This is a genomic window from Sphingomonas sp. TDK1 (assembly GCF_001650735.1).
Taxonomy (GTDB): Bacteria; Pseudomonadota; Alphaproteobacteria; order Sphingomonadales; family Sphingomonadaceae; genus Sphingomonas.
In genome coordinates this window covers 111,656-226,180 of record NZ_LXVY01000004.1, presented here as the reverse complement: position 1 = coordinate 226,180, position 114,525 = coordinate 111,656, and the positions used below count along the sequence as shown (strand labels likewise).

At 67.0% G+C, this 114,525-nt stretch carries 99 protein-coding genes and 1 tRNA gene (2 of these 100 only partly in view); 49 read left to right on the top strand and 51 right to left on the bottom strand.

What is annotated here, in order from left to right:
* The 3 genes in view from ileS to A7X12_RS04580 are tightly spaced (each overlapping or abutting the next) and all read left to right on the top strand, a layout consistent with a single transcriptional unit that may run on beyond the window.
* Positions 1-200, top strand: partial view of an isoleucine--tRNA ligase gene (ileS, locus tag A7X12_RS04590; protein WP_064310459.1) — the 3' end only. It extends 2,764 nt beyond the left edge of the window; the window shows 200 of its 2,964 coding nt (coding positions 2,765-2,964); its start codon lies off the left edge, out of view; its stop codon occupies positions 198-200.
* The gene (lspA, locus tag A7X12_RS04585; RefSeq protein WP_064310458.1) at positions 200-721 is read left to right on the top strand and encodes a signal peptidase II; all 522 of its coding nucleotides are present in this window, start codon (positions 200-202) and stop codon (positions 719-721) included. The genes ileS and lspA overlap by 1 nt, the downstream gene beginning before the upstream one ends.
* Positions 714-1,127, top strand: a complete 414-nt coding sequence (locus A7X12_RS04580; protein WP_064310457.1) for a DUF3035 domain-containing protein — start codon at positions 714-716, stop codon at positions 1,125-1,127. The genes lspA and A7X12_RS04580 overlap by 8 nt, the downstream gene beginning before the upstream one ends.
* 148 nt (positions 1,128-1,275) lie before the next feature.
* On the opposite strand, the gene A7X12_RS04575 is transcribed toward A7X12_RS04580, so the two are convergent.
* The 4 genes from A7X12_RS04575 to A7X12_RS04560 all read right to left on the bottom strand — a co-directional run bounded on the left by A7X12_RS04575 (position 1,276) and on the right by A7X12_RS04560 (position 3,680).
* On the bottom strand, positions 1,276-2,076 hold the full coding sequence (locus A7X12_RS04575) for a TorF family putative porin (RefSeq protein WP_064310456.1): 801 nt from the start codon (positions 2,074-2,076) through the stop codon (positions 1,276-1,278).
* Between the two features lie 234 nt (positions 2,077-2,310).
* A complete protein-coding gene (locus tag A7X12_RS04570; protein ID WP_064310455.1) occupies positions 2,311-2,775 on the bottom strand; it encodes a RidA family protein in 465 nt (154 codons plus the stop codon).
* A gap of 42 nt (positions 2,776-2,817) precedes the next feature.
* A complete protein-coding gene (locus tag A7X12_RS04565; RefSeq protein WP_064310454.1) occupies positions 2,818-3,429 on the bottom strand; it encodes a hypothetical protein in 612 nt (203 codons plus the stop codon).
* Entirely contained in the window at positions 3,426-3,680 is a 255-nt protein-coding gene (locus tag A7X12_RS04560) for a DUF3572 domain-containing protein (protein ID WP_443029288.1), read from the bottom strand. The genes A7X12_RS04565 and A7X12_RS04560 overlap by 4 nt, the downstream gene beginning before the upstream one ends.
* A 47-nt stretch (positions 3,681-3,727) precedes the next feature.
* Between A7X12_RS04560 and A7X12_RS04555 the strand changes: the two genes are divergently transcribed.
* Positions 3,728-4,156, top strand: a complete 429-nt coding sequence (locus A7X12_RS04555; RefSeq protein ID WP_084445078.1) for a response regulator — start codon at positions 3,728-3,730, stop codon at positions 4,154-4,156.
* 40 nt (positions 4,157-4,196) lie between these two features.
* On the opposite strand, the gene rpmG is transcribed toward A7X12_RS04555, so the two are convergent.
* Entirely contained in the window at positions 4,197-4,364 is a 168-nt protein-coding gene (gene rpmG, locus A7X12_RS04550; protein ID WP_010125625.1) for a 50S ribosomal protein L33, read from the bottom strand.
* Between the two features lie 251 nt (positions 4,365-4,615).
* Here rpmG and A7X12_RS04545 point away from each other — a divergent pair, with 251 nt between their 5' ends.
* Positions 4,616-5,110: a Dps family protein gene (locus A7X12_RS04545; protein WP_064310452.1), complete on the top strand. Its 495-nt coding sequence runs from the start codon at positions 4,616-4,618 to the stop codon at positions 5,108-5,110.
* 48 nt (positions 5,111-5,158) lie between these two features.
* Here A7X12_RS04545 and A7X12_RS04540 read toward each other — a convergent pair whose 3' ends face one another.
* Together A7X12_RS04540 and A7X12_RS04535 are read right to left on the bottom strand one after the other, a co-directional pair.
* Positions 5,159-5,479 (bottom strand): hypothetical protein, encoded by a 321-nt coding sequence (locus tag A7X12_RS04540; protein ID WP_064310451.1) that lies wholly within the window; start codon positions 5,477-5,479, stop codon positions 5,159-5,161.
* A gap of 80 nt (positions 5,480-5,559) precedes the next feature.
* Complete coding sequence (locus A7X12_RS04535; RefSeq protein ID WP_064310450.1) at positions 5,560-6,396, bottom strand: metallophosphoesterase; 837 nt, start codon at positions 6,394-6,396, stop codon at positions 5,560-5,562.
* Positions 6,397-6,491: 95 nt separating this feature from the next.
* On the opposite strand from A7X12_RS04535, the gene A7X12_RS04530 reads away from it, so the two are divergent.
* The 3 genes from A7X12_RS04530 to A7X12_RS24950 all read left to right on the top strand — a co-directional run bounded on the left by A7X12_RS04530 (position 6,492) and on the right by A7X12_RS24950 (position 9,807).
* Complete coding sequence (locus tag A7X12_RS04530; protein ID WP_064310449.1) at positions 6,492-7,217, top strand: aspartate/glutamate racemase family protein; 726 nt, start codon at positions 6,492-6,494, stop codon at positions 7,215-7,217.
* A 33-nt stretch (positions 7,218-7,250) separates the two neighbouring features.
* Positions 7,251-8,828 carry a cisplatin damage response ATP-dependent DNA ligase gene (locus tag A7X12_RS04525; protein WP_064310448.1) on the top strand — a complete coding sequence of 526 codons (1,578 nt, stop codon included), beginning with the start codon at positions 7,251-7,253 and terminating at the stop codon, positions 8,826-8,828.
* A gap of 484 nt (positions 8,829-9,312) precedes the next feature.
* Positions 9,313-9,807 (top strand): HWE histidine kinase domain-containing protein, encoded by a 495-nt coding sequence (locus A7X12_RS24950; RefSeq protein ID WP_084445076.1) that lies wholly within the window; start codon positions 9,313-9,315, stop codon positions 9,805-9,807.
* 280 nt (positions 9,808-10,087) lie between these two features.
* Here A7X12_RS24950 and A7X12_RS26565 read toward each other — a convergent pair whose 3' ends face one another.
* On the bottom strand, positions 10,088-10,897 hold the full coding sequence (locus tag A7X12_RS26565) for a cold-shock protein (RefSeq protein WP_064310447.1): 810 nt from the start codon (positions 10,895-10,897) through the stop codon (positions 10,088-10,090).
* A gap of 343 nt (positions 10,898-11,240) precedes the next feature.
* Here A7X12_RS26565 and A7X12_RS04515 point away from each other — a divergent pair, with 343 nt between their 5' ends.
* The 6 genes from A7X12_RS04515 to A7X12_RS04490 all read left to right on the top strand — a co-directional run bounded on the left by A7X12_RS04515 (position 11,241) and on the right by A7X12_RS04490 (position 16,380).
* Positions 11,241-11,861 (top strand): ribonuclease D, encoded by a 621-nt coding sequence (locus tag A7X12_RS04515; protein ID WP_064310446.1) that lies wholly within the window; start codon positions 11,241-11,243, stop codon positions 11,859-11,861.
* A gap of 71 nt (positions 11,862-11,932) precedes the next feature.
* A complete protein-coding gene (gene lptC / locus A7X12_RS04510; RefSeq protein WP_064310445.1) occupies positions 11,933-12,577 on the top strand; it encodes an LPS export ABC transporter periplasmic protein LptC in 645 nt (214 codons plus the stop codon).
* Positions 12,577-13,119, top strand: a complete 543-nt coding sequence (locus A7X12_RS04505; RefSeq protein WP_064310444.1) for an LptA/OstA family protein — start codon at positions 12,577-12,579, stop codon at positions 13,117-13,119. Before lptC ends, A7X12_RS04505 begins: the two co-directional genes overlap by 1 nt.
* A gap of 125 nt (positions 13,120-13,244) precedes the next feature.
* Positions 13,245-14,027, top strand: a complete 783-nt coding sequence (gene lptB, locus A7X12_RS04500; protein WP_064310443.1) for an LPS export ABC transporter ATP-binding protein — start codon at positions 13,245-13,247, stop codon at positions 14,025-14,027.
* A gap of 5 nt (positions 14,028-14,032) precedes the next feature.
* Positions 14,033-15,538, top strand: coding sequence for an RNA polymerase factor sigma-54 (gene rpoN, locus A7X12_RS04495; protein WP_064310442.1), 1,506 nt, complete (start codon positions 14,033-14,035; stop codon positions 15,536-15,538).
* Positions 15,538-16,380 carry an endonuclease/exonuclease/phosphatase family protein gene (locus tag A7X12_RS04490; protein ID WP_064310441.1) on the top strand — a complete coding sequence of 281 codons (843 nt, stop codon included), beginning with the start codon at positions 15,538-15,540 and terminating at the stop codon, positions 16,378-16,380. Before rpoN ends, A7X12_RS04490 begins: the two co-directional genes overlap by 1 nt.
* A gap of 6 nt (positions 16,381-16,386) precedes the next feature.
* Here the strand turns inward: A7X12_RS04490 and A7X12_RS04485 are convergent, their stop codons facing one another.
* The 3 genes from A7X12_RS04485 to A7X12_RS04475 form a co-directional block, all read right to left on the bottom strand.
* Entirely contained in the window at positions 16,387-16,854 is a 468-nt protein-coding gene (locus A7X12_RS04485; protein WP_064310674.1) for a hypothetical protein, read from the bottom strand.
* 199 nt (positions 16,855-17,053) lie between these two features.
* Positions 17,054-17,659: an SOUL family heme-binding protein gene (locus A7X12_RS04480; protein WP_064310440.1), complete on the bottom strand. Its 606-nt coding sequence runs from the start codon at positions 17,657-17,659 to the stop codon at positions 17,054-17,056.
* Between the two features lie 13 nt (positions 17,660-17,672).
* Positions 17,673-18,668 (bottom strand): ligase-associated DNA damage response exonuclease, encoded by a 996-nt coding sequence (locus A7X12_RS04475; protein ID WP_064310439.1) that lies wholly within the window; start codon positions 18,666-18,668, stop codon positions 17,673-17,675.
* 93 nt (positions 18,669-18,761) lie between these two features.
* Between A7X12_RS04475 and gyrB the strand changes: the two genes are divergently transcribed.
* Positions 18,762-21,254 (top strand): DNA topoisomerase (ATP-hydrolyzing) subunit B, encoded by a 2,493-nt coding sequence (gene gyrB, locus A7X12_RS04470; protein WP_064310673.1) that lies wholly within the window; start codon positions 18,762-18,764, stop codon positions 21,252-21,254.
* A gap of 348 nt (positions 21,255-21,602) precedes the next feature.
* On the opposite strand, the gene A7X12_RS04465 is transcribed toward gyrB, so the two are convergent.
* Both A7X12_RS04465 and A7X12_RS04460 read right to left on the bottom strand, forming a co-directional pair.
* Positions 21,603-21,872, bottom strand: a complete 270-nt coding sequence (locus A7X12_RS04465; RefSeq protein WP_064310438.1) for a hypothetical protein — start codon at positions 21,870-21,872, stop codon at positions 21,603-21,605.
* Positions 21,869-22,156 (bottom strand): DUF1488 family protein, encoded by a 288-nt coding sequence (locus A7X12_RS04460; protein ID WP_064310437.1) that lies wholly within the window; start codon positions 22,154-22,156, stop codon positions 21,869-21,871. The genes A7X12_RS04465 and A7X12_RS04460 overlap by 4 nt, the downstream gene beginning before the upstream one ends.
* 178 nt (positions 22,157-22,334) lie before the next feature.
* On the opposite strand from A7X12_RS04460, the gene A7X12_RS04455 reads away from it, so the two are divergent.
* Positions 22,335-23,069: an SDR family NAD(P)-dependent oxidoreductase gene (locus A7X12_RS04455; protein ID WP_064310436.1), complete on the top strand. Its 735-nt coding sequence runs from the start codon at positions 22,335-22,337 to the stop codon at positions 23,067-23,069.
* A 37-nt stretch (positions 23,070-23,106) separates the two neighbouring features.
* The gene (locus tag A7X12_RS04450) at positions 23,107-24,366 is read left to right on the top strand and encodes a DUF445 domain-containing protein (protein WP_064310435.1); all 1,260 of its coding nucleotides are present in this window, start codon (positions 23,107-23,109) and stop codon (positions 24,364-24,366) included.
* 45 nt (positions 24,367-24,411) lie between these two features.
* Here the strand turns inward: A7X12_RS04450 and A7X12_RS04445 are convergent, their stop codons facing one another.
* Positions 24,412-24,630, bottom strand: a complete 219-nt coding sequence (locus tag A7X12_RS04445) for a hypothetical protein (protein ID WP_064310434.1) — start codon at positions 24,628-24,630, stop codon at positions 24,412-24,414.
* Positions 24,631-24,971: 341 nt separating this feature from the next.
* Between A7X12_RS04445 and A7X12_RS04440 the strand changes: the two genes are divergently transcribed.
* Complete coding sequence (locus tag A7X12_RS04440) at positions 24,972-25,805, top strand: amidohydrolase family protein (RefSeq protein ID WP_064310433.1); 834 nt, start codon at positions 24,972-24,974, stop codon at positions 25,803-25,805.
* A gap of 57 nt (positions 25,806-25,862) precedes the next feature.
* On the top strand, positions 25,863-26,870 hold the full coding sequence (locus tag A7X12_RS04435) for a zinc-binding alcohol dehydrogenase family protein (RefSeq protein ID WP_064310672.1): 1,008 nt from the start codon (positions 25,863-25,865) through the stop codon (positions 26,868-26,870).
* Between the two features lie 15 nt (positions 26,871-26,885).
* Here the strand turns inward: A7X12_RS04435 and A7X12_RS04430 are convergent, their stop codons facing one another.
* Entirely contained in the window at positions 26,886-27,230 is a 345-nt protein-coding gene (locus A7X12_RS04430; protein WP_064310432.1) for an L-rhamnose mutarotase, read from the bottom strand.
* A 134-nt stretch (positions 27,231-27,364) separates the two neighbouring features.
* Between A7X12_RS04430 and A7X12_RS04425 the strand changes: the two genes are divergently transcribed.
* Positions 27,365-28,411, top strand: a complete 1,047-nt coding sequence (locus A7X12_RS04425; protein ID WP_064310431.1) for a LacI family DNA-binding transcriptional regulator — start codon at positions 27,365-27,367, stop codon at positions 28,409-28,411.
* 3 nt (positions 28,412-28,414) lie between these two features.
* Here the strand turns inward: A7X12_RS04425 and A7X12_RS04420 are convergent, their stop codons facing one another.
* Both A7X12_RS04420 and A7X12_RS04415 read right to left on the bottom strand, forming a co-directional pair.
* Positions 28,415-29,734 carry an ATP-binding protein gene (locus A7X12_RS04420; RefSeq protein WP_064310430.1) on the bottom strand — a complete coding sequence of 440 codons (1,320 nt, stop codon included), beginning with the start codon at positions 29,732-29,734 and terminating at the stop codon, positions 28,415-28,417.
* Positions 29,731-30,402, bottom strand: a complete 672-nt coding sequence (locus A7X12_RS04415) for a response regulator (protein WP_064310429.1) — start codon at positions 30,400-30,402, stop codon at positions 29,731-29,733. Before A7X12_RS04415 ends, A7X12_RS04420 begins: the two co-directional genes overlap by 4 nt.
* 112 nt (positions 30,403-30,514) lie before the next feature.
* Here A7X12_RS04415 and A7X12_RS25880 point away from each other — a divergent pair, with 112 nt between their 5' ends.
* From A7X12_RS25880 to A7X12_RS04390, 5 genes are all read left to right on the top strand, one after another.
* Positions 30,515-31,123, top strand: a complete 609-nt coding sequence (locus tag A7X12_RS25880; protein WP_064310428.1) for a hypothetical protein — start codon at positions 30,515-30,517, stop codon at positions 31,121-31,123.
* 201 nt (positions 31,124-31,324) lie between these two features.
* Complete coding sequence (locus A7X12_RS04405; protein ID WP_064310427.1) at positions 31,325-32,623, top strand: efflux RND transporter periplasmic adaptor subunit; 1,299 nt, start codon at positions 31,325-31,327, stop codon at positions 32,621-32,623.
* 3 nt (positions 32,624-32,626) lie between these two features.
* A complete protein-coding gene (locus tag A7X12_RS04400; protein ID WP_064310426.1) occupies positions 32,627-35,737 on the top strand; it encodes an efflux RND transporter permease subunit in 3,111 nt (1,036 codons plus the stop codon).
* Positions 35,734-39,063: an efflux RND transporter permease subunit gene (locus A7X12_RS04395; RefSeq protein ID WP_064310425.1), complete on the top strand. Its 3,330-nt coding sequence runs from the start codon at positions 35,734-35,736 to the stop codon at positions 39,061-39,063. Before A7X12_RS04400 ends, A7X12_RS04395 begins: the two co-directional genes overlap by 4 nt.
* Positions 39,060-40,589: an efflux transporter outer membrane subunit gene (locus A7X12_RS04390; protein WP_064310424.1), complete on the top strand. Its 1,530-nt coding sequence runs from the start codon at positions 39,060-39,062 to the stop codon at positions 40,587-40,589. Before A7X12_RS04395 ends, A7X12_RS04390 begins: the two co-directional genes overlap by 4 nt.
* 143 nt (positions 40,590-40,732) lie before the next feature.
* On the opposite strand, the gene rtcR is transcribed toward A7X12_RS04390, so the two are convergent.
* A complete protein-coding gene (gene rtcR, locus A7X12_RS04385) occupies positions 40,733-42,325 on the bottom strand; it encodes an RNA repair transcriptional activator RtcR (RefSeq protein WP_064310423.1) in 1,593 nt (530 codons plus the stop codon).
* Positions 42,326-42,597: 272 nt separating this feature from the next.
* Here rtcR and A7X12_RS04380 point away from each other — a divergent pair, with 272 nt between their 5' ends.
* The 4 genes from A7X12_RS04380 to rtcA all read left to right on the top strand — a co-directional run bounded on the left by A7X12_RS04380 (position 42,598) and on the right by rtcA (position 47,642).
* Positions 42,598-44,145: a vWA domain-containing protein gene (locus A7X12_RS04380; RefSeq protein ID WP_064310671.1), complete on the top strand. Its 1,548-nt coding sequence runs from the start codon at positions 42,598-42,600 to the stop codon at positions 44,143-44,145.
* Positions 44,146-44,565: 420 nt separating this feature from the next.
* Positions 44,566-45,789: an RtcB family protein gene (locus A7X12_RS04375; RefSeq protein ID WP_064310422.1), complete on the top strand. Its 1,224-nt coding sequence runs from the start codon at positions 44,566-44,568 to the stop codon at positions 45,787-45,789.
* 42 nt (positions 45,790-45,831) lie between these two features.
* A complete protein-coding gene (locus A7X12_RS04370) occupies positions 45,832-46,623 on the top strand; it encodes a nucleotidyltransferase domain-containing protein (protein WP_064310421.1) in 792 nt (263 codons plus the stop codon).
* A complete protein-coding gene (gene rtcA, locus A7X12_RS04365; protein WP_064310420.1) occupies positions 46,620-47,642 on the top strand; it encodes an RNA 3'-terminal phosphate cyclase in 1,023 nt (340 codons plus the stop codon). The genes A7X12_RS04370 and rtcA overlap by 4 nt, the downstream gene beginning before the upstream one ends.
* Before the next feature lie 183 nt (positions 47,643-47,825).
* Here the strand turns inward: rtcA and A7X12_RS04360 are convergent, their stop codons facing one another.
* From A7X12_RS04360 to A7X12_RS04340, 5 genes are read right to left on the bottom strand one after another with little or no spacing between them, the layout of a single operon-like run.
* Entirely contained in the window at positions 47,826-48,998 is a 1,173-nt protein-coding gene (locus tag A7X12_RS04360; RefSeq protein WP_064310419.1) for a VWA domain-containing protein, read from the bottom strand.
* Positions 48,995-51,244, bottom strand: a complete 2,250-nt coding sequence (locus tag A7X12_RS04355; RefSeq protein ID WP_064310418.1) for a DUF5682 family protein — start codon at positions 51,242-51,244, stop codon at positions 48,995-48,997. The genes A7X12_RS04360 and A7X12_RS04355 overlap by 4 nt, the downstream gene beginning before the upstream one ends.
* Positions 51,245-51,248: 4 nt before the next feature.
* Positions 51,249-52,328 (bottom strand): ATP-binding protein, encoded by a 1,080-nt coding sequence (locus A7X12_RS04350; RefSeq protein ID WP_064310417.1) that lies wholly within the window; start codon positions 52,326-52,328, stop codon positions 51,249-51,251.
* Positions 52,325-53,722 carry a DUF5691 domain-containing protein gene (locus A7X12_RS04345; RefSeq protein WP_064310416.1) on the bottom strand — a complete coding sequence of 466 codons (1,398 nt, stop codon included), beginning with the start codon at positions 53,720-53,722 and terminating at the stop codon, positions 52,325-52,327. Before A7X12_RS04345 ends, A7X12_RS04350 begins: the two co-directional genes overlap by 4 nt.
* Positions 53,715-55,133: an SWIM zinc finger family protein gene (locus tag A7X12_RS04340; RefSeq protein WP_232318358.1), complete on the bottom strand. Its 1,419-nt coding sequence runs from the start codon at positions 55,131-55,133 to the stop codon at positions 53,715-53,717. Before A7X12_RS04340 ends, A7X12_RS04345 begins: the two co-directional genes overlap by 8 nt.
* Positions 55,134-55,153: 20 nt before the next feature.
* On the opposite strand from A7X12_RS04340, the gene A7X12_RS26560 reads away from it, so the two are divergent.
* Positions 55,154-55,276, top strand: coding sequence for a hypothetical protein (locus tag A7X12_RS26560; RefSeq protein ID WP_269747801.1), 123 nt, complete (start codon positions 55,154-55,156; stop codon positions 55,274-55,276).
* A gap of 560 nt (positions 55,277-55,836) precedes the next feature.
* Here A7X12_RS26560 and A7X12_RS04335 read toward each other — a convergent pair.
* The 4 genes from A7X12_RS04335 to A7X12_RS04320 form a co-directional block, all read right to left on the bottom strand.
* A tRNA-Arg gene (locus A7X12_RS04335) sits at positions 55,837-55,913 on the bottom strand.
* Between the two features lie 69 nt (positions 55,914-55,982).
* Complete coding sequence (gene nth / locus A7X12_RS04330; RefSeq protein ID WP_064310415.1) at positions 55,983-56,648, bottom strand: endonuclease III; 666 nt, start codon at positions 56,646-56,648, stop codon at positions 55,983-55,985.
* Complete coding sequence (gene dapB, locus A7X12_RS04325; protein WP_064310414.1) at positions 56,645-57,373, bottom strand: 4-hydroxy-tetrahydrodipicolinate reductase; 729 nt, start codon at positions 57,371-57,373, stop codon at positions 56,645-56,647. The genes nth and dapB overlap by 4 nt, the downstream gene beginning before the upstream one ends.
* 41 nt (positions 57,374-57,414) lie before the next feature.
* Entirely contained in the window at positions 57,415-57,789 is a 375-nt protein-coding gene (locus A7X12_RS04320) for a hypothetical protein (RefSeq protein ID WP_064310413.1), read from the bottom strand.
* A gap of 77 nt (positions 57,790-57,866) precedes the next feature.
* Here A7X12_RS04320 and A7X12_RS04315 point away from each other — a divergent pair, with 77 nt between their 5' ends.
* From A7X12_RS04315 to A7X12_RS04305, 3 genes are all read left to right on the top strand, one after another.
* Positions 57,867-58,571, top strand: a complete 705-nt coding sequence (locus A7X12_RS04315; RefSeq protein WP_064310412.1) for an NAD-dependent deacylase — start codon at positions 57,867-57,869, stop codon at positions 58,569-58,571.
* A gap of 92 nt (positions 58,572-58,663) precedes the next feature.
* The gene (locus A7X12_RS04310) at positions 58,664-59,458 is read left to right on the top strand and encodes an SDR family oxidoreductase (RefSeq protein ID WP_064310411.1); all 795 of its coding nucleotides are present in this window, start codon (positions 58,664-58,666) and stop codon (positions 59,456-59,458) included.
* 65 nt (positions 59,459-59,523) lie between these two features.
* Positions 59,524-59,991 (top strand): YbjN domain-containing protein, encoded by a 468-nt coding sequence (locus A7X12_RS04305; RefSeq protein WP_157105496.1) that lies wholly within the window; start codon positions 59,524-59,526, stop codon positions 59,989-59,991.
* Positions 59,992-60,035: 44 nt separating this feature from the next.
* Here A7X12_RS04305 and purD read toward each other — a convergent pair whose 3' ends face one another.
* Positions 60,036-61,301, bottom strand: coding sequence for a phosphoribosylamine--glycine ligase (gene purD, locus A7X12_RS04300; RefSeq protein ID WP_064310409.1), 1,266 nt, complete (start codon positions 61,299-61,301; stop codon positions 60,036-60,038).
* Here purD and xseA point away from each other — a divergent pair.
* The 7 genes from xseA to A7X12_RS04265 all read left to right on the top strand — a co-directional run bounded on the left by xseA (position 61,300) and on the right by A7X12_RS04265 (position 73,934).
* Positions 61,300-62,808, top strand: coding sequence for an exodeoxyribonuclease VII large subunit (gene xseA, locus A7X12_RS04295; protein ID WP_064310408.1), 1,509 nt, complete (start codon positions 61,300-61,302; stop codon positions 62,806-62,808). The two genes, purD and xseA, sit on opposite strands and share 2 nt — an antisense overlap.
* A 43-nt stretch (positions 62,809-62,851) precedes the next feature.
* Positions 62,852-63,052 (top strand): DUF2093 domain-containing protein, encoded by a 201-nt coding sequence (locus A7X12_RS04290; RefSeq protein WP_064310669.1) that lies wholly within the window; start codon positions 62,852-62,854, stop codon positions 63,050-63,052.
* Positions 63,049-63,879: a M23 family metallopeptidase gene (locus tag A7X12_RS04285; protein WP_064310407.1), complete on the top strand. Its 831-nt coding sequence runs from the start codon at positions 63,049-63,051 to the stop codon at positions 63,877-63,879. The genes A7X12_RS04290 and A7X12_RS04285 overlap by 4 nt, the downstream gene beginning before the upstream one ends.
* A 265-nt stretch (positions 63,880-64,144) precedes the next feature.
* Positions 64,145-67,234: a TonB-dependent receptor plug domain-containing protein gene (locus tag A7X12_RS04280; RefSeq protein WP_064310406.1), complete on the top strand. Its 3,090-nt coding sequence runs from the start codon at positions 64,145-64,147 to the stop codon at positions 67,232-67,234.
* A gap of 95 nt (positions 67,235-67,329) precedes the next feature.
* Positions 67,330-69,375: a tetratricopeptide repeat-containing sulfotransferase family protein gene (locus tag A7X12_RS04275; protein WP_084445073.1), complete on the top strand. Its 2,046-nt coding sequence runs from the start codon at positions 67,330-67,332 to the stop codon at positions 69,373-69,375.
* Positions 69,376-69,709: 334 nt separating this feature from the next.
* Positions 69,710-72,889 (top strand): TonB-dependent receptor domain-containing protein, encoded by a 3,180-nt coding sequence (locus A7X12_RS04270; RefSeq protein WP_064310405.1) that lies wholly within the window; start codon positions 69,710-69,712, stop codon positions 72,887-72,889.
* A gap of 64 nt (positions 72,890-72,953) precedes the next feature.
* Positions 72,954-73,934, top strand: a complete 981-nt coding sequence (locus A7X12_RS04265; protein WP_232318357.1) for a 2OG-Fe(II) oxygenase — start codon at positions 72,954-72,956, stop codon at positions 73,932-73,934.
* Positions 73,935-73,979: 45 nt separating this feature from the next.
* Here A7X12_RS04265 and clpB read toward each other — a convergent pair whose 3' ends face one another.
* Positions 73,980-76,559: an ATP-dependent chaperone ClpB gene (gene clpB / locus A7X12_RS04260; RefSeq protein WP_064310404.1), complete on the bottom strand. Its 2,580-nt coding sequence runs from the start codon at positions 76,557-76,559 to the stop codon at positions 73,980-73,982.
* A gap of 260 nt (positions 76,560-76,819) precedes the next feature.
* Between clpB and A7X12_RS04255 the strand changes: the two genes are divergently transcribed.
* Positions 76,820-79,129 (top strand): TonB-dependent receptor domain-containing protein, encoded by a 2,310-nt coding sequence (locus A7X12_RS04255; RefSeq protein WP_084445071.1) that lies wholly within the window; start codon positions 76,820-76,822, stop codon positions 79,127-79,129.
* Between the two features lie 57 nt (positions 79,130-79,186).
* Here A7X12_RS04255 and A7X12_RS04250 read toward each other — a convergent pair whose 3' ends face one another.
* The 3 genes from A7X12_RS04250 to A7X12_RS04240 are packed head-to-tail and all read right to left on the bottom strand — an operon-like array spanning position 79,187 to position 80,636.
* Entirely contained in the window at positions 79,187-79,414 is a 228-nt protein-coding gene (locus A7X12_RS04250; protein ID WP_064310403.1) for a hypothetical protein, read from the bottom strand.
* Complete coding sequence (locus A7X12_RS04245; RefSeq protein WP_064310402.1) at positions 79,414-80,364, bottom strand: aldo/keto reductase; 951 nt, start codon at positions 80,362-80,364, stop codon at positions 79,414-79,416. Before A7X12_RS04245 ends, A7X12_RS04250 begins: the two co-directional genes overlap by 1 nt.
* A 38-nt stretch (positions 80,365-80,402) precedes the next feature.
* Positions 80,403-80,636, bottom strand: a complete 234-nt coding sequence (locus A7X12_RS04240; RefSeq protein WP_064310401.1) for a hypothetical protein — start codon at positions 80,634-80,636, stop codon at positions 80,403-80,405.
* 115 nt (positions 80,637-80,751) lie between these two features.
* Between A7X12_RS04240 and A7X12_RS04235 the strand changes: the two genes are divergently transcribed.
* From A7X12_RS04235 to metH, 4 genes are all read left to right on the top strand, one after another.
* Positions 80,752-81,702 (top strand): ArsR/SmtB family transcription factor, encoded by a 951-nt coding sequence (locus A7X12_RS04235; RefSeq protein WP_064310400.1) that lies wholly within the window; start codon positions 80,752-80,754, stop codon positions 81,700-81,702.
* 14 nt (positions 81,703-81,716) lie between these two features.
* On the top strand, positions 81,717-82,616 hold the full coding sequence (metF, locus tag A7X12_RS04230) for a methylenetetrahydrofolate reductase (RefSeq protein WP_064310399.1): 900 nt from the start codon (positions 81,717-81,719) through the stop codon (positions 82,614-82,616).
* A 138-nt stretch (positions 82,617-82,754) separates the two neighbouring features.
* The gene (locus tag A7X12_RS04225; protein ID WP_064310398.1) at positions 82,755-83,801 is read left to right on the top strand and encodes a homocysteine S-methyltransferase family protein; all 1,047 of its coding nucleotides are present in this window, start codon (positions 82,755-82,757) and stop codon (positions 83,799-83,801) included.
* 144 nt (positions 83,802-83,945) lie between these two features.
* Positions 83,946-86,546, top strand: a complete 2,601-nt coding sequence (gene metH / locus A7X12_RS04220) for a methionine synthase (RefSeq protein ID WP_064310397.1) — start codon at positions 83,946-83,948, stop codon at positions 86,544-86,546.
* A gap of 48 nt (positions 86,547-86,594) precedes the next feature.
* Here metH and A7X12_RS04215 read toward each other — a convergent pair whose 3' ends face one another.
* The 9 genes from A7X12_RS04215 to mdh form a co-directional block, all read right to left on the bottom strand.
* Entirely contained in the window at positions 86,595-88,607 is a 2,013-nt protein-coding gene (locus tag A7X12_RS04215) for a TonB-dependent receptor plug domain-containing protein (protein ID WP_232318356.1), read from the bottom strand.
* Between the two features lie 184 nt (positions 88,608-88,791).
* Complete coding sequence (locus A7X12_RS04210) at positions 88,792-89,976, bottom strand: NAD(P)/FAD-dependent oxidoreductase (RefSeq protein ID WP_064310395.1); 1,185 nt, start codon at positions 89,974-89,976, stop codon at positions 88,792-88,794.
* Positions 89,977-90,065: 89 nt separating this feature from the next.
* Positions 90,066-91,460, bottom strand: coding sequence for a dihydrolipoyl dehydrogenase (gene lpdA, locus A7X12_RS04205; RefSeq protein WP_064310394.1), 1,395 nt, complete (start codon positions 91,458-91,460; stop codon positions 90,066-90,068).
* Positions 91,461-91,632: 172 nt separating this feature from the next.
* On the bottom strand, positions 91,633-91,908 hold the full coding sequence (locus A7X12_RS04200; protein ID WP_269747799.1) for a GIY-YIG nuclease family protein: 276 nt from the start codon (positions 91,906-91,908) through the stop codon (positions 91,633-91,635).
* Positions 91,909-92,028: 120 nt separating this feature from the next.
* The gene (gene odhB, locus A7X12_RS04195) at positions 92,029-93,246 is read right to left on the bottom strand and encodes a 2-oxoglutarate dehydrogenase complex dihydrolipoyllysine-residue succinyltransferase (protein WP_064310392.1); all 1,218 of its coding nucleotides are present in this window, start codon (positions 93,244-93,246) and stop codon (positions 92,029-92,031) included.
* A gap of 2 nt (positions 93,247-93,248) precedes the next feature.
* On the bottom strand, positions 93,249-96,179 hold the full coding sequence (locus A7X12_RS04190) for a 2-oxoglutarate dehydrogenase E1 component (protein WP_198161904.1): 2,931 nt from the start codon (positions 96,177-96,179) through the stop codon (positions 93,249-93,251).
* A gap of 65 nt (positions 96,180-96,244) precedes the next feature.
* Complete coding sequence (gene sucD / locus A7X12_RS04185) at positions 96,245-97,129, bottom strand: succinate--CoA ligase subunit alpha (protein WP_064310390.1); 885 nt, start codon at positions 97,127-97,129, stop codon at positions 96,245-96,247.
* Positions 97,130-97,732: a hypothetical protein gene (locus tag A7X12_RS04180; protein ID WP_064310389.1), complete on the bottom strand. Its 603-nt coding sequence runs from the start codon at positions 97,730-97,732 to the stop codon at positions 97,130-97,132. It lies immediately after the preceding gene.
* Entirely contained in the window at positions 97,702-98,664 is a 963-nt protein-coding gene (gene mdh, locus A7X12_RS04175) for a malate dehydrogenase (RefSeq protein WP_064310388.1), read from the bottom strand. Before mdh ends, A7X12_RS04180 begins: the two co-directional genes overlap by 31 nt.
* Before the next feature lie 316 nt (positions 98,665-98,980).
* On the opposite strand from mdh, the gene A7X12_RS04170 reads away from it, so the two are divergent.
* Together A7X12_RS04170 and A7X12_RS04165 are read left to right on the top strand one after the other, a co-directional pair.
* Positions 98,981-99,274: a hypothetical protein gene (locus A7X12_RS04170; RefSeq protein WP_232318355.1), complete on the top strand. Its 294-nt coding sequence runs from the start codon at positions 98,981-98,983 to the stop codon at positions 99,272-99,274.
* Complete coding sequence (locus A7X12_RS04165) at positions 99,274-100,413, top strand: glutathionylspermidine synthase family protein (RefSeq protein WP_064310386.1); 1,140 nt, start codon at positions 99,274-99,276, stop codon at positions 100,411-100,413. Before A7X12_RS04170 ends, A7X12_RS04165 begins: the two co-directional genes overlap by 1 nt.
* A gap of 55 nt (positions 100,414-100,468) precedes the next feature.
* On the opposite strand, the gene A7X12_RS04160 is transcribed toward A7X12_RS04165, so the two are convergent.
* The 5 genes from A7X12_RS04160 to A7X12_RS04140 form a co-directional block, all read right to left on the bottom strand.
* Positions 100,469-102,328: a glycoside hydrolase family 2 protein gene (locus tag A7X12_RS04160; protein WP_232318354.1), complete on the bottom strand. Its 1,860-nt coding sequence runs from the start codon at positions 102,326-102,328 to the stop codon at positions 100,469-100,471.
* Between the two features lie 82 nt (positions 102,329-102,410).
* Positions 102,411-103,523, bottom strand: coding sequence for a cell division protein ZapE (gene zapE / locus A7X12_RS04155; RefSeq protein WP_064310385.1), 1,113 nt, complete (start codon positions 103,521-103,523; stop codon positions 102,411-102,413).
* Between the two features lie 91 nt (positions 103,524-103,614).
* Positions 103,615-104,397 (bottom strand): succinate dehydrogenase iron-sulfur subunit, encoded by a 783-nt coding sequence (locus A7X12_RS04150; RefSeq protein WP_064310384.1) that lies wholly within the window; start codon positions 104,395-104,397, stop codon positions 103,615-103,617.
* A 100-nt stretch (positions 104,398-104,497) separates the two neighbouring features.
* Complete coding sequence (locus A7X12_RS04145; protein WP_064310383.1) at positions 104,498-105,073, bottom strand: ATP-dependent Clp protease proteolytic subunit; 576 nt, start codon at positions 105,071-105,073, stop codon at positions 104,498-104,500.
* Positions 105,074-105,151: 78 nt separating this feature from the next.
* The gene (locus A7X12_RS04140; protein WP_064310382.1) at positions 105,152-106,126 is read right to left on the bottom strand and encodes a C13 family peptidase; all 975 of its coding nucleotides are present in this window, start codon (positions 106,124-106,126) and stop codon (positions 105,152-105,154) included.
* Positions 106,127-106,242: 116 nt separating this feature from the next.
* On the opposite strand from A7X12_RS04140, the gene A7X12_RS04135 reads away from it, so the two are divergent.
* Positions 106,243-107,628, top strand: coding sequence for a PQQ-dependent sugar dehydrogenase (locus A7X12_RS04135; RefSeq protein ID WP_064310381.1), 1,386 nt, complete (start codon positions 106,243-106,245; stop codon positions 107,626-107,628).
* Between the two features lie 15 nt (positions 107,629-107,643).
* On the opposite strand, the gene A7X12_RS04130 is transcribed toward A7X12_RS04135, so the two are convergent.
* From A7X12_RS04130 to A7X12_RS04120, 3 genes are read right to left on the bottom strand one after another with little or no spacing between them, the layout of a single operon-like run.
* Positions 107,644-107,949, bottom strand: coding sequence for a polyhydroxyalkanoic acid system family protein (locus A7X12_RS04130; protein WP_064310380.1), 306 nt, complete (start codon positions 107,947-107,949; stop codon positions 107,644-107,646).
* Positions 107,946-108,362 (bottom strand): VOC family protein, encoded by a 417-nt coding sequence (locus A7X12_RS04125; RefSeq protein WP_064310379.1) that lies wholly within the window; start codon positions 108,360-108,362, stop codon positions 107,946-107,948. Before A7X12_RS04125 ends, A7X12_RS04130 begins: the two co-directional genes overlap by 4 nt.
* A gap of 46 nt (positions 108,363-108,408) precedes the next feature.
* Positions 108,409-109,206: an aspartyl/asparaginyl beta-hydroxylase domain-containing protein gene (locus tag A7X12_RS04120; RefSeq protein ID WP_084445105.1), complete on the bottom strand. Its 798-nt coding sequence runs from the start codon at positions 109,204-109,206 to the stop codon at positions 108,409-108,411.
* 184 nt (positions 109,207-109,390) lie between these two features.
* Between A7X12_RS04120 and A7X12_RS04115 the strand changes: the two genes are divergently transcribed.
* Positions 109,391-112,258: a M16 family metallopeptidase gene (locus A7X12_RS04115; protein WP_064310378.1), complete on the top strand. Its 2,868-nt coding sequence runs from the start codon at positions 109,391-109,393 to the stop codon at positions 112,256-112,258.
* A gap of 417 nt (positions 112,259-112,675) precedes the next feature.
* Here the strand turns inward: A7X12_RS04115 and A7X12_RS04110 are convergent, their stop codons facing one another.
* A complete protein-coding gene (locus tag A7X12_RS04110; RefSeq protein ID WP_064310377.1) occupies positions 112,676-112,927 on the bottom strand; it encodes an ATP synthase F1 subunit epsilon in 252 nt (83 codons plus the stop codon).
* Between the two features lie 166 nt (positions 112,928-113,093).
* Positions 113,094-114,525: the 3' portion of a F0F1 ATP synthase subunit beta gene (atpD, locus tag A7X12_RS04105; protein WP_064310376.1), read on the bottom strand. The gene runs 41 nt beyond the window's last position; only the last 1,432 of its 1,473 coding nucleotides appear in the window; its start codon lies beyond the right edge, outside the window — the gene reads right to left on this strand; its stop codon occupies positions 113,094-113,096.

Sequence of the window (114,525 nt, the reverse complement as noted above, 5' to 3'; positions counted from 1 at the left end):
AGGCCGAAGTGACGGTGCCGAGCCTGCCGATGCCAGCCGAGGAGCTGACCGAGCTGTTCATCGTCGCGAAGGTCGAATCCGGTGCCGATGTCACGGTCACGCCCACCGATCGCCACAAATGCGGCCGGTGCTGGCGCCATCTTCCCGAAGTGACGCAGGATGGGGCATTGTGCGATCGTTGCGCGGGGGTGGTGTCGTGATGAAGCAGGTTCGCCTCTATGGCTTCGCCGCGGCGCTCGCCGTGTTCGTGCTCGACCAGCTGACCAAGTATATCGTCACCGGCCCGCTCGGGCTGGTGGTGCAGAATGATTCGATGACGCTCGCGCCGTTCTTCGACCTGCGCTTCGTCAAGAATATCGGCGTGTCGCTGGGCTTGCTCTCGGCCAACAGCCCGACGATGCGCTGGCTGCTGGTGCTGATGACCGCGTGCATCGCGATCGGCGTGCTGGTGTGGATGCTGCGCGAGAAGAAGACCGGCGACGTCGTCGCGCTCGGCCTGGTGCTGGGCGGGGCGTGCGGCAACATCCTCGATCGTTCGCGCCTCGGCTATGTCGTCGATTTCGCCGATCTGCATTTCGGCGAGTGGCGCCCCTTTTTGGTCTTCAACGTGGCCGATGCGGCGATTACCATCGGCGTGGTGATCCTGCTGCTCCGTGCCCTGCTCGTTCGCGACAAGAACCCCAAGTCGCCTGCCCCTGTGGAGAAGAAATTCAATGCGTAAGCTTATTCTCGTCGCGACCGGCCTGGCCTGTGTGGCCTCGCTCTCGGCGTGCGGCAAGCGGGGCTATGACCGCGCGCGTCCCGACGAGTTCGCCGTGGCCCGCCAGGCGCCGCTGGTGATCCCGCCCGACTTCTCGCTGCGCCCGCCCCAGCCGGGTGCGGCCCGCCCGCAGGATACCAATCCGTCCGATCAGGCACTTGAGGCGCTGTTCGGCGGCACCGCGGCGCGCAGCCCGGCGGAAACCGCGACGCTCGACCAGGCAGGCGCCGCCAGCGCCGATGCCGGCGTCCGCAGCAATGCCGGCAGCCCGTCGACCACCGTGGTCGACAAGGGCACTACCACCCAGGACATCCTCAAGTCGCCCCAGGGCGATAACAAGGACGCCAGCGTGAAGACGCCGCAATAATCCTGCCGGCCGCAAGGCAACGAAAAAGCGCCGGTCCGCATCACGCGGGCCGGCGCTTTTTCGTTGGCAGCAGGTTTCCGGACCGCCCGGCGCGGCTAGCGGGAGCGGCTCCCAAGCCGCTCCCGCGCCCCCGCCCGAGGGCGTTCGATCAGAAGCTGACGCCGATGGATCCCAGCACGCTGCCCTTGGCGGCATCCTTGCCGGTCGGCGTGATGAACTTCACGTCGGTGCCGACATAGGAAACGCCGAGCGTCAGGTTCTTCCAGGTAACGGCGCCGCCCACTGCCCAGTCGGTATATTCCTTGCGCTGGGCCGGAACGAGCCAGCTCGGCCCGAAGCTGTGGCCGAGGTGGCCGGTCAGGCTGAACGGGGTCTTGGGAATCGCGGCGGACACGTCGCCGGCGAGATAGACATTGTCCTCGTTTTTGAGCGAGCCGCTCTGACCCTGGTCGAGCGACAGCGCCTTCTGCTTCGGCGCATAGTTCACCGTCGCTTTCGCCGTCACCGGTCCGATCGCGTAGGAAACCGAGGCATAGGGCTCGATGAAGTCCGAGGAGCTCTTGTCGACGCTGGGCGTAGTGAAGCCGGGGCGGGTGCCCGGGTAGACATAATAGAGCGCGCCGACATCAAGCGTCACGCCGTTCTTGAAGCTGTGCTTGAAGCCCGCGATCAGATCGAGCTCCTGGTGCGCGGTGCCGTGCGTCGTGACATAATCGTCGATCGAGGAGCCCCAGGCCGAGACGTAGAAGCCCGATGCATGGCTGATCGTCAGACCGCCCTGCACCGCGAAATTGCCGTCGGTCTGGGAGATGCCGCGGAACTTGTAGTCGCTGATCACCGTGGCGGTGCCGTTCAGCGTGATTGCCGGTGCCGGAGCCGTCTCTTGCGCCAACGCGGGAGCGGTCGTGGCGAGCAGGAGCGCGCCGAGGGTGATCGAGGAGAAGCGCATGGAATCCCTTTCTTTAGAAACTAAAGGGTCCCTCATCTGCTGCGATCGGCATCACCTACCTAGGAGCTCTGCGGCCCGGCGACTTCCAATCTGCAACAAAAGATTGCCCGAACCGGGCGCTAGCGCACAATAGTTTATGCTTTGTCTCTGTATGGTTTGTTTCGGAGTGTTGCTGGGCAGCCACAGGCATGCCGCTTCATCGGCCGTTCTTCGACCGAGGAAGCGGCGGAAAAATCAGGCGAGTTCGACGATCGCGTCGACTTCGACGGCGGCACCCAGCGGCAGGGCGGCGACGCCCACCGCGCTGCGGGCATGGCGGCCGGCCTCGCCGAACAGCGCCTGCATCAGCTCCGAGGCGCCATTGGCGACCTTGGGCTGATCGATGAAGTCCGCGGTGGAGTTCACGAACACGCCCAGCTTCACGACGCGCTTCACGCGCGACAGGTCGCCGTCCAGCGCCTTCTTGATCTGCGCGACCAGCATCAGGCCGCAACGCTGCGCTGCCTCGGTGCCGAACGCGATGTCGCGATCCTCGCCGAGGCGCCCGGTCATCAGCGCGCCGTCCTTGAACGGCAGCTGGCCGGAGACATGGAGCAGCCCGCCGGCTTCGACAACCGGAACATAGGCGGCGACGGGAGCGGCGGCCTCGGGCAGGGCGAGGCCAAGCTCGGCGAGCTTGCGATCGATGGCAGTGGTCATGTCCCGACCCAACCACCGGGCACGGGACGGGTCAAGGCCCCGTCAGCCCTGCGCGAAGCGTTCCAGGATCCACGCCTCGGCGTCGCGCCAGTCGTCGATGCGGGCATGGGCGTGCGGGGCGGGGGGCACCTTCGGCGCCAGACTGGGCTCCGCGACCATGTGCAGCCGGAACACGTCCGGCGCGTGCTTGGCGACCGATTCATGATGCACCGCCAGATCGTCGACGAACACGGTGACCGGCGCGCCATGTTCCGCGACCAGCTTCGCCACCGGCGCGCCCTTGCCGCCCTGGTTGCATTCGACGCGATGGACGATGCCGTGGTTGGCCAGCTGGGTGATGCGGTGGTCGCGGCAATGATCCTGCAGGTTGGTGAGGACGACGATATCCGCCACTTCGGCGATGCTTCCCAGCACCTCGCGCGCATGCGGCACCAGCGTCTGGCGTTCCATTTCGGCGGGGAAGAAGCCGTCGAGCAGGGCCCACATCTCCTCGCCTTCCAGCGTGCTGCCGTCGCCGCGGCGGCGCATCGATCCTTCGAAGGCGCTGCCGTTCAGCGCGAAGTCGATGTCCTGGGTTTCGCCCAGCCATTCGCCGAAATGCCGGACCATGTGGAGCAGGACTTCATCGCAATCGGTGATGAGCAGGGGTTTCATGGGCGTTCCAGCTGTCGGCGCGCATCGACCAGCGCGGCGGGGGAAAGATCGAGCGCATCGGCGCAGGCGATCAGGTCGGGCTCGTAGGATTCGAGAAAGCCGATCGCGGCGGCGAGCAGCGCGGGTTCGCCGGCGCGGGCCCGCAGCGTGGCGGGGTCCAGCCCGGTCAGGTCCAGCAGCCGCGCGGCGCGGCCGGGCTCGCCGAGTATCCAGACCAACGCCTGCAAGGCCACCGTTTCGGCATTTGTCACCGCGCCCGCCATCGCCTAACACCACCCCCGCAGAGTAGGGGTAGCGCGTGCCAAAAAGAGTGCTCGTTGTCGAGGACAACGAATTGAACCTGAAGCTGTTCTGCGACCTGTTGCGCGCACACGGCTATGAAGCGGAGCCGGTGCGAGACGGGCGCGAGGCCGTGCCTGCCGCGCGTCGCTTTCGGCCGCATCTGGTGATCATGGACGTGCAGTTGCCGCACGTCACGGGCTTCGAGCTGATCGGCCAGATGCAGACGGACCCGGTGCTGGGCCGCATCCCGATCATGGCGGTCACCGCCTATTCCAGCCACGAGGATGAGGAGCGGATTCGCGCCGCCGGCGCGCGCTCCTATGTCGCCAAGCCGATCTCGCTGGCGCGATTCGTCGACCAGGTCGAAAAGCTGATGGCCGCGATCGAGGATCCGGCGGCGGATGCAGCGAAAACGCCGGACCCCAGCAAGGATCCGGCGCGGTAAGATCGAACGGTGCGGGCGCGGCGTGGCGCGCCCGGCGACGTTACTTGATCTTCGCTTCCTTGAAGTCGACATGCTTGCGCACGACCGGATCATACTTGCGGAAGCTCAGCTTCTCGGTCTGGGTGCGCGGATTCTTCTTGGTGACATAGAAGAAGCCCGTATCCGCCGTGCTGACGAGCTTGATCTTTACGGTGGTCGGCTTTGCCATGACCCGGAACCCTTGATTCGTGCGAAAAGAAAAGAGCGGCGCGCCATGGGCACACCGCTGACAGGGGGGAGCGGATGCGCGAATCGTCGGTGAAAGTCAAGTGTGTTGGCGCCTGAAGGTCGTGCCGAAGCGCACCGGCTATCGATCAGCCTGATCGGGATAATCCATGGGTATGGCTGTTTCCAAGGCGGAACCGGACCCTATATCCCGATCGTTAGGGCAACGAATCGACCGCCTCAGGAGGAAAACCCATGGCCGAAAATCCCGCACTCGCGACGCCGACCGATCTCAACCGCAACGACACGAAGAGCGTTGCCGATGCCCTGAACAGTGCGCTGGCGGACTGCTTCACGCTGTACCTCAAGACCAAGAATTTCCACTGGCACGTCTCGGGCCCGCATTTCCGCGATTACCACCTGCTGCTCGACGATCAGGCGGCGCAGATCCTGGGCGTGACCGATGCGATCGCCGAGCGCGTCCGCAAGACCGGCAACACCACGTTGCGGTCGATCGGCGACGTCGCCCGCCGCCAGACGATTTCGGACAATGACGCGGAGTTCGTGGCGCCCGGCGACATGCTTGCCGAGCTGCGCGACGACAATCTGAAGCTGGTGGAGAGCTTCCGCGCCGTCAAGGAAGCCGCCGAAGAGGCGAAGGACAATGCCACCAGCGGCATCGTCGACGAATGGACCGACCAGGCGGAAGAGCGCGCGTGGTTCCTGTTCGAGGCCAGCCGCAAGGGCTGAGCGGTTTCGGCCGGCGCGCGCGCCTCGCGCACGCCGGCCTTTCGCCGCTTACTTGAGGGCGGCGAGGTCGGTTTCGACCTTTTTCAGCACCTCGTCCGTCAGCGCGCCCTGCGAGAAGGGTTGCACGGCCTTGAGGCTCATCGCCTTGAACTGGTCGAGCGCCGGATGCGACGACAGCCCAGGAATATCGGTATCGAGCACCGCCTTGGCCTTTTCGTCGGCCAACAGCGTCTCGATCGGCGTATCGAGGCTGAACTTGGTGGCGGCCGGCGCGGCGGCGGGCGCGGCGGGGGGCGCCGGGGTCTGCTGCGCCATCGCAGCGGGGCTCAGCACGGCGGCGGCGATCACGCCGGCGACAAGAAGCTTCATCGGAAAGGCTCTCCCTGAACGAGCGCGGCACGCGCCCGAAGGTGGAGGCTAGGTGCGAAATGCGGCAGCTTTGCGAATCCTCAGCGTCGCGCGCGATCGAAGGTGAGAAGCCAGAAATCGGGCACGGCGCCGATTCGCAGGGGCACGCCGCTGGTGCCGATTCCCCCGGTCACGATCACGTCGCGGCCGGGTTCCCGAATCAGTCCGCAGACGAATCGCAGGCCATAGCGGGACGATGCCGTGATCGGGCCGATCCAGGGCGGTGCGATCTGGCCGCAATGGGTGTGGCCGGCCAGGACCAGCGGATAGCGTTTCGGGAGCAGGGGGGCGATGTCGGGCGTGTGGCTCAGGACCACCGTCGGACCGGGGAGCGCGCGCGCCGCCCGATTCAGGCGATCGCCCTGGAATTTGCCGTGATACAGGTCGTCCGCGCCGGCGATGGTCAGCGGACCGCGCCGCACCGCGCTGTTGCGCAGGACGGTGATTCCCATTTTTGCCAGCCAGGGCGGGAGATCGGTCTTGCCGGCATCGGTATAGTCGTGATTGCCCAGCACGGCGAGGACGCCATAGCGCGCACGCAGGCCGGCAAGCGGGGCGGTCGCCTCGGCGGCGTCGTAGATGCGGGTGGTTACCGTCCGCTCCTGCTCGACATCGCCGGCGATCAGCACCAGGTCGGGCTTCAGCGCGTTCACCTGCCCGACGATGCGGGCGAGTCGCGATGGCGGTGTTTCGGGCCCGGCGACATGCAGATCGCTGATCAGCACCACCCGCATCGGCGCGGCGTTGGCGGGCCAGTCGCGCATGTGCACGGTCATGCGATGGACGACCGGATCGCGCATCGCCGTGAACAGGCCGAAGGCGACCACGCCCCCGAGCAGGAGGAGCAGTGTGAGCAGCAGGACGAGAAATCGCTTCATGCGGCGATTCCTAGGGCAAGGTCGGGCTTTGTCGAACCCCTGTCGTGTCGCAGGGCAGCATGGAAGTCTGCCGCGCGACGTGCCACCCTCCTGCCATGCGGATGATCGGTTTGATTGGCGGGATGAGCTGGGAAAGCTCGGCGGAATATTATCGTATCCTCAACCAGGGGGTGCGCGACGCGCTTGGGCCGACGGCCTCGGCGCGATGCCTGCTCTGGTCCTTCGATTTTGCCGAGATCGAGGCGCTGCAGCATCGCGGCGATTGGGAAGGTCTGTCCGAACGGCTGGTGCATGCCGCCCGGCAGCTGGAGACCGCGGGTGCCGAGGGGGTGCTGATCTGCACCAACACGATGCATCGCCTCGCCGCCGCGGTGGAGGCCGGGGTGTCGATCCCGCTGCTCCACATCGCCGATCCCACCGCCGAGCGAATCAAGGCCGACGGGATTCGGACGGTGGGCCTGCTCGGTACCGCCTTCACGATGGAGCAATCCTTCTACCGGGATCGGCTGGCACGGCAGCATGGATTGCAGGTGATCGTGCCGGAAGAGGCCGATCGCCGCACCGTGCACCGCGTCATCTATGAGGAACTGGTGGCAGGGCAGGTGCTGCCGGCCTCGCGCGCGGCGTATCGGGCGATCCTCGCGCGGCTCGCGGAAGCAGGCGCCGAGGCGGTGATCCTCGGATGCACCGAAATCATGCTGCTGATCGGTCCCGAGGACAGTCCGGTGCCGGTGTACGATACCACCGCCATCCACGCCGCCGCCGCCGTCGCGTGGGTGCTGACGAAGGCACCGGGCGGAGGCACCGTCGCCGGGGCCTAGCGTATCGCGCCGGGATGCCCCATCTATTTGACCATGCGCGCTTTTGCCGACCTTCTCGACCGGCTGATCTACACCCGTTCGCGCAACGCCAAGCTTCGCCTGATCGGGGAGTATCTGCGTGTCACGCCCGATCCCGACCGGGGCTGGGCAATGGCGGCGCTCACCGGTGGGCTCGATCTCCCGGCCGTGAAGCCCGCGCTGCTCCGCGCGATGATCGAAGCGCGGGTCGATCCCGTCCTGTACGGGATGAGTCGCGATTTTGTCGGCGACTCGGCGGAGACCATCGCCTTGCTCTGGCCCGAGCCCGCGGTGCCCCCGCCGGAAAGCGGGCCGCTGACGCTGTCGCAGGTCGTCTCGACTCTCTCCGCGCTCTCGCGGTCGGATGCGCCGGCGGTGCTGGCCGGGATGCTGGACCGGCTGGAGGCGGACGAGCGCTACGCGCTGCTCAAGCTCGCGACCGGCGCGCTGCGCGTCGGTATTTCCGCACGGTTGGCGAAAACGGCGTTGGCGCAGGCCTTTGGGCTGGATGTCGATGCGGTGGAGGAGGTGTGGCACGGGCTGCGCCCGCCCTATGCTCGCCTGTTCGACTGGGCGGAGGGGCGTGCCGGGCAGCCGCGCGTCGAGGATGTGCCGGTGTTCCGTCCGTTCATGCTCGCGCACCCGCTGGAGTCTACACGGGTCGATCTGGCGGATTATGCGGCGGAGTGGAAATGGGACGGCATCCGCGTGCAGCTTGTCCACGCCGGGGGTGAGACTCGGCTTTACAGTCGCGCCGGCGACGACATCACCCCCAGCTTCCCGGAAGTTGCCGCGGCCTTCGATGCGCCCGGCGTGCTTGATGGCGAATTGCTGGTGCGAGGTGAAGTCCAGGGTGGCGAGGCCGGTAGTTTCAATGCGTTGCAGCAGCGGTTGGGTCGGAAGCTGGTTTCCGCGAAGACGCTTGCCGAGTTCCCCGCCTTCGTACGCCTGTATGATATCCTCTTTGACGGCGATGAGGATCTGCGGGCGCTGGCCTGGCATGCGCGTCGGGGTCGGCTGGAGGCGTTCGTCCCGCGGCTCGATCCCAAACACTTCGATCTCTCGACGGTGATCGAAGCAGCGGATTTCGCTGCACTGCAGGAGATACGCGCCGGAGCGCGTGATGCGGCGATCGAAGGGGTGATGCTCAAGCACCGCGATTCACCCTATGTCGCCGGGCGCAGGGTAGGCCTGTGGTACAAGTGGAAGCGCGATCCGCTTATCGCCGATTGCGTGCTGATGTATGCGCAGCGCGGGTCGGGTAAACGCAGCAGCTTCTATTCGGACTTCACCTTCGGCGCTTGGACCGAGACCGGCGAATTGCTGCCAGTGGGCAAGGCCTATTTCGGTTTTACCGATGAGGAGCTGAAATGGCTCGATCGATACGTTCGCACCCACACCCTCAACCGTTTCGGCCCCGTGCGGGAGACGGACAAGTCGTTGGTGCTGGAAGTCGCGTTCGATTCCATCCACGAATCGAAGCGGCATAAATCGGGCCTGGCGATGCGCTTCCCTCGTATCTCCCGGATTCGTACCGACAAGCCGGCGGCAGAGGCGGATACGATTGCGGGATTGCGGCGGATGATGTCCTGACGTGCTTGTTCCTCCGGCGGCGGTGCATGAGGATAGTTGGACGAGCAGCGGGAAATAATCGAAGGTGTTGAAGTGGTCTGCTGATCGCAGCGCGCCGGATGCTCCGCCTTGGCCATCCGGCCATCTGACCCGCGGATTATATGCCTATTCATTCTGGCTTCGCCCCCGCCCTGTCTGAAGGTCTCAGCGGTGGGGATGCCCTGCTATAGCTGACTGCTGGGAGCGATACGCCAGGGGACTGGCTCCGCAATGGCGCCGATCATACGGCGAGACAAAGCGACATCTTCCTGGAGCTGATCAACAAGTGCCCGTTCGGCATCTATGTGGTCGACGATCGGCTGATGATCATGGCGATGAACGAACGCAGCCAGGAGGGCGCGTCCCGCAACGTCCGCCCGGTTATTAGTCGCTCCTTCGAAGCCGCGATGCGGATCCTCTGGCCAGAGACTGTGGCGAAGAGATTGCCGAGACCTTTCGCGAAACCTTGGAGAGCGGCGATCCCTATCGGTCGTGCGATTTCGTCCGTCTCCGCAACGACATCGAGCAGGTCGAGGGTTATGAATGGGATCTGCGCCGCACGCGGCTGCCGGAAGGCCGGCTGGGCGTGATCTGCTACTATTTCGACTCGGCGGAGTTACGGGACGTGCAACGTGCGCTGGTTGAGGCGACGCGGTGTCAGAGGGTGCTGATCGACAAGCTCAACCCTCGCGTGAAGAACAGGCTTTCCATGGTCCAATCGCTCGCGCACCAGACGATCGGCCGCAACCCGGACCCGGTGACGGCGCAGTTGGCGTTTGAAGGCCGATTGGGGGCGCTGGCTCGCGCACATAACACGCGTACATGGGGAAAAGGCCGAGCTCGCCGAGGTGGTCGAAGGTTCGCTGGATGCGTGCGGTGTCGCCGAGCAGGTGCAGGTGAGCGGGCCAACGATCTGGCTCGATTCGCGCAGGGCTGTAACGATAGTGATAGCGGTGCATGAACTTTGCACGAACGCGATCAAATATGGCGCTTTCCAAGACGGTCGGTCATGTCACGTTCGAATGGCAGCGCGTGGAGTTGCCGTCTCGGCTGCTCATTTCGCAGCGGCGCGAACGCCGCGGTCCGGTGGTGTGCCCGCCCACCCGTTGCGGCTTCTGCCCGCGCACGCTGGAGCGTGGCCTGACAGGCGATCTCGAGGCGCAGGTGCCCTCGAAGGCACCTGACGAAAAAGGCCGGACGTCGCCGCCCGGCCTTCTTATTTCGTGCAAGCCCGGACGGGATTACTGCTGCGGCGTGAGATTCACCGCTGCGTACTTGCCGCGACGATCGACCTCGAGCTCGAACTCAAGCCGGTCGCCTTCGTTGAGCGTCGGCATGCCGGCGCGCTCTACGGCCGAGATGTGGACGAAAGCATCAGGCTGTCCGTCATCGCGCTGGATGAAGCCAAAGCCCTTCATCGCGTTGAAGAACTTAACCGTGCCTGTCGCCTTCTCGCCCGTCAGCTGGCGCTGCGGCCCGCCACGCGGCGCACCGCGATCGCCGCCGCCGAAACCGCCGGCCGCCTGCTCGCGGGGCGCGCGCTCGACGACTTCCATCGGCTCGCCATCGATCTTCAGCGTGGTCGCCGAGATGCGGCCGCCGCGATCGACGAGGGTGAAGCCGAGCGGCTGACCCTCTGCCAGCGCCGTCAGACCAGCCTGCTCGACTGCGGAAATGTGCACGAACACATCCTCGCCGCCGTCATCGCGAACGATGAAGCCAAAGCCCTTTTGCGCGTTGAAGAACTTAACGACACCGGTGCCTTCGCCGATGACCTGGGGGGGCATGCCGCCGCCGCCGCCGCCACGGAAACCACCGCCACCGCCGCCGCCGCCGAAGCCGCCACCGCCGCCGCTGCGGAAACCACCGCCGCCGCCGCCGCCGAAGCCGCCACCGCCGCCGAAGCCGCCGCGACCGCCACCACCAAAGCCGCCGCGATCTTCGAAGCCGCCGCCGAAGCCGCCGCCGCCGAAGTTATCGTCGCCGAAACCATCGCGCTTGTCCCTGCCGCGCCCACCGCGCTCGCCGCGACGTCCTCTATCGAAACTCATGCCCTGTTCGTCTTCCCGGTTCGCCCTCAAACTACCAATCAAAACCGAGCGCCGGACGAAAAACGCAGGTCTTACGGCGCTAACGTAGCGCCACACCCGATGTCATACTCCAAAAAAATCGGGCGCGCGAACGAAAATCGCGCGAATGGCTACTTTACGGCAGGAAAGTGTCCGCAGCGCCACGGTGGGAGGAGCGGGGCAGAGCTGTAAGGCGTCGGTCGCAGCTTGGTTGGATCCAAACGTGCGTCGGCGTCCGCCTCTAACCTGTCGACTCGGTAATTGCAAAGGCGTGCAGGCACGGCTAGGCATTGAGGTGTGTCGCCAACCTCGCTACGCGAACGCGATGACCGTCCATTTCCACGAAGAAGATCTGCCCGAGGGCGTGTTCGCCCCCGGAGCTTCCATCGCCGTCGACACTGAAACGATGGGTCTGATCACCCCGCGCGATCGGCTCTGCCTCGTCCAGCTGTCGGATGGCTCGGGCGACGAGCATCTCGTACGCTTTGGGCCGCAGTCCAACTATGCCGCGCCCAACTTGCGCGCCGTGCTGTCGGATCCGGAGCGGCTCAAGCTCTATCACTTCGCCAGGTTCGATCTGGCGGCGATTCGCTTCTATCTCGGCGTTACCGCCGGGCCGGTCTACTGCACGAAGATCGCCTCGCGGCTGGTGCGCACCTATACCGATCGCCACGGCCTGAAGGACCTCGCCCGTGAGTTGGTCGGTGCCGAGATTTCCAAGCAACAACAGTCGTCCGACTGGGGTGGTCCGGACCTGTCCGATGCACAGCGCGACTACGCCGCCTCGGACGTACGCTTCCTCCATGCGATGAAGGTCGAGCTCGACAAGCGACTCGAGCGCGAAGGCCGTGTGGAAATGGCGCAGGCCTGTTTCGATTTCCTGCCCTGGCGCGCTGAGCTCGACATTGCCGGCTGGCCTGAAGTGGATATCTTCGCCCATGCGTGAGTGCGCGGCCAATCCTGATTGCGCGGATCGACTGGTTGCTTCGGCCGTTTCGGCTCCCCACAAGGGAGCCTATGTCTGAGATCGCCGCCCGATTGACCACGCAGAACCGAGCCTGGGCCCATCCCGGGAGCAACCACGATCGTGTCGTGCGAATCGCGCTGGTGCTGCTGCCGATCCTGATCGGCGCGCTGGCGGCCTTTCTGGTCAGCGCGCCGCTGTTCATGGGCGGCGACGTCAGCTTCGTGCTCGACAAGAACAAGGTTGCGATGTCGCCCGAGCGGCTGAAGATCGTCGCCGCGGACTATCGCGGCGAGGATTCGAAGGGCCGTCAGTTCGAGCTGCATGCGGGATCTGCCGTGCAGAAGAGCTCAGCCGAACCGATCGTACAGTTGAACCAGCTCAATGCGCGGCTCAGCTTGACCGACGGGCCGGCCACGCTGGTCGCCAATCACGGGCGCTACAATCTCAATACCGATCAGATGATGATCGACGGGCCGATTCATTTCCAGACGACCGACGGCTATGTTCTCAACACCAACGACGCGACGATCGATCTGAAGACCAGGCTACTCGAAAGTGGCGGGGCGGTGACCGGCAACACGCCCACCGGCACCTTCCGTGCCAATCGCCTGCGCGCCGATCTGGACAAGAGACTGATCTCGCTGGAAGGCAATGCGCACTTGCGGATGACGCCGAAGCCGGCAAGGAGGCCCTGATGACCCGCGCTCTCGCTCCGCTCGCCCTCGGGCTGCCGCTGCTGCTCGCTGCCGTTCCCGCGGCTGCACAGGCCCGGCACGACTCGAACGCCCCGATCGATTTCGATGCGAAGAACATCCAGCTCGACGACAAGGCGAGCCGTGCGATCCTGAGCGGCAACGTCGTTATCAAGCAGGCCGACATGACGCTACGCGCCGCGCGCGTGACGGTGGCCTATAGCGGCAGTGCGCTCAACGGCTCGCCCCAGGCCTCGCGCCTTGATGCGACCGGCGGCGTGACGGTGACCCGTCCTAATCAGACCGCGCGTTCCAGCTATGCCGTGTATGATGTCGATCGTCGGATCATCACGATGATCGGCAACGTCACGCTGCAGCAGGCTGGTTCGAACGTCGCCAATGCTGCCGGTCCGCGGCTGACGATCAATCTCGACACCAGCCGCGCTACGTTCGGCGGGTCGGCGGCGGGGCCGGCGACGCAGAATTCCGGCGGGCGCGTGACCGGTCGTTTCTCGGTCCCCAATCGCGACGCGTCGAAGCAATAAGCCGGGGCAATGCCACGGCGCGCCGTGGAGTGTCTTTCCTTCCCGCGCGTTATCATGCAGGAACCCTGCCAAGCGACCACGCATCTGGCGGGGATCAAACCAGCGTTTTCATTGCAGGAGCCGTCATGACCGACGTCGCCATCGCCGCCCCCGAAAGCTCCGCGCCGGATCCCGTGCCGTTGCCCGATCGCGGGCTTGCCGTCGTCTCGATCGCGAAGTCGTACGACAAGCGTACAGTGTTGACCGACGTTTCGGTTTCGGTCGGCCGGGGCGAGGTCGTCGGCCTGCTTGGACCCAACGGCGCGGGGAAGACGACCTGCTTTTATTCGGTGATGGGCCTGGTGAAGCCCGACAGCGGCCGAATCATGCTGGACGGTGAGGACATCACCCGTCTGCCCATGTACCGCCGCGCGATCCTGGGCTTGGGCTATCTGCCGCAGGAAACTTCAATCTTCCGCGGGCTGAGCGTTGAGAAGAACATCGCCGCGGTGCTCGAGCTGGCCGAGCCGGATCGCGACGCTCGTCAGGCGCGGCTCGACGAACTGCTGGATGAATTCGGCCTGACCCGTCTGCGGACCTCGCCGGCGATGGCGCTGTCGGGCGGCGAGCGGCGGCGGGCCGAGATCGCCCGTGCGCTGGCCGCCAACCCGACGATCATCCTGCTCGACGAGCCTTTCGCGGGCATCGACCCGATTTCGATCAGCGATATTCGCGATCTGGTGAAGCAGCTCAAGCAACGCGGGATCGGCGTGCTGATCACCGATCATAACGTCCGCGAAACGCTGGAAATCGTCGACCGCGGCTACATCATCTATGACGGCCGCGTGTTGTTCGCCGGTTCGCCCGACGATCTGGTGCGCGACGAAAATGTCCGCCGCCTGTATCTCGGCGAAAGCTTCTCGCTCTAAATGCCATGAGTCTCGCGCCTCGCCTCGATCTGCGCCAGTCGCAATCGCTGGTGATGACGCCGCAGCTTCAGCAGGCGATCAAGCTGCTGGCGCTGTCGAACCTCGAAATCGAAACCTTCATCGCGGAAGAGGTTGAGCGCAATCCGCTGCTCGATGCGCAGGGCAGTGACGATGGTCCGACAGAGGCTGCCGAAAGCAGCGATGACTTCGAGCCGCGCGACGGTCCCGCCGATGCCAGCGAATTAATCCTGGGCGGCGGCGACGCGGCGGGCGAGGCCGCGCTCGACGTCGACTTTGCCACAGATGCGTTCCATCATGATTCCGCCAGCGACCTGATCGGCGGCCTGGACGGCGGGCTTGGTCTGAACGGCACCGGGGGTGGCGGCGCGGAGGACGGGCCCGATCTCGACAATCTGGGAACCGGCGATCTCAGTCTTGCCGATCATCTGCTCGCCCAGGCGGGCGCGACGGTGGCGGGCCCTGATCTGTTCATCGCCCAGCACCTGATCGACCAGATAGACGAGTGCGGCTATCTCACCGTGCCGCTACGCGAGATCGCCGAGCGGCTGGGCGTGTCGCTCGTCCGGGTCGAGGCGGTGCTGGCAGTGATCCAGACCTTTGATCCCACTGGAGTCGGCGCGCGCGACCTTGCCGAATGTCTGGCCCTCCAGGCCAAGGAAGCCGATCGCTATGATCCGTGCATGGCTCGGCTGATCGACAATCTGGAGCTGGTCGCGCGGGGCGACCTCGGCCGGTTGCGCCGGATCTGCAATGTCGACGACGAGGATCTTGCAGACATGGTCCGCGAGCTGCGCGGCTATGATCCAAAGCCCGGCTGTCGCTATGGCGGCGATCCGGTGCCGGCGGTGACGCCCGACGTCTTCGTGGCGCGACGGGGGGCTGGTTGGGCAGTGGAGATCAACGCGGCGACCTTGCCGCGGTTGCTGGTCAACCGCGCCTATTATGCCGAGGTGTCGGGGGGCAAGCAGGACAAGGCGAGCAAGGCCTGGCTGACCGACATGCTCGCCAGCGCCAACTGGCTGGTCAAGGCGCTCGACCAGCGCCAGCGCACCATCATCAAGGTCGCCAGCGAGATTGTGAAGCAGCAGGAAGGCTTCTTCCTCAAGGGCGTAGCACACCTCCGCCCGCTGACCCTGCGCCAGGTAGCGGACGCGATCGAGATGCACGAATCGACCGTCAGCCGAGTCACCAGCAACAAATATCTCAGCTGCGCGCGCGGCCTCTTCGAACTGAAATATTTCTTCACTAGCGCGATCCAGTCGGCGGATGGCGGCGAGGCAGTGTCGGCCGAGGCGGTGAAGAGCGCGATCAAAACGCTGATCGCCGCCGAGGACCCGAAGAAGATTCTTTCGGACGACACGCTCGTGGAAATGCTCAATGCGAAGGGCTTCGATATCGCCCGTCGCACGGTCGCGAAATATCGCGAGGCGATGGGCATTGGCAGCTCGGTGCAACGCCGGCGCCAGAAGGCACTCGAAGGAGCGGGTTGATGCAGCGTGTTTGGGGTTGGGTGGCGGCGCTTGCCGCGATTCTGGCGTGCGTGCCGGCGCTGGCGCAGGGCGCGCCCGAACTGACGGTGATGAGCCTCAACATCCGCATGCCGAGTTCGGACGACGGCGCCAACCTGTGGGAGAAGCGCCGCGACCTCACCTTCGCGACGATCCGCGCGGCGGACCCCGACCTGATCGGCACCCAGGAGCTGTTCCAGCGACAGGGCGACGATGTGGTGAAGGCGCTGCCGCAGTATAGCTGGTTCGGCACCGACCGCTATGGCGGCCATGCCAACGAGCATATGGGGATCTTCTACCGGCGCGACCGGCTCAAGATCGTCGAGCAGGGCCAGTTCTGGCTTTCCGATACGCCCGACAAGCCGGGCAGCATGAGCTGGGGGACCGACCTGCCGCGCATGGTCAACTGGGCGACCTTCCAGACCAAGGACGGCCGCAAGTTCCGCTTCTACGACACCCATTTCCCGCACCGCGACCAGGATGAAGGCGCGCGGGAGCAGGCGGCCAAGCTGCTGGCGGCGCGGATCGCCGAGGGGCCCAAGGACCTGCCGGTGATCCTGACCGGCGACTTCAACACGGTGGACAGCTCGGGCGCGCACCGGGCGCTGATCGCGACGCTCGCGGATGCCTGGCTCGCGCGTCCGGACCATCAGGGCCCGGGCTTCACCTTCCACGGCTTCACCGGCAAGGGCGAGAACCGCATCGACTGGATCCTGACGCGCGGCTTCACGGTCGAGCGGATCGCGACGATCGATACGCACCGCGGCGAGGTCTACCCGAGCGACCATTATCCGGTCGTCGCCCGGGTCCGCTTCGAGCGCTGAGCGCGCTCAGCCGCCGGGGCGCAGGCCGCCTTCCATCAGCATCATCGTGATGCTGCCCATGTCGGTATATTGGAGCACGCCCGCCAGCGTGCCGACCACATTGGGGTCCTGCGCGAGATCCATCAGCGCGACGCGGCCGAGCGCGGTGAAGCTGTTCTGCAGCGCGCCGGGATCGCTTTTCATCCGATCCATCGCCTGGGCGCGGCAGTCGCGGGTGACGAGGCGGGTGATCAGCTGGCCCGCCTGCTGGCTGGCCTGGACGCGGCGGCCCTCGTCGACCTTCACCATGTCGCGCACCGCGGCGCTCTGCGCGACGGCGGCGAACACCCAGCGGATCAGCACGTCGCGATCGGCGCGGCTGGTGCGGGCGCGGAGGCACTCGCCGAACGCGTCGCGCGCCTGGGCTTGTGCGGCGGCGGGGGCGAGGAACGAAGCAAAGGCTGCGGCGGCGGCAAGGAGCGGGCGAATCGTCATGGGGCTCCAGTAGGAAAGCGCCGCGGCAAGATCACGGCAGAAGTGGAAGGCTATCGCGACCCACCCGCCGTCATCCCGGCGAAAGCCGGGATCCATTGGGGCCTCCGGATCGGCTCCTGCTGTGAGCGAGAGGCGACTGGATCCCGGCTTTCGCCGGGATGACGGAGGAGGCAGCGGGCGGCTTCCCGCCACCCCCAGGTTACAGCGCAATCAGCACCTCGTTGCGCCGCAAGGGGCCGGGGATGAACGGCGAGTTATAGAACGCATATTCCACCGCGCCGCCGTTGATGCCCTTGGCCGCGAGCCAGCTCCGCAGCTCGGCCTCCCGCTTGGCCAGCACCGCATCGTCGGGCGAGCCCGAGAAGCGCAGCACCGCGACGCGCCGCGCCGGGCGGGTCGCCAGGTCGACATTGTCGGACGGCTTGGGCAGCGTCGCGAGCGTGAACTTGGAGGGCATGACGAACTGCGTCCGCCAGCTCGCATCCTGCTTGGCGCTGAGAACCGGGGCGGTCATCGCAATCTTCTCGCCGCCGCTGCCGCCATTGTCGCCGCGGCGCTTGGCGAAGATATAGTCCGCCAGGCGAGAGAATCCGGCGCTCAGCGCCGCCTCGCGGGTGCCGATCGCGCGGGTTTCCGCCACCACCAGCTCGGGATAGTCGCGGATCTCGAAGGCGCCGTCCTTCTCCACCAGCGTGAAGGGCGGCTGCTCGCTTGCCTTCTCGAACGCATAGTACGCTGCCGCGCCGGCGACCACCGCGCCGCCCAGCAGGCCACCCACCCAGGCCCAGGTCTTGCCCTTCGCCATCGTCAAAACTCCCTCAATCGTCTTCGTCCTCGAACCCCGAGAGATCGAGCGCGCGGGCGCGTATCTGCCGGAGCCTGCACCAATGTACCAGCGCATCCTCGCGGCCATGTGTCACCCACACTTCGCGCGGGGCCAGTTCCTCGATGGTGCGGGTCAGTTCGTCCCAATCGGCATGGTCGGAGAGGATCAGCGGTAGCTCGACATTGCGCTGCCGCGCGCGCTGGCGCACCCGCATCCAGCCGCTCGCCATCGCGGTGATCGGATCGGGCAGCCGCCGCGACCAGCGATCGTTGAGCGCCCCCGGCGGGCAGAGGATGATCCGCCCCTCCAGTTCCTTCTTGGGCAGACCCGTGGCTGGGCGGAGTTCACCCAGCGCCACGCCGTGTTCGGCATAGAGGTCGCACAGCGCCTGCAGGGCGCCGTGAATATAGATCGGATCGTCGAAGCCCATGCCGCGCAGCTCGGCGATCACCCGCTGCGCCTTGCCCAGCGCATAGGCGCCGACCAGCACGCAGCGCTCGGGCTCGGTGCGCAGCGCGGACAGCAGCTTGTCGATCTCGTCGGTGGTCTCGGGGTGGCGGAACACCGGCAGGCCGAACGTCGCCTCGGTGATGAACACGTCGCACTGCACCGGCTGGAACGGTGTGCAGGTCGGATCCGGCCGGCGCTTGTAGTCGCCCGAGACGACGATCCGCTCGCCGGCATGATCGAGCACCACCTGCGCCGAGCCCAGCACATGGCCGGCGGGGACGAAGCCCACCTCGATCGGGCCGAGCGTGACGCTCTCGCCATAGTCGACCGGCCGCCCGTTCTGTGGACCGTAGCGCGCCGCCATGATCGCCAGCGTGCCCGGCGTCGCCCACACCTCGCCATGCCCGCCGCGGGCATGATCGGCATGGCCATGGGTGATGATCGCGCGTGCGACCGGCTTGGACGGGTCGATCCACGCATCCGCCTGCGGAAGGTAGATCCCGCTAGGATCGGGGGTGAGCCAGCTGCCGAGCGCCATGCCCGCCGATATGGGATCGCCGCCCCCGATTGCGAGGCGGGAGGCCCGCCCATTTTGCTTTCGTTTGCCCCCTCGAATCCCTATATCCTCGGCATGGCAGACACTCCCAAGACGAACGATCCCAACGCGAACGAATATGGCGCCGACTCGATCAAGGTCCTCAAGGGCCTGGATGCGGTCCGCAAGCGCCCCGGCATGTATATCGGCGACACCGACGACGGCTCGGGTCTGCATCACATGGTGTTCGAGGTTTCCGACAATGCGATCGACGAGGCGCTGGCCGGGCATTGCGACCTGATCCTGATCACGCTCAACGCCGATGGATCGGTTTCGGTCGAGGATAACGGCCGCGGCATCCCGACCGGCATCCATTCGGAAGAAGGCGTGTCCGCCGCCGAAGTGATCATGACCCAGCTCCATGCGGGCGGCAAGTTCGAGAACACCTCGGATTCGAACGCCTACAAGGTCTCGGGCGGCCTGCACGGGGTGGGCGTGTCGGTGGTCAACGCGCTCAGCGAGTGGCTCGACCTCAACATCTGGCGCGACGGCGAGGAGCATTACATGCGCTTCCGCCACGGCGATGCCGAGGCGCCGCTCAAGGTGATCGGGCCCGCGAACGGCAAGAAGGGCACGCGCGTGACCTTCCTCGCCAGCCCGGAGACGTTCAAGATCACCGAGTACGACTTCGAGAAGCTCGAGCATCGCTACCGCGAGCTCGCCTTCCTCAATTCCGGCGTGCGGCTGTTCCTGCGCGACGCGCGGCACGAGGAAGTGAAGGAGATCGAGCTGTTCTACGAAGGCGGCATCGCCGCGTTCGTGAAGTATCTCGATCGCAACAAGGTCGCGCTGATGCCCGATCCGGTGGCGATCAGCGGAACCCGCGACGACGTGACGATCGACGTCGCGCTGGAGTGGAACGACAGCTATTACGAAAACGTCCTCTGCTTCACCAACAATATCCCGCAGCGCGACGGCGGCACCCACCTCGCGGCGTTCCGCGCGGCGCTGACCCGCACGCTGAACAACTATGCCGACAAGTCGGGCATGCTGAAGAAGGAGAAGGTTTCCCTCACCGGCGACGACATGCGTGAGGGCCTGACCGCGATCGTCTCGGTCAAGCTGCCGGACCCCAAGTTCAGCAGCCAGACCAAGGACAAGCTGGTCTCCTCCGAAGTCCGCCAGCCGCTCGAAAGCCTGATGGCCGACAAGCTGGCCGAGTGGCTGGAAGAGAATCCCGCCGTCGCGAAGCAGATCATCCAGAAGGTGATCGACGCCGCCGCCGCGCGCGAGGCCGCCAAGCGCGCGCGCGAGCTTACCCGGCGCAAGGGCGTGATGGACATCGCCAGCCTGCCCGGCAAGCTCGCCGACTGCCAGGAGCGCGATCCCGCCAAGTCCGAACTCTTCTTCGTCGAGGGTGACTCGGCCGGCGGCTCGGCCAAGCAGGGCCGCGACCGGCACTTCCAGGCGATCCTGCCCCTGCGCGGCAAGATCCTGAACGTCGAGCGCGCGCGCTTCGACCGGATGCTCGCCAGCCGCGAAATCGGCACGATCATCACCGCGCTCGGCACCGGCATCCGCGACGATTTCAACATCGAGAAGCTGCGCTACCACAAGATCGTCATCATGACCGACGCCGACGTGGACGGCGCGCATATCCGCACGCTGCTGCTGACCTTCTTCTACCGCCAGATGCCCGAGATCATCACCAACGGGCACCTCTATATCGCCCAGCCGCCGCTCTATAAGGCGACCAAGGGCCGCTCCGAGGTGTATCTGAAGGACGATGCCGCGCTCGACCAGTATCTGGTCGATGCCGGCGTGGGCGGCACGGTGCTCGACACCAATGGCAGCCAGCGTTCGGGCGAGGACCTGCGTACGCTGGTCGAGCATGCCCGCCGCATGCGCACGCTGATGCGCTACGTGCCGCGCCGCTACGATCCGATGATCATCGAATCGCTGGCGCTGGGCGGCGCGCTCGATCCCTCGGTCAGCCGCGAGCGCCATGCCGAGGAGCTGAAGACCGTCGTCCACCGGCTCGACGCCGCCGACACCGAGGCCCGGTGGAGCGCGCGCATCACCGAGGATGGCGGCTATCATTTCGAGCGGCTGTGGCGCGGTGTGACCGATCACCACATCGTCGAGGCGAACTTCCTCGTCTCGGCCGAGGCGCGCAAGCTGCACACCCTGGCGAGCGAGCAGGCGCCGGCTTATCTCACGCCCTCTAAGCTCGTCTCGAACAAGGGCCTGGCGACCGAGGTGGATGCGCCGGTGCCCGAGGACGAGGCGCCCGTCGCGGTGGGCAAGGGCGAGAGCCTGGTGTCGCGCCCGTCGCAGCTGCTCGACGCGATCCTCGCCTTCGGGCGCAAGGGCCTCGCGATCCAGCGCTACAAGGGTCTGGGCGAGATGAATGCGGAGCAGCTGTGGGAGACCACGCTCGATCCGCAGAACCGCTCGATGCTGCAGGTGGCGATCGACCAGGCCGACGTGGCCGACGCGATCTTCACCCAGCTGATGGGCGACGTGGTCGAACCGCGCCGCGACTTCATCCAGGAGAATGCGCTCAGCGTCGCCAATCTCGACGTCTGATCGGGAGCGCGGAGGGCTAGCACCTTATCCTCCCCCGCCAGGGGGAGGTGGCCGCCGGAGGCGGGCGGAGGGGGAGGAACCCCTGCCGCGGAAGCTTTATCGCTTCCTCCCCCTCCGTCAGGCTGCGCCTGACACCTCCCCCTGGCGGGGGGAGGGTCGGTATTCTTCGAAAGCGGAAAAGCGCGCAGTGGACTCGTTTCGCGCGTTATTTCTTAGGCGGCTTGAACCCGTCTGTTTTTCGCGACCAAGATCGTAGATTGGCAAGCGAGCAGCCGCTTCCGACCCAACCTCACCCCGGCCCTCTCCCGCAAGCGGGATAGGGAGATGGAGAGGGAGACGGAGGCAGCTCTAGTCGGCGAGCCGCTCCGCGAGCGCGGCGATGCCTTCGCCTTCGAAGCGATTCACTGCCGCGCCGTCGATGTGCACCGGATGGTCGAGGAGCAGCACGGCATGCGCGCGGTGGACGGGATCCAGGTCTCGCCATGCCCGCACCGCATCGCCCAAATTGGTGACCTCAGCGATGTCGCCGCCGCCGCGCACGACATTCTCCAGCGCCGCACTCATCGTCCAGTCGATCGGCGGGTTTTTGGCGTCGTCGCCCCAGCGTGCCTCGGTCATGCCCGTGCCTCCTGGTCGAGGTCGCTTTCGCTGATCACGATGATCGGCCGGTCCGGACCCTTGGCAAGCGCGGTGAGGGCGGCGTGCTCGATCGGATCGCGATAGCGGCGGAAGCTGGCCTCGGCGTCGCCGTCGGGCTGGCTGCCGCTCAGCGCCTCGATCACGCTGTACTGCACCGCGAACTGATAGTCCTCGCCGTCGACCCGCCCGTCGAATTCGACCTGGCGATCGTCGAGATTGTCGAAGAGGGTGGTGTCGTCGATTTCCAGCTGCGGTGCGGCCATTGCATCTACTCCATCGCCGGCGGTGGCAGGCTCGGGAATGGAAACAGCACGCGCTTGGGCGGAGTTCCGCGCGGCGGGTCGTTCCGCCTCGGCTTTCCGGTGCCAGCCCGCAAAAAGCTGATCCAAACCGCGTCGGCGTGCGTATAGGAGGGGAAACCCGTTACGCTCAGGAGTTGCCATGCCTACCGTACTCATCACCGGCGCCACCGCCGGGATCGGCGAAGCTTCGGTCCGCGCCTTCGCGGACGCCGGATGGCATGTCGTGGCGACCGGCCGCCGCGCCGATCGGCTGGAGAAGCTCGCCGGCGAGCGCGTCCAAACCCTCACCTTCGACATCCGCGACGAAGCCGCCCGCGACGCGGCGCTGGACAGCCTGCCCGCGCCCTTTTCCGAGATCGACCTGCTGATCAACAATGCCGGCCTCGCCCTCGGCCTGGAGCCGGCGCAGAAGGCCTCGCTCGATAACTGGCGCACGATGATCGACACCAATGTCACCGCGCTCGTCTCGATCACCCACAAGCTGCTGCCGGGGCTGGTCGCGCGCAAGGGCGGGATCATCAACCTGTCGTCGGTGGCGGCGACCTATCCCTATCCGGGCGGCAATGTGTACGGCGCGACCAAGGCGTTCGTCCGCCAGTTCACGCTCAACCTGCGCGCCGACCTGATCGGCACCGGCGTGCGCGTCACCTCGATCGAGCCGGGCATGGTCGAGACCGAGTTCACCCTGGTCCGCACCGGCAGCCAGGACGCCTCGGACAAGGTCTATGCCGGCGTCAATCCGATGACCGCCGAGGACATTGCCGAGACGATGCTGTGGGTTGCGACGTTGCCGCCGCACTTCGCGGTCAACACGCTTGAGCTGATGCCGGTCAACCAGGCGAACGGCTCGTTCGCGGTCCAGCGCGAAGGCTGAGCGGAGCGCGCGGGGCCCCAGCAGCGTTGCACCGGTCATGAGCCTTACGCCACGCCTCCACCAAGACCCTCCGCCCGCCGGCCTGCGCCGGATGCGGATGGTCGCGACCGGGCTGCTGCTGGCGATGGCGGCGCTGTTCCTCGCCGCCCGCCATTTCCAGGGGCTGCACCCCGCACTGCCCTTCGTCCGCGCCTTTGCCGAGGCGGCGATGGTCGGCGGGCTGGCCGACTGGTTCGCGGTCACGGCGCTGTTCCGCCACCCGCTCCACCTGCCGATCCCGCACACCGCGATCATTCCGCGCAACAAGGATCGTATCGCCGAGACGCTCGGCCAGTTCCTCCGCGCCAACTTCCTGATCCCCCGCGTGGTGGCGCGTCGGATGCAGCGGCTCGACGTGGCGGGGGCGGCGGGGCGCTGGCTCGCGGCGCCGTCGCACGGCACCGGGCGGATCGGCGCGGGTGCGTCGCGGCTGGCGGCGAACATCCTCGAATCGCTCGACCAGGAGCGGCTGGGCGGCATGGTGAAGGGCGCGATCGCCTCGCGGCTGCGGGCGATCGACATCGCGCCGCTGTTCGGCCAGGCGCTGGCGGCGGCGATCGCCAATGAACGCCACCTGCCGCTACTGGATTCGGTGATCCGGGGCGCCGCGCGCATCCTGGAGGCCAACGAGCATCTGATCCGCGAGATGGTCCATGCGCGCGCGGGATCGGTGATGCGCTGGACCGGGCTGGACGAGACGCTGGCGACCAAGATCATCGAGGGGCTGAAGAAGCTGATCGACGAGATGGCGGAGAACCCGGACCATGCCGTGCGCGCCAAGATCGAGGAGGGGCTGGAAAGCCTCGCCGAGCGCCTCCAGCACGACCCCGAACTCCAGGCGCGGGTGGAGAGCTTCAAGCTGGAGATGCTGGAGAACCAGGGCTTCCAGCGCTGGATCGACGGACTTTGGGAACAGAGCCGCGCCGCGATGCTGCGGCTGGCGCGGGATCCCGAGCGCGCGCTGGGCGGCCGGATGGGCGAGGCACTGCGCCAATTCGGCGGCACGCTGCAGACCGATGAGAAGCTGGCGCGGACGATCAATCGTTTCGTGCGGCGTTCGGCGGTGGGCGCGGCATCGGATTATGGCGACGGCATCGTTCGGCTGGTCTCAGACACGATTCGCGGATGGGATGCCCAGACGGTGACTTCCCGGCTGGAGAACGCCGTCGGGCGCGACCTGCAATATATCCGGATCAACGGCACGGTGGTCGGCGGGCTGGTCGGCGTGGTGATCCACGCGGTGGATGTGCTGCTCTGACGTCGATCCAATCCCCTCCCTTCCAGGGGAGGGGACTAAGGTTCTTCATGATGGATGGGCCTCAGCTTCCGCATCGTCCCCCGTTTCGATGGGCAGGTGCTCGGCCTCCACATACGGATCTTCTTCCCCGGTCATCGGGATGCCGTCCGGGTCCTTGCCGGCCAGCGCATCCACCCGTCCGTCCCGCGGCGGTGCGCCCTGTGCGTCGACTTGATGGGCATGGCGTTCGGTCTCTGTGCGGTCGCGCATCGGATTGGTCGTCATTGTCGTTCCTCTCCACTCAGCGTCGAGGCGACGAACATAGCCTAGGTTGGTTCCGTCCGCGATGCGCCACGTCGCAGCAGTGCCGCACCGCCCGGCACCAGTCGCCAGCTCCGTTCGGCGAACAACTTGGTCGTGGCGTGGCCAATGCCGCTGGAGGCACCGATGATGACGGCGGTTCGGGGAGGGTGCTGCGTGGCCATGGGGGGTGTCTCCGGTCCGGCGCGGGAGGCGCTTCGTCGACCGACCGGAAGGCGGCATAAGATTGCCATCCCTTCGAAACAGGCCCTGCTGCGCAAGCTGCTACGCTTTCCGAAGGGCCCTGCGTTCGGTTATGCTTAAGCATGCGGATCGATGCCCATCACCACCTCTGGCACTATACACCCGAAGCGTTCGGCTGGATTGAACCCGCCAGCGCCATCGCATGCGACTTCAACACGGACGATCTCGCGGACGAGATGGCGGTGGCCGGAATCGACTGCGCGATCGCGGTCCAGGCGCGGCAAAGCGAGGCTGAAACCGCCTTCCTTCTCGATTGTGCTGCGCGCCAGCCGCGGATCGCCGGCGTGGTCGGCTGGATCGACCTTCGCGCGCCCGATATCGCGGATCGGATCGCTGCGCGCCCCACAGGCCCGCTTCTGGGCTATCGCCACGTGGTGCAGGACGAGCCCGATGCGGACTTTCTGCTGGCAAGTGCGTTCGTGGGGGGCGTGGGGGCGGTGCTGGGGGCGGGGCTTGCCTATGACGTACTGGTTAATGCCACCCAGCTTGCCACGCTGCCGGCGTTCCTCGATCGGTGCGGGGACGGCCGGCTGATCCTCGACCACGCCGCCAAGCCGAACATCGCCGCCGGGGCTTGGCAGCCCTGGGCCGAGCAGATCGCCGCCGCCGCGCGCCACCCCAACCTCTTCTGCAAGGTCTCCGGCCTGGTGACCGAAGCCGCACGCGACTGGCAGGCCGCGGATTTCGATCGCTATCTCGACCACGTTTTCACCTGCTTCGGCCCCGACCGCGTGCTGTGGGGATCGGACTGGCCCGTCTGCCTGTTGGCCGGTACCTACACCGATACCCGAGATATCGTCGCACGTTTCGTCGCGCGGCATTGCCCGGAGGCGGAAGCCGCCGTGTTCGGCGGCAATGCCCTCCGCGCATATGCGATGGATATTCGCACGCTGTAAAAGCAGGTTGCACCGATGAGAGCGGGCGTGGCACAGCCGCGTCAGGAGAGTCAGCCCATGCGCACGATCGTCTGCAACGCCCCGTTCGAGCTTACCCAGGTACAGCGCGAGGCACCGACGCCCGGCCCCGGCGAGGTGCTGATCCGCATCCGCCGCGTGGGCCTGTGCGGCACCGACTATCATATCTTCGCCGGCCGCCACCCGTTCCTGCAATATCCGCGGGTGATGGGGCACGAGCTGGGCGGCGAGGTGGTAGAGCTTGGCGAGGGCACTAGCCTCGCCTTGGGGCAGATCGTGGCGATCAATCCCTATCTTGCCTGCGGGCACTGCATTGCATGCCGCAAGGGCAAACCCAATGCGTGCGTCAACATCCGCGTGCTGGGCGTGCACAGCGACGGCGGCATGGCGGAACTGCTGGTGGTGCCCGAAGCGGCCGTGCTCGACGCCTCCGGCCTCACGGTGGATCAGGCGGCGATGATCGAGTTCCTCGCGATCGGCGCCCATGCCGTGTCGCGCGTGCCCAAGGACGGGGAGGGGCGCATGCTGGTGGTCGGCGCCGGTCCGATCGGCGTTGCGAGCGCGCTGTTCGCAAGGCTGGACGGGTTCGAGGTGACGCTGGTGGACCAGCGCGCCCAGCGGTTGGCGTTTGCGCGGGACCAGCTCGGCTTCGACGGCCTGGTAGCCGACGAGAACCTTGGCGAGCAGTTGATTGCCCGCACTCAGGGCGACATGTTCGACGTGGTGATCGACGCGACCGGTGCGCTTCCGGCGATGCGCCGCAGTCTCGATTTCGTCGGCCATGGCGGCGCGCTGCTACTGGTCGGCGTCGCGCCGGGCGATCTAAGCTTCGCGGATCCCGAATTTCACAAGCGTGAGGCGGTGCTGATCGCCAGCCGCAATGCGCTCAGCACCGATTTCCAGCGGGTGATCGCCGCGATCCGCTCCGGTGCGATTCCGACGGACCGGCTGCACACCCACAGCCTGGCGGCCGAGGATCTGCCGGAGCGGCTGCCCGCGCTGATCGAGGAAGCGGACCATGTGCTGAAGGCGATCGTCGCCTTCTGACCGGCTGCCCGCCGGTCAGGGTTGATCGGCGAGCGCGAAGATCCGTTCGCTGGCCACCCATTTCACTTCGGGTGCGGCGAAGGCTAGGCGGCGCTGAAAACCGTCCATCAGCGTTTCCCATGCCTGTACCTCGGGATCGGCGGCGTCACGGGCGCGCTTGGTTTCAGAATCGAAGTCCGGGCCCGTCTCCATCACCATCACCAGCCGGTCGCCGGCCTGCCAGATCTCCATCGCGTCGATGCCCGCCTCCCGGATCGACTGGATGACCGCCGCCGGCGGCCCTCCCGGCCGGTGCCAGTGGCGATAGGCGGCAATCGCCGCGGGATCGTCGTTCAGGTCGAGCAGCAGCACGTGGCGCATCGGGAACCTCTCTCCTCGGGCGGGCCTGCATAGCCGCGCGCGGCGACCAGACAAGCCGATGCCGCATCGCGGCTTTTCGGATGCGCCCGCATCGCGTACGTCCTGCCGCATTCTGGGGGCAGGGAGAAGACGGCGTGGCGAAGGCGGGCAAGCCCGTGCAGGGAGCGACGATCATCGATGTGGCGGCGAAGGCGGGTGTTTCCGCCATGACCGTCTCGCGCGTGATCAACGGCCGCACCGGCGTGAGCGCCGCGACGCGCGAGGCCGTGGAGCGCGCCATCGCCGAACTAAGCTATGTGCCCAATGTCGCCGCGCGCAGCCTCGTCACATCGGCCGAACTGCGCATCGGGGTGGTCTATTCCAACCCGAGCGCCGCGTTCATGAGCGAGTTGTTGACCGGCGTGTTCGAGGAAGCGTCGATCTGGGGCGCGCGGCTGGTGCTGCTGAAGGGGGAGGACGGACGGCCGCCGGCGGAGGAAGAGCTGCTGCGCTTCGCCTCCTCCGGCCTGTCGGGCATCCTGCTCGCGCCGCCGCTGGCCGAGGCACCGGTGGTGATGCGGGCGCTCCGCAGTGTGGGCGTGCCGATTGCGGCGATCGGTGCCTATCATGTTCCCGGCGCGACCTGCGTGCGGATCGACGATCGCCGAGCGGCCTATGAAATGACGCGGCACCTGCTCGATCTCGGCCATCGCCGCCTGGGCTTCGTGGTCGGCAATCCCGATCAGGCGGCCAGTGCCGAGCGTCGGGCCGGCGTGGAGGATGCGATGCGCGATGTGCCCGATGCCGGCGTGCAGCTGGTGCAGGGCGATTTCAGCTATGCCTCCGGGTTGGCTGCGGGCGAGGAACTGCTCGACGGGCCCGAGCCGCCCACCGCCGTGTTCGCCAGCAACGACGACATGGCTGCGGCGATCGTCTCCGTCGCGCACCGCCGACAGCTCGACGTGCCGCGCCAGCTCACCGTGGTGGGGTTCGACGATACGACCGCTGCGGTGACCCTTTGGCCCCCGCTCACCACCATCCACCAGCCGGTGCGCCGCCTTGCCGCGGAGGCGCTGGCACTGGTGGCGGACGAAGCACGGGGGGCCGCGCCCAAGACGCGTGCGCGTCGCGACCGGGTGCTGGAGCATGCGATCGTCAAGCGTAGCTCGACGGCGGCACCCCCGGTCGATTCAGGGCGCTGACGCTCAGCCCGGCAGCGGCCGGTTGCCGGGGCATTTCAGGGTGGCGCGCAGGCCGCCGAGCGGGCTGTCGCCAAGATCCAGCCGGCCGCCGTACAGTTCGAGCAGATCGCGGACGATGGGCAGGCCGAAGCCGTCGCCCGCCGGGCCTTCGTCGAGCCGCACGCCGGGTTGCAGCACCTGCGCGCGCCGTTCCGGCGGGATGCCCGGGCCGTCATCATCGATCCGGATCTCGATTTCCCCCGGCGTGGCCATGGCCGTCGAGAACGCGACGCGCGTACGGGCGTGGCGCGCGGCATTGTCGAGCAGATTGCCGAGCATCTCGGACAGATCATGGGCGTCGATCGCCACCCGGGTTCCGGGCTCCACATCGAGCTGGATGGCGACGTTCGGTCGCAGCATGCGGAGCACGCCGGCGACGTCGTCAGCGATCGCGGCGACCTCAGTGCTGGCGCGCTGGTTCACCGCTACGGCGCGTGCCCGTGCCAGGGTGTGCCGGATCACGCCTTCGATCCGGCGCACCTGGGCGGCGGCGGGACTATCGGGAGCGACCGTCAAAGACAGGGTGGCAACGGGCGTTTTCAGCGCATGGGCAAGGTTCGCGGCGGATTGTCGGGCGGCAGCGAGCGTTGCGGCATTGCTGGCGGCGAGCGCGTTGAGTTCCTCAGCGAGCGGCTCGAGCTCCGTGGGCTGATCCTCGTCCACCCGCTCGCGCTCACCCCGGCGGATCGCGCCGATCTGCGTGACCAGCGCGGCCAGCGGGCGCAGCGCGAATCGCAGCTGCACCCAGGCCGCCAGCGCGAAGATCACCGCGAGCGCGACGATGACGCTGGCGAGCGGCACCAGCGCATCGCGGATCGGGCGGCCGATCACGCGCCCCGGCGCCGACGCGATGAGGGTGACCGGGCCCGCGTCGCTGGTCACCACCAGCTGGCGGGCATGCACACGGCCCTTGGCGTCCTCGCCCTCGAGCGGGGTGGGGGGGAGCGGCAGGGTGCCAGCGTCAGGAGGGCCGGGAAGGGGCGCGCGCAAGGTCGGGAAGTCGGCGCTGCCGAGGGTTTCGCCGGGCGCTTCGATCCGCCACCGCCAGCCCGGCCCAGCCGCGAGGCTGCCCTGGCGCGCCGCCAGTCGCGTCCGGTCGATACTGCCATCGGCGCGCACCGCGCTTGCCAGTAGCGCCAGTTGTGCGTCGAGCCGCTGGTCGACGCCGCCGGTCACGACCCGATCGAGCACGCCGGCCATGGTCCAGCCCGCCAGCGCCAGCGCCAGCAGCGTGACCACCCCCGACAGCAGCAACATCCGCGTGCGCAGCGAGCGACGCTTCATGCCGGCTGCTCGCCGCAGGTCAGCCGATAGCCGCGACCGCGCACTGTCTCGATCCGCTCGGCGCCGATCTTGCGGCGGAGCCGGCCGATGATGACTTCGAGGCTGTTCGAATCGACATCGGCATCGCCTTCATAGACGCGCTCCAGCAACTCCAGCCGCTCGATCACCACCTCGCGCCGCAGGATCAGCTGCGAGAGCACGCGCCATTCGAACGCGGTCAGCTTCAGCGGCAGGCCGTCCATTTCGAACTGTCCCGTCTGGCTCTCGAAGGCGAGCGGACCGCAGGCGATCCGCGTCTGGGCATGGCCGGCAGCGCGCCGCACAAGCGCGCGCAGCCGCATCATCAGCTCCTCGACGCGGAAGGGCTTGGTCAGATAGTCGTCGGCGCCTGCCTTGAACGCGGTCACCTTGTCCGCCCATGCCTCGCGGGCGGTAAGCACCAGCACGGGCAGCGCGCGTCCGCCGGCGCGCCAGGCGGCCAGGATCTCGGCACCGGTCTTTCCCGGAAGGCCGAGATCGAGCACCGCCGCGTCATAGGCTTCGGTTTCGCCAAGATGCTGCGCATCGATGCCGTCTGCCGCAAGGTCGACCGCGCAATGCTCTGCCCGCAGCGCCCGCGCAATGGCGGGGCCGAGATCGGGATCGTCTTCTACCAACAGGATCCGCATCGTTCCTCGCCTAGCTCCCCCGCTTAAACCGAAACTGAACCGCCGGGTTCAGCGCGGGTCGGGCGCGACTCGCTAGATCGGTTGCATCGAACACCCAAGAGGAGTTGATGGAATGACCGAATGGAAGAACAAGCTCTGGTCGCCGCGCACCCGGCTGGCAGGCGCGGCGGCGGCGCTGCTGGCGCTGGGCGCGGCAGGCGGCGCGGGCGCGGTGCAGCTGACCCGCCCCACGGTGGAAATGGCGCCGACCGTGCCCACCGCCGTGGCGCGGCTGGCCCAGACCAGCGGCATCGTGACGGTGAAGGGCCGTGTCGCGGAGACCTATGGCGACCGGTTCGTGTTGCAGGACGGCTCGGGCCGTACGCTGGTCGATGTCGGACGCGCCGCGTCGGGCGTGCAGACAGGCACGGCGCTGATGGTGCAGGGCCGCTATCGCGATGGACAGTTGCACGCCTCCTACCTTGTCGACGGCAATGGCAGCATCCAGGCGGTCGGTGCGCCGCCGCCCCCGCCGCCGGGTGGTCCGCATGGTCCGCCGCCGCCGCCGCCGGGTGGCCCGGGCGCCCCGCCGCCGCCCCCACCGCCCGGCGCAGCCGGCGCCGTGCCGCCGCCGCCGCCAACGGGCACCGTTCCGCCCGCGGCAGGCATCGGGGCGCCTCCCCCGGCACCGGGCGCGGTACCGCCGCCAGCGCCGGCACCTAGCCCGACACCGACGCGGTAAATCCCGTTGCTTGCGAACCGGCCCGCTGCGCACGCCCGCAGCGGGTCGGCCTTGCGTGGTGGCGCCTGCGTCGACGATCGGCGAGCCTCTCGGGTTCGATGTGGCAGCGCAGCGACACAGTTTTGCGACAAAGCCCGCATAGGAGGACGCGGAGGACGTGGGCGGCGGACGCGCCGGTCCCCGGATGAGGACGAAAGCGAGATGGATCGATACGACCCGAACCCAGGCGCGCAGGGTGACGCCGGCGCAAGGGCGGCGCGGCGCCCCCTGTCCCGCCGAGCACGCACGATCAGCTGGATCGTCGGGATCGGTGCCATCGTCGCGCTGGTCGCGCTGGCGGTCTTCCTGTCGCAAGGCACCGGCTCGTCCGGCAAGCAGGGTGGCGGGCGGTCCGGTGGCGGTGGGCGGCGCGGGGGCATGTCGGCGCCGACGACGGTGGGGACGGCCAAGGCCGCGGTCGCCGATCTTCCGGTGCAGGTCGAGGCGCTCGGTACAGTAACACCGGCGGCGACCGTCACGGTACGGCCGCAGGTTTCGGGGACCATCGTTCAGCTGCTCTATCGCGAAGGCCAGCTGGTGCAGAAGGGCCAGCCGCTCGCGGTCATCGACCCGCGCCCCTATCAGGCGGCGTTGCTGCAGGCGCGCGGCGCGCTTACCCGCGACCAGGCGCAGCTCGAGAATGCGCGACTACAGCTCGCCCGCTACAACACGCTGCTCACCCAGGACTCGATCGCCCGGCAGGACCGGGACACCCAGGCGGCTTTGGTCCATCAGCTGGAGGGTACCGTGCTCGCCGATCGCGGATCGGTGCAGCAGGCGCAGATCAACCTCGGCTATACCCGCATCGTCTCGCCGGTCAGCGGCCGCGCGGGCCTCAAGGTGGTCGACATCGGCAATTATATCGGCGCCGGCGATGCCAACGGTATCGTCGTGGTGACGACGCTGCAGCCCATCGACGTGGAATTCGCCATCCCGCAGCAACAGGCCCCGGAGATCCAGAAGCGCATCGCGCAGGGCGCGCAGATTCCCGCGATCGCGCTGGACAGCACCCGCACCAAGACGCTCGACACCGGCAATTTCTCGACGCTCGACAACCGGGTGGACACCAGTACCGGCACGATCAAGGGCAAGGCGCGCTTCGCCAATGCCGGCTTCCAGCTCTACCCCAGCCAGTTCGTCAACGTCCGCCTGACCATCGAGACGGTGGCGAAGGCGGTGACGGTGCCCCCCGCCGCCATCCAGTCCGGCCCGAACGGTCCCTTCGTCTGGCTGCTCAAGCCGGATCGCACCGTTACCGAACGCAAGGTGAAGCTGGGCGTCGCGGTGGCCGACAAGACGCAGATCACCGACGGCCTCGCCCTCGGCGACACGGTGGTAACCGACGGTGCCGATCGGCTGAACGAAGGCGCCAAGGTGGCGCTGCCCGGCGACGCGCCGCCGGCGCGGGACGGCCAGGGCAGCGGCCAGCGGCGGCACCGCAGCGGCGGCCAGGGCGGCTGATCGGTGGGGCCGTCGCGCATCTTCATCCTCCGCCCGGTCGCGACCGCGCTGTTCATGGTCGCGATCGTGCTCGCGGGGCTGGTCGGCTTCAACGGCCTGTCGCTCTCGGCGCTGCCCGAGGTCGACTATCCGACGATCCAGGTCAGCACCCTCTATCCGGGCGGCAGCCCGGAAGTGATGACCCAGACGGTCACCGCCCCGCTGGAACGCCAGTTCGGCCAGATGCCGGGGCTCACCCGGATGGAATCGACCAGTTCCTCGGGCGCCTCGGTCATCACGCTGCAGTTCAACCTCTCGACCGGGCTCGACGTGGCCGAGCAGGAAGTACAGGCGGCGATCAACGCCGCGCAGGCGCTGCTGCCGGCCGACCTGCCCGCGCCGCCGGTCTATGCCAAGGTGAACCCCGCCGACGCGCCGATCCTGACGCTGGCGATCACCTCGGACACGATGCCGCTCACCCAGGTCCAGTCGCTGGTCGATACCCGGCTGGCACAGAAGATCAGCCAGATCACCGGTGTCGGCCTGGTCGGGCTGGCGGGCGGGCAGAAGCCGGCGATGCGGATCCGCGCCGATACCCAGAAGCTTTCCAGCTACGGCCTCAGTCTCGCCCAGATCCGTACCGCGATCGGCAACGCCAACGCCAATTCGGCCAAGGGCAGTTTCGACGGGCCCAGCCGCTCCTACCAGATCAACGCCAACGACCAGCTCGAAACGGTCGACGACTATAAGAACCTGATCGTCAGCTACCAGAACAACGCGCCGGTACGCCTGTCCGACGTCGCCGAGGTGGTGGAAGGCGCGGAGAACAGCCGGCTCGGCGCGCTCGCCAATGCGACCCCCGCGATCATCCTCAACGTCCAGCGCCAGCCGGGCGCAAACGTCATCGCCACCACCGATGCGATCAAGCGCCAGCTGCCCGAGCTGCTGAAGAGCCTGCCCGCCGGCCTCCATGCCGAGGTGCTGGCCGATCGCACCACCGGCATCCGCGCTTCGGTCCACGATGTCGAGTTCGAGCTGGTGCTCGCCGTCGCCCTCGTCGTGCTGGTGATCTTCTTCTTCCTGCACTCCGGCCGCGCGACGCTGGTCGCCGGGCTTGCCGTGCCGATCAGCCTGATCGGCACCTTCGGGGTGATGTACCTCCTCAACTTCAGCCTCGACAATCTCTCGCTGATGGCGCTGACCATCGCCACGGGTTTCGTCGTCGACGACGCGATCGTGATGATCGAGAACATCCAGCGCCATATCGAGGACGGCATGGCGCCGTTCGAGGCGGCGCTGAAGGGTGCGGGCGAGATCGGCTTCACCATCATCTCGCTGACCGTCAGCCTGATCGCGGTGCTGATCCCGCTACTGTTCATGGGCGACATCGTCGGCCGGTTGTTCCGCGAGTTCGCGGTGACGCTGGCGGTGACGATCCTGATTTCGGCGGTGGTGTCGCTCACCCTGACGCCGATGCTGTCCGCGCGCTGGCTCAAGCGCCCCAGCGAAGAGAAGCCGAGCCGCGTCGCCGAACGCTCCGCCGCGCTGTTCGGCTGGGTCGAGCGCCATTACGCGACCGGCCTGGATGTCGTGCTTCGTCGCCGCTTCGCAACGTTGTTGGTGGCGATCGCGACGCTGGGCCTGACGGTGCTGCTCTACCTCGTCATCCCCAAGGGGCTGTTTCCCACCCAGGATACCGGCCAGCTCCAGGCGCGTATCGTCGCCACCAACGGCGTCTCGTACAGCCATATGGCGACGCTGCAGGCGCAGGCGGCGCGCGCGATCCTCGCCGATCCGGCGGTGGAGACGCTTTCCTCCTATGTCGGTGTCGACGGATCGAACAACGCCTCGCTCAACGTCGGCACCATGCTGATCAACCTGAAGCGCTCGCATGGCAACCAGGCGGCGGTGATGCGGCGGCTGGAGGACGCGGTGGACCGGATCGCCGGCATCACCCTCTATGTCCAGTCGACGCAGGACCTGACCATCGACGCCGAGAGCGGCCCCACCCAATATCGCTTCTCGGTCGAGGGATCGAACACCGCGGACGTCAATGCCGAAGCGCAGCGGATCGTCGCGGCGCTGCGCCATGTGACCAAGGTGGCCAATGTGTCGACCGATGCCGGCGCCACCGGGGCCGCCGCCTATGTCGACATCGACCGCGACAGCGCGGCGCGGCTGAACATCACGGCCTCCAGCGTCGACGACACGCTCTATTCGGCATTCGGCCAGCGCATCGTCTCGACCATCTTTACGGAGACGACCCAGTATCGCGTCATCCTGGAAGCGGTGCCGGGCCTTGCCACCGATCCGCAGTCGCTGGGGCTGTTCAACCTCCAGTCGCAGGGGGGCGCGACGCCGCTCAATGCGGTGGCGACGATCCGCGAGGGGCGGTCGCCGCTCGCGGTCACCCATGTCGGGCAGTTTCCGGCCGCCACCGTCAATTTCGATACCGGATCCGGCGTCTCGCTCGGCACGGCCACCGCGGCGATCCGCGACACCATCGCGCAGCTGAAGCTGAAGCCCGGCATTTCGGTGACCTTCCTTGGCGCGGCAGGGGCCTTCTCCGCCTCGCTCGGCAACCAGCTGGTGCTGATCCTGGCGGCGATCCTCTGCGTCTATATCGTGCTGGGCGTGCTCTATGAGAGCTTCATCCACCCGGTGACGATCCTCTCCACGCTACCCTCGGCGGCGGTGGGTGCGCTGTTCGCGCTGTGGGTGACGGGGCACAATCTCGACGTGATCGGCATCATCGGCATCGTGCTGCTGATCGGCATCGTGAAGAAGAACGCGATCATGATGATCGACTTCGCGATCGCCGCCGAGCGCGACGAGGGACTGGCACCCGCCGCCGCGATCCGCCAGGCGGCGATCCTGCGCTTCCGCCCGATCCTGATGACGACGCTGGCCGCGCTGTTCGCCGCGATCCCGCTGATGCTGGGCATGGGCGAGGGCGCCGAGCTGCGCCGGCCGCTGGGCATTGCGATCTTCGGCGGGCTGATGGTCAGCCAGCTGCTGACCATGTTCACCACCCCGATCGTCTATCTCTATTTCGATCGCGCGCAGCAGAAGCTGGCCCGGCATGGCTGGGGCAGCCGCACCAGCCCGAACGTGACGCCGGAGGCGGGCGCTTGAACCTCTCCGCGCCCTTCATCCGGCGCCCGATCGGCACGATCCTGCTGACGATCGGGCTGGCGCTGGCGGGCATCGCGGCGTTCTTTTCGCTGGCGGTCGCCCCGCTGCCGCAGATCGACCTGCCGACGATCAGCGTCTCGGCGAGCCTGTCGGGGGCCAGCCCCGAGGTGATGGCGCAGAGCATCGCGACGCCGCTGGAACGCCGCCTGTCGACCATCGCCGGCGTCACCGAGATGACCTCGTCGAGCTCGCTGGGGTCGACGCGGATCACGCTGCAATTCGATCTGTCGGTGAACATCGATGCCGCCGCGCGCGAGGTGCAGGCAGCGATCAACGCCGCGCGGGCCGACCTGCCGGCGACGCTCAAGCAGAACCCGACCTATCGCAAGGTCAACCCGGCGAGCCAGCCGGTGATCACCCTGGCGCTCTGGTCCGATACCAAGACCGCCGGGCAGATCTATGACGCCGTATCCAATTCGGTGCAGCAGCGGATGCTGCAGATTCCCGGCGTCGGCGATGTCGAACTGGGCGGCGGCTCGCTGCCGGCGGTGCGGGTGGACGTGAACCCCTATCGGCTGAACAGCTACGGCATCTCGATGGAGGATGTCCGCGCCGCGATCGAGGCTGCGGACGCCAATCGCCCCAAGGGCCTGCTCCAGAGCAGCGTGACCGGCCGCGCCTGGCAGATCTACACCAATGCCGCGGGCCGCGTGGCGGCGGACTATCGCCCACTGGTCATCGCCTGGCGGGACGGCGCGCCGGTGCGGCTGGGCGACATCGCCAATGTGAGCGACAGCGTCGCCGACCTGCGGACGCTCGGCCTCTACAACGGCAAGCGCGCCATCATCGTCAACATCACCCAGCAGCCGGACGCGAACCTGATCAAGATGGTCGACGCGATCCGTGCCGAGCTGCCGACGCTGCGCGCGCAGATCCCCGCCGACATCCATCTCGACGTGGCGATGGACCGGACGAGTTCGATCCGCGCGTCGATCCACGAGATCGAGATTACGGTGCTGATCGCGCTGGTGTTGGTGGTGGTCGTCGTCTTCGCGTTCCTGCGCGACGTGCGTTCGACCTTCATCCCGGCGGTGGCGACGATCGTCTCGCTGCTCGGCACCTTCGGCGTGATGTATCTGATCGGGTTCAGCCTCAACAACATCTCGCTGATGGCGATCACCGTCGCAACCGGCTTCGTCGTGGACGATGCGATCGTCGTGCTGGAGAACACCACCCGCCATCTGGAACAGGGGAGGGGCCGGTTCGATGCGGCGCTGATCGGCGCGCGCGAGGTCGGCTTCACTGTATTGTCCATGTCGATCGGCCTGATCGCGGTGTTCATCCCGCTGCTGTTCATGGGCGGCATCGTCGGCCGGCTGTTCCGCGAATTCGCCGTCACCCTCTCGGTGGCGGTGATGATCAGCCTGGTGCTGTCGCTGACGACCACGCCGATGCTGTGCGCGTGGTTCCTGCGCAAGCCCCAGCACGACGCCGCGCCCAAGCGGCCCGGCCGCTTCGCGCGTATTCTCGAAGGCGGGTATGTGCGGCTCGAACGCGGCTATGCCCGGGTGCTCGATTGGGCGCTGGCGATGAAGCCGCTGGTCGTGCTGCTGCTCATCGCGGTGATGGGGCTGACCGTCTATCTCTATATCGTGGTGCCGAAGGGGTTCTTCCCCCAGCAAGAGTCGCCGCTCATCTTTGCCGGCGTGCGGGCCGACCAGAGCGTGTCGTTCCTGTCGATGCAGAACAAGCTCACCCAGGTCGTGACCATCATCAAGAAGGACCGCGCGGTGCAGAGCGTGGTCGGCTTTACCGGCGGCAGCCGTGCAGGCGGCGCGTTCATGCTGATCGCGCTCAAGCCGGTCGAGAAGCGGCCGGGCCAGCCCAGCACGGTGGTGATCCAGCGGCTGCAGCGCGCGCTCCAGCCGGTGGAGGGCATCCGCCTGTTCCTCTCGCCGGTACAGGACCTGCGCGCCGGCGGTCGGTCGGGCAACGCCACCTACCAATACACGCTGATGGCGGACAGTACCGCGAACCTGAAGATCTGGGCGCAGAAGCTCAACGACGCGATGGCCAAGAGCCCGGTCTTCACCAATGTCGACAGCGACCTGGCCGAGAACGGCGTGGAGAGCTTCCTCACCATCGATCGTGACGCGGCCGCGCGCGTCGGGATCTCGCCGCGCGATGTCGACAATGCGCTCTATGACGCGTTCGGTCAGCGCAACGTCGCCACGATCTATGAGGACATCAACCAGTATAGTGTGATCCTCGGCTGGGATCCGGCGGCAACGACAGGGCCGCACGCCCTGCCGGACATCCGCATCCCCGCCCAGTCGGTCGCCACCGACAATCTGGCGACGGTCAGCGCCTCCGGGAGTACCGTGAACGCGCCCGTCAATCCGGTCGCGACGACGGCCATGGCTGCCGGGACGACCGGCGCGACGACAACGACGGGGAGCAGCGGCAGCGGGGCGAGGAGCACCACCGCGGCGGCCGTTCCCTCCAATCCGGCGTTGCGCAACCCCTCGACCGGTTCCGCGCTTAGCAACGCCGCGCATGCGATGGTGCCGCTCCCCGCCATCGCCAGCGTGCGGCAGGCCCCCACCGCCGCGAGCGTCAACCACCAGGGCACCGAGGTCGCCGCGACCATTTCGTTCGATCTCAAGCCCGGCAAGGCACTGTCCGATGCGCGCGCGGCGATCGATGCGGCGGAAGCGCAGATCGCCATGCCCAGCACCGTGCACGGTGCCTTTGCCGGCACCGCGCTTACCTATCAGCAGCAACAGGGCTCGCAACCGCTGCTGATCCTGGCGGCGCTGGTGGCGATCTACATCGTGCTCGGCATCCTGTACGAGAACCTGATCCACCCGATCACCGTACTCTCCACGCTGCCCGCGGCAGGCACCGGCGCGGTGCTGGCGCTGATCGTCTGCGGCATGGAGTTCGACATCATCGCGTTGATCGGGCTGTTCCTGCTGCTCGGCATCGTCAAGAAGAACGCCATCCTGATCATCGACTTCGCGCTCGCCGCCCAGCGCGAGCGCGGCCTGTCCGCCGAGGATGCCGCGCGCGAGGCGAGCCTGCTCCGCTTCCGCCCGATCCTGATGACCACCATCGCCGCCGCACTCGGCGCGCTGCCGCTGGCGATCGGCTTCGGCGAAGGCGCGGAACTGCGCCGGCCGCTGGGCGTCGCCATCGTCGGCGGGCTGATCGCCAGCCAGGTGCTGACCTTGATCACCACGCCGGTCATCTATGTCCTGCTCGATCGCCTGTCGCGGCGCCGCCGCCGATCCTCCCCCCAGCCAGTTCGCGAGCTTCCCGCATGACCAGCCTTCGCTTCCGCCCCATCGCATCGCTGCTGGCGCTGAGCGCGCTTGCCGGCTGCTCGCTCGCGCCGCCCTATCAGCGCCCGGAGACGACGGGTGCGATGCCAGCCACCTGGAAGACGGTGGACGGATGGCGTGCCGCCAACCCGGATGACGGTGCGCCGCGGCCGGACTGGTGGACGACCTTCGGCGACGCGACGCTCAACGGCCTGGTCGCCCGTGCCAACGCGCAAAATCAAACGCTTGCCCAGGCTGCCGCCGCCTGGCGCCAGGCCACCGCCGCGACGCGCGAGGCGCGCGCCAGCCTGTTCCCGACCGTGAGCGCCAACGGATCGGTCACGCACACGCATAGCGGCGCTACGGTCCGCAATGCGACCGATGGCGGCACCGGCGCGGCCGTGATCAACGGGCAGAGTACCGACAGCTACCGGGTGAACGTGCAGGCGAGCTGGCAGCCGGACCTGTTCGGCAGCGTCACCAATACCGTACGCAACGCCCGCTACACCGAACAGGCGCGGCTGGCGGACATCGCCAATGCGCGGTTGGCGATCCAGGGCGAGCTGGTCACCGATTATCTCAGCCTGCGCGCCACCGACGCGACCATTGCCAGCCTTACCGCGACGGTGGACGCCTATCGGCGCTCGCTCGACATCGCGTCGAACCAGTACAAGGCGGGCATCGTCGCGAAGACCGATGTGTTCCAGGCGGAGTCGCAGCTCGCTTCTGCCCAGTCCGACCTGGAGGGGCAGGCGCGGACGCGGGCGCAATATGAGGACGCGATCGCCGTGCTGATCGGCGAGAACCCGGCAGGCTTCCGCATCGCGTCGACCGGCGCCGTCTGGACGCCGCAGGTGCCGGAGGCGCCGGTTTCGCTGCCGTCCGCGCTGGTCGAGCGGCGGCCGGACATCGCTGCCGCCGAGCGCGCGGTCGCCGCTGCCAATGCGACGATCGGCATCAACCGCGCCGCCTTTTTCCCGACGGTGAGCCTTACCGGCAGCGGCGGTTTTTCGAACGACTCGCTGTCCGGCCTGTTCAGCGCGGGGGCGTCGCTCTGGTCGCTCGGCGCGTCGGTGGCGCAGACATTGCTCGACTTCGGCGCGCGCGGTGCGCGTGTGGCGCAATCGCGGGCGGCCTATGATGCGGCGGTCGCCAACTATCGGCAGGTGACGCTCACCGCCTTTCAGGACGTGCAGGACAATCTCATCGCGCAGCAGGTGCTGGCGCGGCAGGAGAGCTATCTCCGCACCGCCTCGATGGCCGCCGACCAGTCCGAGACGACGCTGCGCAACCAGTATCGAGCCGGCATCGTGGTCTACACCAACGTCGTCACCGCGCAGGCGACCGCCCTCAATGCGCGCCGTGCGCTGATTCAGGCGCAGCTCGATCGGCAGACGGCCCATGTCGCGCTGGTACAGGCGCTTGGCGGCGGCTGGTCCAGCGATGTGCTGACACGCGGTGCGGAAGCGTCCGGTGCGCGAAGCATGCCCGCGGCACGCATGCAAGCGAGCCGCCCTTCCGGCGAATAACAATAGCGGCAAGAGAACGGCCATCGATCGCAAATGGCGCGCCCGAGGTGAAGGCGCTGGGCACTCAGATCATTGGGAAATTCGGTTTCCAACACACCCGCATAGACGTGGCGTGCGTCATGTGTAGTCATCTGAAGCCGGGGTCAGCGGCCGGTGAGGCTAGACCAATCTAGCGCGAAGCGGGCTAGATATTTCCGCAGTCGGTCCGCATCGTTGGCGGATGTTCTGCGGGTGCGGGATGCCGCGAACAAGGTTCGACCGGCCTCGGAGAGCGAACGGCTTCGGCGGCAGGTTTGGACGACCGCGGCGAGTTGCACGCGGTCGAAGGGGTCGATTTCCGCCAGCGCCGCCGACGTCAGTACTTCTGCCAGAATATCGCTTTCATCCTGTTTCTGCCCGGACCACAGGCGTGCCAGCCTGTGGATTTCCGCCTCGGCGGCGTCGGTGTCGATCCGCCCCTTGGCACTGAGCGTGGCCATGCGGGTGACGCTTGCCGACAGGTCGCGGAAATTGCCCGGCCAGCGCGCATCCGGGCTTGTGGCGAAGGCGAGATAGCGCTGGCGGGCCTCCTTGTTGAAGCCCACCCGGACGCCTTCGCGCTCGGCGAAGCGATCGAGTTCATAGTCCAGATTAGGCTCGATATCCTCTCGGCGCTCGGCGAGGCCAGGAAGCTGAAAAGTCCATAAGTTGAGCCGCGCGTAAAGATCGTCGCGGAAGCCGCCCGCCGCCACCGCCGCACCGAGGTCGCGGTTGGTGCCGGCGATCAGCTGGAAGTCCGAGGCGACTTCCTTGTCCGATCCGACAGGGAGGAAGCGCTTGTCCTCGATCGCGCGCAGAATCATCGCCTGCTCGTCCGAGCCGAGCTCGCCGATTTCATCGAGGAATAGCAACCCCTTGTCGGCAGTTCGCAGCAGCCCGGTGCGATCGGCGACCGCGCCGGTGAACGCGCCCTTTCTGTGCCCAAACAGCGCGGACATCGCGCCGTCGCCCTTCAATGTCGCGCAATTCACTTCGACGAACGGCCCGGCGATCTGATGCTTCAGCCGCTTCAGTTCGTAGATGCGCCGCGCGAGCTGGCTCTTGCCCGCGCCGGTGGGCCCGGTGAGCAGGATCGGCGCCTTGGAGCGCAACGCCACCTGCTCGATCTCGTCGATCATCCGGTTGAAGGCGGAGTTGCGGGTCTCGATCCCTGATTTGAGGAACGAGGTGCTCTCCTGCGCCGCGACCGCGAAGCGCGTGGCGATGCTGTCGTAGCGGGAGAGATCGAGGTCGATCGTGTTCCACGTTCCTGCCGGGTTGAGCGATCCGCGCTCCGGCTGGGTCTGGAGCAGACGGCCCGGCAGATAGCGCGCCTCGGTCAATAGGAAGAGGCAGATCTGAGCGACGTGCGTGCCGGTGGTGATATGGACGAGATAGTCCTCGATCTCGGGGTCGAACGGCTCGGCGCGCGCGAAATCGAGCAGCTTGCCGTAGACTTCCTCGAAATCCCACGGATCGACGAAATCGAGCAGGCGCAGATCCACCCGCGTCTCGGGAGAAACCGAGACCACATCCTCCGCGACGAAATCCGCGAGCCGGCGATGCTGCGCGCCGTGGATCAGGATCAGCCGATCGACGCGCAGATCCTCGTGCATCGCCAGGCCGACCGTCGGGCGCCACTTGTTCCAGCGCGAAGGACCGAACTTGGCCGCATCGAGCGTAGAGCCGAGAAAGCCGATTACCGTGGTGGGTCGCATGCTTATCCTATAGGATAAATTACGATCCATTGCGATCGAAATTTCAGCCACGGGTGGCGACGCGACACGCCGGTGGGAAGCGGCTGAAAGAAAAAAGATAGCGTAATATCAGATAGATAAAACGGATCTCGTCGAGGGGGTGGTACGACTTGGCACGGCCTCTGCAGAGTTCCTGGCATCGGATCGGGCGCTTCCTGGATCCGATGGCGCGGAAGAACGGGGCGGCCGGAATGGGCCGGCCGCCCCCGGAACTGCAGGAAGGATTGAAGGCAATGGCAAACAAGGGACTTTTCGCCTCGGCGATCGCGAAGCTGCTTCCGGCAGCCGATACGCGCAACCATGAAGGCGCCCCGGCCTATGCCTATGGCCCGCAGGCGAAGCTCGCCCAACTGGCCGTCACCGGCACGCTCAGCGAGACCTTTTACGCGACGGCCGAAGCGCAGCTTTCGGACGTGATCGCTGCCGCCCAGGCATGCGATCCGGGCTTTGTCGCCAAGGCGGCGGTCTATGCCCGCGCCAGCGGCGCGATGAAGGACATGCCGGCGCTGCTCGCGGCCTATCTGACCGTGGCCGATCCGGACCTGGCCGTGCGCGTCTTCGGCCGCGTCATCGACAATGGCCGGATGCTGCGCAGCTATGTGCAGATCCTGCGCTCGGGCCAGGTCGGGCGAACGTCGCTCGGCACGCGGCCCAAGCGGCTGGTGCAGGGCTGGCTGGAACGCGCCTCGATCCGCGACCTGATGGCCGCGGCGACGGGCCGCGACCCCAGCCTGGCGGACATCGTCAGGATGGTGCACCCCAAGCCGGCCGATGCCGAGCGGCGCGCCTTTTATGGCTGGCTGATCGGCAAGCCCTATGATGTCGGCGCGCTGCCGGCGGAGATCGCCGCGTTCGAGGCGTGGAAGGCGGATCCTTCGCGGCCGCTGCCGCCGGTGCCGTTCGAATGGCTGACCGCCTTCGAGCTGTCGGCCGAGCAGTGGGGCGAACTTGCCGGCTCAATGGGCTGGCAGGCGCTGCGGATGAACCTCAACACGCTGGCGCGCAACGGCGCGTTCGACGTGGAAGGGGTGACGGGGCGCGTGGTCGAGCGGCTGGGCGATCCCGCCGCGATCGCCCGGGTGAAGCCGATGCCGTACCAGCTCCAGATGGCGCTGGCGGCAGCGGACGAGGCCGTACCGCTGACCGTGCAGGCGGCGCTGGAGGATGCGCTCGAGCAATCGCTGGCCCGCGTGCCGGCGGTGGCGGGTCGGGTGGTCGTCTGCCCCGACGTCTCGGGGTCAATGGCCTCGCCGGCGACGGGGGTCCGCAAGGGCGCTTTGTCCAAGGTACGCTGCATCGATGTCGCGGCGCTGGTCGCGGCGGCGATGCTGCGGACCAACCGCGATGCCCGGGTGCTGCCGTTCGAACAGGGTGTGGTGAAGCTCAAGCTCGATCCCAAGGCGCGCGTCGCGGTGAATGCCGCGAAGCTTGCCGCGGTGGGTGGGGGCGGGACCAATGTCTCGGCACCGCTCGCCCTGCTCAACAAGACGGGGGAGAAGGTCGATCTGGTTGTCATCGTCTCGGACAATGAGTCCTGGGTCGATGCGACGCGCGGCGGTGCCACGGCGACGCTGCGCGAATGGGATCTGCTGAAGCGGCGTTGCCCGGCGGCCAAGCTCGTCTGCGTCGACATCGCGCCGTACGGCACGACCCAGGCGCAGAGCCGGTCGGACATTCTCAACATCGGGGGCTTCTCCGATGCGGTGTTCGACGGGATCGCACGCTTCGCCGCCGGCGAGACGCGCGACTGGGTGAGCATCGTCGAGGCAGTCGAGGTCTAGGGCAACAAGGCCGTGGCGAATGCCGGGCGGGACTACATTTCCAAGGGTCCGATCCGTCGGGGATGCCCGGAGCAATCCGGTGCGAGGGTTCGATACCCTCCGGTGGCCGAAAGGCCGGTCTCGCCCAATTTCGTCGCCGCGGCTCGACACGAATAATCTGGCGAATGCCGGGAAGGACTACAGGTTAATGCGAATGTCGCGGGTTCGACTCCCGCTCGTGCCCCAAGGCGCGGTAGCTCAGCGGTAGAGCATCGTCCCTTCGGGGAGTCTTTTCCAATCCTCGTCGCCAGGACGAACAACAGGCTGGCAAATGCCGGCGGGACTACATCGGTGGTATCGGAGGTTCGAATCCTCCCCGGAGAAATCCGGATGTCTCGCCAATCCTCGTTGCCAGCACCCGCAGAACACAAGGAGGTCAACATGACCACGACCTATGACTATCAACACGTCGAAGGCGGTGTGCCGATCAAGATGTGGACGCGCGGCGTGCCGGTGGAAGACGGCGCGCGCGCCCAGCTCACCCGCGCGGCGCAGATGCCGTTCGTGTTCAAACACGTGGCGGTGATGCCCGACGTGCATGTCGGCATCGGCGCGACCGTCGGCTCGGTGATCCCGACCAAGGGCGCGGTGATCCCGGCGGCGGTGGGCGTCGATATCGGCTGCGGCATGATGGCCGCGCGCACCTCGCTGATGGCGAGCGACCTGCCCGACAACCTCGAGGGCATCCGCTCGGCGATCGAGCAGGCGGTGCCGCACGGCCGATCGGTCGGGCGGGGACAGCGCGACCATGGCTCTTGGGGGGCGCCGCCCCCGGCGATCGTCGAGGCCTGGGCGACGCTCGCCGCCCGCTTCCAGCGCATCACCGACAAATATCCGCGGCTGAAGAACACCAACAACCTCACCCATCTGGGGACGCTCGGCACGGGCAACCACTTCATCGAGCTGTGCCTGGACCAGGACCAGCGCGTGTGGGTGATGCTCCATTCGGGCTCGCGCGGTGTGGGCAACGCGATCGGCACCTTCTTCATCGAACTGGCGAAGCAGGACATGCGCAAATGGCACATCAACCTGCCCGATCAGGACCTCGCCTATTTTCCGGAGGGGACCGACCATTTCGACGATTATGTCGAAGCGGTCGGCTGGGCGCAGGACTATGCCGCGCTCAACCGGCGGATGATGATGACCAACGTCATCGCCGCCCTGCGCGGGCAGATCGCCAAGCCGTTCGACGCGGAGCTGGAGGCGGTGAACTGCCACCACAACTATGTGACGCGCGAGAACCATTTCGGCGAGAATGTGCTGGTCACCCGCAAGGGGGCGGTGCGCGCGGCCAAGGGCGTGCTGGGGATCATCCCGGGTTCGATGGGCGCCAAGTCGTTCATCGTGCGCGGGCTCGGCAACCCGGACTCGTTCGACAGCTGCAGCCACGGCGCGGGGCGCGTGATGTCGCGCACCGCGGCCAAGAAGCTGGTGACGCTCGACGAGCATATCGCCGACACGGCGGGGGTCGCCTGCCGCAAGGACGAAGGCGTGATCGACGAGACGCCCAAGGCCTATAAGCCGATTGAAGCCGTGATGGCCGCCCAGGCCGATCTGGTGGAGATCGTCCACACCTTGAAGCAGGTGGTGTGCGTGAAGGGGTGACCCTTCGCGCACATCCCGCGCCTGAAAATTGGGATACGGATCATGACCTTCCAAGGGGCGATCGCCCCCGACATCCGCCGCGAGATCGACGCGCGCCTTGCTGACATCGAGGCGCGCAACGGCGTGCGCTTGCTGCTTGCGATCGAGTCCGGCTCGCGCGCCTGGGGATTTCCGTCCCCCGACAGCGACTATGACGTGCGCTTCCTCTATCAACGGCCGCGCGACTGGTATCTCTCGCTGGCGCCGGGGCGTGACGTGATCGAGCAGCCGATCGTCGACGAGATCGATCTCAATGGCTGGGACGTCCGCAAGGCGCTGGGGCTGCTGCTCAAGTCGAATGCTACCGTGAGCGAGTGGATGCAGTCGCCGATCCACTATCGACCCGCCGATCCATTCATGGCGCGGCTGGCGGCGCTGGCGGACGATCTGCTGAACCCGCGGGCGCTCGCGCACCACTATGCAAGCGCCGGGCGCCAGGCGGCCGAGCGCTGGCTGGACGGCGACGATGCGGTGCCGGTGACGAAATATTTCTACGCGCTGCGCCCGGCGCTCACCATCCGCGCGCTTCGGGTGAATCCGAAGGCGCGGCCGCCGATGAACCTGCAGGCGCTGGTCGCGGTCAGCGATCTGCCGGCGGCGCTGGCGGTGCAGATTGCTGAGCTCGTCGAAGCGAAGGCGCGCACCAACGAGCGGGCGAACGGCACCCGTCTGCCCGATCTGGATGCACTGATCCGCAGCGAATTGGAGCGGGCAGGCGACTTGCCGGTCCGCGCCCTGCGCGACGACTTCGTCGGCCGCGCGAATGCACTTTTTCTTGAAATGGCAAACACATGATCATCATCGACGGATCGGAAGGCGAGGGCGGGGGGCAGGTGGTGCGCAATGCGTGCGCGCTGTCGCTGGTCACCGGCCAGCCCTTCCGCATCACCAATGCGCGCGGCAAGCGCTCGAAGCCGGGGCTGATGCGCCAGCACGTCACCGCGATCGAGGCCGCGTGCGCTATCGGTGGGGCGACCTGCGAGGGCGTGGCGGTGGGCGCGGCCGATTTCAGTTTCATACCCGGCAAGGTCGTGCCGGGCGAATACAAGTTCGCGGTCGGCACTGCCGGCAGCACCGGGCTGGTGCTCCAGACGCTGCTGATGCCGCTGCTGCTGGCAGACGGACCGTCGCGGCTCGTGCTCGAAGGCGGCACGCACAACATGCTGGCGCCGCCCTTCGAGTTCGTCGCCAAGGCGTTCGCGCCGGTGCTCCGCCGGATGGGCGCGCAGATCGAACTCCGGCTCGTGCGTCATGGCTTCTACCCGCGCGGCGGCGGGCGGATCGAGGCGGATATCGTGCCGGGGAAGCTGACGCCGATCGATTGCATCGATCGCGGTGCGCTCCGCTCGGTATCGGCGACCGCGCTGTTCGCGGCGCTGCCGTTCAACATCGCCGAACGCGAACTCGCGACGGCGCGCCGGCTGTTGCCGGAATGGCCAGAGGAGGCATTCGCTGTCCGCCAGCTTCCCGACGAGCAGGGCCCGGGCAACACGCTGTTGCTGGAGGCGGAATTCGAACATGCGACCGAGATCGTCAGCGGGTTCGGCCGGCTCGGCGTGTCGGCGGAATCGCTCGCGAAGACGGCCGCGCATCGCATGGCGGGGTTCCTGTCTTCGGAGGCGTTCGCGGGACCCTATCTGGCGGACCAACTGCTGCTTCCGTTCGCGCTGGCGGGTGGGGGCCGCTTCACGACGGTAAAGCCGAGCCAGCACGCCCTGACGGCGTGCGACATCATCGCGCGCTTTACCGGACGTCGGTGGGCCTTCGAACATCAGCCGAACGGGTTTCATCTGGCGCAAGAGCGGACGAGGTAATCGAACGCTGGGCCCAGTGAGGCATTGCCCATTGCTTTCCGGCTGGGTGGCACAGGAACTGGCAGAAAACGGCCCATGATCAGGAATGGCGCACCCGAGGTGCAAGCGCTGGGCACTCGGGTCGCTGGGAAATCTGGATGCCGAGGCCGGTGTGACGTTCGTTTCGCGGCGGCCCGTGCGGCCTTACTTATCCGATCGAACCAGCTTGATGTCGCGATCGGCGGCCCAGCCATGTACGTCCTCGCGGCGAAGCGCGGTGGCCATCAGGTCGGGAAAGTGGTCGGGGGTGCAGGCGAACACGGGGATACCCAGTGCCGCCACCCGCCCCGCAAGATGCGGATCATAGGAGGGGCGCCCCGTATCGGTGAGCGCGAGCAGCACGATCACGTTGACGCCCGAAACCGCCAGTCGTGCAAGCCGGTCGACCAACGCCTCGGCATCGCCGCCTTCGTAAAGATCGGTGATAAGTATCAGATGCGCCTTGCCAGGCCGTTCGATCCGATCCTCGCAATAGGCGACGGCCTGGTCGATATCGGTGCCACCGCCCAGCTGGATGCCGAACAGCACCTCGACCGGATCAGCCAGTTCCTCGGTTAAGTCGACGATCGCCGTGTCGAAGCAGACGAGCTTCGTGGCGACCACCGGCAGCGATGCCATGACGGCCGCGAAGATCGAGGCATAGACCACCGAACTGGCCATTGATCCCGACTGGTCGACGCACAGGATTACCTCGTCAAGATCGACGATGCGCCGCTGCTGGCGCATGAAGCCGATCAGGCGCTCGGGAATCATCGTGCGATGGTCGGGTTGATAATGGCGGAGATTGGCGCGGATGGTGCGCGGCCAGTCGATATCGGCGAACCGCGGGCGCTTGGTCCGGCGGGAGCGATCGAGCGCACCACGGATCGCGTCGGCCGTGCGTGCTTCAAGCCGGGCGAGCAGTTCCGCAACCACCTTCGCGATCACGACACGCGCCGTCTCCCTGGTCTTCTCCGGCATCACCCCGCGCAAGGCGACGAGGTCGGCGATCAGGTTTACATCCGCTTCGACCGTCGCCAGAAACTCCGGCTCCAGCAGCATCTGGCGCAATCCCTTGCGATCGAACGCGTCCTTCTGAATGACTTGAACGACCTGTGCGGGGAAGAAGTCGCGAATATCGCCCAGCCATTTTGCGACGCGCGGTGCCGATCCGCCAAGGCCGCCGCGCCCCTTCTTCTCCTCTTCGCCGCTGCCGTAGAGCGCCGACAGCGCCCTCGACATGCGGCGATCGCTGTCGGACAGCGGAGCGCCCGCTTCGCCTGCATCATCGAGGCCCAGGGCGAGCGTCCAGCGGCGGCGGCGTTCGTCCTCGTTCATTGCCGCGTTCCCGTCATCAGCGCGATCACGCGGGCTTCGTGCGCGGGCCAGATCGCAGCGGCTCCCGGCAACAGCCGATAGTCACGCGCACCGTTGCCGGATCGTCCCAGCGCGGCGTCCATCAACCGCCGACGCTCGTTGCGGTCGAGCGCGGAGAAGACCCGCCGGAACAACGGCAGGTTGGCGACGAACGCTTCCTCTTCCAGTGTCGAGAGCCAGGCATCGACTGCCTCGCGCAAGGCCGCGTCATGGATCAGCCGTTGCCCCGCACCCTCCAGAAAGCCTTCGAAATAGCCTGCGGCCTCGGTGACGGGCGCTCCGGGTGATAGCATACGGGCGAGCAGCAAGGCGGCCTCGTCTGCGGACAGTTCCTCCGCCTCGTAGAGCAGGCGCGCGGCGGACCCGGCGATCAGGCGGGTCGTCTGATCGTCGTCGAACAGTTTGCGCAACGCCGCATGCCAGGTCGCGACCACGTCCGGCGCTAGCTCTGCCAGTTGGATTGCCCCTTCCGCCGCCAGGATTGCGCCGCGCAGGGACCCGGCCGCTTCGGCGTCCAGGTTCCGCGCGGCGTAGGGGAAGGCCAGCGACGCCTGCACCACGATGCGCGGCATCAGTCCGGCAAGATGCGCGACCGTCCCGCTTCGTGCCTCGCCATAGCGCAGGATGTCGGCCATGGGCGGCATGGCGTCGAGCAGCGCCTGACAGTCGCTGGTTAGCGCGGCCCTGTCTTCGAGCAGCGCGATACCGGTCTGGGTCGCGTGCGGCAGGGCGGCCATCATCGCACCGCGCACCAACTCCGCCAGCGGGCCGAGGTCAATCTCCGCTCGCATCGCCTCTGTCAGCTTTGCGTTGGCGGCCTCTGCGATGGTCGAGCCATGGACGAGGTTCTCGACCAAGCAAACGGCAAATTCGGGCTGCCAAGCCAAGATCCAATTTTCGCGAAACGTGCCGCGGCTGCGCCCGGCGTCGGCTAAACGGCCCCAGGGCACGTCCAGGACATCCAGCCGGTGCAGCAGCGTCGAGCGCGCCAGCCCGCTGTCGCTGCGCAGGTCGAGCGTCAGTACACGTTCCAGCGCTTCGGGCTTCAGCCGCGTCGCCTTTTGCTGGCGTTGCAGATCCTCCAGCAGCGGGGCTAGCGGCGTGTCGGCGGGGATCACCCCGACCGCCGACCCGATCATGAGTTCGGCCGCGATGTCGTCCCATATATCACGGTTGCCCTGGCAGAGGCAGGCGATCGCCGCCTCGCGCAGTTCCTCGAAGCCGGGATGGGGACGCGTGCGCAGGGCGGCCAGCGCATGGCCCAGCCGCTGCGCTTCGATCACCGATGCGGTGGAAACGAAGTGACCATGTTCGCGCATCACCCGCGCGATACGGGCGAGCCAGATCGCGTCGCGATCATCGGCGTGGCGCGTGTCCCAGAGATGCGCGCACCATCCCGGGGCAACCACTCCGGCGCCATAGCCGCATTCACGGGCAAGGCGCGGCGCGGTCCACGGTGCCCAGGTCGCCTTGGTCTTTACCTTGGGGCGCCCTTTGAGCAAGGCACGGTCGGCGGAGAGGCTGACCTTGGCGGCAAGCGCGGGAACGTGCCATGCGCCGCACACCACGGCGACAGGGCCATCGCTGACTTTGGTAGCGCGCGCGATTTCGATGCGCATATGCGCTTCCCGCGCCGCGTCTCGCCCCGACGGGGGGGCGGCTTCGCTGCGCAGCGCGGTCATGGCGTCGGCCACCGCCGCGAATACCGATGCCGAGGCGGGGTTCTCTTCGATGACGTCGGTCCACCAGGATTCGCCATCGTCATACCCCGCCGCCATGGCCAGCACGCCGATCGGATCGCGGGCGATCGGATCGGCGTCGGCCACGGCCTCCTGCTCCTTGCCGATCTCGATGCTTTCGTCGCCCTGATGGTCGCCCAGCCGCTCCCCAAGTCGGTCGGAAGCGGGAAGGTCGATAAAGCGCACCTCTGCGCCATGCGTCACCGCCCAGCGCGCCGCTTGATATTCGGGCGAATAGTCCGCAAGCGGGAAGAAGCAGGCGTTCGCGGGATCATCCTCGGCATAGGTCAGCAGCGCCACCGGCGTCGTCATCGCCGGATCGGCCAGCATCGGCAGCAGGTGCGAGGCATCTACCGGTCCCTCGATCAGCACCGTCACCGGCCGGAGCGTGTCTAGCGCTTCCACCAGGCGCCGCGCCGAACCAGGGCCGTGGTGGCGAATGCCGAACAGTGATACCTCGGCCGCCATCGCGTCAGATCAGTTCGCTCAGCGAGGCGTAGTAGCCCTCGAACCCGCGGCGCTTCTTCAACACGGTTTCCAGATACTCGCCCAGCACAGCCTTGTCCTGCACCGGGTCCTTCACCACCGCGCCCATCATGTTGGCGGCCAGCATGTCGGGGGTAAGGCGACCGTCGTTGAAGAAGGTAGCCTGGCTGATGCCGCCGACCATCACGCCAATCGCCTCGGCGGTGGAAAGTCCGCCCGAAGGGGATTTCAGCGCGACCTTGCCATCCTCGGTCGAGCCCGATCGCAGTTCGCGGAAGATCGCGACGACGCGCGCGACTTCCTCGGCGACGTTCTTCGGTGCAGGCAGGTCCAGGCTGTGTGCCATCTCAGCCACGCGCTTGACGATGATCGCCACCTCTGCATCCGCGCTGTCGGGCAGCGGCAGGACGACGACGTTGAAACGCCGCTTGAGTGCCGAACTCAGTTCGTTGACGCCCTTGTCGCGGTTGTTGGCGGTGGCGATGATATTGAAGCCGCGATGGGCATAGACCGCACCGTTCAGTTCGGGGATCGGCATCATTTTCTCGGACAGAACGGTGATAAGCGTGTCCTGCACATCCGATCCCATCCGGGTCAGCTCCTCCATGCGGCACAGCTTGCCCGTCTCCATCGCGCGCATCAACGGAGTCGGGACCAGTGCCTCCCGGCTGGGACCATGGGCGAGCAGTTGCGCATAGTTCCAGCCATAGCGGACTTGGTTCTCGTCGGTCCCGGCGGTGCACTGGATCACCATCGTCGAATCGCCGGTGATGGCGGCCGACAGATGTTCGGACACCCAGGACTTGGCGGTTCCCGGCACGCCGAGAAGCAGCAGCGCGCGATCGGTCGCCAGCGTCGCCACCGCCGTCTCGATCAGCCGCCGGTCGCCGATATATTTCGGCATGATCGTGGTGCCGTCTGGGGCCGTGCCGCCCATCAGATAGGTGACGACGCGCTTCGGTGACACTGCCCAGCCGGGCGGACGCCGGTCGGCATCCTCCACTGCGAGGGCGGCAAGCTCGCCAGCATAAACCTTCTCGGCGGGCAGGCGCAGCGTCTCGCTCATTCGGTCGGTCTCCTGTTCTCGAGCGCGGCGTTCAGCCGCAGCATGTCAAGGCGCGGATCGGAGGCGATCAGCCCCACCACCACCAGTTGGTCCAGGGCTTGCCCCGCCGCCTTGCGGGAGGCGATCAGGCCGAGCGCCAGCAATTCGTCGGCCTGATCGCCTCCCGCCTCCAGCGCGCCCAGCAGCGCCATCCCTGCAGGCATATGGATCGCATCGTCGATGCAGCCGTCGCCGCCCGCGATGGCGCGCACCATATCGAACGTCGCGCCGTTCGCGCGGACCAGCCGTTCGGCGGCGACGTGGCGTTGCCCTGCGGTCAGGCGCGGCAGGAGCATCTCCAGCGCGTCACTGTCGATCGTCTTCGCCAGGGTCAGCGCGTCGGCCGTCGCGGCGACGACCGGATCGGCAGCGGAGCGTGCCACCATCTGCGCGAAGCCCTGGTCGAGCAGCGCATCGCCGCCCCATGGCCAGATCGCGACCAGTTCGGTGCCCTCCAGCCCGAGCGTCCGGGCGAAACCGTCGAACGATACCGTGTCGAACAGGTCGGTGCGGCGGTTGCGATAGACGATGTTCTTGGGCGGCAGCGGTTCGATCACGCGGGTCCGCCGCAGCAGCCCCCTTGTCTGGACCGCGAAGAACGCCGCCAGCTTCGCCGCATCCTCTTCGTCCTGATGGGATGTCCTGCCGTTCAGCCCTTCGATGAACGCCGTGGCCAGCGCCCGGACGCGCGGCGCCCGGTCGCCGGAAGCCAATAGTTCGAGCAGCGGCCGATCATTCTCGGACAGGCCCAGCACCAGCGTCTGAAGCAGGCGGACGCGATGGTCGGCGGGTTCGCCCGCGATCTTCAGGAGCAGCAGTGCGGTGGCCGCGGCGGCATCATGCCCCCGCAAGTCCATGAGCGCGGCCAGCCGTGCGGCGGGGCCGAATTCGCCCCATGTGTCGGCGGTCAATTCCTCCGCCCCGGCCGAAGCGGCAGTCGCCGCCCAGTCCTGCCAAGGCGCATAGACCGGGGGCACGTCGTCACCGGGGCGCGGCATCCAGTCGCCGGGATGCAGCGTCCAGCCGCGCCGGTCGAGGAAGTTGAGCAGATCGCGCCGAGCCCCCGGCTCACGGAGTGCATGGAGCAAGCGGCGCGCGCCGGGGCGGAATATCTCGGGCAGCGGCGGACAGGCCAGCACCGGGATATCACCCCGAGGTTGCAGATCGCCCGCAGGCGGGCTGACCGTCAACGTGCCCAGATACTGGCCGGAAAGCGCGAGCAATCGCAACTCGGCCTCTTTGGGGTCGCTCTCCAACGCCTCGCGCCAGACGGGCGGGGCGTGACGCACCGCGCTGCCGCCCATGGTCCAGCGGGTGAGCACCGGTCCGAGGGCATCCAGGATCGCGTCAGCCATGGCCGATTCGCCCCCATGGGCTCTGCGCCGCCAGTATCTCCAGACGGTGCCCCGACCAGAGCGCGGCGCAGCATGTCAGGTCGGTACCGGAGAGAAGCCCCCCGGCTTCCTCCGCCAGCGGCAACGCCGTATTGCCCTCATGCGGTTGCCACCAGGGGGCGCCCGCCCGGTCGAAGCCGATACGGCCCGGCGGCAGCAAGACCGGCCGCTCGGCGGCCCATGGTTCTGCGAGGAGCGGAGCAGTCAATGTCTCCTCCAGCGGCGCGTCCGGCTGCGGCCAGTCGAGCGGCGGTCCGTTGATCACGCCCGTCTCGCGCTTGATCAGCACGGCACGCAACGGCGTGCGGGCAGGGTAGAAGAGGATTTCGCCGATGAACTGCTCGCCCGGCACGAAGACCGATCCGCGCCGCCCCGCGCTAGCGGGAAAGTAATCGAGCAGCATCGCAAAGCGCGGGCCGCCCTTCAGGTTGAGCAGCCAGGTGGTCTGAGAGATCAGCCCATCGCGGCGCGTCTGTACCTGTTCGGCCAACACCTCCCAGGCAGTCGTTACCCGCAGCGCCGCCGGATCGTCGAGCAGCGCCTCACGCTTTTCGGCTGAAGCGACTGCGCGAAGCAACTCGGGATCGCGCGGGTCGGCGCGAAAGGCGCGGGCCAGCATCACCAGCCGCGCCAACTCCACCGTTGCGCCGCGCACTCGTTCCCTTGGGGGCAGTGCCAGCAGGCGGGCGGGCAATTCGTCGACATGACCCGCCAGCGCCGCCGCCTTGCCGTCGACCAGCCGCGCCCCGATGCGGCGGCACCGCGCGGTCGCATCCTCGAGGAACCCGCCGAGCCCCAGCCGGAGCTGATCGCCGACCCATTGCTCCAGCGCTTCCAGCGCGCCGAGGATCACGCGCTCGGTCTCTTCGGCGCGTTTCGCGTTGGCCGCGTCGCGCCGCGCGGCTGCCTTGGGATCGGGAGCGGGTTGCGGTTCGACGCTCCTGGCCGCGTTCAGGGCATTGGCCGAGGTCTTGGGTACGCCGCTGACCGCGGCAATCGGCTTCGGCGCGCTACCGGTCGATCGCCTGCGCCCGAGCCATTCGATCACCCACTCGGGCGTCTCCCCGGCGGGGAAGGGCAGGATCGCCTCCGCGTGCACCCACAGCAGGGCCAGGGCATGCTTGCATGGGAATTTGCGCGAAGGGCAGGTGCATTTGCTCCCCATGTCGCGCAGGTCGGCGGCGACCCGATAGGGATTGGCTCCGGATCCAGCACACTCGCCCCAGACCAACGCTCCGTCCCGGCTGGCCCCAATGCCCGACCATCTTCCGGCCTTCGCCAGCCCCGCCGCAGCCTTGAGCGACGATTGATCGGTGGCGAGCTGTTCCACCGCCATCAAGTCGATCGTCACACCGCGCCCGGACCCGTTCATTGTCTAAATGATACGAGACAATGGCAAAAGCGCAACTCGCTTCGCCTGAACTGGTGAAGCTCGGCAAGGATGGACGCGGCGAAGACCGGTTCACCAACCGCGACATGATCGAGACCGAAGCACGGCTGGAGATGGGCCAATGAAGGCCAGCGGGGATTGCCCAGCTTTGACGATCTAAGCGGTACCGCGGTCACCGACTTGACTGCAGCTTTTCTGGCTCGGGCACCAGAAACCGCCCATCCTAAAAGGGCCCATGAGCAGACAGGCTGCTATGCGGTGGTATGCGGTCAAGCAGCGATTGGCCGCGTCGTCGCCCGTCTCCGGGTGGGGCGCTCGGACCGCATCGACGGAGAGCCGGTTATATATGGTCACCCGGGAGGTCCAAGCCGCGCGGAGAACGCCACTTGACCGGCCTGAATCTGCTCGACCTCGGCGAATTGCTGGTCGAGTGCCTTGAACTGCGCGCCGACAATCCCGCCGAAGTCGACTGGCTCACAACAGGATGCTGATCGACGCAGCCCAACGCGCGGGGCCAGCGATCCGCTCTGTGTACGTACGCTAACGTCCCACAGCGAAGGCGAATCAGGAGCTTACTTGCCCGTGAAGGGGGCATTTATGGTTTCATGAGGAACGAATTCGTTCGATGATGTTTTCCGTACGTTTCCGTACGTCCATCGCGGAGCCCAGCTAAGCCATTGAAAATTGGCGCACCCGACAGGATTCGAACCTGTGGCCTCTGCCTTCGGAGGGCAGCGCTCTATCCAGCTGAGCTACGGGTGCCTGGAAGGGGGCGACTAGCAAAGCCTTGGGCGGAACGCCAGCCCGTTTCGGCGGATCGCGGTCAAAAGCTCAGGCGGGGTCTGCCGCTTTCTTCGCCTTGGGCGCGGGGGGCTTCGGTTTGTACGCACACAGATCCGCCACCGGGCAGCGCCAGCATTCGGGCGTGCGCGCCTTGCAGATGTAGCGGCCGTGCAGGATCAGCCAGTGGTGCGCGTGCAGGCGGAACGGCTGCGGCACTCGCTTTTCGAGCTTCCGTTCCACCGCCAGCGGCGTCTTGCCGGGCGCGAGGCCGGTGCGATTGCAGACGCGGAAAAGGTGCGTGTCGACCGCGAAGGTCTCCTGCCCGAACGCGACGTTCATCACGACGTTCGCGGTCTTGCGGCCCACACCGGGAAGCTGCTCCAGCGCGTCGCGATCGGCGGGAACCTCGCCGCCATGGTCGCGGATCAGGGCTTCGGAAAGGGCGATGACGTTCTTGGCCTTGGTGTTGAACAGGCCGATCGTCTTGATGTGCGCCTTCAGTCCGGCCTCGCCCAGCGCCACCATCTTTTCCGGCGTGTCCACCTCGGCGAACAACGCCCGCGTCGCCTTGTTAACGCCGGCGTCGGTCGCCTGGGCGGAGAGCGCCACCGCGACGAGCAGGGTGTAGGTGTTGACCGATTCGAGTTCGGTCTCCGGATGCGGATTGTCCGCCGCCAGCCTTGCGAAGAATTCGACGACCTGCGCCTTCTTCACACGCCGAGCACCTCGCGCATGGTGTACCGGCCCGGATCGCGGCCCGGCAGCCACAGGGCGGCGCGGATCGCGCCCTTCGCGAAGATGGCGCGATCGTCGGCGCGGTGCGTGAGCTCGATCCGTTCGCCGTCGCTGGCGAAGACCACCGTATGATCGCCGATCACCGACCCGCCGCGCAGGCTCGCCATGCCGATCGTGCCGCCGGCACGCGGGCCCGTCAGCCCCGCACGGTCGCTCACACCCGCCTCGGCGAGCGTGGTGCCCATTGCCTCGGCAGCAGCGGCGCCGAGCATCAGCGCGGTGCCGGAGGGCGCATCAGCCTTGTTGCGGTGGTGCATTTCGACAATCTCGATGTCCCAGTCCTGCCCCAGCCGCGATGCCGCTTCATGGATCAGCTGCGCGAGCAGGCCGACACCGAGCGAGGTGTTGCCGGTCTGCAGCACGGCGACCTCTGCTGCTGCCGCGTCGATCATGCGATGGTGGCGCTCCGCGAGTCCGGTGGTGCCGATCACGATCGGGGTGCGGGCGGCACGCGCAGCGGCGAGGTTCGCCTCCAGCGCCGCGGGCGCCGAGAAATCGACCAGCACATCGGCCTTGCGGGCAAGCTCGGCGGGATCGTCACCCACGTCCGCGCCGCCTGCCAGGCGGGCGCCGAAATCGGGAAGGGCGGCGGCGATCGCCTGGCCCATCCGCCCCATGCTGCCATAGATGCCGATGCTCGTCATGCTGCGCGCTGTTGCACGATCCCGCCGCCAAGGGACAGATGCTATTTTTGCGGGTCGTCCGGCTTTTTCTTCTTGCCGCCGATCGGGATCCGCAGCGTGACGAAGGCAGCGGGAACGGAGGCGATGCCGGCGCTGTGCTGCTGCGCTTCGGCGCGCACCTCCCCGCCGCCGGGCAAGCGAAAGCTGGGATCCAGCGCGCGGCGCTCCTTTTGCTTCGGCGCCAGCGTAGGGCCGATCCGGTACCGGTCCGGTTCGTCGCGCTTGCACACGACGATCTCGTCGGCGCTGGTCGGCGTGGGGCAATGCTGCTGCGTGAGGGAGCGGGCGGCGATGCCCTTGCCGTCGTCGTCGCCGAGCGGCCCGCGGACCTGTTGCTGGAGCAGGATGGAGACGAGCACGGAGGCGAGCAGGGCCATGGTCTTGTCTCCGATCCTTGAGATCTGGAGAGAAACCAAGCTTTGCGGCAGCGCTGTGGCAGGCTTAGGGTCGCGCCATGGCCAGGCTACGCAATCTCGTGATTCTCACCGGTGCCGGCGTCTCCGCGGAGAGCGGTATCGCCACCTTCCGCGGGCCCGGCGGGCTGTGGGAGGGACACCGCGTGGAGGATGTTTGCACGCCGGAGGCGCTGGCGCGAGATCCTTTGCTCGTCCATCGCTTCTACGATCTGCGCCGCGCGGCGCTGGACACGGTGGCGCCCAATGCTGCGCATCATGCGCTGGCGCGGCTGGATGCCGCATGGCCGGGCGATCTGCTGATCGTGACCCAGAATGTCGACGATCTGCACGAGCGTGCCGGGGCTCGCCGCTTGCTCCACATGCATGGCGCGCTACGTTCGGCCCTATGCGCCGCCTGTGGCATCCGCGAACCGTGGACCGACGCACTGCCGCCGGAGACCGAATGCCCGAATTGCGGCATGCTGGCGCTTCGGCCGGACATCGTCTTTTTCGGCGAGATGCCATACGAGATGGAGCGGATCGAGGCCGCGCTGGCCGATGCCGATCTGTTCGTTTCGATCGGCACGTCGGGCGCGGTGTATCCCGCTGCGGGCTTCGTGCAGACGGCGCGGCACCACGGGGCGGCGACGCTGGAGATGAACCTGGATCCCTCGGGCGGCAGCCACTGGTTCGAGGAAAGCCGCATGGGGCCGGCCGGCACGCTGGTCCCTGCCTGGGTGGACGACGTGCTCGCCGCTGCCTGATCCCGCAACATCGCGCTGGCGCTCTGCAGCAATGTGCGGAAAGATGGGATCAAGGCGCCATCATAGGCGCCAGTGAACAGGGGAGAGGCGGGATGACCCAGCAGGCGATCTTCGTTACCGGCGGCGCGTCGGGCATCGGGCGTGCGGTGGCGCTGTTGTTCGCACAGCGCGGGTGGCGCGTGGGACTGGCGGACGTCAACGCGGCCGGCCTGGCCGAAACCCACGCGCTGCTGCCTGCGGGCATGGCGACGACTCACCTGCTCGACGTGCGTGATCGCGACCAGTGGGTGGCGGCGCTGGCAGCCTTTGCCGAAGCGAGCGGCGGTCGCATGGACGTGTTGTTCAACAATGCCGGGATCGGCACCAGCGGACCGTTCGCGACAACCACGCCGGCAGCGCTGGAGCGCTGCAACGCCATCAACTTCATGGGCGTGGTGCATGGCGCGCATGCCGGTTTTGCGCTGCTCTCGGCGACACCGGGATCGGTGATGCTGATCACCAGCTCGGCTGCGGGGATCTACGGCACCGCGGGGGCGGCGATCTATTCGGCGACCAAGTTTGCGGTACGAGGCCTCGCCGAGGCGCTGGACGGCGAATGGGCGGCGGCCGGGGTGAAGGTGCGGACGCTGATGCCTTCCTTCATCGACACGCCGCTCCTCGACCAGCCGACCGGCGGCTCCAACCAGCTGATTCGCGAGAATGTGCGCCGGGCTGGGCTGGAAATCTCGCCGGTGGGCGATGTCGCCGAGGCGGCGTGGGCGGCGGTCCATGGCCGGGATCTGCACACGCGTGTCGGCAAGACGGCGCGCAAGCTCTGGTTCGCAGCGCGCTGGATGCCGGGCGCGGTGCGCAAGCAGGCGCAGCGGAGCCGATTGGGGCGCCGCTAGGCTTGGCAGCCGCACCAGCGCCGCGATACGAGGCGTGCGACGGTAACGGCACGAAGGGGAACTACATGAAGACGTTGGTGCTGATGGCGCTCGGGCTGCTGGCGACGGTGCCGGCGCAGGCCCAGGTGCGCTCGACCGATCCGCAATCGGTCGCCAAGGCGCTGCAGGATGCGGGCTACAAGGCAGAGCTGACCAAGGACAGCGACGGCGATCCCATGATCCGCAGCGGTGCCCAGGGCTATAAATACACCATCTTCTTCATGAGCTGCGAAAAGGGCCGGAACTGCGGCGATATCCAGTTCTACGCCGGCTGGACCAACAAGCTGTCGGCGGAGCGCGCCAATGCGTGGACGCGCAAGCACCGCTTCGCGCGCGTCTATGCCGACGACAAGGGCGAAGCGGCGATCGAGTATGACCTGAACTTCGAGGATCAGCCGATGACCGTCGAGCTGTTCCGCAAGAACCTGGAGCTTTGGGACTCCCTGGTCGGCAGCTTCGTCGATTACATCAACGAGGACGATGCGAAGCAGTAGCGGTCTGGCGTCGGCGCGGGAAGACCGCGCGCCGACGCCATGCTTCAGCCGCGGGTGCGGGCCAGTTCGCGCCAGCCGATGTCGCGGCGGCAAAAGCCGGTGGGGAAGGCGATCGCGTCCACGCCGCGATACGCCGCCGCCTGGGCGCTGGCGATGTCCGGGCCGATCGCCGTCACGTTGAGCACGCGGCCGCCGCTCGCTACCAACGTGTCGCCCTGGCGCCTGGTGCCTGCATGGAACACCTGCGCGCCGCCCGCTTCCGCCGCGTCGATGCCTTCGATCGTCCCGCCCGTTTCCGGGGTACCGGGATAGCCGCGCGCCGCCATCACTACGGTCAGTGCCGTGTCGGGGCGGAAGCGCGGGGCGGGCCGGCCGGCAAGTTCGCCACGCGCCGTCGCCAGCAACAGGTCCAGCAGGTCGTCCTCCAGCCGCAGCATCAGCACCTGGCATTCGGGGTCACCGAACCGGGCATTATACTCGATCAGCTTCGGGCCGGCCCGGGTCAGCATCAGCCCGGCATAGAGCACGCCGGAATAGGGAGTGCCCTCGGCCGCCAGCGCGGCAATGGTCGGTTCCACGATCCGTTCCATCGCTTCGCGTTCCAGCGCGGCCGTGAGCACCGGGGCAGGGCTATAGGCGCCCATGCCGCCGGTGTTGGGGCCGACATCGCCTTCGCCGACGCGCTTATGGTCCTGCGCCGATCCGAACAGCACCGCGCTGGTGCCGTCCGTGATCACGAACAGGCTGGCTTCCTCACCGTCGAGGAATTCCTCGATCACCGCGCTGGCGCCCGTATCGGCAAAGATCGCGGTGAGGGCGCCGATCGCCTCGTCGCGGGTCATCGCCACGGTCACGCCCTTGCCGGCAGCGAGGCCGTCGGCCTTCACGACCACGGGCAGGCCGAACGGCTCGAGGGCCGCCAACGCCTCGTCCAGCCGATGCACGCGTACATAGCCGGCAGTGGGGATGTTCGCGCGGGCGCACAGATCCTTGGTGAAGCCCTTCGATCCTTCCAGCTGCGCTGGCAGGCGATTCGGCCCGAAGACCGGGATGCCGGCTTCGCGCAGCACGTCGCCGACGCCCGCGACCAGCGGCGCCTCGGGGCCGACCACGACCAGGCCGATTGCCTGCGCCTGCGCAAAGGCGAGCACCGCCGCCGGGTCGGTCGCAGCAAGGTCGACGCAGGTCGCATGCGCCGCTATGCCCGGATTGCCCGGCGCGGCGAAAAGCTGCGTCAGCAGCGGCGATTGCGCGAGTTTCCAGGCGAGCGCATGTTCGCGACCCCCCGACCCCAGTAGCAGGACGTTCATGGCCGACCCCCTTTTCGAGACTTCATCGGCGCGGCTCGTAGCCGAGGCGGTGCCCGGGGACAACGCGGCACCGATGAGCGTGAGCGAACTCTCCGGCCGGTTGAAGCGAATGGTGGAGGGCGAGTTCGGCCATGTCCGCCTGCGCGGCGAGATTTCGGGCTGGAAGCGCGCGGCTTCGGGCCATGCCTATCTCGCGCTCAAGGACGTGGACGCGGTGATCGACGGGGTGATCTGGCGCGGCGCGGCGTCCGCGCTGCCGTTCCAGCCGCAGGACGGGCTGGAAGTGATCGCGACCGGCAAGCTCACCATCTATCCCGGCCGGTCCAAGTACCAGATCGTCATCGAGCGGATGGAGCTGGCCGGCGAGGGGGCGCTGATGGCGCTGCTGGAGAAGCTCAAGGCCAGGCTGGCGGGCGAGGGGCTGTTCGACGCGCGCGCCAAGAAGCCGCTGCCCTACATGCCCAAGGTGATCGGCGTGGTGACCTCGCCCACCGGTGCCGTGATCCGCGACATTCTCCACCGGCTCGAGGATCGTTTCCCCAGCCATGTCCTCGTCTGGCCGGTCAAGGTGCAGGGCGACGGCGCGGCGCAGGAAGTAGCGCGCGCGGTGCGCGGGTTCGACGCGATCCAGCCCGGCGGCCCGGTGCCGCGCCCGGACCTGGTGATCGTCGCGCGGGGCGGCGGCTCGGTCGAGGATCTCTGGTCGTTCAACGAGGAGGTCGTGGTGCGGGCGGTGGCCGAGTGCTCCATCCCGATCATCTCGGCGGTTGGCCACGAGACCGATACCACATTGTGCGACTTCGCCGCCGATCTGCGCGCGCCGACCCCGACCGCGGCGGCCGAGATCGCGGTGCCCGTGCTTGCCGACGTACGCCACGGCATCGCCACGCTGGCGCACCGTACCGAACGCTGCGTGCGCCGCTACCATGAACGCGCCGGTGAGCAACTGGCGGGGCTGGTCCGCGTGCTGCCGCGGCGCGACGCGCTCCTCGGGCCCCAACGGCAGCGGCTCGACGACGTCGCGGCCCGGCTGGGGCTGGGACTCGAGCGCCGGGTGACGGTGGCACGCGGCCAGTTGGATCGGGCGGGCGCCGCGCTGCGGCCCGCCGCGCTCGAACAGCGGCTGGCGACCGCCCGGCAGCGGCTGGGCGGTGTCGCGCTCGATCGCGCGGCCGACCGAGAACTCACCGCGCTGCGCCAGCGTTTCGTCCGTTCCGCCGAGGCGCTGAAGCTCGCCAGCCTCGAACGCCGCTTCGCCACCGCCGCCGAGCGGCTGGCGGCGATGGGACGGCATCTCGAACTGCTCGATCCCGGCCTGCCGCTCAAAAAGGGCTATGCCTGGGTGGAGGGGCGCGGCACCGGCAGGGTAGTCGCCTCGGCCGAGGATGCCCGCGCAGCCCAAGCCGTGACGCTGCATTTCGCCGACGGACCGGTGGATGCCCGGGTTGAGCGCGGGCAGGCCAAGGCCTATGTTCCGCCCAAGCCCGAGCAGCCGACGCTGCTCTAGGGCGCACCCGAACCACCACCGAACTGCAGGAATGGCGCCGCCCATGCTGATGTCCAACACCGCCCGCGTCGCCAAGCTGCACTATATGGCCAACGGCTTCCGCGTCCTCGCGCCCGGCGACCATGTGCTGTGCGCCGTCACCGGCGAGCGGATCCCGGTCGACATGCTCCGCTACTGGAGCGTGGCGCGCCAGGAAGCCTATGCGACGCCCGAGGCGGCAACCAAGGCCCTGCTCGCCGAATGATCGGCCGGCGGCGCTTCGCCGCAGGGCTGCTGGCGACGACGCTCGTGCCGGGCCGCGCTTCGGCGGGGGGCGATCCGTTCGGCCTGAGCGGCAGTTTCGATCAGGGCGGCGTTGCGCTCGGTACGGTGCCTGCGGACATTGGCGCGTTGCGCTTCAACGGTCAGCCGATCGCCTTTGCCGCCGATGGCCGTTTCCTCATCGCCTTTGATCGCGATGCGCCGCCCACCGCGCTGGTGGAAGCGGTGGCGGACGGAGGGCGGTTGGTGCGAGACCAGCTTTCGATCGCGCCGCGCGCCTGGAACATCTCGCGGCTGGACCGTCTCCCCAAATATCCCGTGCCGAGCGCCGAGTTCGAGGCTCGTCGCCCTTCCGAGCTCGCCCAGATCGCTGCCGCGCGGGCGAAGCAGACGGCTGCCGAGGGCTGGCGCCAGCATTTCGCCTGGCCCGCGCGTGGGCGTATTTCGACGCTGTTCGGATCGCAGCGTATCTATGCGGGGGAACCCGGCGCCTATCATTCGGGCATCGATCTCGCGCTGCCGACCGGTACGCCCGTCCACGCGCCCGCGGACGGCGTGGTGATCCTGGCCGCCGATGCGCCGTTCACGCTGGAAGGCAATCTGCTGATGCTCGACCACGGGATGGGCCTGTCGAGCGCCTTCCTGCACTTGTCGCGTATCGATGTCCGGCAGGGCGAACGTGTGCGGCAGGGGCAGCTGATTGGCGCAGTGGGCGCAACCGGACGCGCGACCGGCCCGCACCTGCACTGGGGACTGATGTGGCGCGGTGCGCGGATCGATCCGCTGCTGGTCGTGGGCGTTGCTGCCTGATTTCTGGGCAGGCTTGCACCGAGGTTGGAAACTTCGTAACAATTTGTAACGAGTTTTTCGACATTTCCTATGCAATACTGTGGCTTTTGAGCGACAGTTCCACGAAACCGGCCGCCTCGGTCCTAGCTGCGCTTTACAACCTCCAAGCTTAGCTGCTTCGTTCTGCATCAAGCGCTACCGGCCGGATTAATCCGAACGGGAGGGCTAGGGAGACATGCCGGGATCCGCAGCGCTACGCCACGGGCCCGGAGAAAGAGGTAGTTGCATGAAAAATACGCAAATGAAGCTGCGGGGAGGCTCTGCCCTTTCCGCAGTCGTTCTTGCTGGCGCGCTGTTCGCGACGCCGGCCATGGCGCAGGATACGTCGGTTCCGGCAGGCGCCGATACTGCAGCCATCGGTTCGCAGGATATCGTCGTCACTGGTTCGCGCATTCCGCAGCCGAACCTGGAGTCGGTGAGCCCGGTCACCGTCGTCAACAGCGCAGATCTCAAGTTGCAGGGCACGACCCGCGTTGAGGACATGCTGAACTCGCTGCCGCAGGTGTTCGCCGGCCAGTCGAGCACGGTCTCGAACGGCGCGAGCGGTGCTGCCACGGTCGATCTTCGCGGCCTGGGCCCGCAGCGCACGCTGGTGTTGATCAACGGTCGCCGCCTGATGCCGGGCGATCCGACGACCTCGGCCGCTGACCTCAACTCGATTCCCGACGCGCTGGTGAAGCGCGTTGAAGTGCTGACCGGCGGCGCATCGTCGACCTACGGCGCGGACGCCGTGGCCGGCGTCGTCAACTTCGTGATGGACACTGATTTCACCGGTATCCGTCTCGACGGCCAATACAGCCTGTATCAGCACAACAACAGCAACGACATTACGCCGCCGCTGCTCGACGCGCGCACCAAGGCCGGCTTCTCCGGCTTCGGCTATCCCACCGGCAGCGTCACCGACGGCGGCACGGTCAACGCCACGCTGTCGGTCGGCGCCAAGTTCGACGACAATCGCGGCCATGCCGTTGCCTATTTCGGCTATCGCAAGGTCGATGCCGTCGTGCAGTCGAACCGCGACTACAGCGCCTGCACCATCCAGAATGCGAGCGCCACCGCGCTGCAGTGCGGCGGTTCGTCGACCTCGGCGCCCGGCAACATCGTGTTGTACAACGGCGGCACTTCGACCTTCTACCAGATCGGCAGCGGCCGTACGCTGCAGCCTGGCCGTACGCGCTACAATTTCGCGCCGACCAATTATTTCCAGCGTCCGGACGAGCGTTACACTGGCGGCGCCTTCGTGAACTACGAGGTCAGCGATGCGCTGCATCCCTATCTCGAGTTCAACTTCATGGACGACCGCTCGGTCGCCCAGATCGCGCCCTCGGGCGACTTCGGCAACACGCTGACGATCAACTGCGACAACCCGCTGATGTCGGCCCAGCAGAAGCAGATCGTCTGCGCGAACGAGAACCTGGTCAACGGCTTCCTCGGCAACTACCCGCTGACGGCGGTCTCCAACCCCGGCCCCGCTGCGCTCACCTATATCGATCCGACGACCGGCCAGCCCTACAACAAAGCCTTTTTCCAGCTGCTGCGTCGTAACGTCGAGGGCGGCCCACGATCGGCTGACTTCGGTCACACCCAGTATCGCGGCGTGATCGGCGCCAAGGGTGCCTTGGGCGAGACCTGGAACTACGACGCCTATTATCAGTATGGCCGCACGACCTACTCGCAGATCTACACCAACGAGTTCTCGGTCCGGAAGCTGAACAACGCGCTGGACGTCGTGAACGTGAATGGCACGCCGACCTGCCGCTCGGTCACCACAGGTGCCGATCCGAACTGCGTCCCCTACGACATCTTCGGCGGCCTCACCACGGTGACGCCGGCGGCCGTCAACTATCTGTCGGCGACCGGCTTCCAGCACGGCGTCGTGTCCGAGCAGGTGGCGAGCGCTTCGATCACCGGCGATCTCAGCAACTACGGCATCCAGACGCCGTGGGCGGAGAAGGGCGCCGTCGTCAATCTTGGTGTCGAGTATCGCCGCGAGGCGCTGGATCTGAAAGTCGACGAAGCGTTCTCCAGGGGCGACCTGACCGGCCAGGGCGGCGCAACGCTGCCGATTTCCGGCAACTATCACGTCACCGAGTTCTTCGGCGAAACCCAAATCCCGCTGGTCAATAAGGGCTTCGTATACGATCTGTCGTTCGTTGGCGGCTATCGCTACTCGCACTATGAGATCAGCAACGGTCGTTCGTTCAACACCGATACTTACAAGCTGGGTCTTGAATTCGCGCCGATCCGCTCGGTCCGTTTCCGCGGCAGCTACAACCGTGCCGTTCGTGCGCCCAACCTGCAGGAACTGTTCTCGGTACAGCATGTCGCGCTCGATGGATCGACGGATCCCTGCGCAAACAAGGTCCTCACCGCTGCGGATAAGGGCTGTCTGGCGCAGGGCCTCTCCGTTGGTCAGCGCGTGGCCGGCAATCCGTCGGGCCAGTACAACGGCCTGATCGGCGGCAACGATCAGCTGCTTCCGGAAATTGCCACTACCAAGTCGTTCGGCGTGGTGTTCCAGCCCGACTTCATCCCTGGCCTCAACCTGAGCGTCGACTATTTCGACATCAAGGTGCGGGACGCCATTCAGGGCTTTGGTGCCGATGCGATCCTCGCAAGCTGCACCAATTCGCTGAACCCGACGGCTTGTGCGTTGATCAAGCGTAACCCGGTGAGCGGCTCGCTGTGGCTGACTAATGACGGCTATGTGCAGGACATCTCGCGCAACGTTGGTCGCGTGCAGACGAAGGGCATTGACGTCAACTTCGGCTACAACCGCAAGGTCACCGGCGTGGGCGACTTCAGCTTCACGATGATCGGTACCTATCTGGACAGCTTCCGGATCAACAACGGCCTCACGGAACCCTATGATTGCGCGGGCTATTATGGTGTGACCTGCAGCAACCTGAGCGGTACCCCCTCGGCACCGAACCCGAAGTGGCGCCACAAGGCTCGCCTGAGCTACACGTCGCAGACGGGTATCGGTGCCTCGCTGCAGTGGCGCTACATCGATCCGGTCAAGGTCGACCTGTCGAGCAATGACAAGACGCTGGCTGGCACCTACTACAATTTCGGTTCGCGCCTGGGCGCCCAGAGCTATTTCGATCTGGCGCTCACCTTCGCCCCGACCAAGCGCTACACGCTGCGTCTGGGCGTGAACAACCTGCTCGATCGCGAGCCGCCGCTCGTCAGCTCGGGCGCCGGCGACGGCAGCGGTTCGGCGTGCCCGACCGGTCCGTGCAACGGCAACACCTATCCGGCCGTCTACGACTCGCTCGGTCGGTACGTTTTCGCGGGTGCGACCATCAACTTCTAAAGCACCTTCGCTTCTACTCTTGAAAGGGGCGGCGCGCCGTTGGAGCGCCGCCCTCTTTTTTTGCCCGATATGGATTTCGGGCCTAGGATTTGCCCATGACGTCGCATGCTGCCCCGCTAACCGCCGACCAGGCCACCGAATTACGTTCCATCCTGTCGCTTGCGTCGCGCGGCGATGTTCAGGTCGCGCGCGATCGGGCAGAACGATTGTATCACGCTGCGGGTGCTCCCGCGGTCGTGGCGGGCTTGCTCGGCGCTTTGTGCTGTCAGACGGGCGACTTGCAAGCAGGTATCCGCTTCCTGCGTACGGCACGCCGCGACGCGCCAGCGGACGTCGGCGTTGCCGTGAATCTGTTACGCGCGCTTGCGGATGCGGGCGCCTTCGACGAGGCACATGCGCTGGCTAAGGAGCTCGATCCCCGCGCCGATTCTTCCGGACGCCTATGGCGCGTGCGCGGATATCTTGCCCAGCGGCGCGAAGACTATGCCGAGGCAGAAGCATGCTACGAGGCCGTTGTTGCCGCCTTCCCCGACGACGCGGAGAGTTGGAATAATCTGGGCAATGCACGTGCCGATCGGGGCGACGCCGCGAGCGCAGTCCAGGCACTCACCCGCGCAGCCGAACTCTCAACTGCCGCGCCGATCCGCCTCAATCTAGCCGCTGCGCTGGTCCAGGCTGGCCGCGCGGACGATGCTGCCGCCGTGTTGTTGCGATGCGCACGTGACTTCCCTCACGATGCCAAGCCGTGGGCGGAGCTGGCGGCACTGGCGAGGCAGCAAGGCCGCACGACTGACGCGATCGCCGCGCTGGAACAGGCCGTGGGGCTCGACCCCGAGAACCTTGAGTTGCACCTCGCCCTCGCTAGTGAGCGCTTTGAGCTTTGGGATGCCGATGGCGCCGAGGCTGCGATTGCCGACATTCTTCGCTTGCGGCCGGATCATGCTGAGGCGCTGATTATGAAGGGGTTGCTGCTCGAGCATCGCAATCGCGAAGACGAGCTGCCGGCGCTTCTCGAAAGTGCTCGCGCGAACCAAACCGATCCCGGCGCGGAGGCCTTTTTGAAGGCACTTTCATGTCGTCGCGAAAAGCGTTTTGCGGAAGGGTTGGAAGCGCTCTCGCGAGTGCCTGCGTCTGTCGAACCCATTCGCACCGCGCAATTTGCAGGTCAGTTTTATGAAGGACTGGGTGCGTTCGACAAGGCGTTTGAAAGCTTCCAGCGTATGAATGACTTGCTCGCGGCGGACCCCTCGGAGCCCCTGCTGCGCGCGGCGGCAACACGCGCGGCGCTGGCCGCGGATGACCAATTGCTGACTACTTCCTGGGTCAACACATGGGATCCGCTCCCCCGCGTTAAGACGCGGCGCGTGGCGTTTCTCGTTGGGTTCCCGCGCTCGGGCACGACGCTGCTCGACACTATGTTGATGGGGCACCCGGACGTGCAGGTTCTTGAGGAACAACCGCCGCTTCGCCTCGCCGAAGAAGCGGCTGGGGGGCTGGCTGGCCTAGCGACGATGACCGACGCGGATGCAGACCGGCTCCGCGACCGCTATTATGAGAATGTCGATCAGCTGGCGACATGCCGGCCGGGCGCGTTGCTGGTGGACAAGTCTCCGCTCCATATGCTGCGATTGCCGTTGATCCGTCGTCTCTTCCCTGACGCACCGGTGATCCTCGCACTGCGCCATCCGTGCGATGTGGTGTTGAGCTGCTTTATCACCAATTTTCGTTTGAATAACGCTATGGCTAATTTCCTGACACTGGAAACAGCCGCAGCTTTTTACGCGAGCGCCTTTGGGTATTGGTCGAAGGCTGCATCGCTGCTGCCGGGACCGGTGTACTCGATCGCATACGAAACGATGGTCGAGGCGCCGGAGGAAACGCTGCGCCCGCTGTTCCAGGCGCTGGAGTTGCCTTGGGACGCATCCGTTCTGGCGCATCGCGATACCGCTCGGAAGCGGGGAGTTATTTCCACGGCGAGCTACGCGCAAGTGACCGAGCCGTTATACCGGCGGGCAGTGGGAAGATGGCAGCGGTATCGTCGACATCTAGAGCCCGTCCTTCCGACGCTGCGCCCCTGGATACAGCAATTAGGCTACGCGAGGGACGATGACTCGGCGCCAGAAGTGGAAGGGCAGAATTGATGCTTCAGCAGGTTCCCAAGCACTTCTCATAAACACTATTAAATGCAGAAGATTGTCGCTTCAGCGACGTAAGTGCGCGATTTTTAGGCAGCCTGATACATTGGGTGAAGGAATGTTGCGAGCGGCGGCGTGCGGGTGACACGTGATTGCTCAGGTGTTGCAAATTGGAGACGTTTCTGACCCGAAGCTTCCGCGACATGAATGTGCGCTTTACGAGCGTTGCAATCCTTGCTTCCTTGTTAGCATCTCCACCAGCCGTGCATGGGGTGCGGTCGGTGGAAGGGGAGACAGTCTCGGCGAGGGGAAATCAGCCGAGATAAAGCGAGGGAAATTCATGAAGAAGATGCAAAAGGGTCTCCGGACCGGAACGGCGCTATCAGCGCTGGTCCTGGCGAGTGCCGGCGCGTTTGCCGGCTTGCCGGCATATGCGCAGGACACGGCGGGTAACGGTGCGAAGCAAGAAGAGCCTGCAGCGCAGGACATCATCGTCACCGGTTCGCGCATTGCGCGACCCAATCTCGAAGGCGCCACCCCGGTTACCGTGGTCACTGCGGAGCAGCTGCAGCAGACCGCGCGCATCTCGATCGGCGACGTTATCAACGATCTGCCGCAGGTCCGCAGCACCTTCAGTCAGCAGAACTCGTCGCGCTTCCTCGGCACCGGCGGTCTCAGCTTGGTCGACCTCTACGGTCTCGGGACGCAGCGGACGCTGGTGCTGGTCAATGGCCGCCGCCACGTGGGCTCCGACATTCTGAACAACGCGGTTTCCCCGGACCTCAACACCTTCCCGACCGACCTGATCGAGGACGTTGAGATCCTCACCGGCGGCAGCTCGGCCATTTACGGCTCGGACGCGATCGCGGGCGTTGTGAACTTCAAGCTGAAGCAGGACTTCGAAGGCCTGCAGATGCGTGGCCAGGGCGCGATCACCGACAAGAAGGACGCCGGCAGCTATTCGGCGAGCCTGGTCGCCGGCAAGAACTTCGCCGGTGGCCGCGGCAACCTCGCCGTCGATCTCGAATATGCGCACCAGAACGATCTGTTTGCGTCCGACCGCAGCTATTATGCGCGCAACGATACGCTGGTGACCGTCGATAACGATCCGGCGGGTCTCCCCAACGGCTCCGATGGCGTTCCCGACAACGTCTTCTTCCGCGATGTGCGCAGCGCCAGCATCTACAGCGGCGGCCTGATCTCCTTCTCGCCCTCGACCTCCCTCGGTACTGCACCGTGCGGCCGCGACAGCCAGACTAGCGCGGCCTTCCCGAACGGCCGTCCGTTCACCTGTAACTACATCTTTGCGCCGAATGGCGACCTGATCCAGCAGACGGGATCGCGTGTCGGCGTGCAGAACGCCACGACGGCATCCACTTCGGCCTCGGGCGTCACCGGTGTCGCGCCGGGCGGCTCGTTCATCGGCGGCAATGGCAATACCCGCCGCGAAGACAAGCTGGTACAGCTCCTCCCTCGTCTCGACCGCTACGCCATCAACGTAATCGGCCACTTCGACATTTCGAGCGCGTTCGTTCCGTTCGTCGAAGCCAAATATGTGCGCACCGAATCGTTCAGCGCAGGCGGCTCCGGCCCTGCGTTCTTCACGGGCAGCACGATCGACGCGCTGTATGAGCGTCCGCGCCTGGACAACCCGTATCTGTCGTCGCAGGCGCGCACGACGATCACCAACGCGCTGATCGCGAGCGGCGTGCCGGCCGCGAATATCGGGAACGGCACCCGGTTCATCATGCGCAAGAACCTGACCGACCTCGGCATGCGTTCGGAAGAGGCGCGGCGCGAAACCTTCCGTATCGTAGGCGGCGTTCGCGGCGAGCTGGGCTCGAACTTCCGCTACGAAGTCGCGGGCAACTATGGCCAGTTCACCGAGCACACCAAGGTGCTGGGCAACGTGAACACCCAGCGCCTTGCGCTGGCCCTGGATTCGGCTCGCAATGGCAGCGGCCAGATCGTCTGCGCGTCGCAGATCGATCCCGACCGTGCCGAGGACTTGGTCGGCAACGACGCCATCCTCCAGAGGGACATTGCCGCCTGTAAGCCGTTGAATCCCTTCGGCGTCGGCAACATCTCGCAGGACGCGAAGAACTACGTTCTGCAGAATACCGTCTCGCGCGGCAAGATCACCCAGCTGGACCTCACCGGCTTCGTCTCGGGCGATACCGGTACCTTCTTTAACCTGCCGGGCGGTCCGGTTGGCGTGGCGGTCGGTGGCGAATATCGCCGTGAGACGGCGTTCTTCAAGGCCGATCCGCTCGTCGAAGCGGGCTACACCTTCTACAACGCACTGGCCGAATTCAATCCGCCGTCGTTCCAGGTGAAGGAAGCGTTCGGCGAAATCAGCCTGCCGCTGCTCAAGGACATCTTCCTCGTCAAGCAGCTCACCGTGAATGCAGCTGCACGGGTGTCCGACTACAAGGGCGGTGCCGGCACGGTTTGGGCGTACAATGTCGACAGCACGTACAGCCCGGTGAAGGGTATTATGTTCCGTGCGGCCTATTCGCGTTCGGTACGCGCGCCGAACCTGAGCGAGCTGTACGCATCCCCGGGCCAGAACTTCGCGCCGGGCTTCAGCGACCCCTGCTCCCAGGCGAACCTGGCCAATGGCACGCAATATCGTCCGGCCAATTGCGCCGCGGCGGTGGGCAGCGGGTTCAACTACAACTACGCTCAGTCGCTGGAGACATCGGCGTCGGGCAACCCGAACCTGCAGGCGGAAAAGTCGGACTCCTACACTTATGGTGTCGTGGTCCAGCCGGCGATGATCCCCGGTCTGTCGCTGACGGTCGATTACTACAACATCGCCGTCAACAACGTGATCACGTCGCCGACGCCGCAGCAGGTCGCAAACGCCTGCTACGACTCTCCGACGACCAACAATCAGTTCTGCAGCATCTTCAAGCGTGACGATGCCGCGGGCTCAGTGACCGGAACGCCGTTCCGCATCATCGAGGGCAGCTTGCTCGAGCGGCCGCTGAACTACGCACAGCTGAAGGTGCGCGGCATCAACGCCGAGATTTCGTACCTGTACAAGTTTTCGCCGGAAAACAGCTTGAGTGCGCGCGTCGTCTACACGCATCAGCTGACCAATGAGGCGTTCCTCGACCCGACCCAGCCGGGCTTTGCGGACAATTATCGCGGTGAAGTCGGCGATCCGCGCGATGCCTTCAACCTCAACGTCGACGGCAAGTTCGGGAAATTCTTCTTTGGCTACCAGATGCGGTACCTGAGCAAGATGGCGGCGACGTCGATCGAGGCACTCGAATCCTTCCAGGGCCGTCCGGCGACCAATCTCGATTATGCCGACATCCCTTGGTACCGCGCGATTACCTATCACGATCTGCGCATCGGCGTTTCGATTCGTCCGAAGCAACAGTTCTTCCTGGGTATCGACAACCTCACCGATGAGCACCCGCCGCTTGGCTCCACCGGCATCGGTGGCGGTTCGGGTATCTATGACAACATCGGTCGACGTATGTACGCGGGCTTCAACGTGAAGTTCTAAACGTGCGGCCGCGCTGCTAATGCGAGGGGAGCGGGCTTGCCCGCTCCCCTTTTTTTGAGGGAGTATGATGGCATCCGGGTATTCCAACGCCGTCGTCGATCATCTGCTGGAACAGGGGGACGTGCGCGGTGCCGTCGCCTTGGTGGAACACTACAGCGCTTCGGGGAATCGTGACGCGTGCTTCCAGCTGGCGATGTGGCTGCTGGTAGGATCGCCGATCGCGCGCGATCTGTCACGCGCGATGCTTGCCCTGAATGCTGCGGCAGCCGCCGGCCATGGCGACGCCGCCCTCATGGAAGTTGCGCTGGTCGCAAACGGCGCAGGCGGCAGCCCCGACTGGCCGCGCGCGCTGGGGCTGCTGCGCCGCGCGGGCGAACAGGGTAACGCAATCGCCCGTGAGCATCTAGCGCTGATCGAGGCAATGGCGCTCGATGCTGCCGGCGATCCGAGGCACCTGCCGCCGGCGGAAATCTTGAACGATTCCCCCCGCATTTTCCGGCTTTCGAAGCTGCTGACCCCGGCCGAATGCGAGCATCTCGCACTGTCGGCAGCCAATCTGCTCCAGCCGGCGCTCGTCTTCGATCCCCAGACCAACCGCATGGTGCATCATCCGGTGCGGACATCGGATAATGCTGTTGTCGGGCCCACTCGGGAAAGCCTGGTCGTCCAGGCGATTCTCCGACGCGTGGCTGCGGCGACGGGCACCGACATAGGCCAGGGCGAGCAAGTGTCCCTGCTGCGCTATTCGCCGGGCCAGCAATATCGGCCGCACCTCGATGCGATCACCGGATCGACCAACCAGCGCATCAAAACGGTGTTATTGTATCTCAACGAAGGCTTTGGTGGTGGCGAAACGCGGTTCGACGAGCTCGGCATTGAAGTCGTGCCGCGGGGCGGCGACGCGCTGATCTTCGACAACGTGTTGGCAGATGGCCGGCCCGATCCGCGCGCGCGTCACGCCGGCCTTCCGGTGCGCGCAGGCGTGAAGTGGGTTGCGACGCGGTGGATCCGCGCGGCGCCCTATTCTCCGTGGAACCCGAACTAAGTGGTCGCAAGAGGGACCGCCGCCACGCGGCGGTCCCTCCAACCCTCACTCCACTCGCAGCACCAGCGCGCCATCACCCTCGTCGACGTGCACCGTCGACCCATCCTTCACCGCGCCGCGCAGGATCAGGTCGGCCAGCGGATCCTGCAGGTATTTCTGCACCGCCCGCTTCAGCGGACGCGCGCCGTACACCGGATCATAGCCTACCCGTCCCAGCCACTCGCGCGCCGCGGGCGACAGGTCGATGCCCACCTTGCGGTCCTTGAGCAGCTTCGCCACCCGGCCGACCTGGATATCGACGATCGGCGCCATGTGGTCCGCGCCCAGCCGGTGGAACAGGATGATCTCGTCCAGCCGGTTGAGGAATTCCGGGCGGAAATGCGCCCGCACCACCTCCATCACCTGCGGCTCGACCTCTTCCACCCCGTGCCCGTCCGCCAGATTGGTGAGATACTGGCTGCCCAGGTTCGAGGTCAGGATCACGATCGTGTTCGAGAAATCCACCGTGCGGCCCTGGCCGTCGGTCAGGCGACCATCGTCCAGCACCTGAAGGAGGATGTTGAACACATCGCCATGTGCCTTCTCGACCTCGTCAAACAGCACCACCTGATAGGGGCGACGCCGAACGGCTTCGGTGAGAACGCCGCCTTCCTCATAGCCGACATAGCCCGGAGGGGCGCCGATCAGCCGCGCGACCGCGTGCTTTTCCATGAACTCGCTCATGTCGATGCGCACCATCGCATTGGGATCGTCGAACAGGAACTCGGCGAGCGCCTTGGTCAGCTCGGTCTTGCCCACACCCGTCGGCCCGAGGAACAGGAACGAGCCCAGCGGCCGGTTCGGATCCTGCAGGCCCGCACGGCTGCGGCGGACGGCGGTGGAGACCGCCTTCACCGCATCGGCCTGGCCGATCACCCGCTTGCCGAGCTGCTCCTCCATGTGGAGCAGCTTCTCGCGCTCGCCTTCGAGCATCCGCTCCATCGGGATGCCGGTCCAGCGCGCGACGACGCCGGCGATGTCGTCTGCCGTCACTTCCTCGCGCAGCATCGCGCCCTTGGCGGCGCTCTGCGCCTCGTCGAGCTGGCGGGTGAGCTGCGGGATCACACCGTAGGACAGCTCGCCGGCACGCGCGAGATCGCCCGCACGCTGCGCCTGGTCGAGTTCGATCCGCGCCTGGTCAAGCTGTGCCTTGAGCACCGCCTCGGCATTGATCTTGTCCTTCTCCGCCTGCCAGCGGGTAGTCAGCTCGGCCGATTGCTGCTCGAGATTGGCGAGATCCTCTTCGAGCGTGGCCAGCCGGTCGCGCGAGGCTTCGTCGGTCTCGCGCTTCAGCGCCTCGCGCTCGATCTTGAGCTGGATGATCCGCCGGTCGAGGCTCTCGATCTCCTCGGGCTTGCTCTCCACCTCCATGCGAATGCGGCTGGCGGCCTCGTCCATCAGGTCGATCGCTTTGTCGGGCAGGAAGCGGTCGGCGATGTAGCGGTTGGAAAGCGTCGCCGCGGCGACGATCGCCGCATCGGTGATCCGCACGCCGTGGTGCAGCTCGTACTTCTCCTTGAGCCCGCGCAGAATCGAGATCGTGTCCTCCACCGTCGGCTCGCCGACGAACACCGGCTGGAACCGCCGCTGGAGCGCGGGGTCCTTCTCGACATGCTTCTGATACTCATCGAGCGTGGTCGCGCCGATGCAGTGCAGTTCGCCACGGGCGAGCGCGGGCTTGAGCAGGTTGCCCGCGTCCATCGCGCCCTCGGCCTTGCCGGCGCCGATCAGCGTGTGCATCTCGTCGATGAACAGCACGATCTGGCCCTCGGCGCCCTTCACCTCGTCGAGCACGCCCTTGAGGCGCTCCTCGAACTCGCCGCGATATTTGGCACCCGCGATCAGGCTGCCCATGTCGAGCGCCATCAGCGTGCGGTCCTTGAGCGTATCGGGCACGTCGCCATTGGCGATGCGCAGCGCGAGGCCTTCGGCGATCGCGGTCTTGCCGACGCCGGGCTCGCCGATAAGCACCGGATTGTTCTTGGTGCGGCGGGCGAGGATCTGGATCGTGCGGCGGATTTCCTCGTCGCGGCCGATCACCGGATCGAGCTTGCCGGCACGCGCCGCCTCGGTCAGGTCGCGAGCGAATTTCTTGAGCGCGTCGTAGCGATCCTCGGCCGACGCCGTGTCCGCGGTGCGGCCGCCGCGCATGCTGTTGATCGCGGTGTTGAGCGCCTCGGGCTTCGCATTCGCTGCCTGCAGCGCCTTGCCGGCGGCGGTGTTGAGGCTCAGCGCCAGCGCAACCAGCAGCCGCTCCACGGTGACGAAGCTGTCGCCGGACTTCTGCGCGATCGTCTCGGCCTGGTCGAGCACGCGAACGAGATCATTGTCGAGGCCGGGTGTCGACTGCGCGCCCGAACCGCTGACGGCCGGGATCTTGGAGAGCGCGAGATCGGTCTCGCTCAGCGCGCGCTTGGCGTCGCCGCCCGCCGCCTGGATCAGGCCGCTGGCCATGCCCTGCTCGTCTTCGAGCAGCGCCTTCAAAAGATGTTCGGGGCTGATCCGCTGATGGTTCATGCGGATCGCCACGGTCTGCGCCGATTGCAGGAAGCCCTTGGCGCGGTCGGTGAATTTGTCGAGGTTCATGCCTGATCCCTGTTCGCGTGTGACCAGCAGATAGTGTTGCAATTGAGCAACACAAGAGCGGTAAGTTGCGTCGCGGTCACTCTACTCGCCCCGCGGCCCACGGCAAGAAATCAGGAGATTTCCGAGGTGTTAAGCCGCTCGTCACGCGATCGTCACGGAAGAGTCCCTGGAATGCAGCGCGAACGATCGAATGTTGCAACGCAGCGCGCGTAGCGGCCGCCCAGCACGGGCGAGGGGTCCGGTGCTTTCCCAAGGGGTTCATGCGCATGCGCATCCGTATGCTTGCTGCCGGCCTGCTCGCCGGCACGTCGCTGTTCACTGCCGGCGCTGCCTTCGCGCAGACCGTGCCCAACGCCACCCTGGTCGACGACAGCCAGCCGCAGAGCGGCGCCGACGAGATCGTGGTGATCGGCAAGGGCGAAACCCGCCAGATCCAGACGCTGACCCAGGCCGACATCGCGCTGCTCGCGCCGGGCACCAGCCCGCTCAAGGCGATCGAGAAGCTGCCGGGTGTCAACTTCCAGGGTGCGGACCCGTTCGGCGCCTATGAATGGGCCGGTCGCATCTCGATCCGCAGCTTCAATCAGAACCAGCTGGGTTTCACGCTCGACGGTATCCCGCTCGGCGACGCCAGCTATGGCAACGTCAACGGCCTGCACATCAGCCGCGCGATCATCAGCGAGAACATCGCCGAGACCCGCGTCTCGCAGGGCTCGGGCTCGATCGACACCCAGGCGACGAACAATCTGGGCGGCACGCTCGAATTCCTGTCGAGCGATCCGAAGGACAAGCTGGGCATCGAGGTGAACGGCACCGGCGGCAGCGACAATTTCTGGCGCGTGTTCGGTCGCCTCGACTTCGGCGAGCTGACCCCGGGCGGCACCCGCGCCTATCTCTCCTACCTCCACTCGGACACCGACAAGTGGAAGGGCTGGGGCTCGCAGCGCATCAACCAGGTCAACGGCAAGATCGTCACGCCGCTGAGCCCGGACCTGCGCGCGGTGGGCACGTTCGACTTCTCCGATCGTCGCGAGAACGACTATCAGGACATGTCGCTCGATATGATCAAGCGCCTGGGCTATAACTGGGACAACATCTCGAACGATTATGCCAAGGCGATCCTGGTCTCGGATGTAGGCGCGAACAACGGCTATACCGGCGTCACGCCGACCAACCCGGGTGCGGGCAAGGTCTATCCGGCGCCATTCCTCAATCCGGACGATGCCTATTACAACGCCGCCGGCCTGCGTCGTGACTATCTGACCTCGGCGGGCATCGAGACGACCAGCGGGTCGGCGATCCATGGCGCGCTGAAGGGCTATTACCACAGCAACCATGGCCAGGGCCTGTGGTACACCCCCTATGTCGCGTCGCCGAACGGCGTGCCGATGTCGCTGCGCACGACCGAGTATGACATCCGCCGCGGCGGCGTGTTCGGCAATGTCGGCACCAAGATCGGCATGAACGACATCACCGTTGGTGGCTGGTACGAGCGCAACAACTTCCGTCAGGCCCGCCGCTTCTACGCGCTGGACAGCCGCACCGATCCGGGCCGCGACAGCCTGTCGTTCCAGAGCAATCCGTTTGCGACCCAATGGTACTGGAAGTACCAGACCGACACCGTCCAGTATTTTGTGCAGGACAAGATCGAGCTGGGCCAGCTGACCGCCAACCTGGGCTGGAAGGGCTTTGCCGTCACCAATCGCGCGACCCCGATCGTCGCGGGCGGCCTGGCCGGCGGCAAGATCAAGGTGACCGACTGGTTCCAGCCGCATGCCGGCCTGAACTACCGCGTCACGCGCGACGCCGAACTGTTCGCCGGCTTCACCCAGGTGACGCGCGCCTTCGTGTCCTCGGCCACCAGCGGTCCCTTCGCGACCACCCAGGCGGGCTTCAACGCGCTCAACACCGGCGCGACCAAGCTGAAGCCGGAAGAGTCGGACACCTATGAAGTGGGCGGCCGCTACCGGTCGGGCATCTTCACCGGCTCGCTGGCGGGCTATTACGTCAACTTCCGCAACCGCCTGCTGGCCGTGACCACCAGCGCCGGCATCGTCGGCAACCCGGCGATCCTGCAGAATGTCGGCGATGCGCGCTCGATCGGCGTCGAGGCGACCGGCGATATCCGCCTGCCGATGGGCTTCGGGCTGTTCGGCTCGTACAGCTACAATGACTCGACCTATCGCGACAACGTCGTCACCGCGAGCGGCGTGATCCCGACCAAGGGCAAGACGGTGGTCGACTCGCCCAAGCACATGTTGAAGGGCGAAGTCACCTGGTCGGGTCAGGGCTTCAACGCCCGCGTCGGCGCGAACTATATGAGCAAGCGCTATTTCACCTACACCAACGACCAGTTCGTGGACGGCCGCGTGGTGGTGGATGCGACGCTCGGCTACAAGTTCGACCTGGGTGGCCGGAAGCTCGAGCTGCAGGGCAACGTGACCAACCTGTTCGACAAGAAGTACATCTCGACGATCGGCACCAACGGCTTCGGCAACAGCGGCGACAATCAGACGCTGATGGTCGGCGCGCCGCAGCAGTTCTTCCTGACGCTGAAGGTCGGCCTGTAGGGGCTGGCGGACGCCGGAAACGGGGGCGGGGCACTGCGGTGCTCCGCCCTTTTTCGTTCAGCCGGTCACGATCGGATAGGTGATCCGCAGCTCGTCGAGCAGCTTTTCCACCGCCGCGACGTCGCCGGCCGCGCCGCTGGGCGCCAGCGACCAGTTGCAGTGCGGGTGCGTCTCGGCGTTGTAGACGCGCACCTTGCCCAGCACCGTCTTCCAGCGCCGGACGGTGCCGCCGTGACGCCGGACGAGTTGGGCCACGATACGGTCGATCAGGTCGGCCGCGGTCATCAGGCCCCGGCGGCGGTCAGGCGGTCGCGCTGGTCGTGGCTGAGTTCCACGTCCCAGGCGCCGATCAGTTCGTCGAGCTGTTCGATGCTCGTCGCGCTGGCGATCGGGGCGGTGACGCCGTCCTGCGCCGCCAGCCAGGCGAGCGCGATCTGGGCGAGGCTGGCCCCGGTCTCGGCCGCCACCTCGTCCATCACCGCCAGTACCGCGCCGCCCTTGCCGGCGAGCAGCTTCGCCATGCCGCCGCCGCGCACGCTCTTCGAGAGATCGGCTTCGCTGCGATATTTGCCGGTGAGGAAGCCAGAGGCGAGCCCATAATAGGGGATGACGCCGAGATTATGGGTGACGCAGAGATCCTGCAACTCGCCCTCGAACTTGCGGCGGCTGACCAGATTGTATTCGGGCTCCAGCACCCGGAAGTGCGGCAGCCCTTCCTTCGTCGCGAGGTCGAGCGCCGACTTGAGCCGCATCGCGTGGAAGTTCGACGCGCCCAGCGCACGGACCTTGCCCGCATCGATCAGCGCGCCGAACGCCGCGAGATAGTCTTCCTGCGGCACGTCCTCATCATCCTGGTGGGCGAAATACAGGTCGATCGTCTCGATGCCGAGCCGCTGGAGCGATGCGTCTGCCGCGGCGGCGATGCGCGCCGGCGCCAGCTTCTCGCCGCCTTCGCCCGGCAGCATGCCGACCTTGGTGGCGATCAGCACCTGGTCGCGCTTGCCGGAGGTGCGCAGCCATTCGCCGATCACCGTCTCGGATTCGCCGCCTTTGTGGCCGGAGACCCAGGCCGAATAGACATCGGCGGTATCGATCATCACCCCGCCGCGCTCGGCGAAGCGGTCGAGGATGCGGAAGCTGGTGGCCTTGTCGGCAGTCCAGCCGAACACATTGCCGCCCAGCACGAGCGGCGAGATTTCCAGGCCCGAGGCGCCGAGATGGCGAAGATGCGGCATGCGGGGTCTCCGATGGAAAGGGGAGGGCGTGGAACGCGTCAGTCGGTGATCTCGTTGCCGGCAGGGCCAGACGTGTTCGAATAGGCGCTCTCGGCATTGGCGAAGGCGGCGTCCTCGGCGGCGTTCACGTCGGCGACCGCCTCGCCCATCGTGTTGCTGTCGCCGGCCATCGCCTCATTGGCTTCGGCGGCTTCGTTCTTCGCCTTGTTGCCGCAGGCGGACAGGCCGGCAAACGCCAGCGCGGCGACGGGGAGGAGGAGAAGCTTGCGCATGGGACTGGGTTCCTTCACGGGGTTTGGGCCGGGCTAGCCAGAGCCGCAAACGCACGCAACCGCGCAGCGATGCGTTGACCTGATATAAAGATATCTTTATATCTCTAACCCGCCCATGACAGAACCCCTCGCCATCTTCCGCGCGCTCGCGGATTCGACCCGGTTGCGCATCGTCGCGCTGCTGCGGGCGATGGAGCTGAGCGTCGGCGAGCTGGCGCAGGTGCTGGGGCAAAGCCAGCCGCGGGTTTCCCGCCATGTGAAGATCCTGTGCGACGCCGGGCTCGCCGAGCGGCGCAAGGAAGGCAGCTGGGTATTCGTGGCGCTCGGTCAGCAGGCGGTGACCGCGCCGGTGCTCGCCGCGCTCGACGCGTGGGAACTGGCGGGCGACCCCTGGGTGGTGGCCGATCAGGCGCGGCTCTCGGCGGTCCGGGCCGACCGGGCGAGTGCGGCGGAAAGCTGGTTCGAGGCCAATGCCGGCCAGTGGGACGCGATCCGCTCGCTCCATGTCGCCGAAAGCGAAGTCGAGGCCGCGATGGGCGCCGCGCTGGGCGACGGCTCGCTCGGCACGCTGGTCGATATCGGCACCGGCACCGGCCGCATGCTCGAGCTGTTCGGGCCGCGCGCCGCGCAGGCGGTGGGGATCGATCGCTCGTCGGAGATGCTGCGGCTGGCGCGGGCGAAGCTCGCCGATCTCGGCCATGCCGAGCTGCGCCAGGCCGATCTCTATGCGCTGCCGCTGCAGGACGGGGCTGCGGATACTGCTATATTGCATCATGTGCTCCATTTCGCGCAGCAGCCGGCGGCGGCGATCGGCGAGGCGGCACGGGTGCTCGGCCCCGGCGGGCGGCTGCTGATCGTCGATTTCGCGCCGCACGAGCGCGAGGAGCTGCGCACCCGCGATGCGCATGCGCGACTGGGTTTCTCGGACGAGCAGATGCTCGGCTGGTTCGATCGCGCCGGGCTCGCCCCGGTGCAGGTGCAGACGCTCGAAGGCGGTGCGCTGACGGTGAAATTATGGCTCGGTCGCAAGACCGGGGAGAGCGTGGAAAAGGTGAAGGCGGCATGAGTATCGTAGACCCCATGGCACCGCCCCTGTTCGCCGATGTGGCGGGCGATGTGGCGGTGAGCTTCGAATTCTTCCCGCCCAAGACCGAGAAGATGGAAGAGACGCTCTGGGCCTCGATCGAAACGCTGTCGCCGCTCGGGCCTCGGTTCGTGAGCGTCACCTATGGCGCCGGCGGCACCACGCGCGAGCGCACCCATGCCACGGTGTCGAAGATCGCGCGCGAGACCCCGCTGGCGGCGGCCGCGCACCTCACCTGCGTCGAGGCGACGCGCGAGGAGATCGACCAGATCGCCGAGGAATATTGGGCTGCGGGCGTGCGGCATATCGTGGCGCTGCGCGGCGATCCGCCCCGCGCCGGCGAGAAGTATCGCACCCATCCCGGCGGCTATGAGAATGCGGCGGACCTGGTCGCGGGGCTGCGCCGTCTCCACCCGTTCGAGATTTCGGTGAGCGCCTATCCCGAATGCCATCCGGATTCGCCGAGCCCCGAGGCCGATCTCGACAATCTCAAGCGCAAGATCGATGCTGGCGCCAACCGCGCGATCACCCAGTTCTTCTTCGAGGCCGAGACCTTCCTGCGCTTCCGCGACCGTGCGGCGGCGGCGGGGATCGACGCCGAGATCGTGCCGGGCATCATGCCGGTGATGAACTATGCCAGCGTGGTGAAAATGTCGGCGATGTGCGGGACGGACGTGCCGGCCTGGATGGAGAAGCTGTTCGAGGGGCTCGACGAGCATCCCTCGGCGCGCCAGCTCGTCACGGCGACGCTCACGGCGGAACTCTGCCGCAAGCTCTATGCCGGCGGCGTGCGCCAGTTCCACTTCTACACGCTCAACCGCGCCGAGCTGAGCTACGCGATCTGCCATCTGCTAGGCCTGCGCCCGCGGCAGCAGGCGGCGGTGGCGGCGGCGTAACCCAACCTAAGCCCCTCCTCCTGGGAGGNNNNGGAGGAGGGGTTGGGGGTGGAGGGATGCCAGACCGCTGGTCTCGGTGAGACCCTGCCCCACCCCAAACCCCTCCCCTGAAGGGGAGGGGCTTTAGAGGACACAACCATGACTGCACGCGAGAAACTGCTGGCCGAAGCCGCCAAGCGCATCCTGATCACCGACGGCGCGTTCGGCACCGAGATCCAGAACTGGAAGCTCGACGAGGCCGCCTATGCCGGCACCCTCGGCCTCAGCCACGACCAGAAGGGCAACAACGACATCCTCGCGCTGACCAAGCCCGAGGTGCCCGGCTCGATCCACCGCGCCTATTTCGAGGCAGGTGCCGACATTGCCGAGACCAACACCTTCTCCGCCAACCGGATCAGCCAGGCCGATTACGGGGCCGAGCATCTGGTCCGCGAGATCAACATCGAGAGCGCCAAGCTCGCGCGCAGCATCGCCGACGAGTTCGAGGCCAAGGACGGCCGCCCGCGCTTCGTCGCCGGCGCGCTTGGGCCCACCAACAAGACGCTGTCGCTGAGCCCGGACGTCAACGATCCCGGCTACCGCGAGATCGACTTTGACTATCTCAAGGACGTGTATCGTGAGCAGATCGATGCACTGGTTGAAGGCGGCATCGATTTTGTGCTGATCGAGACGGTGTTCGATACGCTCAACGCCAAGGCCGGCATCATGGCGGCGATCGAGGCGGGCGAGGCGCTGGGCCGCGACCTGCCGATCATGCTGTCCATGACGCTGACCGACCTGTCGGGCCGCAATCTCTCCGGCCACACGGTCGAGGCATTCTGGGCGGCGGTGCGCCATGCGCGGCCGGTGACGATCGGGCTCAACTGCTCGTTCGGCGCCGAGCAGCTGCGCCCGCATGTGAAGACGCTGTCGGCGCTCTGCGACACGCTGATCATGGTCTACCCGAATGCGGGCCTGCCCAACGAACTCGGCGCCTATGACGAGATGCCGGCGACGACCGCGGGCCTCGTCAAGGAATGGGCCGATGCGGGGCAGGTGAACATCCTCGGCGGCTGCTGCGGCTCGACGCCCGCGCATATCGGCGCGATCGCCAAGGCGGTGCAGGGGCTTACCCCGCGTGCCATTCCGACGCCGGAAGTGCGGACGCGGCTCGCCGGCCTTGAACCGTTCACCATGGCGGCGTGAGCGACGAATAGCCCTCTCCCCTCCGGGGAGAGGGTTGGGAGAGGGGCAGGACGCTGCTGCTCTTCGACACGCGATCAACGACACACTGCCCCTCTCCCCGGCCCTCTCCCCGATGCGGAGAGGGAGAGAAAAAGAACCCAGATCATGACCACGCCTTCCTCCACCAACTTCGTCAATATCGGCGAGCGCACCAACGTCACCGGATCGGCCCGCTTCAAGAAGCTGGTGATGGCCGGCGATTATCCCGCCGCGGTCGAGGTCGCGCGCCAGCAGGTCGAGAACGGCGCGCAGGTGATCGACGTCAACATGGACGAGGGCCTGCTCGACGCCGTCGAGGCGATGACCACCTTCCTCAAGCTGATCGCCGCCGAGCCGGACATCGCCCGCGTGCCGGTGATGATCGACAGCTCGAAATGGGACGTGATCGAGGCGGGCCTGAAGTGCGTTTCGGGCAAGCCGATCGTCAACTCGATCAGCATGAAGGAAGGCGAGGAAGCCTTCCTCACCCACGCCCGCAAGTGCATGGCGTACGGTGCCGCCGTCGTCGTCATGGCGTTCGACGAGGTCGGCCAGGCCGACACGCAAGCGCGCAAGGTCGAGATCTGCGAGCGCGCCTACAAGCTGCTTACCGGCATCGGCTTCCCGCCCGAGGACATCATCTTCGATCCCAACGTGTTCGCGGTGGCGACGGGCATCGAGGAGCACAACAATTACGGCGTCGACTTCATCGAGGCGTGCCGCGAGATCAAGAAGCGCTGCCCGCACGTCCATATCTCGGGCGGCCTGTCGAACCTGTCGTTCAGCTTCCGCGGCAACGAGCCGGTGCGCCGGGCGATGCACTCGGTATTCCTCTATTACGCGATCCCCGCGGGCATGGACATGGCGATCGTCAACGCCGGCCAGCTCGACGTGTACGACGCGATCGATCCCGAGCTGCGCCAGGCGTGCGAGGACGTGGTGCTCAACCGCGATCCCGAGGCGGGTGACCGGCTGGTCGCGCTCGCCGAAAAGTATCGCGGCACAGATGCGGTGGCGGAGAAGCAGGCGGCCGAATGGCGCAGCTGGCCGGTCGCCAAGCGGCTCGAGCATGCGCTGGTCAAGGGCATCGACGCGCATGTCGTCGAGGATACCGAGGAATGCCGCCTGATTTTCGCCCGCCCGATCGAAGTGATCGAGGGCCCGCTGATGGACGGCATGAACGTCGTCGGCGACCTGTTCGGTTCGGGCAAGATGTTCCTGCCGCAGGTGGTGAAATCCGCCCGCGTGATGAAGAAGGCCGTCGCCCACCTGCTTCCCTATATCGAGGCGGAGAAGGAAGAAGGGGCCAAGGGCAAGGGCAAGATCGTGCTCGCCACGGTGAAGGGCGACGTGCACGACATCGGCAAGAACATCGTCGGCGTCGTGCTCCAGTGCAACGGCTTCGACGTGGTCGATCTGGGCGTGATGGTGCCCTGGTCGACCATCCTCCAGGCGGCGATCGACAATGATGCCGACATGATCGGCCTGTCCGGCCTGATCACGCCGAGCCTCGACGAGATGGTGACCGTCGCCGAGGAAATGCAGCGCGCGCAGATGACGATGCCGCTGCTGATCGGCGGTGCGACCACCAGCCGCGTCCACACCGCGCTGCGCATCGACCCGGCCTATACCGGCCCGGTGGTGCATGTGCTCGACGCCAGCCGCGCGGTGGGCGTGGCGACCGCGCTGGTCTCCGATACCCAGCGCGATCCGTACGTGACCAAGGTGGCGGACGAGTATGAGCATGTCCGCGTCACCCGCGCCGGCAAGGGTCAGAGCGCGCTGTTGCCGCTGGAGGACGCCCGCGCCAACGCCTTCGAGGCGGACATGACGCTGAAGCCGGGCAAGCCGCGCATGCCGGGCGTCCACACGTTCGACGACTGGGACCTCAAGGACCTGCGCGACTATATCGACTGGACGCCCTTCTTCCGCGCCTGGGAACTGGCCGGCAACTATCCGGCGATCCTCACCGACGAGGTGGTCGGCGAAAGCGCGACCTCGCTGTTCGCCGATGCCCAGAAGATGCTCGACAAGCTGATCGCCGAGCGCTGGCTCACCGCGCGCGGCGTCGCCGGGCTGTGGCCGTGCCGCCGCGAGGGGGACGACGTGATCGTGCATCTCGAGAACGAGAGCCACGTCCGCCTGCCGTTCCTGCGCCAGCAGATCGCCAAGCGCGAGGGCCGCGCCAATATGTGCCTGGCCGACTTCATCGATCATGACGGCGACTGGATCGGCGGCTTCGCGGTCTCGATCCACGGCATCGAGCCGCACCTCGCCCGCTTCAAGGCGGCGATCGACGATTATTCGGACATCCTCCTGAAGGCGCTGGCAGACCGTCTCGCCGAGGCGTTCGCCGAGCGGCTGCACAAGTTCGTCCGCACCGCGCTGTGGGGCTATGCCGAGGGCGAGCAGCTCGACAACGACGCGCTGGTCCGCGAGCAGTATCGCGGCATCCGCCCGGCGCCGGGCTATCCGGCTTGCCCCGAGCACAGCCTCAAGCCGATCCTGTTCGACCTGCTCGACGCGCACAAGCGCACCGGCATCAGCCTCACCGAAAGCTTCGCGATGCTGCCCACCGCGGCGGTGTCGGGCTTCTATTTCGGCCACCCGCAGGCCGAATATTTCGGCGTGGCGCGGGTCGGGCCGGACCAGCTCAAGGATTACGCGATCCGCCGCGGGATCAGCGAGGAGCTGGCGACGCGCTATCTGCGGCCGAATCTGGACTAAGGCGGGGTCGCGGCCTCCCGGCGACAGTCGGGAGGCGCGGCGCGACGGTCAGAACGCGCGGCGGATCTGCACGTACAGATATTGGCCGCGCCGCTGCACGGTGCGCTCGCGGTACAGCAGCGGCGAGGCGTTGCGCTCGGCGGTGTAAAGCCGGCGATCGATGATCTTGGCGGCGTTGTTCAAATTGCCCGCGTCCATCCGGATCGCCAGCCGCTTGCTCGGTTTCCAGATGCCGTAGATCTCGACGCTCGGCTCCAGCACGGTCGCGCGATATTCGGCGATGCGATACAGGTCGGTCGCTGGCTGGCCGCAGCTGCCATAGACGCCATAGGTAAAGCGGCCGCCGAACAGATCCTGGCTGAAGCTGCCCGAACAGGTGAACGGGATTTCGTTGGTGTAGCGCCGACGTTCGCCGGTCAGCGGATCGGTGACGTGGCTGCGCACCACGGCGGCATTGCCGCGCAGGCGTGCGTCCTTGATGCCGAGCTTGTCGAACGGCAGGGTGAGCGTGCTCGACAGCGTATCGCGCGTGCCGCTGCCGATATTGCCGATCGCATCAAAACCGCCCTCCAGCGGAATATAGTCGATCACATGCCGGGTCGCCTCGTGCCTGGCGCTAAGCTCCAGCGCGCCCTTGCCCCAGAAACGGTGCTCGAACACAGCCTCCAAGGTCAGCGTCTGTTCGGGCACCAGATCGCCATTGCCGGCGCGCACCGTACCCAGGTTGATCTCGGTGGCGGCGACGAAATCGGTAAAGTCCAGTTGGCTTACGCTCTGTTCCACGCGCAGCCGCACCTGATCGCGCTTGTTCGGGCGCAGGGTGAGCTGGACGCGCGGCTTGGGGTAGAAGAAGGCGCGGGCGCGGCTGCTGTCCGCGCGCGCGGCGATACGCGAGACCTCGGCGCGCATGCCGGACTCCAGCGTCACCTTGCTCGACGGCTCCCAGCGCGCCAGCCCGAACAGCTCGCCGCGCACTTCGCTGACGAACACGGACTGGTCCGGCAGCGGCACCGGCGCACCCTGTTCGGTGTAGGCTGTGCGATTGTCGAGGAAGTTATAGGCAATCTCGCCGCCGCCCTCGAGGGAAAGGCGCTTGCTCGTCTTGTAGCGCAGGATCGGCCGGAAGACGGATTCGCCGTTGCGCGATTGTTGGCCGAAGGTGGAAACGAAGCTGTCGGACGTGACCGCCGAGTCGTACCCGGTGTGGCCCAGGCGCTGCAGCGCGACCAGTTCGATCTCGCCATCCTCGCCCAGGTTCTTCGCCCAGTTCGCGCCGAGCTCCCCTTTCCACTGGTGCGTAATGTCGGTCGCCACGCCGCTGCTGCCGCTGCCTTCGAGCAGGGTCACGCCGAAGCTGGTCGGATAATCGAGATAGTCGAAGCGCCCGTTCACGTTCAGCAGTCCGCCGCCGATCGCGCGCTGGACGGAGGCGCGCACCGTGGCCGAGCGATCGCGGTCCCACAGGTCCAGGCGATGGCGTTGGAGCAGATTGCCGGCCGCGTCGGTACGCGTGCGCATGCCCTTCGCGGTGCTGCTGGTGCGATCGCTGATCCCCTCGATGGAGAGTTCGTCGCGGCGATCGCCGTCGCTGCGGGTATATTGCAGCGTCAGGTCCGGGCCCACATAGCCGTCGCGGTAGATATAGCTCTGGAAATTGACGAGCTTTTCGGTGGAGGCGGTGCGCTTCAGCACGACGTTGGCGACCACCGCGCGGCCCTGCATGTCGATGCCCGGGGCACCGCCGCGGATCAGTTCGATCCGCGCCACGCTGGCGGCGCTGATGCGGCGCAGGATCTCGCCAAGCCCGTCCGTCTTGGATGCCGGGGGCTTGCCGTTGATCAGCACATTGCCGGTGTTGCCGGCGATACCGCGGGCGTCGCTTTTGCCGACGTCCAGCGTGAAGCCGGGCAGGCGCTGCACCATGTCCAGCGCGGTCGGCAGCGCCGTGTTCGCGAAAAACTCAGGGCCATATACCAGCACCCCGGAAGCAGGCTGTGGGTCCGCCTGGCCCGATGCCGGGTCAGGCTGCTGCTGTGCGAATGCGGTAACAGGGCAGGCCAATGCCGCGGCCGCCAAAACGCACCTGACTTTCATTCCGACTCGAAACGTCCCCCCAGGAACAGCAAGATAGTTGCTCCCTCGCTCAAGTCTTAACGAACATGCGCAAGCTTTGCAAATCGATTCCGCAAGTTAAGTAACTTTGCGTAGAACGACGTGATGTTTGCGCAACAGGCGTGCCGCGCGGTTACAGCGCCTGCGCCGCCGCCCAGCCGCTCGCCCATGCCCATTGGAAGTTGTAACCGCCCAGCCAGCCGGTGACGTCCACCGCTTCGCCGATCGCGTACAGGCCGGGCACGCGGCGCGCCTCCATGGTCTGCGAGGAGAGATCGGCGGTGCTGATCCCGCCCACGGTCACTTCGGCCTTGGCAAAGCCCTCGGTGCCATTTGGGGTAAAGCGCCAGCCGGCCAGTTGCGCCTCGGCCTGCGCCAGCACGGCGTCGCGGCAATTGCCGAGTTCGCTGGGCAGGGCGATGCGTTCGGCCAGCGTCGTGGCCAGCCGATCGGGCAACTGCCGGTTGAGCAGGCTGCGCAACCCGATGCGGGGCTCGGTGCGCTTGGCCTCGCGCAGCCAGCCCTTCGCGTGGTCGGGCAGGAAGTCGATCGCGATCTGCTCGCCATGCTTCCAATAGGAGGAGACCTGGAGAATTGCCGGGCCGGAGAGGCCGCGATGGGTGAAGAGCGCCGCTTCGCGAAAACTCGCCTTGCCGGCGCTGGCAGCCACCGGGGTGGAGACGCCGGAAAGATCGCGGAACAGCGCCTGATCGGGGCCGAGGGTGAGGGGCACGAGCGCAGGCCGCGGCTCGACCACCTTGAGCCCGAAGCGGCGGGCGAGATCATAGGCAAAGCCGGTCGCGCCGAGCTTGGGGATGGCCGGACCGCCGGTGGCGATGACGAGGGCAGGGGCTTCGGCGATGCCCTTGCTGGTGGTAACGCGGAAGCGGCCGTCGGCATGGTCGACGTCGGTGATGCTGGCGCCGAGCTGGATGGTCACGCCGCCCATCGCGCATTCGCCGAGCAGCATGTCGACGATCTGCCGCGCCGAGCCGTCGCAGAACAGCTGGCCCAGCGTCTTTTCGTGCCAGGCGATGCCGTGGCGCTCGACCAGTGCGAGGAAATCCTGCGCGGTGTAACGGCCCAGCGCGGACTTGGCGAAATGCGGGTTGGCGGAAAGGTAGCGATCGGGCGCGGTGCCGAGATTGGTGAAGTTGCACCGCCCGCCGCCCGAGATCAGGATCTTCTTCCCCGGCGCCTCGGCATGGTCGAGCAGCAATATCTTGCGCCCGCGCTGGCCGGCCATGGCGGCGCAGAACATCCCCGCCGCCCCGGCGCCGAGAAGGATTGCGTCATGGGTGCCGAGAGAGGTGGTCATCCGCGGTCGTTAGCGCGCTTCTCCGGCCCCGAACAGCAAAACGCCGCCGGGGATACCGGCGGCGCTTGCGTTGGTACGGGTGGGCCGGATCAGATGTGGATCGGCTTGCCGAGCACGCCCATCGCCGCTTCCTTGATCGCCTCGGAATGCGTCGGGTGGGCATGGCAGGTGTAAGCGATGTCCTCGGACGTCGCGCCGAACTCCATCGCCTGGGCCACCTGGGCGATCATCGTGCCGGCCGGCGCGGTGATGATCCAGGCGCCGAGCACGCGATCGGTCTTGGCGTCGGCGATCACCTTCACCCAGCCGGTGGTGTCGTCGATCGCCTTGGCGCGGCTGTTGCCCGCCATCGGGAACTTGCCGACCTTCACTTCGCCCTTTTCGCGCGCCTGCTCCTCGGTGAGGCCGACGCCGGCGATTTCGGGGTGGGTGTAGACGACGCTCGGGATCACCGCATGGTTCACGATGCCGGTCAGGCCGGCGATGTTCTCGGCGACGGCAATGCCTTCGTCCTCGGCCTTGTGCGCGAGCATCGGGCCCGGGATCACGTCGCCGATCGCCCACACGCCGTCGACCGCGGTGCGGAAGCTGTGATCGGTCTCGATCTGGCCGCGCTGGTTGGTGGCGAGGCCGATCTTGTCGAGGCCCAGGCCCTCGGTGTTCGGACGGCGGCCGATCGCGACCAGCACGACATCGGCTTCCAGCGTCTCGGCGGCACCGCCGGCGGCGGGCTCGATCGTGACGCTGGCCTTGTCGCCGTTGACGACGACGCCGGTCACCTTGGTGGAGAGCTTGATCTCCATGCCCTGCTTCTTGAAGATCTTGGCGGCCTCCTTGCGGACCTCGCCGTCCATGCCGGGGAGCAGCTGGTCGAGATATTCGACCACGGTCACCTTGGCGCCGAGGCGCTGCCAGACCGAGCCGAGCTCGAGCCCGATCACGCCGCCGCCGATCACGACCATGTTCGCCGGCACCTTCTCCAGCGCGATCGCGCCGGTCGAGTCGACGACGACCTTCTGGTCGACCGTCACGCCCGGCAGCGGGGTGACCGACGAACCGGTGGCGATGACGATGTTCTTGGCGGTGACGGTGCGCTCGCCCACCTGCACGGTGTGCGCGTCGATGAAGGTGCCGAGGCCCTTCACCCACTCGACCTTGTTCTTCTTGAACAGGAATTCGATGCCGCCGGTCAGGCCCTTCACGGCCTTGTCCTTGTCGGCCATCATCGTCGGCAGGTCGAGTTCGACCGAGCCGAGCTTGACGCCGTGCTTGGCGAGCGCGCCCGAGGCGGCCTCGTAGAACAGCTCGGAGGCGTTGAGCAGCGTCTTGGAGGGGATGCAGCCGACGTTGAGGCAGGTGCCGCCCAGCGTCTCGCGGCTCTCGACGCAGCCGGTCTTGAGGCCCAGCTGCGCCGCGCGGATCGCCGCGACATAGCCGCCGGGGCCGGAACCGATGATCAGGACGTCGAAATCATATTCAGCCATTTTCCGCTCCATGCGTGCGCGTGCGGGCGCTTAAACTATCGGCCGTGTCGCCCGGGGCTCTGGGCCCCTGCTTTCGCAGGGGAACGGGCGGGTCCAGCCATAACAGTGCTCCTGCGAACGCAGGAGCCCAGGGTTGCTAGGGACGTTCTTCGATCCGGCGCCATCGCGCTGCTCAGCCGAAGAGCGTCCCGTACAAATCCTTCCATTGCGGGTTGTCGCGTTCGATCAGCTCGATCTTCCACGCCCGCTTCCATTTCTTCATCTGGCGTTCGCGAAGCCGCGCCCCGTCCAGATCCTCATGCGCCTCGTACCAGACGAGGTGCTTGCAGCCCTTGTCCTTGGTGAAGCCCTCGATCATGCCGGTGCGATGCTGGTACGCTCGGGCGGGCAGGTCGCTGGTCGATCCGACATAGATCGTGCCGTTGCGCTGGTTCGCCATGATGTACACGCAGCCGGATTTCGTCGGGCTTCTCCTTGGTTCCGTGCTCCTGCGGAAGCAGGAGCCCAGGGCCACAAGCGATGTATTTCCCAACCCTGTGCCCCTGCTTTCGCAGGGGCACAAAGTGTATCAGAGGTCGATCAGCAGGCGGGTCGGATCCTCGATCGCGTTCTTGATCGCGACGAGGAAGGTCACCGCCTCGCGGCCGTCGACCAGGCGGTGGTCGTAGCTGAGCGCGAGGTACATCATCGGGCGGACGACGACCTGGCCGTTACGGACGACCGGACGGTCCTCGATGCGGTGCAGGCCGAGCACGGCCGACTGCGGCGGGTTGATGATCGGGGTCGACATCAGCGAGCCGAACACACCGCCGTTGGAGATGGTGAAGGTACCGCCCTTCATCTCGTCCATCTTGAGCGTGCCGTCCTTGGCGCGCTTGCCGAAGTCGCCAATCGTGCGCTCGATGCCCGCGACCGACAGGTCCTGCGCATCGCGGATCACCGGCACGACCAGACCCTGCGGGGCCGAGACCGCGACCGAGACGTCGCAATAATCGTGATAGACGATCTCGTCGCCCTCGATCGAGCCGTTGACGCCGGGGATGTCCTTCAGCGCCATGCACGCGGCCTTCACGAAGAAGCCCATGAAGCCGAGGCGGACGCCGTGCTTCTTCTCGAACAGGTCCTTGTACTTGGCGCGCGCCTCGATCACCGCGGTCATGTCCACGTCGTTGAACGTGGTGAGCATGGCGGCGGTGTTCTGCGCTTCCTTGAGGCGCTTGGCGACGGTCTGGCGCAGGCGGGTCATCCGCACGCGCTCTTCCTTGCGACCGCCGGTCGCTGCCGGGGCAGCGGCCGGGGCGGGCGCAGCGGCCGGCGCGGCAGCGGCAGGCTTGCTGCTGGCGGCGGCGATCACGTCGTCCTTGGTCAGGCGGCCGTCCTTGCCGGTGCCCTGCACGGTCGAGGGATCGACGCCGGTCTCGAGCACCGCACGGCGCACCGACGGCGACAGCGCGGCGGCATCGGCCGACGGGGCCGGGGCAGCGGCGGGCGCCGGGGTAGCAGCCGGCGCCGCAGCGGCGGGGGCTGCAGCCGGAGCGGCCGCGGCACCTTCACCCGCGATGATCGCGATCACCGCGCCCACTTCGACGGTATCGCCGACCTTGACGATCTGCTCGCCCATCACGCCGGCGACCGGCGACGGGACTTCGACCGAGACCTTGTCGGTCTCGAGGCTGGCGATCGGCTCGTCGACGCGGACGGGATCGCCCGGATTCTTCAGCCATTCACCGACGGTGGCTTCGGTGATCGATTCGCCCAGTACGGGGACTTTGACTTCGGTGGCCATTCTCAACCTTTCCGGGTGCGGCGGATTTCTTCGCGGACATTATGGCCGAGCGCGTCGGCAACGAGCGCGCCCTGCTCTGCGGTGTGGCGCTTCATCAGGCCGGTGGCGGGCGAGGCCGCCGCGGCGCGACCGGCATAGCGCGGACGCTGGATCTTGCCGCCGGCGTCGATCAGGCACTGCTCGATCAGCGGCTCGACGAAGAACCAGTAGCCGTTGTTCTTCGGCTCTTCCTGGGCCCACACCACCTCTTCGAGGTTGGTCATGCGCTTCAGCCGCTCGGTCAGCGGCTCGCCCGGGAACGGGTAGAGCTGCTCGATCCGGACGATCGCGGTGTTCTGGTCGCCCGCTGCATCGCGCGCTTCCATCAGGTCGTAGGCGACCTTGCCGGTGCAGAGCACCAGGCGCTTCACCTCGGTATCCGCCGGTGCCTTCGGGTCCGACAGGATGCGCTTGAAGTGGCTGTCGCCCAGGAACTCCTCGGCGCTCGACACCGCCATCTTGTGGCGGAGCAGCGACTTCGGCGTCATCTGGATCAGCGGCTTGCGGAAGTTGCGGTGCATCTGCCGGCGCAGCAGGTGGAAATAGTTCGCCGGCGTGGTGATGTTCACCACCTGCATGTTGTCCTGCGCGCAGAGCTGGAGGAAGCGCTCCGGGCGCGCCGAGCTGTGCTCGGGGCCCTGGCCTTCATAGCCGTGCGGCAGCAGCATCACCAGGCCGTTGGCGCGGAGCCACTTGGACTCGCCCGACGCGATGAACTGGTCGATCATGATCTGCGCGCCGTTCACGAAATCGCCGAACTGCGCTTCCCACAGCACCAGCGCCTTCGGATCCGCCAGCGCATAGCCATATTCGAAGCCGAGCACGCCATATTCGCTGAGCGGCGAGTCCAGCACCTCGAAGCTGCCGTGCGGCACCGTCGTCAGGGGCACGTACTTGGCCTCGGTCTTCTGGTCGACCCAGACGGCGTGGCGCTGCGAGAAGGTGCCGCGGCCCGAATCCTGGCCGGACAGACGCACCGCATAACCTTCCGAGAGCAGCGAGCCGAAGGCCAGTGCCTCGCCGGTCGCCCAGTCGAAATTGGTGCCCGACTTGAACATCTCGCGCTTGGCGTCGAGCACGCGGCCGAGGGTCTTGTGGATCTCGAGATCCTCGGGGACCGTGGTCAGCGTGCGGCCGAGGCTGTCGAACAGCTTCTTCTCGATGCCGGTCTCGACATTGCGCCGCGAGCCTTCGCCGTCCGACGGCGCGCCCAGGCCCGACCAGCGGCCGGCGAACCAGTCCGCCTTGTTCGGCAGATAGGTCTTGCCCGCCTCGAACTCGCCTTCGAGCAGCGTGGTGAACTCTTTGGTCTTCTCGTCGATGAAGCCCTGGTCGACCACGCCCTCGGCGATCAGCTTCTGGCCATAGATGCTGCTCACACCGGGGTGCTGGCGGATCTTCTGGTACATCAGCGGCTGGGTGAAGCCGGGCTCGTCGCCCTCATTGTGGCCGAAGCGGCGATAGCACCACATGTCGATCACGATGTCGCGGTGGAATTCCTGGCGGAACTCGATCGCCACCTTGCAGGCGAAGGTCACGGCTTCGGGATCGTCGCCGTTGACGTGCAGGATCGGCGCCTGGACGCCCTTGGCGACGTCCGACGGATAGGGCGAGGAGCGCGCGAACTGCGGGCTCGTCGTGAAGCCGACCTGGTTGTTGATGACGAAGTGGATGCAGCCGCCGGTGTTGTAGCCGCGGATGCCGGAGAAGCCGAGCGTCTCCCACACGATGCCCTGGCCGGCGAAGGCCGCGTCGCCATGGATCAGCACCGGCAGTACCTGCTCGTGCTTTTCCAGATCGCCGCGGATCGTCTGCAGCGCGCGCGCCTTGCCGAGCACGACCGGATCGGCCGCCTCGAGGTGCGACGGGTTGGCGACCAGCGACATATGGACGCTGATGCCGTCGAACTGGCGATCGGTGGAGGTGCCGAGATGGTACTTCACGTCGCCCGAACCGGCGACGTCGTCCGGATTGGCCGAACCGCCGCCGAACTCATGGAAGATCACCCGGAACGGCTTTTCCATGACGTTGGCGAGCATGTTCAGGCGGCCGCGATGGGCCATGCCGTACACGATCTCGCGGACGCCCTGCTGGCCGCCATACTTGATGATCGCTTCCATCGCCGGGATCATCGATTCGCCGCCGTCGAGGCCGAACCGCTTGGTGCCGACATATTTCTTGCCGAGGAATTTTTCCCACTGCTCGGCTTCGATCACCTTGGACAGGATCGCCTTCTTGCCGTCCGGCGTGAAGTTGATCTCCTTGTCCTTGCCTTCCATCCGGTCCTGGAGGAAGCGGCGCTCCTCCACGTCCGCGATGTGCATGTACTCAAGGCCGACATTACCGCAGTAATTGGCCTGGAGGATCGCGACGATCTCGCGCACCGTGCCGTGCTGCAGGCCGAGCGCGCCGCCGAGATAGATCGGACGATCGAGATCGGCGCCCGAGAAGCCGTGATATTCCGGCGTCAGGTCGGCGGGCAGGTTCTGGCGGGCGAGGCCCAGCGGATCGAGATTGGCGGCGAGATGGCCGCGCACCCGGTAGGTGCGGATCAGCATCATCGCGCGGATCGAATCTTCCGCGGCCTTGGTCACGTCCGCCGTCGAGGCGGCGGGGGCGGCCGGCTTGGCCGGGGCGCCGCCCTTGGCGGGCTTCGGCGCGGGCTCCATCTGGGTGGGGTCGAGCCCGGCCGTGAGCGCGTCGGTTTCGGTCAGCGGCCAATTGGCGCGCTGCCAGCTGGGGCCGGAGGCCGTGGATTCGAGACCCTCGAACCAGGCACGCCAGCTCGGTTCGACAGAGGCCGGATCGCTCTTGTAGCGCCGGTACAGGGTCTCGACGAAGCCGGGGCTCACGCCGCCGGCGATGTCGTCGAAGTCGAGGCCTTCATAGCCCATGATCATGCTTCCGTTCGTGTTAGCGCTCCCATCCCCACCTAATATAGGAGCGCTACCGTTGCAGTTCAGCCCTTCAGCGCTTCCAGCAGCGTCTCGCCGAGCAGCGAGGGGCTGGGGGAGACGCGGATGCCAGCGGCTTCCATCGCCGCGATCTTGTCTTCGGCGCCGCCCTGGCCGCCCGAGACGATCGCGCCGGCATGGCCCATGCGGCGGCCCGGCGGCGCGGTGCGACCCGCGATGAAGCCGGCCATCGGCTTCTTGCGGCCACGCTTGGCCTCGTCGATCAGGAACTGGGCCGCTTCTTCTTCGGCCGAGCCGCCGATCTCGCCGATCATGATGATCGACTGGGTGGCCTCGTCGGCCAGGAACAGCTCGAGCACGTCGATGAAGTTGGTGCCGTTGACCGGATCGCCGCCGATGCCGACGGCCGTAGTCTGGCCCAGGCCCGCATTGGTGGTCTGGAACACCGCCTCATAGGTGAGGGTGCCCGAGCGCGACACGACGCCCACCGAGCCCTTGGAGAAGATCGAGCCCGGCATGATGCCGATCTTGCACTCGCCCGGCGTCAGCACGCCCGGGCAGTTCGGGCCGATCAGGCGCGACTTGGAGCCGGAGAGCGCGCGCTTCACCTTGACCATGTCGAGCACCGGAATGCCTTCGGTGATCGCGACGATCAGCGGGATCTCGGCGTCGATCGCCTCGAGGATCGAGTCCGCCGCGAAGGGGGGCGGCACGTAGATCACGCTGGCGTCGGCGCCGGTCTTGTCCTTGGCTTCGGCGACCGTGTCGTACACGGGCAGGCCGATATGCGTGCTGCCGCCCTTGCCGGGGGTGACGCCGCCGACCATCTGCGTGCCATAGGCAAGCGCCTGCTCGGTGTGGAACGTGCCGGTGGCACCGGTCATCCCCTGGACGATGACCTTGGTGTTCTTGTCGACGAGGATGCTCATTCAGTTCGCCTTTTCCGGGTCGCTGGGAGGAGGGGTGTAGGAGCGCAGCGCAATCCAGCCGCCGAACGTGGCGAGCGCGTATTGCGTCGTGCCGAACGAAGCGGCCGTTATGGTCGCGCGGTCGGGCTTGGATTCGGGACGCGCATAGAGCGGCACCTTTTCCTCGCTCGGCAGCACGATCTTGCGGGCCGCGAGATAATCGTCACCGCTGCCGATCCACAGGACCATGCAGGATTCGGCGATCTTGCCGGACGCGGTGCCGGCCTTGGGTACGAACAGATAGGTATTGCCGCCGGCGATGCGGTAGACGCTGTTCGGCACCGCCGCCGCGTCCGGCGCGGGTGTCTTCAACGCATCGGGTGCGGTCGCATCCGGCGCGGCGCTGATGCCGATGGCGCGCTGCGCGGGCAGCGGCAGCATCGCATAGGTCGCCGGTTCGGCCGTGCCGCGCGTGAGCCGGGCGCTGCCGCCCATGCACACGGCACGGAACAGCGCCACCGGCTCGGCCGGTGCCGTGGCGATCGCTTCCTGTGCGGAAGCGACGCCCGGCACCGCCATGAGCGCGGGCAGGATCAGGCGAGCGAGGATTCGATCGACTTGCATGCCGCGACCAGTTCCTTGACCGCGTCGACCGAGACGTCGAAATTCTGCTTCGCCGTGGGGTTCAGCTCGATCTCGACGATGCGCTCGACGCCGTCCTTGCCGATCACGATCGGCACGCCGACATACATGTTATCGACGCCGTACTGGCCGGTGAGGTGCGCGGCGCAGGGAAGCAGGCGCTTCTTGTCCTTCAGATAGCTCTCGGCCATCGCGATCGCGCTGGTCGCCGGAGCGTAGAAGGCCGAGCCGGTCTTGAGCAGCGCGACGATCTCGCCGCCGCCCGAACGGGTGCGGGCGACGATCGCGTCGATGCGCTCCTGGGTGGACCAGCCCATCTTGATCAGGTCGGGCACCGGGATGCCGGCGACGGTCGAATATTCGATCACCGGCACCATGGTATCGCCGTGGCCGCCCAGCACGAAGGCGGTGACGTCCTCGACCGAGACGTTGAACTCTTCGGCGAGGAAGTGGCGGAAGCGTGCCGAATCGAGCACGCCGGCCATGCCGACGACCTTCTGGTGCGGGAGCCCTGAGAACTCACGGAGTGCCCACACCATCGCGTCGAGCGGGTTGGTGATGCAGATCACGAATGCGTCGGGGGCATGCGCGGCGATGCCTTCGCCCACGGCCTTCATCACGCCGAGATTGGTCTTGAGCAGGTCGTCGCGGCTCATGCCCGGCTTGCGCGGGATGCCGGCGGTGACGATGCAGACGTCGGCGCCCGCGATGTCCTCGTAGCTGTTGGCACCCTTGAGGTTGGCGTCGAAGCCTTCGACCGGACCGGACTGCGCGATGTCGAGCGCCTTGCCCTGCGGCGTACCCTCAGCGATGTCGAAAAGGACGATGTCGCCCAGTTCCTTGATGGCGGCGAGGTGCGCGAGCGTACCGCCAATCATGCCGGAGCCGATCAGCGCGATCTTCTTGCGGGCCATGGAATCTCCTTGGTTGGTTCCAAGCAAAGCGGTCGCGTTTACGTGCGCCGCGAAAGCGAGGGCGGGATAGGCCCATAATAGCGAGGCTGCAACCCGGGATTCGGTATAGGCGCAGGAATATCTTTGCAATTCGTTCGCAGGAGCAATAGGGCGCATTTTGCCCGGATTGCTGCGGGGTTTCGGTTTTGCGGGACAGGCGGGGGCAGCTGCGATAAAATGGTCGGACCTGCGGAGCATGGGGTGCTTCGCGGTGTCTGGGGGCAGGATGCGCAACTCACCCGATTTCACTCGACTGCGGATTACGGTGGCAACGTCCATGGCATTGCTCGCGACGGGATGTGGCGGCAGCAAGGTCGCCAACCAGCCTGTCCGCTATTGCACCGATGGCGCGGGGCGCCGCATCGCGGATGCGAATTGTGGCGGCGGCGGTGGCCATGGCGGCGGGCATTTCTACTATGCCGGGAAGGGCGCAAGCGTGCCGGCGATCGGTGAAGCGGCGCGGGGCGGATCGTTCCAGCCGGCAGCCGGGGTGCGCTATGGCACGGCGGCGGGCGTGACGCGCGGCGGGTTCGGCAAGATCGGCGGTGTCTTCGGCAGCAAGGGCGGCTGATGCGGCGCACCACCGTGGCACCGCGCGCCGGCTGGCAGGCGCAGGTCGAGTCCTTGGGGCTGGTATGGCACAGCCTGGACGGCAGGCCCTATTGGGATGAAAGCGCCTGCTACGTCTTCACCGCCGCCGACGTCGCGGAGATCGAGGCAGCGAGCGCCGAGCTCTACCGGCTGTATCTGGAGGCGGGCGAACATATCCTTGCCGCAGGTCGTCTGGGCGAGCTCGGCGTCCCGCGCGCCGCCTGGGATGCGGTGGCGGCGGCCTGGGAGGCCGAACCGCCCGCGCTCAATTTCGGGCGGTTCGATCTCGGCTATAGCGGCGACGGGCCGCCCAAGCTGTTCGAGTTCAACTGCGACACCCCTACCAGCCTGCTCGAGGCAGCGGTGATCCAGTGGGATTGGAAGCAGGCGGTGTTCCCGGCGCTCGACCAGTATAACGGGCTCCACGACGCGCTGGTGGCCCAATGGCGGGCGATCGCGCCGCTGCTGGGCGGTTCGCTGGTCCATTTCGCGCACATGGCCGATGCGGCGGGCGAGGACAGCGTGACCGTCGCCTATCTGCGCGACACCGCCGAGGCGGCCGGTCTGGTGACGCTACCGGTGGAGATGGCGGCGATCGGCTGGGATCATGGTGCGCATCGCTTCGTCGACGGCACCGATCGCGTGATCGAGACAATCTTCCATCTCTACCCCTGGGAATGGCTGCTCGCGGAGGATTTCGCCCCCATGCTGGTCGAGAGCCTGGGCACGACGCGCTGGATCGAACCGATCTGGAAGACGCTGTGGAGCAACAAGGCGATCCTGCCGATCCTGTGGGAGCTGTTTCCCGGCCATCCCAATCTGCTGGAGGCCGGCGCGCGGCCGATCGGCGGCGACCAGGTCGCCAAACCGCTGTTCGGGCGGGAGGGCGCGAACGTGTCGATCCGCTGGGGCGAGCAGGTCGTCGCCGAGACCGATGGCGAATATTACGAACAGGGGTGGATCTACCAGCGCTTCCATCCCCTGCGGGACTTCGGCGCCGGGTACCCGGTGATCGGGGCATGGGTGGTGGATGGCGTGCCGGTCGGCATGGGGATCCGCGAGGACGGGCTGATTACCGGCAACGCCGCGCGGTTCGTGCCGCATGTGATCGAGGGATAGGGGCGGCTCCGCCAGCGGCGCCCGCCTCCCGCAAGCGGGAAGGGGGCGGCGCGGCCTATTGCTTCGCCGTGTCGGCCGCCTCGCGCCGGGTATAGTCGCCGGCGAGGACGTCGAAGGCGAGCTTGTGCTGGCCGGTTTCGGAGATCAGGCCCTTGCGGTTCCAGCCCTGCTGATAGATCGGGTGCTGGCGCCGCGGCGAGCGGAAGTCCTTCAGGATCCAGGGGCTCATCCCCCGCAGGAACGGCACCTTGGCGGCCATGGCGAGCGTCGCGCGGTAATAGTCCGCCTGATATTCCTCGCTGAACTTGTGCGGGCTCGCCACCGGATCGTGATAGCCGGCGCGCGCGTCCGCGCCGAATTCGGAGAAGATGAGCGGCTTGTTCGCTGGCCCGCGCCATTCCTGGCTGGCGAGATCCTCCAGCGCATCGTCGGTGTACCAGCCGTTATAGGTGTTGATCGCCATGACATCGAGATCGGCGGCAAGCGGATCGTCGATCTTCATGATCTTGTTGCCCTCGCGGCCGCTCAGCAGCGCCGCGGTCACGAGGCGGCTGGAATCCAGGCTGCGAACGTCCCCGATCATCGTGCGCAGGAAGGCGTTGCGCGCATCGTTGGTCGGCGTTTCGTTGGCGACGCTCCACAGCACAATGGCGGCGCGGTTGCGGTCGCGGTGGATGTTCTCGGACAGGATTCGCCGCGCATCGGCCAGCGTGTCCGGGTTGTTCCAGTTGACCAGCCAGTAGAGGGGCACCTCGCTCCACACGAGCAGGCCCATCTCGTCGGCGAGGCGGGTGGTCCGTTCGCTGTGCGGATAGTGGGCCAGTCGCACGAAATTGCCGTGCAGGCCGTATTTGATCTCGCCGAGCAGCGCGCGGGCGGCGGCAGGCGTCATCGCGCGCACCGGGTTCGTCCCCAGCTCTTCCTCGTGCATCGAGATGCCCCGCAGGAAGATCGGCTTGCCGTTGAGCAGGATGTCGGTGCCCTTCACCGCGATGGTGCGGAAGCCCATGCGGTCGGCAAAATGATCCGCGCCGGCGTCGATGGCGATATCGTACAGCTTCGGGTTCTCGGGCGACCAGCGGACCAGCGTGCGCGGCACCGGCAGCGTCGCGTCCCATTTGCCCGCGTCGTCGGTCTTGCCGTCCAGCGTTGCGCCGAGCGCGGGAATGCGGAACTTCACCGCGCTGTTCGCCGCCTTCGGCCCTTCGAGCTGCACCGATATGGCGATGCGGGCGCCGTCCGGCGTCAGCCGAACGAAGGCGTCGTCGACATAGGTGTCGGGCACCGTGACGAGCGTGATGCTGCGCGTGATGCCGCCATAGGTTTCCCAATCCGTCACGGGCGGCGGCACGTCGTTGGCCGTGCGTACCGAATCGACGCCGATGGTGATCTGGTTGCGGCCCGGCCGCAGCAGCTTGGTCACCTCGAAGGCGAAGGGCGTATAGCCGCCGCGATGTTCGCCCAGCGGCTTGCCGTTGAGATAGACATAGGAGCGGTATTCCGCCGCGCCGATGCGCAGGAACACGCGGTTGCCCGGCTTGGGTGCGGTAGCGGGGAACGCGCGCTGGTACCAGACAAGGCCCTGGTACAGCCGCATCTCGGGCGAATGGCCGATCCAGGAGCCCGGCAGGCTGACCACCGGGGAGAGCTGCATGTCTTGTTCGAAGAAGGTGCGCGGCTTGGCCTGCATCACCTCGGCGGCGATCACGTCGGCGGCGCGATTGGTCCGGGCATTGGGCGGCTCGCCATGGAAACCGGCCAGGCCATCGCGATAGGGATCGATCGACCAGTGCCAGGGGCCGTCCAGGCTCTGCTGCTGGCGCAGGTCCGCGGCGACGAGCACCGGCTGCGCCCAGGCCGAAGATAGTCCAAGACACGCAAGACCCATGGCCGCGAGGAGGCGTAACCGCCGCATCATCTTCTCCCTGTTCCTCCGGTAAATCCCGGAGCCCATTGTCATTTTAGAAACGGGAGAATGGACTTACAACGTGGTCTGATCAATCCGCTCCATGACCCTTGGCGAGATAATCGTCCGACTGCATCTCGAGCAGGCGTGAGACGGTACGCTCGAACTCGAACCGGCCGTCGCCGCTTTCGTAGAGATGCTCGGGCGCGGCATCGGCCGCGGCGAGCAGCTTTACCTTATGCTCGTACAGCGCATCGACCAGCGTCACGAAACGCGCGGCCTCGTTGCGATTTTCCGGCCCCAGCTTGGGGATGCCGACGAGGATCACGGTGTGGAAGCGCCGCGCGATGGCCAGATAGTCGGGCGCCCCGCGCGCTTCGCCGCACAGCCGCTTGAACGAGAAGACGGCGACGCCCTTGACGCATTTGGGCACCAGAATCTCGCGCCCGCCGGGAATCGGCACCTGGCAGGTGGGCACGCGCGCGCGGTCTTCCACGGGATAGTCGGTCAGCCGGAAGAATGCCGCGGAGAGCGTCGCGGTCGATTCGGGACCATTGGGCACCAGCCAGGTATCGACGCTGCCCAGCCGGTCGCGGCGGTAATCGACCGGGCCGTTGAGTGCGAGCACGTCCATGCGCTCGCCGATCAGGTCGATGAACGGCAGGAACAGCTGGCGGTTGAGCCCGTCCTTGTAGAGGTCCTTGGGCGGCCGGTTCGACGTCGCAACCACGGTGAGTCCATGCGCCATCATCGCGATGAACAGGCGCGACAGGATCATCGCGTCGGGCGGGTTGTTCACCACCAGCTCGTCGAACGCGAGCAGCCGCGTGTCGCTGGCCAGCGCATCGGCGACGGCGACCACCGGATCGGCGGTATCCTTCTGCCGCTCGACGTTCAGCCGCTCGTGCACTTCGATCATGAATTCGTGGAAATGGACGCGCCGCTTCCGGCGGATGTCGAGGCTGTCGAAGAACAGGTCCATCAGCATCGACTTGCCGCGGCCGACATCGCCCCACAGGTACAGTCCGCGCGGCACCGCCGGCTTGCGGCCAGTGAGCTTCCACAGCACGCTGCCCTTGCGCGGCGCGGCCTGGAGCTCCTGCGCCAGCGCATCAAGGCGGGAAGCGGCGGCCTCCTGCTCGCGATCGGGGCGAAGCTCGCCGGCGGAGACGAGGGCGCGGTAACGATCGAGAACGCGGGTCATGGAAACAGGTCACCAAAAGGAACGAGCCGCCCGGCCGGTGGGCCAGGCGGCTCGTGATCATCGTGTCAGAGCGAAGGGTGGTGCCGGGCGATCAAAGCACGCGCTCGGCCGCCAGCTTCTTCACTTCGGCGATCGCCTTGGCGGGGCTGAGGCCCTTCGGGCAGGCGTTCGCGCAGTTCATGATCGTGTGGCAGCGATACAGGCGGAACGGATCCTCGAGCTGGTCGAGCCGCTCGCCGGTCATCTCGTCGCGCGAATCGGCAAGCCAGCGATAGGCCTGGAGCAGGATCGCCGGGCCGAGGAACTTGTCGCTGTTCCACCAGTAGCTCGGGCACGAGGTCGAGCAGCAGGCGCACAGGATGCACTCGTAGAGGCCGTCCAGCTTCTCGCGATCCTTGGGGCTCTGCAGGCGCTCCTTGCCCGAAGGCGTGGTGGTCACGGTCTGCAGCCACGGCTTGATCGAGGCGTACTGCGCATAGAAGTGCGTGAAATCGGGGACCAGGTCCTTGATCACGTCCATGTGCGGCAGCGGGGTGATCTGCACCTCGCCCTTCACGTCCTCGATCGCGGTGGTGCAGGCGAGGCCGTTCTTGCCGCCGATGTTCATCGAGCAGGAACCGCAAATGCCTTCGCGGCAGGAGCGACGGAACGTAAGCGACGAGTCCTGCTCGCCCTTGATCTTGATCAGCGCGTCGAGAACCATCGGGCCGCAATCGTCGAGGTCCACCTCGAACGTGTCGTAGCGCGGGTTCTCGCCCGAATCCGGATCGTAGCGGTAGATCTTGAACTTCTTGACCCGCGTGGCTTCGGGGCTCGCCTTGTGCTCCTGGCCCTTGGTAATGCGGCTGTTCTTGGGCAGGCGGAATTCGGCCATTCCTGAAACTTCCTCTTTCGCTTCGGCGCGACGCGTCGGTTTTGCGGCGCGGGCTATGCCTTTCGCGGGCGCAGCGCAAGTGTCCTTTGGACTGGGGCGCTCAGATCACGTCCAGCACGAGCCCCAGATCGCGGGCCTCCTCGGCCTCGATATACCAGTTATAGGGCGCGCGGCGGCGCAGTTCCTCGAAATCGACTCGCGATCCGGCGACAAGGGCGCGAAACCCTTCTTCCTCGATTGCGATCGAGTGCTCGATTTCGTTGAGCTTGGCCTTGAGGATCGCGGGCAGGGCGCGCAGCGGGCCGGAAAGGTCTATGCTCGAATGCATCTGCCGCTCGTGCAGCATCAGCCGGGTTCCGCGGGTAAGGAAGCGCTTGTCGGCCGGAAAGCCCGACATGAAGGTCGCGCCGGCCGAATAGACGGCGACCTTGCCGAGGAACAGCAGCTCGCGGCCCGTCGCCTCGCGCAGCAGGCGCAGTTCGTCGGCCATCAGCCGGGCGACCTCCGGGTCGCCGCCGAGCGTGGAGAGCGACACCACCAACGGGCCGTCGCCGGCTGCACCGAGCAGCTGCTCGCGGAATTTCTGGTACATCGCGTCGTCGACATTGCCCTGCAACCGGACATGCGGCGTGGCGAGCAGCGGATAGCGCTGGAGCGGGCTCTGGGATTCGGACATGCGCCGCCAACCGGCGAGGGCGGGGGGAGTTCCGCTCTTCCTGCATCCCCCTGCCGCTTGCGGGAGGGAGGATCAGGCTCAGGGCTGCAGCGCGTCCGTCGCCGGCGCGCCCACCGGTGCCGTCGCTTGCTTCGGCATTCGTGCCTCCAGCGGCGCGAGCCAGCTTCCCACGGCGTCCCCGATCGTCACCTGCGGCATCGACGGGTCGAGCCGCCCCTCGCGTTCCCAGCCGATGATCGTCTTGCGCGCCTCGGCGGCGGCGTCGGCCAGCGGCTGGGGCTTGCGCAGCGCGTGGTTGACCAGCGCATCGCCGAAGAAGGTCCAGTCATTTTCCGCGCGGCAGCCGAACGAACTGCGGGTCGCCGACGCGGCGGTGAGAATCGCGGTGGTGTCGCTCATCAGCCGTTTCACGAACGCGCCGGAGTAGCAGGCGGAAATCAGCAGCAGCCGGTTGCGGATGCCGAGTCCGTCGAGCAGCTCGGCGAGCCGCTTCGGCGGCAGCACGCCGAAGCCCTGGTCGCCATCGTGATAGGCGATACCTGCATCGGGGGCGCCGTGCGCGGTGACGTACAGGACCAGCACGTCCTGGCGATGGTCCATCAACTCGGCGACACGGGCCAGCGCGAGCGTCAGCGACGTCAGGCTGCCGGCGGGGAGGGGCGCGCCGCCGCGGCCGTCGGGCCCGGCGAGCACCAGCGTCCGACCGTCAGCATCAAAACGGCGGGTGAGCACCCGGCCGCTCTCGCGCGCCTCGCGGGAGAACACCGGATCGCTGTCGAGCGCGACGCTCAGGACATAGGCGTCGACCACGCCCTTGCGTTCGGGCTGAAGGCCGGCAAGCGCCGCGCTCAGCCGTCGCTGGTCGGCGAGCATGGCACCGGGTTCACGGCCGCGCTGCAGCTCCGGTCCGCTCTCCATCCCGTCGATGCCGTCGTCGCCGGAGACAAGGCCGGGCCATTCGCTGCGATGCTCGGGCGGCTGCTGCTGCGCGAAGGCGGAAGCGCTGCCCGACAAGGCCAGCATCACGGCAGACGCGCGCAACCAGAACCGCATTCGGGCCGATCCCCCGGAACAGGTGAACCGACACTCTTGCTCAGTGCAAAGCGAAGTCAAGCGCGGCCCGCAGAATCGCATTGGATTCATGCGCGCTGCCCCCTATCGCTGGCGGCATGCTCAAGCGCCTTCTGATCGCCCTCGCCCTTCTGATCGTCGCCGGCGGTGCCGCCTGGTACTGGCTCAGCCGCCCGGACGTCGCCACGCTGCCCGAGATCGCCGTCACCGGCCGCGAACCCGAGATCACCGATCCGCGCTATCAGAACATCCCTACGGTCGGGGTCGCCAAGGCGGTCGGCTGGCCGGCGGGCGCGATGCCGAAGCCGGCGGCGGGCCTGAAGGTGCAAAAGTTCGCCGACAAGCTGGACCACCCACGCTGGCTGTACCAGCTGTCCAATGGCGACATCCTCGTCGCGGAAAGCAATTCGCCGCCGCGCGACAAGGGCGGGATCACCGGCTGGGTAATGGGCATCCTGATGAACAAGGCGGGTGCCGGCGGCGCCTCGGCCAATCGCATCACGCTGCTGCGCGACAGCGATGGCGACGGCGTGGCCGATATGCGCACCGTATTCCTCACCGGGCTCAACTCGCCCAGCGGCATGGTGGTGGCGAACGGCGCGCTCTACGTGGCGAACACCGATTCGCTGGTCCGCTATCCGTATCTGGAAGGCCAGACCAGGATCACCGCCAAGTCGGAGAAGATCCTGGCGCTGCCGGGCGGCGGCAACCACTGGGCGCGCAACGTGGTGGCCTCGCTCGACGGCAAGCACCTCTATGTCAGCATCGGTTCGTCCTCGAACGTCGCGGAGGACGGGCTGGACAAGGAAGGCCCGATCTACAGCGCCGAAAGCCCCGGCCAGATGGCCGCCGCGGCGGCGCAGCCGACCAACCGCGCGGTGATCCTCGAGTTGGATCCCGCGACCAAGACCAGCCGCATCTTCGCCTGGGGCATCCGCAACGCCAACGGCATGGCCTTCGAGCCCAGGACCCAGGCGCTCTGGGCGGTGGTGAACGAGCGCGACATGCTCGGCTCGGACATGCCGCCGGACTATCTGAGCCGGGTCGATCTCGGCGCCTTTTTCGGCTGGCCCTGGCAATATTGGGGTGGGTACGAAGACAAGCGGGTCGAGCCGGGGCGGCCGGACCTGCGCGAATATGTCCGCCGCCCGGACTTCGGGCTGGGTGCCCACACCGCGCCTTTGGGCCTCACCTTCGCCGATGGTGCGCGGCTGGGCGGCGCCTATGCGAACGGCGCCTTCATCGGCCTGCACGGCTCGTGGAATCGCCAGCCGCCCTCGGGCTACAAGGTCGTGTTCGTGCCGTTCGGCGACAATGGCTTCCCGGCCAAGGGCGCCAAGCTGCAGGACGTGCTCACCGGCTTCCTCAACGCCAAGGGCGAAGCGCAGGGCCGCCCGGTCGCGGTGATCACCGGGGCGGGCGGCGCGCTGCTCGTGGCGGACGATGTCGGCAATACCGTGTGGCGGGTGAGCGCGGCGCGCTGACCCGCCGCGGGCCCCTCAGGCGAGCAGCCGGGGCCCTTCCTTCGCGAGCATCTCGCGCACCTTGCCCGCGAACAATGCGAGCATGCCGGGCAGGGCGATTTCGGCGTGGACCTGGGTATCCTGCACGTCCAGCCGGCTCACCACCTGCTGGCCCATCGCCGCGACGGTGAAGTGCAGGCTGTCGCCGTCCCAGCGGTGCTCGACGGTGGCGCCGCCGGGGATCTTTTCCGCCAGCCGGCCGATCTTCGAATCGATCCGTGCCCGCGCCGCGTCGCGGCCCAGCTGGTGGGGAATGTCGACGCTGATCGTCTGCGGGATCATGTTGCGAACACCATGGCGTCATCGGCGAACGCCTTGAATTCCAGCGCGTTCCCGCTGGGGTCGCGGAAGAACATCGTCGCCTGCTCGCCCACCTGCCCCTGGAAGCGGATGTGCGGCGCGATGCCGAAGGCAACCCCTGCCGCCTCCAGCCTGGCTGCGAGCGCGTGCCAGTCCTCCATCGTCAGCACCACCCCGAAATGCGGCACCGGCACGTCATGGCCGTCGACCGGGCTGGTCGTCGCGACCGGCTTCGCGGCAGGATCGAGATGGGCGACGATCTGGTGGCCGAACAGATCGAAGTCGATCCACTGGTCCGACGCGCGGCCCTCCGGGCAGCCGAGCAGCCCGCCGTAGAAGGCGCGGGCGGCGGCGAGGTCATGCACCGGAAAGGCAAGATGGAAGGGGCGTGGCATGGTCCTGGCTTAGCGCCGCCGGTCCGCGCCGACAATGTGGCGATCGTCAGGCGTCGGCCGTGATTTCGCCGCGATGCCAGCGCCGCAGATTCGCCCGCGCTTCCTGCACGAAGGCGGAGCGGCGCAGCACGCCGAGCAGCGTGTCGGCGATCCAGCGGCCCGGATTGCGCAAGGGGCGGCGAAACTGGATCAGCAGGACGATGCGGGTATGCGCGCTGTCGTTCCACACTTCATGGTCATAGGTGTCGTCGAACACCAGGGTCTCGCCCTCGGCCCAGCGGACCACGCGGCTGCCGATGCGCATCCGCACGTCGCCGTCGCGCGGTACCACCAGCCCCATATGGCAGGTGATCAGCCCCTTGGTGACGCCGCGATGCGCCGGAATATGCGTGCCGGGCGCGAGGATCGAGAAGATCGCGCTGTTCAGGCCGGGAATCTGCTCCATCAGCCGCGACGTGTGCGGGCAGCGCGCGAGATTCTCGTCGACGCGGTAGCCATAGCCCCACAGGAACAGGCTGCGCCATTTGCCGATCGGCGCGATGGCGCGGTGGTCGGGCGAGATGGCGGCAAGCGAGGGCGCGCCGGGCTGCGCCGCGATCGCTGCCAGCGCCTCGTCGCGGATCGCTGCCCAATCGGCGCGCAGCGCGGCCGTCCAGGGAAAGGCCCGCATGTCGAGCACCGGCGTATTGGGTACCAGCGAGGACGCCGCGATCAGCCGGTCGAGCGTGCCGCGCAGGTGCTTGCCCCAGCGCAGCAGCAGGGGGCGCGGGCGGCAGGGCGAGTCGGGAAGCACGGCCGTGTCGGCCGGCAACCCGATCCGTGCCTCGCTGGTGGCAACATCCACGCGCAACTTCCCCGAACCTTCCGCGTTGGCCCCGAACTTCGGTGCTGCAACGCAACAATCCATGCCCTGGATCTAGGCCGTCACTTGGGTCCAAAACATGGCGTCGGGATGGATTCTTGTGGCGTACATCCGGCAGAAAGGTTGCCGGTGGCAAGGCGACCAACTCGCCTCTAGAAAGGGCTTCATGTTCTCACGTCCGCGCATGCCGCGCTTCGCCCTGCTTCTCCTTGCACTCGCTGCTCCTTCGCTGCCCACGCCGGTGCTGGCGCAAGGCCGGCCCGAGGGCGTCCAGACCGCCGAGGATCCCTGGCTCTACAAGGGCAGCGACCTCGTCCATGACGATAAATGGAAGTTCGGGCGGCTTTCCAACGGCGTGCGCTATGCGGTGCGCAAGAACGGCGTGCCGCCGGGGCAGATCTCGATCCGCGTCCGCATCGATGCGGGCTCGCTGATGGAGCGCGACTCGGAGCGCGGTTTCGCGCACCTGCTCGAACATCTCAGCTTCCGCGGCTCGACCTATGTGCCGGACGGCGATTCGAAGCGGATCTGGCAGCGCCTGGGCGTCACCTTCGGCTCGGACAGCAACGCTGCGACCACCTTCATCAGCACCACCTACAAGCTCGATCTGCCCAACGCGACGCCGGAAGGGCTGGACGAGAGCTTCAAGATCCTCTCCGGCATGATGGCCGCGCCGGCGATCACCCAGGCGTCGCTCACCGCCGAGCGCCCGGTGGTGCTCGCCGAGGGGCGCGAGCAGCCCGCGCCGCAGAAGCGGATGCAGGACGCGCTGTACCAGCTGATCTTCGCCGGCCAGCTGCTCGCCGATCGCGAGCCGATCGGCACCGTCGAGGCGCTCAATGCCGCCACGCCGGCCAGCGTCCAGGCGTTCCACGATCGCTGGTACCGCCCGGAGCGCGCCACGGTGATCGCGATCGGCGATGTCGATCCCGCGATCCTCGAGGCGATGATCAACAAATATTTCTCGAGCTGGCAGGGCAAGGGCGAGGCGCCCAAGACCCCCGATTTCGGCAAGCCCGAGGCCGATCATCCGATCGCCGCGAGCATCGTCGAGCCGGCGCTGCAGCCGGTGGCGCTGATGGCGATCGTGCGGCCGTGGACGGTCTATGCCGACACGGTGATCTTCAACCAGAAGCGCATGATCGACATGGTGGCGATCCGCATTCTCAACCGTCGCCTCGAATCGCGCGCGCGCGGCGGCGCCTCGTTCATCGGGGCGGGCGCGGATCTCGACGATATCGCCCGCTCGGCGAACGTCACGACGCTGACCGTGCTGCCCACCGGCGACGACTGGGAAAGCGCGCTGCGCGATGTCCGCGCCACCGCTGCCGAGCTGATGGCCGCCCCGCCCAGCCAGGCGGAGATCGACCGCGAGCTCGGCGAGATCGATGCGGTGATGCGCAACCGCATCTCCACCGCGCCGGTCGAATCGGCCGTGTCGCTGGCGGACGATCTCGTCCAGGCCGTCGACATCAACGAGACGGTGACGACGCCCGAAGCCTCCTATGCGATCTTCAAGGGCGCGATCGCCGCGCGCATGTTCACGCCGGCGGCGGTGCAGGCCTCGGCCAAGAAGGTGTTCGAGGGCACTGCGACGCGCGCGCTCGTCAACACCCATGCGCCCGATCCCGATGTCGTCCGCAAGGTGACGACCGCGCTCCAGGCGGACGTGAAGGCGGCGGCGATGAAGCGCCGTACGCTGAACGTGAAGTTCGACCAGCTGCCGCGCCTCGGCGCGCCGGGCAAGGTGGTCGAGCGCACGCGCGTTGATCCGGATATCGCCATCGATCAGGTCACCTTCGCCAACGGCGTCAAGCTGCTGATGCGCGAGGACCAGTCCGAAACCGGCAAGGTCTGGGTCAACATCCGCTTCGGCCGGGGCCTGCGGGCGCTGCCGGGTGACAAGCGCGTGCCGGCCTGGGCCGGCAAGACCGCGCTGATGGCCAGCGGCATCGGCAAGTTCGGCCAGGAGGAGCTCGACGCGCTGACCGGCAACCGCCAGATCGGCCTTGGCTTCGACATCGAGGAGGACGCCTTCGTCTTCCAGGCGCAGACCAACAAGCAGGACCTTGCCGACCAGCTCCGCCTGTTCGCGACCAAGCTGGCCGCGCCGGGCTGGGACCCCAACCCGATCACCCGCGCCAAGGCGGCGACGCTGGCCTCCTATGCCGGCCTCTCGGCCTCGCCGGACGCGGTCCTCGGCCGCGACCTCGACGTGCTGCTGCACGACGGCGATCCCCGCTGGGGCGTGCCGAGCCGCGAGGAAGTGACCGCGCTCACCCCGCAGGCGTTCCGCGCCTTCTGGGAGCCGATCCTCCAGACCGGCCCGATCGAGGTCGATATCTTCGGCGACATGAATGCCGATGCGACGGTGCAGGCGGTGGCGGCGAGCTTCGGCGCGCTGAAGTCGCGCGGCCCGGGTGCGGAAAGCGGCGCGCCGGTGCGCTTCCCCGCGCATGTCGCGACGCCGGTGGTGCGCACCCATACCGGCGCGGTGGACCAGGCCGCGGCGGTGATCGCCTGGCCGACGGGCGGCGGCAGTGCCGGCCTCGCCGAGAGCCGCAAGCTCGAGATCCTTACCGCTGTGTTCCGCGACCGGCTGATCGAGCAGCTGCGCATCCAGGCGGGCGTGAGCTATTCGCCCAATGTGATGAGCGACTGGCCGCTGGGCTTGGCCGCCGGCGGCAAGATCGCCGCGCTGGGCATGGTGCCGCCGGACAAGACCGACTTCTTCTTCAAGCTCGCCCGCGACATCGCGGCGGACCTGGTGGCGAAGCCGATCGACGCCGACGAGCTCAACCGCGCGCTGACGCCGCTCAAGCAGCAGCTTCTCCGCATGTCGAGCGGCAACATGTTCTGGATGAACCTGGTGGAGGGCGGCACGCAGGATCCGGCACGGATCACCGGCATGCGCAGCCTGGCGAAGGATTATGCCGCGACCACCCCGGCCGAACTCCAGGCGCTCGCCGCCAAATATTTGCGGCCGGACAAGGACTGGACGATGGTGGTGCTGCCGGAGAAGGCGGCGAAGTAACCCCGGTAGGGACAGTATGGATACAAAAAGGCCGGGCGCGACGGGATCGCGTCCGGCCTTTTTGTATCGGTGGCGCTAAGGTCTCTGCGGCCATGCCCCGTCGCTTCGAGGCGGTCGGAGCGCATCCGCTGCCATGCGCCGGCTCCATCGCTGGCAAGGGCCGTACCGGGCGCTGTCAGGTCCGAGCGGCATGCCGGCGGGCAGGGCGCCGCGCAGGCAGGGCGCACAGGGAGCGCCAGAACGCACCGATGGCCTGGGCCCGGCGCGCCTTGGCTGCGCCGCTGGGGGGGGGCTGGCGTCGCTGGAAGGGAAGGCCGGGGGCGAGAATGGCCGTGCCACCTCCGGCCCCGCCAGCCGCGCGCACGCACAAAAAAGGGGGCCCTGGGGCCCCCTCGAACTGTTGTTCGGTGCGTGCGCTTATTCGGCGCGTTCGGCCAGCACGGTGAGACCGCGCTCGTTGACCTCGGCGAAACCCCCTTCGACGCGGATCAGCTCGGGCGTGGTCGAACCCGCCTTATAGAGTTCGATATTGCCGTCGCGGATCGTCGACATGATCGGCGCATGGCCTTCCAGCACGCCGAAATCGCCCTCGCTGCCGGGGACGACGACCATATGGACCTCTTCCGAGCGGACGAGACGTTCCGGGGTGACGAGTTCGAAGTGCAGCATGTTCTCTATCCTAAGCCCCTCCCCTTCAGGGGAGGGGGAAGGGGTGGGGATGCGGCGGCGGGGGCTCGATGCCCCCGGCGTCGCCATTTGGGGCTAGTACGGGACGCTCGCTTGCGCTCGCGCCCCACCCCAACCCCTCCCCTGAAGGGGAGGGGCTAGTAGTGGCTTACGCCTCGTCGGCGAGCTTCTTGGCCTTGGCGATCGCGTCGTCGATGCCGCCGACCATGTAGAAGGCCGCTTCCGGGAGATGGTCATACTCGCCGTCGACCACCGCCTTGAACGAGCGCACCGTGTCTTCCAGCTGCACGAAGGCGCCCGGGATGCCGGTGAACACTTCGGCGACGTGGAACGGCTGGCTGAGGAAGCGCTGGATCTTGCGGGCGCGGGCGACGGTCAGCTTATCCTCTTCGGAAAGCTCGTCCATGCCCAGGATCGCGATGATGTCCTGCAGCGACTTGTACTTCTGCAGGATGGCCTGCACCGCACGCGCCGTCTCGTAATGCTCCTGGCCGACGACGCGCGGTTCCAGCACGCGGCTGGTCGAGTCGAGCGGATCCACCGCCGGGTAGATGCCCAGCTCGGAGATGGCGCGGTTGAGCACGGTCGTCGCGTCCAAGTGGGCGAACGAGGTTGCCGGCGCCGGGTCGGTAAGATCGTCGGCGGGCACGTACACGGCCTGCACCGAGGTGATCGACCCCTTGGTGGTCGAGGTGATGCGCTCCTGCAGCGCGCCCATGTCGGTCGACAGGGTCGGCTGATAGCCCACCGCCGACGGAATACGGCCGAGCAGTGCCGACACTTCCGCGCCCGCCTGGGTGAAGCGGAAGATGTTGTCGACGAAGAACAGCACGTCCTGGCCTTCGACGTCGCGGAAATATTCGGCGATCGTCAGGCCCGACAGCGCGACGCGGGCACGGGCGCCCGGCGGCTCGTTCATCTGGCCATATACGAGGGCGACCTTCGAGCCTTCGCTGATGGCGTTGCCGTCGGCGTCCTTGGCGATGACGCCGGCGTCGAGGAACTCGTGATAGAGATCGTTGCCCTCACGGGTACGCTCGCCCACGCCTGCGAACACCGAGGTGCCGCCATGGCCCTTCGCGATGTTGTTGATCAGCTCCTGGATGAGCACGGTCTTGCCCACGCCGGCGCCGCCGAACAGGCCGATCTTGCCGCCCTTCGCATAGGGCGCGAGCAGGTCGATCACCTTGATGCCGGTGACGAGAATCGCGCTGTCGGTCGACTGCTCGATGAACTCGGGGGCCTTGGCGTGGATCGGCGCGCGCAGCTCGGTGCCGACAGGACCACGCTCGTCGATCGGTTCGCCGACGACGTTGAGGATGCGGCCGAGCGTCGCGGGGCCGACCGGCACCTGGATTTGGTTGCCAGTGTCGGTGACAGTCTGGCCACGCGTCAACCCCTCGGTCGCGTCCATCGCGATCGTGCGGACGGTGTTCTCGCCCAGATGCTGCGCGACTTCGAGAACCAGGCGGTTGCCGTTGTTCTGCGTCTCGAGCGCCGAAAGGATCGCCGGCAGGTTGTTCTCGAACGTCACGTCGACGACCGCGCCGATCACCTGGCTGATGCGGCCGACATTGTTG

Coding starts and splice junctions, on each gene's coding strand:
- mdh (WP_064310388.1), bottom strand. CDS start 98,664: ATGGCCCGCAAGAAGATCGCGCTGATCGGCTCCGGCATGATTGGCGGT.
- A7X12_RS04515 (WP_064310446.1), top strand. CDS start 11,241: ATGACCGTCCATTTCCACGAAGAAGATCTGCCCGAGGGCGTGTTCGCC.
- rpmG (WP_010125625.1), bottom strand. CDS start 4,364: ATGGCAAAGCCGACCACCGTAAAGATCAAGCTCGTCAGCACGGCGGAT.
- A7X12_RS04115 (WP_064310378.1), top strand. CDS start 109,391: ATGTTCTCACGTCCGCGCATGCCGCGCTTCGCCCTGCTTCTCCTTGCA.
- purD (WP_064310409.1), bottom strand. CDS start 61,301: ATGAACGTCCTGCTACTGGGGTCGGGGGGTCGCGAACATGCGCTCGCC.
- metH (WP_064310397.1), top strand. CDS start 83,946: ATGACCACGCCTTCCTCCACCAACTTCGTCAATATCGGCGAGCGCACC.
- A7X12_RS04315 (WP_064310412.1), top strand. CDS start 57,867: ATGGCCAGGCTACGCAATCTCGTGATTCTCACCGGTGCCGGCGTCTCC.
- A7X12_RS04310 (WP_064310411.1), top strand. CDS start 58,664: ATGACCCAGCAGGCGATCTTCGTTACCGGCGGCGCGTCGGGCATCGGG.
- A7X12_RS04165 (WP_064310386.1), top strand. CDS start 99,274: ATGCGGCGCACCACCGTGGCACCGCGCGCCGGCTGGCAGGCGCAGGTC.
- A7X12_RS04565 (WP_064310454.1), bottom strand. CDS start 3,429: ATGAAACCCCTGCTCATCACCGATTGCGATGAAGTCCTGCTCCACATG.
- A7X12_RS04305 (WP_157105496.1), top strand. CDS start 59,524: ATGAAGACGTTGGTGCTGATGGCGCTCGGGCTGCTGGCGACGGTGCCG.
- A7X12_RS04360 (WP_064310419.1), bottom strand. CDS start 48,998: ATGAACGAGGACGAACGCCGCCGCCGCTGGACGCTCGCCCTGGGCCTC.
- A7X12_RS04570 (WP_064310455.1), bottom strand. CDS start 2,775: ATGACCACTGCCATCGATCGCAAGCTCGCCGAGCTTGGCCTCGCCCTG.
- A7X12_RS04430 (WP_064310432.1), bottom strand. CDS start 27,230: ATGCGCCACGTGCTGCTGCTCGACCTGAACGACGATCCCGCGGCGATT.
- A7X12_RS04435 (WP_064310672.1), top strand. CDS start 25,863: ATGCGCACGATCGTCTGCAACGCCCCGTTCGAGCTTACCCAGGTACAG.
- A7X12_RS04345 (WP_064310416.1), bottom strand. CDS start 53,722: ATGGCTGACGCGATCCTGGATGCCCTCGGACCGGTGCTCACCCGCTGG.
- A7X12_RS04110 (WP_064310377.1), bottom strand. CDS start 112,927: ATGCTGCACTTCGAACTCGTCACCCCGGAACGTCTCGTCCGCTCGGAA.
- A7X12_RS04250 (WP_064310403.1), bottom strand. CDS start 79,414: ATGACCGCGGCCGACCTGATCGACCGTATCGTGGCCCAACTCGTCCGG.
- A7X12_RS25880 (WP_064310428.1), top strand. CDS start 30,515: ATGACCGAATGGAAGAACAAGCTCTGGTCGCCGCGCACCCGGCTGGCA.
- lptC (WP_064310445.1), top strand. CDS start 11,933: ATGTCTGAGATCGCCGCCCGATTGACCACGCAGAACCGAGCCTGGGCC.
- xseA (WP_064310408.1), top strand. CDS start 61,300: ATGGCCGACCCCCTTTTCGAGACTTCATCGGCGCGGCTCGTAGCCGAG.
- rtcA (WP_064310420.1), top strand. CDS start 46,620: ATGATCATCATCGACGGATCGGAAGGCGAGGGCGGGGGGCAGGTGGTG.
- metF (WP_064310399.1), top strand. CDS start 81,717: ATGGCACCGCCCCTGTTCGCCGATGTGGCGGGCGATGTGGCGGTGAGC.
- A7X12_RS04350 (WP_064310417.1), bottom strand. CDS start 52,328: ATGAGCGAGACGCTGCGCCTGCCCGCCGAGAAGGTTTATGCTGGCGAG.
- A7X12_RS04475 (WP_064310439.1), bottom strand. CDS start 18,668: ATGGCGCTCGGCAGCTGGCTCACCCCCGATCCTAGCGGGATCTACCTT.
- A7X12_RS04540 (WP_064310451.1), bottom strand. CDS start 5,479: ATGAAGCTTCTTGTCGCCGGCGTGATCGCCGCCGCCGTGCTGAGCCCC.
- A7X12_RS26565 (WP_064310447.1), bottom strand. CDS start 10,897: ATGAGTTTCGATAGAGGACGTCGCGGCGAGCGCGGTGGGCGCGGCAGG.
- A7X12_RS04465 (WP_064310438.1), bottom strand. CDS start 21,872: ATGACCGAGGCACGCTGGGGCGACGACGCCAAAAACCCGCCGATCGAC.
- A7X12_RS04225 (WP_064310398.1), top strand. CDS start 82,755: ATGACTGCACGCGAGAAACTGCTGGCCGAAGCCGCCAAGCGCATCCTG.
- A7X12_RS04405 (WP_064310427.1), top strand. CDS start 31,325: ATGGATCGATACGACCCGAACCCAGGCGCGCAGGGTGACGCCGGCGCA.
- sucD (WP_064310390.1), bottom strand. CDS start 97,129: ATGAGCATCCTCGTCGACAAGAACACCAAGGTCATCGTCCAGGGGATG.
- A7X12_RS04545 (WP_064310452.1), top strand. CDS start 4,616: ATGGCCGAAAATCCCGCACTCGCGACGCCGACCGATCTCAACCGCAAC.
- A7X12_RS26560 (WP_269747801.1), top strand. CDS start 55,154: ATGGCAAAAGCGCAACTCGCTTCGCCTGAACTGGTGAAGCTCGGCAAG.
- A7X12_RS04440 (WP_064310433.1), top strand. CDS start 24,972: ATGCGGATCGATGCCCATCACCACCTCTGGCACTATACACCCGAAGCG.
- A7X12_RS04270 (WP_064310405.1), top strand. CDS start 69,710: ATGAAGAAGATGCAAAAGGGTCTCCGGACCGGAACGGCGCTATCAGCG.
- A7X12_RS04575 (WP_064310456.1), bottom strand. CDS start 2,076: ATGCGCTTCTCCTCGATCACCCTCGGCGCGCTCCTGCTCGCCACGACC.
- A7X12_RS04160 (WP_232318354.1), bottom strand. CDS start 102,328: ATGCGGCGGTTACGCCTCCTCGCGGCCATGGGTCTTGCGTGTCTTGGA.
- lpdA (WP_064310394.1), bottom strand. CDS start 91,460: ATGGCTGAATATGATTTCGACGTCCTGATCATCGGTTCCGGCCCCGGC.
- dapB (WP_064310414.1), bottom strand. CDS start 57,373: ATGACGAGCATCGGCATCTATGGCAGCATGGGGCGGATGGGCCAGGCG.
- A7X12_RS04210 (WP_064310395.1), bottom strand. CDS start 89,976: ATGACCACCTCTCTCGGCACCCATGACGCAATCCTTCTCGGCGCCGGG.
- clpB (WP_064310404.1), bottom strand. CDS start 76,559: ATGAACCTCGACAAATTCACCGACCGCGCCAAGGGCTTCCTGCAATCG.
- A7X12_RS04445 (WP_064310434.1), bottom strand. CDS start 24,630: ATGACGACCAATCCGATGCGCGACCGCACAGAGACCGAACGCCATGCC.
- lptB (WP_064310443.1), top strand. CDS start 13,245: ATGACCGACGTCGCCATCGCCGCCCCCGAAAGCTCCGCGCCGGATCCC.
- A7X12_RS04485 (WP_064310674.1), bottom strand. CDS start 16,854: ATGACGATTCGCCCGCTCCTTGCCGCCGCCGCAGCCTTTGCTTCGTTC.
- A7X12_RS04190 (WP_198161904.1), bottom strand. CDS start 96,179: ATGGGCTATGAAGGCCTCGACTTCGACGACATCGCCGGCGGCGTGAGC.
- A7X12_RS04320 (WP_064310413.1), bottom strand. CDS start 57,789: ATGGCCCTGCTCGCCTCCGTGCTCGTCTCCATCCTGCTCCAGCAACAG.
- A7X12_RS04140 (WP_064310382.1), bottom strand. CDS start 106,126: ATGCGGTTCTGGTTGCGCGCGTCTGCCGTGATGCTGGCCTTGTCGGGC.
- A7X12_RS04290 (WP_064310669.1), top strand. CDS start 62,852: ATGCTGATGTCCAACACCGCCCGCGTCGCCAAGCTGCACTATATGGCC.
- A7X12_RS04150 (WP_064310384.1), bottom strand. CDS start 104,397: ATGGCCGAATTCCGCCTGCCCAAGAACAGCCGCATTACCAAGGGCCAG.
- lspA (WP_064310458.1), top strand. CDS start 200: ATGAAGCAGGTTCGCCTCTATGGCTTCGCCGCGGCGCTCGCCGTGTTC.
- A7X12_RS04390 (WP_064310424.1), top strand. CDS start 39,060: ATGACCAGCCTTCGCTTCCGCCCCATCGCATCGCTGCTGGCGCTGAGC.
- A7X12_RS04505 (WP_064310444.1), top strand. CDS start 12,577: ATGACCCGCGCTCTCGCTCCGCTCGCCCTCGGGCTGCCGCTGCTGCTC.
- A7X12_RS04420 (WP_064310430.1), bottom strand. CDS start 29,734: ATGAAGCGTCGCTCGCTGCGCACGCGGATGTTGCTGCTGTCGGGGGTG.
- A7X12_RS04275 (WP_084445073.1), top strand. CDS start 67,330: ATGACGTCGCATGCTGCCCCGCTAACCGCCGACCAGGCCACCGAATTA.
- A7X12_RS04355 (WP_064310418.1), bottom strand. CDS start 51,244: ATGGCGGCCGAGGTATCACTGTTCGGCATTCGCCACCACGGCCCTGGT.
- A7X12_RS04135 (WP_064310381.1), top strand. CDS start 106,243: ATGCTCAAGCGCCTTCTGATCGCCCTCGCCCTTCTGATCGTCGCCGGC.
- A7X12_RS04580 (WP_064310457.1), top strand. CDS start 714: ATGCGTAAGCTTATTCTCGTCGCGACCGGCCTGGCCTGTGTGGCCTCG.
- A7X12_RS04240 (WP_064310401.1), bottom strand. CDS start 80,636: ATGCGCAAGCTTCTCCTCCTCCCCGTCGCCGCGCTGGCGTTTGCCGGC.
- A7X12_RS04480 (WP_064310440.1), bottom strand. CDS start 17,659: ATGGCGAAGGGCAAGACCTGGGCCTGGGTGGGTGGCCTGCTGGGCGGC.
- A7X12_RS04415 (WP_064310429.1), bottom strand. CDS start 30,402: ATGCGGATCCTGTTGGTAGAAGACGATCCCGATCTCGGCCCCGCCATT.
- A7X12_RS04285 (WP_064310407.1), top strand. CDS start 63,049: ATGATCGGCCGGCGGCGCTTCGCCGCAGGGCTGCTGGCGACGACGCTC.
- A7X12_RS04375 (WP_064310422.1), top strand. CDS start 44,566: ATGACCACGACCTATGACTATCAACACGTCGAAGGCGGTGTGCCGATC.
- A7X12_RS04490 (WP_064310441.1), top strand. CDS start 15,538: ATGCAGCGTGTTTGGGGTTGGGTGGCGGCGCTTGCCGCGATTCTGGCG.
- A7X12_RS04280 (WP_064310406.1), top strand. CDS start 64,145: ATGAAAAATACGCAAATGAAGCTGCGGGGAGGCTCTGCCCTTTCCGCA.
- A7X12_RS04370 (WP_064310421.1), top strand. CDS start 45,832: ATGACCTTCCAAGGGGCGATCGCCCCCGACATCCGCCGCGAGATCGAC.
- A7X12_RS04180 (WP_064310389.1), bottom strand. CDS start 97,732: ATGCAAGTCGATCGAATCCTCGCTCGCCTGATCCTGCCCGCGCTCATG.
- rtcR (WP_064310423.1), bottom strand. CDS start 42,325: ATGCGACCCACCACGGTAATCGGCTTTCTCGGCTCTACGCTCGATGCG.
- A7X12_RS04255 (WP_084445071.1), top strand. CDS start 76,820: ATGCGCATGCGCATCCGTATGCTTGCTGCCGGCCTGCTCGCCGGCACG.
- gyrB (WP_064310673.1), top strand. CDS start 18,762: ATGGCAGACACTCCCAAGACGAACGATCCCAACGCGAACGAATATGGC.
- A7X12_RS04455 (WP_064310436.1), top strand. CDS start 22,335: ATGCCTACCGTACTCATCACCGGCGCCACCGCCGGGATCGGCGAAGCT.
- A7X12_RS04235 (WP_064310400.1), top strand. CDS start 80,752: ATGACAGAACCCCTCGCCATCTTCCGCGCGCTCGCGGATTCGACCCGG.
- A7X12_RS04380 (WP_064310671.1), top strand. CDS start 42,598: ATGGCAAACAAGGGACTTTTCGCCTCGGCGATCGCGAAGCTGCTTCCG.
- A7X12_RS04245 (WP_064310402.1), bottom strand. CDS start 80,364: ATGCCGCATCTTCGCCATCTCGGCGCCTCGGGCCTGGAAATCTCGCCG.
- zapE (WP_064310385.1), bottom strand. CDS start 103,523: ATGACCCGCGTTCTCGATCGTTACCGCGCCCTCGTCTCCGCCGGCGAG.
- A7X12_RS04130 (WP_064310380.1), bottom strand. CDS start 107,949: ATGATCCCGCAGACGATCAGCGTCGACATTCCCCACCAGCTGGGCCGC.
- A7X12_RS04530 (WP_064310449.1), top strand. CDS start 6,492: ATGCGGATGATCGGTTTGATTGGCGGGATGAGCTGGGAAAGCTCGGCG.
- A7X12_RS04535 (WP_064310450.1), bottom strand. CDS start 6,396: ATGAAGCGATTTCTCGTCCTGCTGCTCACACTGCTCCTCCTGCTCGGG.
- rpoN (WP_064310442.1), top strand. CDS start 14,033: ATGAGTCTCGCGCCTCGCCTCGATCTGCGCCAGTCGCAATCGCTGGTG.
- odhB (WP_064310392.1), bottom strand. CDS start 93,246: ATGGCCACCGAAGTCAAAGTCCCCGTACTGGGCGAATCGATCACCGAA.
- A7X12_RS04170 (WP_232318355.1), top strand. CDS start 98,981: ATGGCATTGCTCGCGACGGGATGTGGCGGCAGCAAGGTCGCCAACCAG.
- A7X12_RS04265 (WP_232318357.1), top strand. CDS start 72,954: ATGATGGCATCCGGGTATTCCAACGCCGTCGTCGATCATCTGCTGGAA.
- A7X12_RS04525 (WP_064310448.1), top strand. CDS start 7,251: ATGCGCGCTTTTGCCGACCTTCTCGACCGGCTGATCTACACCCGTTCG.
- A7X12_RS04125 (WP_064310379.1), bottom strand. CDS start 108,362: ATGCCACGCCCCTTCCATCTTGCCTTTCCGGTGCATGACCTCGCCGCC.
- A7X12_RS04340 (WP_232318358.1), bottom strand. CDS start 55,133: ATGAACGGGTCCGGGCGCGGTGTGACGATCGACTTGATGGCGGTGGAA.
- A7X12_RS04450 (WP_064310435.1), top strand. CDS start 23,107: ATGAGCCTTACGCCACGCCTCCACCAAGACCCTCCGCCCGCCGGCCTG.
- A7X12_RS04460 (WP_064310437.1), bottom strand. CDS start 22,156: ATGGCCGCACCGCAGCTGGAAATCGACGACACCACCCTCTTCGACAAT.
- A7X12_RS04145 (WP_064310383.1), bottom strand. CDS start 105,073: ATGTCCGAATCCCAGAGCCCGCTCCAGCGCTATCCGCTGCTCGCCACG.